The organism is Chryseobacterium sp. WX (assembly GCF_029542485.1).
Lineage (GTDB): Bacteria > Bacteroidota > Bacteroidia > Flavobacteriales > Weeksellaceae > Chryseobacterium > Chryseobacterium cucumeris.
In genome coordinates, this window is the sequence record NZ_CP120710.1 from 5,131,009 (window position 1) to 5,246,351 (window position 115,343).

Consider the following 115,343-nt stretch of genomic DNA (forward strand, 5'->3'; position numbering starts at 1 on the left):
TTAAAGTAAAAGAATCAGAGAATAACTTTCTCCACGCTATAGAAAGATTCAGAAGTGGTTTCCTGGAAACAGAGAAGCACAGAAGCCATAAACACATCAGTTCACCTTATAAGAATTCCTCTGCCAAAAGGATTATTATGTTTTTGAGATGGATGGTGCGTAAAGATAAAAGGGGAGTAGATTTTGGCATCTGGAAGAATATAGACCAAAAAAATCTTTCCATTCCACTGGATGTGCATACAGGAAACATCTCCAGAAAATTAGGCTTGGTTTTCCGAACACAGAATGATTGGAAAACAGTAGAAGAGCTTGATATTGCCATCAGAAAATTTGATGAAAAAGATCCGGCAAAATATGACTTTGCATTGTTTGGATTAGGAGTAACAAAGGAACTGTTGTAAAAATATAAAGGATGAAAAAATATAACGAAAAAACAGAAGTTCTTGAAAAAATAGCAGACAGCATTACATCTTGGATAGGATCTATTCAGTCCCTGATTGTTCATACTCTGCTGTTCCTTACCTCGTTTTTACTTCCGATGCTGAATATCGTTGATTTTGATAAAATGCTTCTGATTCTTACGACCGTACTTTCCCTGGAAGCTATTTATCTGGCAATCTTCATTCAGATGTCTGTGAATAAAAGCCACGAGAAAATTGAAGATATACAGGAAGATATTGAAGACATTCAGGAAGATATTGAGGAAATCAGCGAAGATATAGAAGAAATCAGCGAAGACATTGAAGAGATCAATGAAGATATTGAAGATATCCAGGAAGACATTGAGGAAATCAGCGAAGATATTGAAGAAATTAACGAAGACGAAGATGAAGAAGACCACAATGAAAGAGCGAAAAATGTAATGCTCAAGAGTAATGTGAGCTCGAACAAAAACGAAATAAAAGCCTTAAAAGATATTATCTCTCAGTTGCAGAATGAAATAGACCAGTTGAAAAAAGATGATAAAGAACCGGAATAATGGCCGTTAAAGTTTAAACAGATCAATACGTTGATCTGTTTTTTTATGGATTAATTTCTGTTCAAAATGATTTACGGAAAATGTAATAATAAGAAAAAAATGTTATGAATCTACCTGCTGGATTATAAAATAGTAATGTTAAAGGCTGATTTTGTATGATTATTTTTGCTACATTTGAACAAATGAAAACAAAATGTTAATCTATAGACTAAAAAACTATTTTTTCCTTTTTTCTTTTTTATTGATTTCTGTTTCTGCATTTTCTCAAACGAGACCTGTCAGAAAATCAGAAAGAATAAAACCTTCTGCCGCCGCTCTCAGGGCCGGAGCATTTATAGATGTGAATGTACCGCCTTACACCCCTTCAAATTATACTCCCGAGCAGTTGGTAAAGAATATTTTGATCAATGGCGGTACCAATTGTACAACAGCCAATGTTACCAATGTTACTGTATCTCCTAATCATGATGTGACAAACAGCAACAGATTCTGGGGGTATTTTCATAAAGGAACTACTAATTTTCCTTTTACGGATGGGATTGTCCTTACTACAGGATATGCATCTGAAGCTGGAAACAACTATGTAGCCGCTGTAGGACAATCAGTAGGAACAGGAAGTGATGCGGATCTTGTAGCCGCTACCGGAGCCAATGTAAGTTTAACCGATGCGGTAGCCCTTGAGTTTGATTTCGTTCCGAATTCAAACCAGGTAAAATTTAATTACATATTCGTTTCTGATGAATATACTTCCAATTATCCATGTCTGGGCTATTCTGATGCCTTTGCTCTTTTATTAAAGAAAGTTGGAGATCCTACCTATACTAACCTGGCCGTATTGCCGGGAGGTGCCGGACCTGTAAGTGCAACCAATATTGTTCCTGCAGGAAATGGATTCAGCTGTGGGCCAATTAATGCAGCTTTTTTTGGAGCACTGGCAAATCCACATTTAGTAATCAATTATTTTGGAAGAACAACTCCTTTAACAGCTGTGGCAGACGTAATCCCAGGACAAACGTATCATTTCAAAATGGTATTGGCAGATGCCAAAGACCCGTCTCATGACTCAGCAGTTTTCTTAGAAGGAGGATCTTTCGACGTGGGAATTAAAATTGTAGATGAAACAGGAGTTGTGTTACCAGGTACTATCAACATGTGTGATAATACTCCGAAGCAGTTAAAGGCACAGGTAGCAGCAATTCCGGGAATGACTTATCAGTGGTATAAAGATGGAGTGGCTATTCCAGGGGCAACAAGTGCTGTGTATGTAGCTACCCAACCGGGAGTTTATACTGTAAAAGTAATGGTCCCGGGAAATCAATGTCCAAGTGAAGCTACTATTACCATTATCGGAGGAACGAGCCCTACCGTACAGAATGCTGAACTTAAACTCTGTACTACACCTGCAATTACCAGTTTTAATCTGGAAACAGCAAAACCTTTAATCAGTACAACGCAGGGAGCAGTATTCCGTTTTTATGCAAATCAGGCCGATGCACAGGCTCAAAATAACAGCTACATCACTAATCTCACAAACTACTCAGGAACAGATGGACAGATATTATACGTATTGGTTTCCAATGGAGCTTTCTGTAGTAAGATTGCAACATTAACTTTAAGAAAAGAAGAGACACCAACGGCTTTACTTACCGCACCAAGATTGAAAATCTGTGCCGGAGAATCTGTTTTGCTTACAGCTACAGGCGGTGTAACCTATGAATGGAGTGATTCAGCAGCCACTACCGGAGGAATCAGAACGGTAAGCCCAACTCAAACTACTACCTATACTGTATATGCTATCGGGGCACAGGGATGTAAATCTCTTCAACCGGCACGTATTACCATTGAAGTAGTTCCGGCTATCGTTTCCAACTTAAAAGGAGGACATATCTGTCAGGGTGATAAAATCATTCTGGATGCAGGTTCTGGTCCAGGATATACATATCAATGGAGTTCTGGTGAAACAAGTCAAAGTATTACAGTCGCTACACCTGGAGAATATTCGGTAACGATCAGTAACGGAGTTTGTTCAAAAGAGTTCAAAACTCAGGTTATTAAGGCCGTGATCCCTGAAGTGATAAAAGTGGATTATAGTGAGAATGGAGTTATGATCGTTACAGCAAGTAATCCAAGTAATGGTATCCTGGAATATTCAGTAGATAACGGGGTTACATGGCAGTCTTCAAATGTGTTTAACAATGTGCCTAAAAATAAAGTCATTTCGATCAGAGTTAGGGTTAAATTTACCAGCTGTGTAGGTTTCCTTGAATTCTTTACATTCGTGATGAAAAATGTAATTACTCCAAACGGTGATAATATTAATGATGTCATTGATTTCAGCGGTGTGGTTAATTATAAAGATTTCAGCGGACAGGTTTTCGACCGATATGGAAGAGAAGTGTTCAAAGCAGCGAAGATCAATCCATATTGGGACGGATATTTCCAGGGTAAAAAGCTTCCTACTTCTACCTATTGGTATCAGGTAACCTTCGAAGATCCTGCAAGTAAAGAACTTACTGTAAAAACAGGATGGATATTACTTAAAAATATAGAATAATTTAAACTATAACTGAAAGACTGACTATTTCGTCAGTCTTTTTTTATTATTTTAAAATAAACGGAGTTGATATTCTAATATAAATAAATTTGCGTTAGTAATAATGTAAATTGTGTTAACTTGAATTTCAATCAAAAAAAATAGTATTTTTGTTCAAAATAATATAAAATGTTAAATAGGAGGAGAGGAAATTTATTTTTAGCGTTATTTTTAGCTTTCATGGGGAACTTTGTTTTGGCTCAAAATAAAGGAAGGGTAGAAATTGCTGCAAAACCTAAAGCTGCTTCTTTGAGGGCAGGTGTTTTTATAGATGTAAATGCACCTAGTTACCCGGAGTCCGGCTATCCTATAACCCAGCTTATAAATGATGTGCTTATATCAGGAGGCTCTACTTGTACCAGTTCAACGGTAAGCAATGTAACCGTTTCTCCTAACTTGTCTGCCACCAATCAGAACCGTAGCTGGGGATATTTTAATAAATCAAATACCAACTTTCCTTTTAGTAAAGGGATTATACTTTCAACCGGATATGCCAATAAAGCAGGGAATACTTTTCAAGGAACATTAAGTGATGATCTGGGAACCGGAGGAGATGTAGATCTTGCGAACGCTTTAGGGATTGCTAACAATAACCTAACCAATGCAACCTCTATAGAGTTTGACTTTGTAGCCGCCTCTACTGAAATTACTTTCAGATATTTGTTTGCTTCTAAAGAATATCAGCAAAACTTTCCATGTACTATTACAGATGGTTTCGCTTTGCTGTTAAAAAAGGCATCTGATCCTACTTATACCAATCTTGCAGTGCTTCCCGGAGGAGCAGGACCTGTAAGTGTAACGAATATTCACCCGCAATATCAAAACTGCGGACCTAAGAATGAAGCCTATTACGGAGGAACCAATACCGCTCAGATTGAAACCAATTTTAACGGACGTACTATTCCTCTGACAGCAAAAGCAACTGTCATTCCCGGGCAAACCTACCATTTTAAAATTGTGTTGGCGGATTATCAGGATCCTAACTTTGATTCAGCAGTATTTCTTGAAGCAGGATCATTTGATATCGGGGTGAAAATCCTGGATCCGGCTGGCGTGCAGCTTCCTGATTCTGTTAATATGTGTGATAATACACCACAGACTTTTACAGCCTCTGTACAGGGACCTAATATAACGTATCAGTGGTATCAGGGTACCACTCCGATTGCAGGAGCTACCAATGCAAGTTACACGGCAACAGCACCAGGGGTATACACCGTTAAGGTTTTCATCCAGGGGAATACCTGTCCGGGGGAAGCTACTATTACAGTAGTTGGCGGAACATCTCCTACAGTACAGAATGCTACATTAACAGCCTGTTATGCTGCCGGAAATGCAACTTTTAATTTAACATCAGCACAAGCTTCAATAAGCACCACACCGGGAGCTGTGTTTACCTACTATACCACATTGGCGGATGCTAATGCAGGAAATGCAAATACAATTTCTAATCCAACAGCTCATCAGAGTGCAGGTGGAACGGTGTATGTGAGAGTAGCAAACGGTTTCTGTGCAAAAGTAGCACAGCTGCAATTGGTAAAGGCGCCACAAATGACGCCTACTATTGCTCCTCCGGCTGTACTTACCTGTGCTAACTCTCAGACTACACTGGATGCTTCAGCCTCTGTTTATCTGGCAGGAGCTACTTTCAACTGGACAACTACAGGAGGAAATATTGTTTCAGGAGGAACTACTTTAAACCCTGTCATTAATGCGGCAGGAACATATACTTTAACTATTACAAAAGTTTATCAGCCTGGAAATATCAGCTGTACCGCTGTAGGAACTGTAACTGTAACAGGAAACAGTGCCCCGCCAGTTACCGGGCTTACAGCAAGCAAAATAAAAATCTGTAAAGGAGATTCTGTAACACTTACCGCTTCAGGCGGGGCTACCTATAACTGGGGTAATGGCCTTACAGGAAACGGAAGTACACAGGTTGTTTCACCTACTGTTACCACTACTTATACCGTAACAGCAGTAGGTGCAAATGGTTGTGTCTCTCAAAACCCTGCAACGATAACAATAGAAGTTTCAGAGCCTTTTACAGCACAAAATGCAACACTGCATAAGTGTTATCAGCCAGGATTAACTTATAATCTTACTGAAGCTCAGCCTCAGATTACAACTACTGCAGGCGTTACTTTTACTTACTATATCAATCAGGCTGATGCCAATGCAGCTAACGGAAACTTTATTGCAGTACCTACAACATATACACCTCCCGGAGGAAGCCAGACTATTTATGTATTAGTAAGCAATGGAGGCTGCAGCTATGTAGTATCTCTGCAATTATTAAGCACAGCCCAAACTACTCTTACTATTGCTGCACCACAAACAATTACCTGTACAACTCCTCAGGTTACTATCAATGCTTCGGCATCAGTAGTTCCTGCAGGATCTACAATTGCCTGGACAACAACCGGAGGAACTATTGTATCAGGAGGTAATACTCTTACCCCTGTTGTAAGCTCTGGAGGAACTTATACTCTAACGGTTACTAACATTTCACAACCAGGAAACCTGAGCTGTACATTTACTGCTACAGTAACAGTTCAGGAAGATAAAGTACAACCGGTTGCTGCATTGGTTTCATCACAACCTCGTATTTGTGTGGGAGAATCAGTGACGTTGACTGCTTCCGGAGGGGTAACCTATAACTGGGGCAATGGTCTTACAGGAAATGGAAATACTCAGGTTGTTTCACCTACTACGACTACTGTTTATACGGTATTTGCAGTTGGAGCTAACGGATGTATTTCTGCAACGCCCGCTACTGTTACAGTTCAGGTAGGACCACCTATAGCAGGTCTTACAGCATCTAAATTAAAAATCTGTGAAGGAGAATCTGTAACATTAACTGCCACAGGAGGGATCACTTATAACTGGGTAGGACTTACAGGAAACGGAAACACACAGGTAGTGACGCCTACCGTAACAACAGAGTATTCAGTATATGCATTAGGAGGAAACGGATGTAGCTCTGTGAATCCGGCTAAAGTTACTATTGAAGTAGTTCCAGCGATTGTTTCTACCTTAAAAGATGTATTTGTCTGCGCCGGAGATAAAGGAACTCTGGATGCCGGGGCAGGACCCAACTATACTTATGTATGGAGTACAGGAGCAACGACTCAGACGATAACCACTAATATTCCCGGAACGTATTCTGTGATAATCAGCAATGGGGTTTGTTCCAAAACATTCTCTGCACAGCTTATTAATCCTGATCTGCCACAGTTTACCAATATTGTTTATGATAACCATATTCTTACACTTACGGCAAGTAATCCTACAGGTGGAACTTTAGAATATTCTATAGATGGAGGATTGACATGGCAGCCATCCAATATATTTACAGGTATTTTGAATAATACGATGTATTCTGTAATGGTAAGAGTGAAAGGTGCCAAATGTGGTACTTCACTGGATTACTTTACATTTGTTATCAGCAATGCTATTACTCCAAATATGGATGGTGTAAATGATACCATTGACTTTACTGGAATCAGCGGATACAAAGACTTCGCAGCTTCAATTTTCGACCGATACGGGGCGGAAGTATTTAAAGCAAGTAAAGGTAATGTTATATGGACAGGATCTTTAAAAGGAATCAATCTTCCTACCGCTACTTATTGGTATAGAGTACAATGGGAAAATCCGGCCAGCAAGAAAATGGAACAACGTTCAGGTTGGATTCTCTTAAAGAACAGAAACTAGAATTTACTAAAATAAAAAATCAACAACAAAATCTTTCAGCAATGAAAGATTTTGTTGTTTTTAGGAATAAAGATTGTTGCGTTTTGTGAATTATTTGGAATAGGGGAGGAATATGTTAAAATATTTTGTAATACAATGCTACCACACTATTTATGATTTGTCCGAATAGGGATTGATTAATGAAAATTTACTGTAAGAGGTTCTTATTTTGTTTTTTTATGGTAAAAAATATAAATATGTATATGATATATTTAAAAAAAAATTAAATTTGTTGAAACAAAAATATTATGAGAAGATATCTACCGCTTTGTTTATTTTTTTTAGTCATCTCGACTTTTTTATTTTCACAAGATCTGCCTCCGCGAAAACAGGCAAAAGAAATTCCTTCCAATCTATCCGGAAGGGCTGGTGCTTTTATTGATGTGAATGCTCCGCAGTATCCTGAAACAGCTTATACTATTGAAAAAATGGTTAAAGATGTATTGATCTCATCCGGGACCAATACTTGTCTTACTCCCAATGTAACCAATGTGAAGATTACACCTAACCATGCTGCAAGTGAGGCAAACAGAGCATGGGGATATTTTCATAAGGCTGCAACCAATTTTCCGTTTAAAGATGGACTTATTCTTTCCACAGGATTTGCAAGAAGAGCTGGTAACACCTTTGAGGGTGGCCTTAGTGATGTGAACGGTGGAGGATCTGATGCTGACCTTGCACAGGTGATTGGGGTAGTGGAAAGCAGATTGAATGATGCTGTGCTTTTGGAGTTTGACTTCGTTCCAACCACCTCTCAGATTAAATTTAATTATCTGATTGCCTCAGAAGAATATACAGGCTCATTCCCTTGTACCTTCGCAGATGCATTTGCCATCTTATTGAGACCTACTTCAGGTGGACCTTATGTAAATATGGCTGTACTTCCGGGAGGAGCAGGGCCGGTAAGTATTACCAATATACACCCTGCAATTGCAGGGAGTTGTGGTGCCGTAAACGAACAATATTTTGCAGGATATAACACCGGGAACGTTGAAACAAATTTTAACGGAAGAACGATTCCATTGACTGCTACGGCAACCGTAGTAGCAGGACAGCAATACCACTTCAAAATGGTAATTGCCGATTACAGTGACCACAGTTATGACTCTGCAGTATTCCTTGAAGGTGGATCTTTCAATATCGGAGTAGACCTTTTAGATCCTGCAGGAACCAAATTGCCTTCAGATATCAATGTATGTGATAATGTCCCTCAGGTAATTACAGCTTCTGTAAATGACCCTAACCTTGTATATCAGTGGTTCTATAACGGTGCACCAATACCTAATGCAACGACTAATACAATTACTGCAATACAGCCTGGTACTTATACTATCGAAGTAAGTGTTCCAGGTAATCCATGTCCGGGTAAAGCTTCCATACAGATTCACGGAGGAACAACACCTCAGGCTCAGGATGCAACATTGCTGCTTTGTACCACACCGGATATTACTACTTTTGATTTAAGTACAATTATGCCTACCATCAGCCCAACGCCTGGAGCTATCTTTAAATTCTACGAAAATCAGGCGGATGCTGTTGCACAGAATAACAACTATATTCAGACTCCTTTAAACTATAATGGTAACGATGGACAGATTTTGTATGTTTTGGTTTCCAATGGAGGATTCTGTAGCAAAATTGTAGAACTGACATTACAGAAAGAAGCAACCCCAACCGCTAAAGTGAAAGCTTCCAGAATAAAAATCTGTCCGGGAGAATCTGTAACTCTTACTGCTGAAGGAGGAGATACTTATCTTTGGAGCAATTTTATGGGAACAGGGAATATGCAGACCGTTACTCTGTATCAGACTACCACATTTACAGTATATGCAATTGGAGCAAAAGGATGTAAATCTCTGAATCCGGCAACAATTAGAATTGAAGTGACACCAGAAATTACCTCTACCTTGAAAGATGTTGAAATGTGTGTAGGTGATGTTGTAACCCTGGATGCAGGAGCTGGTGACGGTTATAAATATCTTTGGAGCACAGGTGCTACAACGCAGAAAATTAATGTAAACCAATGGGGTATTTACTCAGTGGAAATTGATAACGGTATCTGTAAGAAAGTTTTTGAAGCTAAAGTAATGGGAGCAGCAACTCCTTTCGTTACCGCTTTAAATTATGAAAGTATCAAAAAGTCAGTAACAATTACAGCGGAAAACCCGCCAATGAACAATACACCAAGTACTTTGGAATATTCTATTGACAATGGTATTACATGGCAGGCTTCTAATGTATTTACTAACCTTTTAGATAATACAAACTACACTGTTTTAGTAAGAAGAGTAGGAACACATTGTGTGGGATCTCTTGAATTCTTTACATTGCAGATTAACAATATCATTACGCCGAACGAAGACGGAATCAACGATGTACTGGATCTTAAGGCTCTTGGAGACTTTAAAAACTTTACAGGTTCTGTATATGACAGGTATGGAGTAGAAATGTTCAGATTCTCAAAAGAAAATCCTACCTGGGACGGAACAGTAGGTGGTAAGAGACTTCCTACAGCAACATACTGGTATAAATTCAACTTTGAGTATCCAAAATCAAAAGCTCAGATGAACTGGTCAGGATGGATCATGCTGAAGAACAGAAACTAAAATTGATAATGTACTATAAAAGAAAGCCTTTCGAATTTATTTGAAAGGCTTTCTACTTTTAACGAATAAGGGTATTGTACTTTATTCAACAAAAAAGCTCCTGATAGAGGAGCTTTTTATAATAATTGTCTATTGATTTTCTTTCCAGAGATTCGCAAAGTGTATAAAATCTGCAACACTAAGTTCTTCCGCTCTCTTATCTAAAAATTCATGTCCTTTTAAGGCTTCAGGAATGTTTAATGATTTCAGAGCATTAGAAAGCTTTTTTCTTCTTTGGTTGAAACCTGTCTTAACAATCTGCTTAAACAGAACCTCATTGCCTGCAAGTCCTTCCTTAGGGTTTCTTGTAAGTCTGATGACTCCAGATTTTACTTTTGGCGGAGGATTGAAGACGTTCTCATGTACCGTAAACATATAAGATACATCATAATACGCCTGTATCAGAACAGAAAGAATACCGTAATCTTTAGTTCTGGGAACAGCAGCCGTTCTTTCAGCAACCTCTTTCTGGAACATTCCCACCATTTCCGGGATCAATTGGTAATAATCTACAATCTGAAACAGAATCTGTGACGAAATGTTATAAGGGAAATTTCCAATGATAGCAATCTGATCGTCTTTGATAAAACTGAAATCCTGTTTCAGGAAATCTCCTACAAAAGTTTCTTCCGTTACTTTTTTATAATTGTTTTTCAGGTATTCAATAGATTCTGTGTCTATTTCTGCAAGGTAAATGTTCTGATCCTTTTCAAGAAGATATTTGGTAAGAACTCCCATTCCAGGGCCTACTTCCATGATGTTGGTATAGTTCTCAAAACTAAGACCTTCTACAATTTTTCTTGCGATATTTTCATCTGTCAGGAAGTGCTGTCCAAGATGTTTTTTTGCTTTTACACTCAAAGTTTTTTATGATTTTATTAACAGTGATTTTCTTTATTTCGTCCCAAATTTCGGAAGATTTTTTCTATTTTAGCCAAAAATTTTAATATTAATGGCTAAATCTGTAGATGAATTTAATAAGAAAAGGCTTCGGTCCAGCAATATTACAGTAGTGATAAGTATTGCCTTAGTGTTATTTTTGTTAGGATTAATGGGGCTTATTCTGATTAATGCCCAGAAGTATTCTGACTATATCAAAGAACAGTTGGTGGTGAATGCCTACTTTGATGAAAACTATGACGCTAAAGATTCTGTAAAAATTGCAAAACTTGAGGAAGAAACTTTTAAAAAGGTACAGTTATTAGCTCCTGTAAAAAAAGCGACTTATATTTCAAGGGATATGGCGGCTAAAGAAGCCAAAAAGAGTATGGGAATCGACAGTGATGCATTGTTCGAAGAAAATATTTTCCCTTCCTCTATTGAAGTAGCTTTAAAACCGGAATTCGTAGATCCAGCAAAAATTGATGAAGCCATCAAAGAGATCAAATCTGTTCCAGGGATTATCGATGTTAAAAATGACAGTACTTTGATGGTTGATGTTTACAATAACCTGAGCAGAATTCTGAAATGGATTTTAGGATTTTCGATTCTGTTTCTGATATTGGCAGTTGTATTGATCAACAACTCTATCCGTCTGAAGATATTCTCTAAGAGATTTATTATTAAAACAATGCAGTTGGTAGGAGCGAAAAGAAGATTTATCCTTAAACCTTTCATTGTAGAAGCTATTATTCTGGGAGCTATCGGTTCTGTAATAGGTCTTATTGCGTTAGGTGGAGTCTGGTATTATTTCACAAGTCAGATTGGTTCAGCTTTCGTGCAGGACAACAATCAGTACTTCTGGTTAGTTATCCTGGTACTTGGAGTAGGAATTTTTATTTCTGTGTTAAGTACAATTTTCGCTACATGGAGATTCTTAAAATCAAACGTTGACGATTTATATTACTCTTAATAATGAGCAAAAAAACAAATAAATTTTCCGCTTCAGACTTTGGACATGAAGCTGAAGTACCACAGGAAAACACTTTCTATTTCGGACAGCAGAATTTCAAATGGATGCTGATCGGATTAGCATTTATTGTAGTAGGATTTCTACTGATGATGGGACCTGATGCCAATACTGTAGATGGAAAATTTGATCCTAACTCATGGAATGACGGGATCTTTTCTATCAGAAGAATCAGAATAGCACCTCTGTTTGTTGTTATAGGATTTGCAATAGAAGTGTACGCGATCTTAAAAAGAAAATAAATAAAATAATTTTATTTAAGGATTAAAAAATTTAAGAATTGAAAGATGTAAGCTAATGAGCTGATTTTTCTAATTCTTAAATCTTTTAATCTTTTTAATTTTTAAAAGAATATGGATTTAATCAAAGCAATTATTATTGCCATTGTAGAAGGCTTGACGGAATATCTTCCGATTTCCTCTACAGCACATATGGGATTTACTGCGAATCTTATGGGGTTGGAAGAAACAGAATTTTTAAAAATGTTTCAGGTGTCTATTCAGTTTGGAGCTATTTTATCTGTGGTAGTAGCCTATTGGAAAAAGTTTTTTGACTTAAATAATATTCAGTTCTATTTCAAACTTGCATTTGCCGTAGTTCCGGCTTTGGTATTGGGATATTTATTCGATGATAAAATTGAAGCCGTTCTTGGGAACCAGATTGCGATTTCTTCCGTATTGGTTTTAGGGGGTGTTGTTTTGCTGTTTGCAGATAAATGGTTTAAGAATCCTAAGATTGATGATGAAAAAGGAATTACGATAAGAAATGCTGTTACCATTGGTTTCTGGCAGTGTCTTGCAATGATGCCGGGCACAAGCCGTAGTGCTGCTTCCATCATTGGAGGAATGGCCCAAGGTCTTACCAGAAAGGCTGCTGCAGAATTCTCTTTTTTCCTTGCAGTTCCTACCATGCTTGCGGTAACAGTGTACTCAGTTTTTGTTAAGACCTGGGGAAAAGAAACCGCAAATCCACAGAAAGGATATGAAATGATTATGTCTTCACAGGATCACATTATGATCTTCGTGGTAGGAAATATTGTAGCATTTATTGTAGCACTTATTGCCATTAAAGCATTTATTGGTGTGCTTAACAAATATGGATTCAAACCTTGGGGCTGGTACCGTATTTTTGTTGGAGTTGCCCTGTTGATTTATTTTTATTTTTTTAAATAAGAAATCTTTTATACCCATTCATGACTGCTGAAGAACTGAAATCAGGATACATTTTTTTATTAGATAAGCCTTTGGACTGGACTTCTTTCCAGGCTGTCAATAAAATGAAATATAAACTTAAAAGGGAGTTTGATCTTCCTAAAAAATTTAAAATCGGACACGCCGGAACTTTAGATCCCAGAGCAACTGGGCTTCTTATTGTCTGCTGTGGAAAATTTACAAAGAAAATTCCTGAAATTCAGGATGCTCCCAAAGAATATTGGACAGAGATCAAGATTGGTGTACAAACGGAATCCTATGATACTGAAAAGCCTGAAATTCTTCAACAGGATATCTCGCATATTACTGAACAACAGGTAAAAGAAGTGTTGGAAAAATTTGTTGGAGAAATTGAACAGAAACCACCTGTTTATTCGGCTATTAAAATTGATGGTGAAAGAGCATACAACCTTGCCAGAGCTGGTGAAGAAGTGGAAATGAAGGCAAGAAAAACAACGATCCATTACATCAAGGATATTAAAATTGATTTTCCTATGGTGAGTTTTATGGTAGGATGTTCAAAAGGAACCTACATCAGAAGTCTGGCCCATGATATCGGTCAGGAATTGGGAGTAGGAGCTTATCTGACACAGCTGAGACGTACCAAGATTGGCGACTATGCCATTGAAGATGCTACAGATCAGTTCCTGAATAACGAGTACAGATTTGAAGGTCTGTAAAAATTAAACCAGCACTTCTCAGGAGATTGAAAATCATACACCATTAGGAAATATTCATTATGGTATTACTTTCATAAGAATATCATTTTCTTCCTAACTTTGCATTAGGAAATACTGAAAATACAAGTTTCCTATTCAAAAATATTGAGCCAAAAGGAGGAATCGTTTTCAAATCACATAAACTGAAAGATGGGATGATGATTTTTCATAGATTTAAGCTATGGAAACCCCGATTTCAGTAATAAAAATTATACCGGCTACGGAAAAGACTAATGGAAAAAACGCGTATCAATAAATATTTATCGGAAGTGGGATACTGTTCAAGGAGAGCAGCAGATAAACTTTTGGAAGAAGGAAGGATCAAGATAAACGGGAAAATTCCTGAGTTAGGAACCAAAGTTTCTGATGAAGATCTTGTAGAAGTAGATGGAAAACCGATCAGAGAGCCTCAGGAAAAACCGGTGTATATTGTTTTTAATAAGCCGGTAGGAATCGTTTGTACCACGGATACAAAACGTGAAAAAAATAATATCGTAGATTATATCAATCACCCCAAAAGAATTTTTCCGATCGGAAGACTGGATAAACCAAGTGAAGGACTTATTTTCTTAACGAGCGATGGTGATATCGTTAATAAAATTCTTAGAGCACGAAATAACCACGAGAAAGAATATCTTGTTCGGGTAGACAAGCCTATCACACCAAGATTTTTGGAAAAAATGCGAAACGGTGTTCCAATTCTTGATACCGTGACTAAAAAATGTGAGGTAGAAAAGATTGATGAAATGAATTTCAGAATTGTTCTTACTCAGGGATTGAACAGACAGATCCGAAGAATGTGTGAATATCTTGGATACGAAGTAAAAAAACTTAAGAGAATCCGTATCATGAATATCAAACTTGATTTACCTATCGGGAAATGGAGAGATATGACGGATGAGGAACTGAATACACTCAACTCCTTGCTGGCAGATTCCAGTAAAACAATTGATTAAAAATATCTAAAATACTTAAAGGTTTTTAATTTCATGCTTCCTTGTATTACCTATGGGAAGCATTATTTTTTAATGTTATTTATTGTTTTTTCACGTATTGGTGTAATATATTTTATTTTTCAGTGAAAATGTTTTATATTTATAATATCAACAATAATAACCTGAAAATCATGAAATTAAGTCTTAATTCAGTTCTAGTATGTATTACTTTGGTAATATTAGTGAGTTGTCAAAATGATAATCATTATCCGGATCATCCACATGATTCTTCGTTTTACATTGATTACAGAAGTTTAAAAGGATTACCAGACGGAATTGCCGTTATTGAACTTGATCCTGAAGCACCCAATTTTGGAAATATAAGCAGCAAACTTGAATTGGGCATTGGTGTACTGCCGCATCATATTTACTACAATCAGAATGCCAATAAAATGTTCACAACTGCTTTGGGAGGCAGCTATCTCTACGAAGTAAAAACCGGACAAGACCAAAACGGACAACCCATATTATTGAACGCAACTCCTGTTGATACGGGCGAGAATACGGTAGGCGAAAATTTATTTTTTACCAATGACGGAAGGTATTTTATGACCTTTATGGGGGGAGCAGGTGGCCCAAAAGACGGAAGTATAGGTGTTTTTAACGCGGCTAATAATAAGCTTATCAAAACGATTAAAGCACCCATTCAAACTAACCCCAATAAGTTTATCATGTATCCACACGGTATTTCCATCAATGAGGAAAAAGGACTGATGATGGTATCATCCACTATTCACCCTGACCTTACTACCGGAATGGGTAATACTTGTACTTTATTAGATCTCAATACTTACGAAATAAAGGAAACCTATCAGGTTGCAGACTCTCCAACTGATTTATCTGCTCCTGTAGAAGTATTGCTATTGCGCGGAAAGTTTCCGCAATATGCACTTGCTACAACGATGCTTGGCGGAGATATCTGGATTGCTCCCTATAATACTACAACCAAAAAATATGATGCTTTTACTAAGATTTTTGACGGAAGCACAAAAGGTTTAGGCTGGGCACTTGAAATGTATATTGATGATACCAACAAATTGTACGTGAGTTTTGCAGAACCTGGAAAAGTACTTGTCTTTGATATTAATAATCTTCCTCAACTAAAGCTTTTGAAGACTCTGGATGCGGATAAAGGCGCACATCATATGGCTTTCTTTAAAACCAAATCAGGAAAAGAAGTTGTAGCAGTACAGAATAATTTATTGGATCTCCCCAACTTAAATTCCGGTACGATCAGTATAATTGATATTAATACGGAAAAAAAATTAGGCACAGTAGATTTACGTAATAAATATGGAATACTGCCGGAATCCATTGAAGGGACTAATGGTCCAAGCAACTACATGCATCACTAAAATCGAAGATATTATTTTGCAGGACGTAACTCTTCCGGAATATTTTGGAAGAGTTTACGCCTATTTTAGGGTTCATGTTATTTTATATATAATTTCATTCTTTCTTCATACTCAGGTTTCAGTTTCAAAAGTTTCCATATTTTCTTATCATCAGGGTTACTGATCCGGTAGAATATGATTTTGTCTGCTGAATATTTGAAATAAGGCTGATTTTTAAGCCATTCCTCAGGTGCGTCTACTAATGAATACCGGGGAACATTTGATATATTCAACGGGGCTATTGAAATCAGTTTTTGAACCAGATCCTGATCTATGTTGTAGGTGGTTAAAATTTGCTGCTTATTCATAAAACCTCCCAGCTTCTTTCTGAAGCCAATTATTGAGCCTGCACTTCTTTCATCCAGACCAAATTCTATAAGCTGTTTGAAAGTAATGGTATTAAGATCTGTTTTTGAAAAATCTGTTTTTTGCTGTTGTTTTTCCTGAATTTTGATATAGAGTGTCATCTCCTGAAATTTCTCTGCGGAGATCACAAAACATTTCTGCAGATCTTCTAGGCTTTTGAAACTTCCCCGTAAATTTCTGTCCCGGTAATTGATGATCGTGATTGCTTGTTTCTCTGAGAATCCAAGTGTTTTCCAACCCTCTAAATCAAGCTGATTAGGATCAAAAATATGATATTGAATTCTGGATTTTACAGTATTATCCTTCGCAAAATTCCTGAAGTTTTCCGGAGTGTTTTCCGGCAGCAAAAGATAAGGTGCGATTTTGCTGTAATTTTCCGGGGAAATGATAAAGCATTCTTTAAACTTTTCCTTACTGATAAAACTTCCCCCGAGATAATTTCTATACTTTATAATAGCTTCTGCCTGCTTTTCACTGAAACCCATTTTAAGCCAGTCGTGGACAGAAAACCGATCAGGATTGAATTTCGCTGAAATCATAATTCCTTTCTTCCCGTATGGAGTGAATCTTTTGGAATCTCCTTTTTCTGCTGCTTCAGGAAGCAAGATGAAAGAGGCTAGCTCACTGAATTTCTCTTCGGAAATAGCATAACATTTTTTCAACTGCTCTTTTGACGTAAATTTTCCTCCTACCATATCTTTATACTTAAGGATAGTAGCAGCTTGTTTATCTGAAAATCCAAGTTTCAGCCACTGTTCTTTGTCCAGTATATTAGGATCAAAATCTGATAGATCCCGTATTGAAGAATCTTTAATAAAGGTAACTTCAGGAAAAGGTTCTTTTTCACGACTGGTGTATTTCTGATAGGCTAATAAAACAGTCAGCAATGTGACCATCAATGCCAGTTTTTGGTAATAGCTTTTTCTCATCATGCAGTAAACTTATTGATAAAAATAAATCACGACAATAGTTGATAATGAATTAGTTAAATATGATATAGAGAAAGTGTTTTATTGTTGATAAGCTAATGGGAATATTGCCTTTTGGGCGATATAATTTCGTAATTGATACTAAATATTCTGATTAGATATTTATTTTTTAACACGACAGGTTCTGTCGCAGCGAGCATATATTTTTGCATCATAATGATACAAATTGCAATACAATATTAATAAGATCTAACTATTAATAGTATGATTTATAGCAGGTTAAAGTATTGTGATTTTCGTATCTTAAAAAGTGTTAAATTCGTTGCGTTTTAATAAACTAATTACTAACTCAAAAAACAACATAAAGATGAGAAAACTTTATCTCAGTGCATTTACTTTATGGACGAGCCTGGGCATATCTGCCCAGGAAGTGGTGTGGGAAAAAGACATCCAATCCTCTACCCAGGATTTTCTAAGCCAGGTCACTACAACCATTGATCAACAGTATTTGATCACAGGAAGTTCTATTCAAAGCAATAAGCAACAGGCTTCAGGCAGTAAGCACAATAACGGTTATGATTTTCATTTGGTAAAACTCAATCAGCAGGGTCAAGAAGTCTGGGAGAAATATTTCTCAGGACAGAACCATGATTATCTTTCTGCTACCGTTACTACTCAGGATGGAGCATTTCTTTTGGCCGGAACATCTTATTCCGGAAAAGGGTTAGACAAAAAAGACGATTCCAAAGGAGGTTCAGATATCTGGCTGATCAGAATCAATGAATTTGGGGATGAATTATGGCAGAAAACGTTGGGAAGTTCTTCAGATGAAGAAGCCAGAGCGGTTATCCAGACTACTGATTTAGGGTTTTTTGTGGCCGGAAACGTACAGAATTCAGCAAAAGGCTATGGCTCTAAAGATGTATGGATCACCAGACTCGATAAAAACGGGAAAGAACTCTCCCAATTAATTTTAGGCGGAAAAGGTTTAGACGAAGTAGAGAATATGATTCCAACGAGAGATGGTGGAGCATTACTGGGGATTTATTCAAGAAGTTCCGAGGTTCATATTTCTAGTTCTGAAAAAGATTCCGGGATGCGAGGCGCAGATTCTGCATCCAACGTTCAAAACCCGAACCCCGTATCTCGAATCGCAAAATCCACGGAAAATTTCGATGAAGGCGACTACTGGATCGTAAAATTGGACAAAAACGGAAAAGTAGAATGGGAAAAGAACTTCGGAGGCAAAGGAGATGATCATTTGAGAACCCTTGCACTAACCTCTACAGGTTTTATTATTGGTGGAGAATCAAGATCAGAAAGATCAGGAAACAAAACCGTAGACATTGAAGAAGGGACAGATCTTTGGCTGATTGCTCTCAATGAAAGAGGAGAAGAGCAGTGGCAGAAATCCTACAATTTCAAAAACAGAGATATTCTAATGGGAATGAGTGTTCTTCATTCTGTTGACGATAAATCTTCTAAAGGAATTTTATTAGGAGGTTACACCCAGGCTGAAGGAAGAATTCAAACTGATGATGAAACCTTTTGGATGCTGTATTTAGATCAAAATGGTAATGAGCAGTGGAGAAAACACGTAAAAGGAGAATCCAGACAAAAAGAAGAAAGACTTTCTGATTTAAAACTCAACAGAGACGGTTCCATTATTCTCGCTGGAACCAGTGCAGAAGAATTGGGTAAAGAAAACTGGAAAATTGTAAAGCTGGGCGATAAACAGGTAGGCCAGTTGATTGAAAAATCAGATATCAAGATCTATCCAAATCCTGTATCTGACTACGCTTATGTAGAAATCGGTTTTGATTTTAAAGATGCTGAAATTTTATTGTATGATATGAGCGGAAGACAACTTCAGAATTTGAAAACAAAGAATAGAGTCACCAAGATAAATACTCAGTCACTTATTCAGGGAGCTTACTTAATTACCATAAAAACAGATACCAACAAAACGGCAAGTGCTAAATTAACTAAGAAATAAACACGATGAAAAAATATCAAATTATGTGCCTCTTGCTGCTTTGCAGTTGGCTGTATTCACAAAATCAAATGAAAGATACTTATTTAGGGTTTACTCCAAAAACTCCTGATATAAGTTCGTTAGGAAAATATATTGATAAACCAATATCTTTATCTAGCGGGTCAGTGAATGTTTCAGTTCCGATCTATACACTACCTATTAATAGTAATATATCCATTCCTATTAGCTTACAATATAATACTCAAGGAATAAAAGTAAGTGAAGTAGCAAGTTCTGTAGGACAGGGGTGGAATTTATCATCAATAGGAACTATTTCCAGAAGTATCAGAGGCAAAAGAGATAATTATAATGATTCTGCATTTTACCTACAGTCTATTGCCACTGCTAAAAATAGCCTGATGAACAATTCAACAGGTACATATACTGATGTATGGCTGGATCAAAATGCTGAAAATGTTGATCTGGAACCAGATGAATTTAATGTTTCATTATTCAATATGAATTTTAAATTCTTTTATGATTTCTCAACCAATAAGTTTGTCTCAACTCCTTTAAATAATATCAAGATCATTCCCACTTTAAATAATTATGGAAATATCGTTGACTTTAAAATTATTGATGGTTCAGGGAATACTTATTTTTTTGGAAAATCAGATGACAATGACAATAGATTTGAAGTTATAGAGGAGGTCTCAAGTGTAAGCATTAGCAATGATAGTGCATTTTCAAACGGTACAGATCCTCAATTCGGCACATGGTTACTTGTAAAAATTACTACCAATGATAATAAGACAGTAAGATTTTATTATGATGGTAATGCTGTTCCAGTTACCGATTTAACAAAACAGGATGTTTACCTTACCTCTCAATATAAATATTTTGCTAATAATTTTGATTTTTTTAATGGAAAATATGATGTAGTTTCTTGGTCAAGTGGTAATCCTGTAGTGATAGGTAATAAATACCCAATATCATCTGAAATTGCTAAAACTAAAGATGGAAAAGTTTATAATGTTTACAGTTCACCAGGAATTGCAGATAAGCTTATAAACCGAATTGTTTATGAAAATACAGAGATTGAATTTATTAAATCTACAACAGCACGAAAAGACTTCAATGCTTATTCCCTGGATAAAATAAAAATTAAAAATAATAACAATGTAATTAAAACCTATCAACTTAATCAGGGATATTTCAATTCAGAGTTTCCAACTCCAATGAATGATTTTTCAAGAAGTAATAATTATATTTTTACACCCAACTTTGACAGAGCTATTCCAAGGTTAAAATTAAATGGGGTATCTGAATACGATAAAAACAACCAGATAATCAGTAAACATAATTTTGAGTATTTCCCAGGTGAATTACCAAGTCGACTTAGTTTTGCACAGGATTTCTTTGGTTATTATAATGGACATACTGAAAATACTGAACTGATCCCTAACATTAATTTTAAGTATGCCAATGGTGTAAAATCAGCAGGTACAGCAAACAGAGCTGTAAGAGAGGATTATTCAAAAATAGGGATGCTTAAAAAAATCACCTATCCTACAGGCGGATCTACCGAATTTGATTACGAAAATCATACCTATCAGGCGATCAATGATATTAATGAAGTGGTTATCGGAGATCTATTTTCAATGGAGACAAAATATGTAGCCTTCGCCAGTGAACAGGCTGCTGATCCTAATACAGGAGAACAGCTTCCTCCAGAAATGAATTATGAGATGAACTGGGAGTTTGAAGAAGATACCTCTGTTGATTTAAATACTCAGATTGAACAGGTATTTGATGAAAATAACGGAGCCAATAATTCCTACAATATTATCATATACAGAAAAGTAAATGGAAACTGGCAAATATTTACTTTGATGAGCCATACCATTGATAAAACAGTAATGTTTCCTAAAGGAGAATATCTTTTAACAGCGCATCGGGAAGTATTAACCTATGATGAAGGAGGGCTATTTAATAGTGCAGGAGGTTTTACATTGATGATGTCTTTTCTGGGTCCTGTAAAAAATAATCAACAGTCAAATACTAATCCTGACAATATACAAAATGCGGGAGGATTAAGAATAAAATCTATCGTTCAGAAAGAGAATAATGCAGAGCTTTTACGAACTGAATATTCTTATAATGAAACAGTGGGTGGAAAAGTATATTCCACAGGAATCTTGCACGGTTATCCATTATTAGTAACCGAAAACTTCTATGAAGGAATTAACAAGTTTTATGGAGTCATTGATTATCCGTTTAGAAACTCATCGGGAAGTAATATTGTTTATGGACAAGTTACTGAAACATCTGTTGATAATGTGAATAATAAAAAAATAAAGAAAGAGTATTTTTTTGAGAATAACGCTCCTTTGGAAGCTACAGATATGGCTACTATAGATCATAGAACAAGGACACCCTATATGGGATGGAAACTAGGAAATCTTAAAAAGACTTTATATTATAAACAAAATGACAATGGCAATTATTCATTAGTTCAAAAAGATACTATTATTTATGACCGAAAGAATTTGGTTTTAAATGAAAATTTTGGAGTAAGAATTGAACCTAGAAACAGGGTTTTATTATCAACCTTTGGAGGACAAAGTCCAGATGATTACATCTACAAGACGGATTATAGGTATGAGTATTATCCATTATTCTCTGACTTTAGTTTTGAGAGAAAGAAGCAGATCACAGAGCTATTTAATGATAAAATACTTACTACATCAATAGATAATACGTATTCTAATCCTCATTATCAATTATCCAATAAAAAAACGACCCTTCCAGATAACTCTTCAAGCGATATAAGCTACGCCTATGCATCTGAAAAAGGAAATCAATTGATGATATCAAAAAATATGGTTGAAATTCCTTTAGAGACTATAAGTAGTAAAACAATGGGTACTACAAGCAAAATACTGGCAAAATCAGAAACAATTTATCCTATAAATCAATCTGAGGCTAATACAAAAACATCAGGATTGGTTTTGCCCATTTCAGTGTTAGCTTACGAACTTCAAAACCCATCGGCAGCAATTACTGAAGTAACCTTTGACAAATACGATCCCAAAGGAAATTTGCAGCAATATACCGCAAAAAATGGTCTTTCAACAGTAATCATCTGGGGTTACAACCAAATTCAGCCTATTGCCAAAATAGAAGGAGCTAAATTATCAGATATCCAGCAGTCTTTAATGGATTCCATTATTAATGCTTCCAATACAGATGCCTCTGCTGTTGCTAATAATGATGAAACTTCATTTTTGTCTGTACTGAACACCTTCAGAAACGCTCTGCCAAATTATCAGATCACTACCTACACTTATGATCCATTAATTGGAGTAAGAAGTATCACACCACCATCAGGAATCAGAGAAAGCTATGTTTATGATTCCGCAAACAGACTTCAGAAAGTGATCGATGTGAACGGCAAAGTGTTGAAGGAAATGAAATACAACTATAAAAACTAAAACTGATGAAAAAGATAATACTACCAATAGGAGCTCTGCTCTTATCCAATATAACCTATGCGCAGCTTTCCACGATTTCAAGCAATGAAAACTATATCCAGTCCAAAACGTATCTGGATTATAACGGAACTTCTCCAACCAAATCCTCAGAAACCGTTCAGTATTTTGATGGGTTGGGAAGGGCCAAGCAGATTGTTAACGTAACAGCATCACCACTGGGACGTGATGTTGTGACCCATATTGAATATGATCCTTTCGGAAGACAGGTTAAAGACTATCTGCCAGTTCCCCAACTTTCTACCAGCAATGGAAACTATTATTCGGGTCCATTAGGTGTTTATCCTAACACCTACGGGAATGAAAAGATCTATTCTGAAAAAAATTTGGAAAACTCTCCTTTGGACAGGATTCTGGAGCAGAAACAGGTAGGTAATGACTGGAATGGAAAATCGGTAAAGTTCAGTTATGATACCAACGGATTTAATGAAGTCTATCAGTTTACCACAACCACAAGCTGGGTAGATGGAGCTACTAAAAGTGTACTGAGCTTATCCTCTGCCACGGTTTATGCCCCCAACCAGCTTTATAAAAACTCTGTCAAAGATGAGGATGACAATGAAACCATAGAGTTTAAAAACGGTAAAGGACAGGTGCTGTTGGTAAGGAAAATAAAGAGTTCTGCAGAACATATCGATACCTATTATGTTTACAATGAATATGACCAGCTGGCTTTTGTTATTCCTCCTCTGGCTGTTCATAAGCCTATTACGGATGATCTTCTCAATACTTTATGCTATCAATACCGTTATGATGGCAGGGGAAGACTTGTGGAAAAAAAGCTTCCTGGCAAAGGCTGGGAATATATGGTATATGACAAACAGGACAGACTTGTAGGAACTCAGGATGCTCTATTAAGAACAAAAGGGCAATGGCTGTATACTCAGTACGATCAGTTTGGAAGAGTTGTGATTACTGGACTTGCGACAGGAGGAGACCGAAATGCAGAGCAACCATTGGCTGATGGTTCAAATAATATGACACGGACTAATTTTGTGGTCTTTACCAGGCAGGGAATGGATGTTTATTACGATCCTGGTGTCACCTATCCTCATGCCTCTAAGTGGCTCACTTTATTATCGGTAAATTATTATGACTCTTATCCTGCCTACGGTTTTAATCCTGCATTTCCTTCAACTATTCAGGGAGAGCCAGTATTGCCAGCAGCTCCTGCAGCTGATGGGAGAAGTACCAAAGGACTTCCTGTGATGAGCTTTGTAAAAAACATTGATGATGACAAGTGGACAAAGAACTATACCTATTATGATCAGAAAGGAAGAGCTATTGGCAGTCACTCTATTAATCATTTGGGAGGATATACCCACACAGAATCCAAACTGGATTTTACGGGGCTTGCTTTACAAACCATTACTACTCATTTACGAAAGGAAGGGGAAACAGGAATCACGGTAAAAGAACGTTTTGTATATGATAATGGAAACAGGCTGAAGGAACATTATCACCAGGTAGACAGCAATCCTGAAGAACTATTGGCTAAAAACAGTTATAATGAACTCTCTCAACTGGTCAACAAGCAGGTAGGAAACAACCTTCAGAGTATTGATTACGCTTACAATATCAGAGGGTGGATGACTGACATCAACAAAAGCCAGATGAGTCTTGCAGATTTAGGAGGCAAGCTTTTTTCTTATAAAATCAAGTATACTCAGAAAGAAGGTGTTACCAATGCTGACCCTGCACTATTTTTAGGTAAAGATGTACTTCCAAAATACAACGGCAATATCGCAGAAGTAGACTGGAGATCTGTTGAAACATTGGGCGTAAATCCTTCGTTAACCCCAAAGAGATACGGTTATGCTTACGATAAACTCAACAGGCTGACGGCAGGATACTATCAGAATCCCAACAACCCATACAGCAAAGAAAATACAGAATCTCTGCAGTATGATGTAAATGGTAATATTACCGCCCTTTACAGGACTTCTGTGATGGAGAATGGAAGCAATACCGCTACGGTAATTGACAATCTTGCATATGATTATATGGGAAACCAGGCTGTCAAAATTAAAGATAACAGCGGTAATAGTACAGGGTACGAAGGTACAGCTGGATTACCTATTGGATATGATGCCAATGGAAATATGATTTCAATGCCCGATAAGCAAATCTTAGACATCAAATACAATCATTTGAATCTTCCTCAGGAAATGAGTATAGATTTCGGTACTGCTGGCACTGTTATCAATAACATGTATAGAGCAGATGGTACAAAGCTAGAAAAAACCTCTGTAAATAGTGTTTCAGGATATTATAACGTTACCACTACTACAGAAAAGACAGAGTATCTGGATGGTTTTCAGTATTTTAAAAGAGATATCGTTACTTCAGGAGGAGGTGGGGAAATTGAATTGATGACAGCAAGAGCAATGGAACCTCAGGCTTTCTCATTGGAAAATACTACCGTTTCTCTCCAATCAGCCAAAACTCCGGATTTACAGTTTTTCCCTACTTCTGAAGGATTTTATGATTATCAGAAAAATCAGTACATTTACCAATACAAGGATCACTTAGGAAATGTAAGAGTGAGCTTTGGGAAAAACAGCACAGGTGTTCTTGAAATCGTGGACAGTAATGATTATTATCCATTTGGGATGAACCACCTGAAAACAGGTAATGCTTATTTTGGACAGGATAGTTTTAAAAAGTATAAGTACAATGGTAAGGAATTGCAAGAGACTGGAATGTATGATTACGGCGCGAGGATGTATATGCCAGATTTAGGAAGATGGGGTGTTGTAGATCCATTAGCGGAGAAGATGACAAGACATAGTCCTTATAACTATGCGTTTAATAATCCTATTAGATTTATTGACCCTGATGGAAGGGAAGGAAAAGGATGGATTAAATCAGTTGTTGATGGACAAACATCTTGGACTTATGACAAAGATGTTCATTCGCTACAAGATGCAAAAGATAAAAAATATACTGGTGTTACAGAATATCAAGATGCCTTAACAATAACTGGGACAAGTAATGGACAACAAAATTATCAATATACTTTAGATGCTTCAGGTGTGGCAACCGACTCTAGTGGAAAAGTAATGACAGAATCTTTTACAACTGGGGCAGGAACTCAAATTGGAGTTAATCCTGACAGTCAAATGTTGGCTTCTATTGGCAGTATACAAGGAGGAACAGGATTTTATGCTGGACTTACTGGTAGTATTTTAGTTGGAGGAGGAATTACAGCTTCATTAGGTCTTGTACAAGACGGGACTGGTCATGTAGAAACATATTTTACATTAGGTGGAGGCTTAGGTTTTGGTGTTTCAGGAGGTATTGAGGGAGGTGCAATCATCCCGACAGATCCCAATCACACATTTGTTACTTCTGAATTTAGAGGTACAAGTATTACATATTCTGGAGGCGAAGGACTTGTTAATGGCTCTTTTGGAGGAACATTTAGTGATAAATATAAGGGGTTTAAAAATGCTGATAATTTTGATATGTCTCATTTTGGAGTACACACTCCAGATGGATACAGAACCAAAGGCTTTGGAATTATTAAGGGAAGTGCAGGTCTGCCTGTTTCTTGGGCAAAAACAAATACTTGGGTAAGTGGAAAATAAAATTATTCAAATAGATGGTAGGATTAAAAATTATATAAAATATTGTTTTCTTGCTATATTTTTTGTTATTTTCTTTTTAGTTTTTTTCCGTAAGAAAACAACCGAAAACAGTCTGATTGACTATGAAATACATGCGAAAGTTGTTGATATTTATAGAGATAGGAATGAACATAATTTTTTATTTGTAAAATATTCCAATGGTTCGGTAGAATTATTAGATTATCCATATAAAATTGGAGATTCCATATCAAAAAAGAAAGGAGACTCAATAGAATATATACTTAGGAACGGTACTTGGTTGAAAAATAACTTAATTCAACAGGACAAAAAAAACAAATATTAAATAAATAATAAAAATCCGTCTCACAACCGAGACGGATTTCTTTATTCTGCTAAACTGACATCGTATCCTACAATTTTAATACTATCGTTATTTTTTTCTAAAGTAATTTTTTCTTGTGTATTTTTTATATTTCTATTTACTTTATATAATAATACATATTCTGATTTTGGATTTGTTCCGATAGAAACAAATGTTTCCCATGTTGTTAACTTCGTATCTGAGATTTTACTACCACAACTTGAGTTTATTTCATTCAACATCTTATTTAACTGATCCTTACGGGTTAGTTTAAAAAACTTCTCTCCAAATAATTTAAGCGCCTCTTTTCTATTATTATTTTTTATCAAAGAATAGAATTTTTCGGTTATTTTTTCAGCTTCTTGCTTGTCTTCTTCTCTGTTACGATAGGTTTTATTAAAATTACACCCTATAAAAAGCAAAGGAATTAATATTAAAGTATACTTTTTCATAGTACAGTAATATTTTTTAGTGTTAGTATATCTTATTGGAGTTTTTTTTATCTAAAAGCCTGTTTAGTTTTAAAGTTTTGGATATAGGTATCAATAACATTAAAGAGAATACTTCTGGTATCAGGATCCATTTTTTGAATATCGTTAATACGCTCTACGATCTCTTTATCGAATGCAGCGTTTTCTCCTTCCCCGATTAAAAAATCTACAGTTACTTCAAAAGCTTTAGCCATTTTAGCTACCATCTCAATAGAGGGTAAGTTTTCATTACGTTCATATTTTCCTATAATCTCCCGGGAAGCATCTATCTTCTGAGCAAGATCTCCTTGCGACCAATTTTTCTGCTTTCTGAGCGTGCTTATTTTGCTTCCTATGTTTAATGTATTACCCATATCTAACCTCTATTACAGTGTAAATACAAATATAAGAGAACTTTAGTGCATAAAAAAGTAAATGATTACTTGCTTAAATGAGAAATAGTTTATGGTTTTGTGGAACAAGTTACACATCAAAAAAAATAAAATATTTTCATTATGTCAGATATACCCCATAAACAAGTAAAGTTGCAGAGCCGTTACCGTTTCTGTGCGGGAGGTGAGAAAAGCGTTCCCTGGCTTACCATCAGTGGCATGTGGTTAGAACGCCTGGGCTTTAAGGCGGGAGATATGTTGCGCCTTACTGTGCGTGAGAAACTATTGATTATAGAACCTTTGGGGGATGATGGTCTTGCAGCTCATGACTATAAAGCTGCCTTACAGGAAGTAAAACAACACCTTAAAAAACTCTCCCAATGACTATTGAGCAGATCAAATCCCGGTTAAGGCTTACTGAAGTTCTACAGTATTACAACCTTCAGCCAAAAAATAATATGCTTTTATGTCCCTGGCACGATGATAAAAGAGCAAGCCTTCAGGTGAATCTGGATAAAGATTTTTACAAATGCCATGCATGCGGGAAGACAGGTGATGTTATCCAGTTTATGGAAGACTATGAGAAACTTACCAAGCACGAAGCAATCAAGAAAGCAGAATCATTGATTAATCCTGAAATATCCATATTGATAAAACCTAAAACGGTTGAAAATACAAATCAGCCTGACATAGACTTTTTAGAAAACACCTTCAGTTACTTTAGAAAAGCCTTGTATTGCAGCGTTCCTGCAAAAGGCTATATAGAAAAAAGAAACTTAGACAATAGTCTTTTAGAAATCGGTTATAACTCCGGGCAGTTCCACCATGGAGAAAGAAAAAATGATGAACTTATAAAAAAAGCTTTGGAAGCAGGTCTGTTACAGGATAAAGGACTCATTAACAACAGAACCAAAGAAAAGGGCTACAGTATCTTTGCTAATAAATGCATTGCGTTCCCTCTGAAAAATAGCCAGAATCAAATAGTTAGTTTATACTTCAGAAGTATTTTAGATAGAGACAATGGAAAGCACTTTTACCTGAAAAACCGCAGCGGAATCTATCCGGGTTATCCCCATAAAGAAACCAAAAAACTTATTCTGACAGAAGCGATTATTGATTGCGCAAGTTTACTCCAGATCAAAGAAATCCGAGACCATTACAGTCTGATAAGCTGTTTTGGAACCAATGGATTAAATGACGAGATACTGAACGCAATAAAAGAGCTTCAGCAACTGGAAGAAATTATCTTTTGTTTTGATAATGACAAAGTCGGAAAAGCAGCCATAGGAAAGTATGCGAAATTATTACAAGACAATCTGCTTTCTAAGCAGATGGCTGATGGCCGCTTCCTTACTAAGGAAGAATCCCAGGAGCACCTGATGATGAGTCAGGTGATCTATAGCTTTATAGAATTACCTTGTAAAGATGTCAACGAAACATTACAGCTGCATGATGAAACTATATTTAAAGAGCTTTTAGAAAACCGGAAATTTATTTTTTTACCTGAAAATGGCAGTGGTGCTGTAGAACCTCTACAGTCTATCGGGGGTTCAAGGCCCTTCCTCTCTGCCATATCAGACGAGGGTTCGAATCCCTCCAACGACACGAGAAGCGGAACTGGTAGATCTACTGGTCTCAAACACCAGTTCTATGAAAATAAAGGTTCAAGTCTTGGCAAGGCTACCACAAGTGTTGATTTTACACAGGAAAAATGCAGCGTACCCCCAGAAATACCCCTGAAAAGCAGCATAGACTTTTTACAACAAAAAGACTTACTTCAGAGCCTTAATCAACTGATAGAAAAATCTGGGATTATTGGAGAAGAACAGTCCAGGCTGCTATTATTCTTAATCACGATCAGTTATTTAAACAGAAGTCCTTTACATGGTATTGTCCAGGGAAGCTCCGGAAGTGGAAAAACGCACATGATAAGCAGAATTGCAGATTTAATGCCTCAGGAAGATGTGCTGAGATTTACAAGAATTACGGAGAGCAGTTTATACAACTGGGGTGAGTTTGACCTGTTCCAGAAGATCATTATCATTGAAGATCTGGACGGATTAAAAGAAGATGCCTTATATGCCCTAAGAGAATTTATCTCCAACCAGGTATTAAGAAGTTCCGTTACCATCAAAGATAAAAAAGGAAACAATAAATCGTCCCACAAAATCGTAAAAGGCCAGTTTAGTTCTTTATCCGCCACCACCAAAGGCGAAACCTATGAAGATAATATGAACCGTAGTTTTATTGTAGCCGTCAACGAAAGTGAAGAACAGACAGAAAAAATAATCCATTATCAAAACCGTAAAAATGCGGGAGAGATTGATAAAAGCCAGGAACAAAAAGCAGTAAACCAATTACAGAATATTGTAAGGAATCTAAAGCATTATGAGGTGATTAATCCTTATGCAACGCAGATACAGCTTCCCAATAATGTAAAGAATAAAAGGCGGTTAAACGAAATGTTCCAGTCCATCATTAAGCAAATCACCTTAGTTCACCAATACCAGAGGCGTATTACCCAGGAGAATTATTTAATCACAGAGATCGAAGATATAGAGCATGCTGTAGAAATCCTGTTTGAAAGTATCATCCTAAAGATTGATGAACTGGACGGAAGTCTGAGACAGTTTTTTGAGAAGCTGAAGAAGGCTTTTACAGATGATCATTTTACAAGATTTGAAGCGATGGAAATCACAGGCTTTAAAAAGACACAGTTACAGTTCTACCTGAATGAATTGGTAAGACTGGAATATTTAAAACAGATAGGTTTTGCCAACAAAGGCTTTAAGTATAAAATATCTTACAGTGATAATATACAGAGAGTTAGAAAAGATTTAAAAGAAGCTTTTACCAAACAGTTGGAAGAACTGAAGCAGCATAAAAAATAAATCGCCTGTGCAGTTGTACTGAACACTAGCGAACACTAAACGGAAGCCAAACGAACACTAGAATATAAGTATGATCCGATCAATAAAGGAAAATCAGCTAGCGTTCGGAAAAGCACCAAATATTACAAAAGGAAATTAATCATACTTAATAACACATGAATGAAGAATCTATTTATCAATTTAGAAAAGAATTACAAAATTTAGGATATTGCAAAGCTGTTGTAAACTCTTATCCAAAGCAGGTTGCAAAGTTTTTGAACCATGCCCGGAAATCTTATTTTGAAATCCAGTCTTCTGATATTGTAACCTATCACTCTTATCTGCAAACCATTCAAAGGCCAAGAACCGGGAAGCGGTTAAGTGAGAGCTATATCCATTCTATTTTACTGGCTATTAAACTCTACTTTGAGTATCTACAGCGAGTAGTCGGACAGCGAAAAGATAATCCTTACCAGGTTAAGCTAAAATCCCCAAAATCTGAAGAGAGGAAAGTATTTACAAAAGAAGAAATCCAAAAACTATACAGTAAAAGCAATTCGTTACAGACTATTATCCTACATCTATGTTATGCGTGCGGACTGCGTAGAAATGAAGCAGCAGAGCTTACTGTTAAGGATATAGATTTAATAAGTTGTTTATTATACATCCGAAAAGGAAAAGGTAAAAGACGCAGAGTCATCCCATTTACAAAACAGGTTCAGCAAGATTTTAAGAGCTATATAGATGCGAAACACAAGATACAGGATAACCGAAAATTACTCAATATTACCGCTGTAAGAATCTATGAAGAATTTAAAAAATTATTGAAGAAAACAGAGATGAATAACAAAGGATTTACATTACATTGTTTAAGGCATACCATTGCAACACAGCTATTGGAACAAGGAATGGAGCTTGAAAAAGTACGTGATTTTTTAGGACATGAATATTTATCAACCACCCAAATCTATACAAGAATCAATTATGGAACTGGAAAATTATCTGAAGAATGAATTATCAGAAGCTACTATAAAAAACTATCTGTATGAAATAGAAAAGTTCAGGAAGCACTATAAGAGTCCATGGAAGCTGAAGTACCAGAACATTATGGATTATGTGGAATTATTAAGAAAAACCTACAATCCGCAAAGCATTAAAAGAACCGTTTATGCTATTAAAAAATACTATGATTATTTAGTAGAAACAGGTAAAATAAAACAGAATCCTGCACGAAATATTAAAATCCGGGACGGAAAAGAAAATCCAGTACAACTGCAGGAACTCTTGACAGAACAAGAATTACAAAAGCTTTTAGAAACGAGAGAAGAACGTTACCCGATACTTACCAAACGAAATCAGATCATAATGAGTTTATTGGTGAACCAAGCCCTATTAACCAGTGATATTGAACGATTAAGAATCGGGGATTTAGATTTACAGAATGCCAGGATCAGCATCCGTAAAACAGGAATTACCAATGAAAGAATATTAGATTTAAAAGCTGACCAGATTTTATTATTTTATCAGTATTTACAAGAGGAAAGAGAAATGTTAACCACTTTCAGAACCAGAAAAGAGGATTACTTTTTATTAGGGAAATTAGGGACTAAAATTACTTCAGATGACATTAATTATTTAGTGTCTACTTACAAGAAAAACTTCACCAAAAAACTGACTTCCATTACCATCCGTCAGAGTGTTATCAAACTGAAATTAGACCAAGGCGAAAACCTAAGAAAGGTTCAATACTTTGCCGGACATAAACATGCAGATACCACAGAAAAGTATAAAGAAACAGGTGTTGATGAACTACAAAATGCAATCAATCAGTTCCATCCGATAAAATAAATATATTTATGCGAACAAAAAAGTGTTAAAAAAATTAACATTTTGAAAATATATGTACCTATGTTCGCAAAAAGGAACAAATTAGATTTTTTTTAAAAGAGAATTTTGTCCTAAGAAAAAGACAAATAATACTTTTTTAAGAAATGAAACTAAGGAAACGGTATCATTTTTTAGGAAAGAAAAAATCCCTAAAACTGAAGAAACGATACCAATTGTTGTCCAAAAATCCATAACTCAAATATAAGAAATAAAATGCCACCACTTGCATTTTGAATTAAATATCCCGCCCGACATCAAAAAAGACATTTTCTTCCAAGGCTTGTCTAAGCTTCCCAGAGCTTTAATGCCACAGCAAATTACATAATAAAATTATACGCGCAGCAGCACCTAAACGTTGCCTTCCACTACGCAAGCTTCGCTACTGGCAAATCCATCGGCACCTATAATTTGAGATTATGTAAAATGCTTTCCTTTGTTCCGGGCACAGCCCTGCACAGCCAACGCCCCCGAATCTTCCCATCCTAAAACCAGCACCGAAAAATACCTTTTGCCAAAGCTTCAACCACCCTGAATCAAGGAAAAATGCGCCCCCGCTCTGAATCGCCGTTGAACTGGAAGTATGTTAAAGGATGTGGATTTGTGGATAAAGCCAGAGCTTTTGCCATCGTTATTTTACCCACAAGTCCACATCTACAACAACAGCGACAACAATACCACTTTAAGTTATCCCTTATTTTTTCAAATGAAAAAGAAAAATTATATTTACATAAGCGAGCAAGAGTAGCCGATCACAGTGTAAAGGCTCGCACGAGAAAAGGTTGAGTAGGCAAATCCTGAAAAGTTGAGCGGAGATATACAACTATAAGTACAATGGCAAGGAATTGCAAGAGACTGGAATGTATGATTACGGCGCGAGGATGTATATGCCGGATATTGGAAGATGGGGTGTGATTGATCCTCTGGCGGAAACTTCTCGTCGTTGGAGTACCTATAACTATGCATACAATAATCCGATAAGGTTTATTGATCCGGATGGAATGCAGAACTATGATATAACATTTGGGAAAAGTGTTTCTGCTGATACACAAAATAAGATTGTAAGTGATTTAGAAAAAGAAACGGGATTGAAATTATCTGTTGGTGATAATGGGAAGCTGAGTTACAAAGAATCTTCTGATATGGGAGGAAGTAAAACAGCTCGTGATATGTTGAAAGGTGCTATTGATAATCATAGAACTGACTATCAGATTAATTCAGACAACACTAAAGGATCTTCAATCGAACCCACAGGAGCACGAGGTGAAACAATAGATGGCGTGTATGGTTCAACAGTAACATATGACTTAAATATTAATACTGATCAAGTAAATAAATTTATAGCAGGAACAAGTGAGGCATTAAATCCTCTAACGATGGGATATGGGATGACTACTCTTCACGAAGTAAGCCATGTATATAATAATCTTAACGATCAGGATGTGATTTATGGTGCGCCAGGTCCAAACGAAAAAGTTATAAATACAATTAGAAGAGAATTAGATGCTTCTGGACAATTTACTCAACCATTTGGTCAAAGAGAATCATATAGCCCGACAGATATTCTACGTAATGGTAAGCCATATAATTTTACGCCTTTTGAAAGAAGTATCATGGATGGTAATTTAAAAAAAATTGATGTGAAGAAAAACCTTTTTATGCTAACTCCAAAAACCAAATAATGAAATATTTAATTATTTTATCTGTATGTATTAGTTTTTCAGTGTATGGACAATGTGCATGTGAAAGATATGAAAAAGGGCTTGAATACATAAAACAGGATTTTATAAATAAGGGTACAGAAAAGTATTATAAAGATCTTTTAAATCCTAGAGCTTATGGAATCTCTATTTATGAAAGTTTTTTTCCGCTATATAAGTCTGATAGTTATTTTAACTGGTTAAATATTGAAAAAACTAATCCATATAAAAAAAGTAAGTGTCTATCTAAAGTAAATAAAAAAAATTGGGGAAAATTTTGGAAGTCACAAGACTACTATAAAAGCCAAAATGTATTTACAAAAGATAAATTTAAAGGGCCATCTCATATAGCAGTTTTTACTAAATTGAGAAATGATTCTTTAAGAGTTGATGTCATATCCAACTCTCATAATGGCTTAAAGTATTGTGGTAGTGTTAATAAATATTTATTGATTTTTGATAAACAAGATAGTATTAAAGAAGCTAAAACATGGACAGCTCATTATGAATGTTTGTAATGATTTTTAATAAATAACCACCGCAGCTGCGGTGGTTTTCTTGTTCTGTTTTGTAAATGAAAACAGAACAATAGAAATAAATCCCTGATGCTCCTTTTTCTGGATTTACACTTTTCAAGAAGATGCCTTTTTTATTGGTAAAGAAGCATTTAGTTCTCCATTAGAATTAAGAAAAACTTTATTACAGGAATTATATAGATTGAATAGTAGCGCTTTAAAAGGGAAAAATGTTACGCAAGAGGTTGTAACCAGCGAAACCAAAGCAGCTTTTGACTTCGCTGATAAAAATGCACAAAAATTAAAATAATATGGATGTTTTTAAAATAAAAAGAGTTGTTGTTTTAAACTATATAAAGAAAGTAGCTATATCTGGTATAATTGTAAATGACATTGAAAAAAGTATGTCAGAGTTTACTAAATTAATAATTAATAATTAATAATTAATAATGCAGAAGTTCCAATAAGAGAAGTTAATGAGGTTCTTATTGATAATAATTTTTATATAGCATTTACTTTTGATTTAGATACTTTAGATACCATTTTATTACAAGATATTATGAAATTTAAAGAAGGATACGAGTTTGAAATAATTTAAATCTATTTTGTAATTAAGTAATACAAAAGCCACTCGTTTGAGTGGCTTTGTTGTTTTATAAAATGCTTTGCAATTTAGTTTGTTTAAGAAAAGCATCTAGGAGAGCGAAGACATGTTGTCTGTTGTTCCCCGCTACGCAAAGTCTCCAGACTTTGAGTTTATATATAAATCTACACCTCGCTCGTGTCCACAAATAAAACAAAACCACTGCGAGCAGTGGTTTTTATTCTTTTGTCTGTTATTTTCCAAGCAGCTTTTCCAGTCTGCTCATCATTTCATCCTTTTCCTTCAGCATACGTTCATACAAAGCAATTTTTTCTTTGTGAAGGGAAACTAACTTTTCTATTGAATGAAAGTTAATTGTACCATAGTTAAAAGAGTTACTAAAAGCATGTTCTCCAAAGGTATTAGCAATAACATTGACAGCCTGCTCTTCATCAAAATTCTGAAAAGCTTCTACGGGAATTTTCAGTACTTCGGATATTTTTTCCAGCAGCTGGTTTTCAATGGTTTCTTTTTGTTCAAGTAAAGATATCTTCTTTTGATTCCAGTCGTCGCCTATCCAGCCCCTGCTACCGCACGAATCTTTCGTGTGGCAGGTAAGAATAAAAGCCACTGCTATTACAGTGGCTTTTATTTTATATGTATAACTGGTTAATAATTACATTTCTCCTTCCAATATAATTATTTAAATTTACCAGATAAGATTACCCAAAATTCAAAATTGACAAGCTATCTTTACAGAGCAGACGGGGTAAAGGTAAAGAAGCTTTTTGGAGATATAGAAGCAGATTACCTGGACGGGTTTCAGTATAAAAGTACTAAGCCATCAGAATCATCAGTTGGAGGAATAGGTAGTATTGATGATCCTAATGATGTAGCACAAATAAAATTAAGGATAATCCCTACTTCGGAAGGATATTATGATGCCTTATTGAATCAGTACGTCTATAATTTTACGGATCATTTAGGAAATGTGAGATTAAGCTATACTGATACCAATAAAGATGGAATCATACAGCCAAGGCAGTATTTTTCACAAACTTGCGATGGCCCTTTTATACCTCCGTTCCAAATACCTAATTGCATTAGCACAAGCATGCCCGGAGAAATTGTAGAAATCAATACTTATTATCCTTTTGGATTACTGCATAATTATACTGCAACTACTCAGAATGCTTATCAGTACAAATATCAGGAACAAGAGTTACAAGAAACGGGTTTTTATTCATTTAAGTGGAGGAACTATATGCCGGATGTAGGAAGATTCTTTAATATCGATCCTTTGAGTGAAAAGTATTCTTACCAATCCCATTATAACTTTTCTGAAAATCGTGTAATTGACGCAAGAGAATTGGAGGGACTTGAAGCAATTTTATTAAAAGATAATGAACATAATATAGCAATCATTAAAACGGCAAATAATGGTCAATATGCTGACAATCCTAAGACAAAAACAATACACATCTTTGCACATGGAAATCCTTCAGCTTTTTATAATGAAAATGTTTCTAAAGATAGTGGCAAAGGAACAGTAAATACAGGCAAAGGATTAAATGGAGTTTTAGAACATTATGGAAAAATTCTGAAAACAAAGAAGGTTTTACTATTGTATTACATTCTTGTCGAACAGGAAGAACGACCATTGATAAAAATGGAGATGTTATAGAATCTGTAGCAGAAAAAATTTCAGAATCTAAAGAAATGAAGGGCGTTACTATTATTGCCCCGGATGAGAGATATGGTTTTTCTAATAAAGGAATTGAAATTAGCCCTCAGTCAACTTATAGTACAGATAGAAATGGTAAGTATCTTCCAAACACACCCAAAAATGAAAAAGGGTAGGCAAACTGGACAATTTGGAAAATGGAATTCTTTTCAAAACGGTAAGCAAATTAATCAACAACCCGGAAATACTAAGCCCCAAGGAAAAGATCAGAGAAGTCTATGGGATAAAATATTTAATTAATAATATTATGAAATACTCAATTTTAATATTAATTTTCATTATTTCTTGTCAAAAAAAACAAAAAATTGATATAGTAAAAAATAGTGATACAGTTGTTACAATGAGTCAAAGCACTACAGATTACGATACTCTTATTAAAAGAGTGAAGTATAAAGGAGATATAGATGCTTATGATGAGCTTTTTAATAGTTTTATGGACTCAAACGAATCAGAAAGAACAGATAGCCTTATGATATATTCAAAAATAATGGCTGAAAAGTATAACTATGGAGGTGCTTATTTTGATTATTTTGATGCTTTATTAAGGAAAAATAAGGTTGTAATTAACTATGATAATTTTTATAGTATTGATATATCAAAAATTCCATCTGCATCAAAAAGACAAGCAGAAGATTGGCTAAGAAAAATGTTGGAAAAAAAAATAATAACTCAACAACAATATGATTCTGTAAAAAGATAAAAGACAGATCTTAATAAATTCCCACTACGCAAATTTTCTCAGCTTTTAGCTTTGCGCAACAACTTCTACTTGAATATTTGGTTTGTATTCATAAATAAAAACAGGAAACCACCGCTAACGCAGTGGTTTTTGCTCTTTCATCATCAAAAACTATTATATTTATCAGTATAAGGAATCATCTTGGAAATGCAAGGATAAGTTTTGCAAGAAACAGCGCAGGCGCTCTTGAAATCACAGATGCTAATGTTTATTACCCTTTTGGGATGAACCACCTGAAAATAGGTAATGCTTTATTTGGACAAGGGACTTATAAAAATTATAAGTACAATGGGAAGGAGCTACAGGAAACAGGAATGTATGATTATGGAGCCAGATTCTATATGCCCGATATTGGAAGATGGGGAGTGGTGGATCCGCTAGCAGAGAAAATGATAAGGTATAGTCCGTATAATTATGCTTATAACAATCCGACTAGGTTTATTGATCCGGATGGAATGCAGGCAGAAGATAAGATTAAGATCTTTAACAATGGTAACATAGAAAGAACAAAAGATAATAATGCGTATGATACTATTACAAATGAAGATGAGTCTAAGTCTATCCAGATTGCCCGTACAAATGTGACAGAAAAGAATCCAACAGGAGATTGACAGAAAGGGAATATGAAATCATTAGCTTTTGATTTGCCTGAAAGTGATGGAATGGAAGGAAGTGCAAGTTCAACATACAGTTACTTGCAGGTACAGAATTATGATGTAACCACCCAATTTTTTGAATTTGCTGCGGAAAATACAAAAGTAGAGTTTTCTCAAGATACATTTAATTTTAGTGATGGGTATAGTACCAGTATTATAAGTACCAATCATTCTGTTAATCAAAGTGTGAATGCTGGGGGTATGTTGGGAGCATATAGTTTTGGAGGACATATTATACAAGATGGAACCCATTTTGAAAATGTACACTCCCACCCTCTTAGTGCAAATGTAGGCCCATCAGGTTGGAATGATAGATTTATAAATAATGTTCTAGTAATGACTTACGGTTTAAAACAAGGAGATGCAAAATTTAGAAGTAATAACCCTCAAATTACAAATACGTATCAATATAGTACTTGGAAATGGCCAACTCCTGGCAAAGGATATTTTAAATACGACTCAAAAAACGCAACATTTATTGGAGGTAAAAAGAATTAAAAATGAAAAAGAATATATATTGTCTACTGATTTTCTTTGTTTTAATACTTAGTTGTAGTACAACGGGTTTTAATAAGGATAATAACACAGCAAGAAACATTGTTGCCAGTTACATAGAATTTAGAAGTCAACAAAAAGCAATAAATCCAAAAACGAATATCATCATTATTGGTGCCCAAGGTGATAATGCTAAAAATGGAAATTACTGGATTGATTTGTGTTTTGTAAATCCAGCATTATTAATGGATTTTAAATATTCCAAAGTGTATGAAGTAAATGGATATAAATTAATTATTAGTGAAGATTTAGATAAGTCTTATTTGTTAGAAAAAACATTTAAGGAGATTCCTTATGAAAATCTTAATTTAGCTAAAATGGCTATTACATATAACACAACAAACTGGCATATTACGTTAAATAGTAAAAACGAAATTATTGAAATTTTACCCCAAGAAAAATCAAAAGAAATTAAAAATATTTTGGAAAAGAAAGGTGTGAAATTTTCAAAGAATTATACAGGTTAGTCTTCATTTAAAATATAGAACCGCTGCAATGAATTGCAGCGGAGGTTTTATATTTTCAAAGCATTTAATCCTCTTCCCGTTCTCCTAAAGACTCTTTCAGCTTGATCAGTTCAGCTTTTACAAACTCCAGGCGGTCGATCAGGGTGATGGTTTCGGAAATTTTACTGTTGGTGGTCAGAGCGATACGGGCTCCGTCAAGGGTATATCCCTTTTCTTTTACGAGATGGTAGATCATCTGAAGATTTTTGATGTCTTCAGGAGTGAAATACCGGTTTCCTTTTCTGTTTTTTTTAGGCTTGATAATAGGGAATTCCTGTTCCCAGTAACGTATTAATGAAGTGTTTACATCGAATGCTTTCGCAACTTCTCCTATAGAATAATACAGCTTATCAGGTAAATTTATTTTCATTTTACAACTCCTAAACTTCAAAGATAAAAATTTTTTAAAGTTTCATCCAAAATATATTGTAAAAAGTGCGGTCAGACTTTGTTTTAAAGGAAAAATAAAGATGTAAAATCATCACAAAACAGCCATTTGGTCATCACAGAGAAGAAGAGCAGCTATTACCGGTTCTTTTTATCTAAATTTGTGAATCCTTAAGATATTTATCAATGAATCCGATCTCCGTTCTTCATATAGATCTTTTCCAGGCGGGTAAAAATACTTCAGATTTTTATTTTAACACCATGAAGAGTCATTTGGTGCTGGGACATCGTCATATAGAGAAGCCTCACAGACATGATTTCTATGCAGCAGTTCTCTTTACCAAAGGAACAGGAGTGCATGAGATCGATTTTCAAAGATATGAAGTCTCTGAAGGAAGTCTTTTCTTCTTGTCACCGGGGCAGATTCACAGCTGGGAGCTTTCGGAAGATATTGATGGGTATATTTTCTTTTGTTCTCAGGAATTTTATGAAATGCATTATGTGAATCAGAAACTGAGAAATTTTCCTTTTTTTGGGTCTGTATCTTTTCCAAGAAAACTGCAGTTGGATGCTGGTGAGCTTAAAAAAAATATTAGCTTATTTCAGGAATTGGGAGAAGAACATCAGACCAAAAGTATCATGAAAGAAGGCCTGATTTTATCATTAATGTCTCAGATTTTTATTAATGCTGCGAGATTGTTTTCAAAAGATTTTGATACAATGGATTCTGCTGCCGGACTTTCTTATTTTAAACATTATCAGGATTTTGAAAATCTGATTGAACAAAACTTCACAAAACACAAGTCCATTACGCATTATGCCTCTTTGTTAGGCATTTCATCCAAACATCTGAACAGGATTGCACAGACTGTTGTTCAAAAAACAGCCACTGATGTGATTACAGAAAGGGTAGTGCTGGAAGCCAAAAGAATGCTCATGTATCTGGATGAAAGCCTGGTTGAAATTGCTTTTCGTTTAGGATATGAAGAATATTCCTACTTTGTAAGAGTATTCCGGAAAAGCTCCGGAATGACTCCTACACAGTTCATGAGGAAATATAAGGCTTAATGAGTCCAAAGTTTAAGGTTTAAGGTTGGGGAGAAATGTGTTGGAAAACCACCCCGCCAAAAATTCTTTGAATTTTTGACACCCCTCCAGAGGAGGGGAATAAGGGAAATGTCAACTACTTTTTCTAATCACCACGACCTGCAACCTATCATCTGTAATCTAAAGAGCTAACTTAAATGGTCCTTCAAAAGTCGTTTCAAACGAATCTACAAGTTTTCCTTTTTCATCGAACACGCCAATGACCATATTCTGTTTTGAGAACTTAATTTCTTCTTCAGGGAAGGAAATGTTAATGTTTCCTTTCAGGATCTGATCTCCTTTCAATATAATTTTTTCAGAACCGAAGTAAGTAATTTCTGCATTTGTTGGAGTAATCACTTTGATGAAAAGGGTTTTCTTTTCATTAGATTTATTCAGAAGAGTATAAATAAAGGTATTGGTGATTTTACCGTTTTTAACAAAGAATGTAGAACCTGCCGGTTTGATGAATTTTGCTTCCATAGAACCACGGTCGTACATTAAAAATCCAAGGAATCCGATTAATAATGCAAGGATAACAGTTGTGGCTTTCATTCTTGGCGTAAAGCGGAATTTATCCTGGTTTTCAATCTCGGCTTCTGTTGCGTAACGTACCAGACCTTTAGGCAAACCAACCTTTTCCATGACTTCATCACAGGCATCGATACAGGCTGTACAGTTTACACATTCCAATTGCTGTCCGTTTCTGATATCGATTCCTGTAGGACATACCACAACACATTGGTTACAGTCGATACAATCTCCTTTTCCTGCTGCTTTTCTGTCTTCGTTATTTCTCCATTTTGCACGGCCTTCCCCTCTTTTAAAATCATAGTATACATTAATGGTTTGCTTGTCAATCAATACACCTTGCAGTCTTCCGTAAGGACAAACCAGTGTGCAGACCTGCTCACGAAGCCATGCGAATACGAAGTAGAACGTCAGGGTAAAGAAGATCATCACAAGAAACTTCAGTGAGTTTCCTTCCGGTCCTTCACTCATAATGCGGAAAACTTCTTCATAGCCCACAATATACATGAACATAAAGTGAGAAATAATCAGTGAAATAAGAAGAAAAACAGACCATTTAGTCAGCCTCTTTCTTATTTTCTCCGCATCCCATTCCTGTCTGTCAAGCTTCATCTGTTTATTTCGGTCACCTTCAATCCAGTATTCGATTTTGCGGAAAACCATTTCCATGAAAAGGGTCTGCGGACAAAGCCAGCCACAGAATATTCTTCCGAAGACTACTGTAAATAACATTACAAAAATCACGGAGGTTACTGCTCCTAAAGCCAGGATAAAAAAGTCCTGCAGGTAGAAAGGTTGTCCAATGATAAAAAACTTTCTGTCGATCACATTAATGAGAAGAAAAGGATTGTTATTGATCTTTACAAAAGGCAACCCAAAGAAAATTGCAAGAAGAATATAGCTGGTGTAATTTCTGTAGTTGGTATACTTTCCTTTTGGTTTTCTGGGGAAAATCCATTTTCTTTTCCCGGTTTCATCCATAGTTCCTACGGAATTTCTGAAATCTTCATTTTCAATTTCCAAAGACTTGATATTGTTGGACTCTGCGCTCATTGTTGTATGCTATAAAGTATTTTGGTACAATTTTCATCCGGACTCATCATTTTTTTTAAGATATTTTTTCTTGAAGAAAGTGACCGGTTCTGTTACTGCAAAGCTCCGGATTATATCTTTTTATTACTAATATGATCTACGTCCAAAATAGGACAATTGAGACATTTTACTTCTGTGATTTTTATTGTATCAAAGTGAGAAAATATTTTGATGCTTTTGGGTCATATCGTAAATTGCAGCTTTAAAAATGAAGTATGAAGAATATCTTTAAAATAAGTATGATTGGTTTGGTTTTCGCATTGGTAAACTGTCAATCAGTAAATTATAGTAAAATGTTTTATGAAGGAGTACAACCGGAAATGGTTTCCGATAAGTTCAGTTTCACAGAAGGACCATCAGCAGATGAAGAAGGGAATGTTTACTTTACCGATCAGCCTAATGATAAAATTTATTATTGGGATTGGAAAAGCAATAAAGTGATAGAGTTTTTAGATAAAACTGGAAGAGCCAACGGAACCCATTTTGACAAAGACGGCTATTTGATTACCTGTTCAGACGATCAGGGTGAGATCTGGAAGATTTCCAAAGATAAAAAAGTAGAAGTCCTGTTAAAAGGTTTTGAAGGAAAAAGATTGAATGGGCCTAATGATGTATGGAATGATGAATTTGGAGGGATGTATTTTACAGATCCTTTGTATGAAAGAGATTACTGGATTGGGTTTAAACAGGAGATCCAGCATAAAAGCCTTTATTACAGGGATAGAACCGGGAAAGTAACGAAACTGGATACCTTCACACAACCTAATGGAATTGTTGGAAGCGAAAAATTAAAGAAACTTTATATTTCTGATATTGATGCCGGAAAAACCTACGTATATGATATACTGGGAGAAGGAAAATTGTCTGAGAAAAAACTCTTCTGCGAAATGGGCTCAGATGGAATGGAACTGGATAAACACGGAAATCTTTACTTAACGGGAGATGGTGTACATGTTTTTAGCCGTTTGGGAAAGAAAATCTATCATATTTCTATTCCTGAGAAATGGACATCCAATGTGACTTTTGGTGGCAAAAACAATGATATTCTCTTCATTACTGCCTCGAAATCTGTATATACTTTCCCTACAAGGGTGAGAGGAATTAAATAATATTATGTCATTGCGGGGAGGGCGGATTGCTTCGTTGCTGTGCTCCTCGCAATGACAATAAAGTGTAGAGTGGAAGGTTTAATATGCAACCTCCATTTTCACTTTCTTACCTTTCAGTTTTTCGTTCTGAAGTTTTCTTAAAAGAGCATTTACTTTATTTCTGGCAACGGCAACATAGGATGTGGTGTCCTTTACTTCAATAATTCCAACATCTTCTTTTTGCAACTCTCCCTTCTTTAGCAGATATCCCACAATGTCCACTTTATTAACTTTATCTTTTTTTCCTGCACTGATATAAACAGTCTGGAAAGGTGTTTTTTGTGGAACTTTAGTAAATCCGGCAACATTTTCTTCAGGAGTATTGTTTTTAATGAACGGAAAGTTTTCATCTTCCGTCATGATCAGGTATACAAAACCTTTGGCATTCATTCTTGCTGTACGGCCGTTTCTGTGAATGAAAGCATCTTCTTTTGGAGGAAGCTGATAATGAACAATTGATTCTACTTCAGGAATATCAAGCCCGCGGGCAGCCAGATCTGTGGTAATAAGAATTCTTGCAGAATCATTTCTGAATTTCAGTAAGGCACGTTCTCTTTCATCCTGTTCCATACCACCGTGGAAGGTTTCTCTGTCGATTCCCATTTGGTTGAGAAGTTCAGAGATACGGTCTACAGCCTCACGGTGATTGCAGAAAATCAAAGTTCTTTTGTTCCCGATTTTACAAACCAGATTGAAAAGCGTATCCAGTTTTTCTTCAGGAATCGTCATTACTTTTCTCAGTTGGAGATCCGGTTTTACATCATTTTCTTTAAGGAAACTGATTATTTTTTCATCTTTTAAGCCTGTAAAAGCCGGAATTTCATCCATAGCTGTGGCAGATGTTAAAATTCTTTGAGAAAGACCTTTTAAAGAATTGGAAATAAATTCCATATCATCATGGAACCCCAATTCCAGAGCTTTATCGAATTCATCAAGAACTAATGTTTTAATCGTTTTCGGATCAAAATTATTATTTCTTAAATGGTAAACAACTCTTCCAGGAGTTCCGATTAATACAGCCGGAGCTTCAATCAAATTATTAACCTCAATTTTTTTGTCATGTCCACCATAGCAGACAGAAACTTTAAAATCTGTCCCCATGGATTTAAAAACCTGCTCAATCTGTAAAGCAAGTTCCCTTGCCGGAACTAATATCAATGCCTGAACTCCCTGAACGTTTTTTTTCAGATTTCTGAGAACAGGAAATAAAAAGGCAAGCGTTTTCCCGGATCCTGTAGGAGAAAGTAAAACAATGTCTGTATTGTTTTCAGAAGCTTTATAAGTAGATTTCTGCATCTGATTCATATCCTGAATCTGCAGTTTTTGATAGATTGATTCTAATTCCATGCTGCAAAGGTAATGAATTTTGGAGTTTGAGGGTTTGAGAGTGGTAGGGCCTTAGAGTTTTAGAGTAGGAAAGTATTGCTCTTCTTTATTTCTGTGTTCCTGTCACTCTGAATTACGTTCGTAAACTTTCAGCTCATGCCCGGCATAACAGCTGATACTGCTTCATTCTGAATGTAAGGCAGTTAATATTAGGATGCCGTGTTGGGCTCAGTTGAAGCATTCTTTTAATCAAAGTGTTGATTTTTAAATATATATATTAAATATTAGTCTACTGAAATCTATTGCTTATTTTAAATAAAATTCATATCTTTGCACCCACTTTTGGGGCAAAAAGGTTTGAAGAGTAAATTACTTACAATTAATTACTTCCGTATTTTTTAATCCGCATTTATTCAAACCGTTAAAAAAGAAGGAATACAAATTTTATTAGAAAATGTCAAAAGAGACAAATTCAGCAGAGGTTTTATTAAACCAAAACGTAGCACCAGAACAATTTGATTGGGATTCATTCGAATCAGGTCTTGATGCAGATGCGAGAAAAGAAAAAAGCGATTTAGAAGAAATCTACAACGGATCATTAAACAACCTTGACGATAACGACGTTTTAGTTGGTAAAGTTGTAAGATTAACTGATAAAGAAGCTATCGTAGACATCAACTTCAAATCTGAAGGTGTTATCTCTCTAAACGAATTCCGTTACAACCAAGGCCTGAAAGTAGGTGACGAGGTAGAAGTAATGGTTGACAAGAGAGAAGACAAAACTGGACAGTTACAATTATCTCACAGAAAAGCTAGAACGCTTAAAGCTTGGGATAAAGTAAACGAACTTCACGAAACTGGAGAAATCGTTAACGGTTTTGTTAAATCTAGAACTAAAGGTGGTATGATCGTTGACGTTCACGGAATCGAAGCATTCTTACCTGGTTCTCAAATTGACGTTAAGCCAATTAAAGATTACGATCAGTTCGTAGGAAAAACTATGGAGTTCAAAGTTGTGAAAATCAACCCTGAGTTCAAAAACGTAGTAGTATCTCACAAAGCATTGATCGAAGCAGATATCGAAGGTCAGAAAAAAGAAATCATCGCTCAGCTTGAAAAAGGTCAGGTTCTTGAAGGAACTGTTAAGAACATTACTTCTTACGGTGTATTCATTGACTTAGGAGGTGTTGATGGATTGATCCACATTACAGACCTTTCTTGGTCTAGAGTGAACCACCCATCTGAAATCCTAGAGGACGGACAGACTGTAAAAGTTGTAATCCTTGATTTCGATGATGAGAAAACAAGAATCCAATTAGGTATGAAGCAATTAGAAGCTCATCCTTGGGATGCTCTTTCTGCTGACTTGAAAGTAGGTGACAAAGTAAAAGGAAAAGTAGTAGTTCTTGCTGACTATGGTGCATTCGTAGAAATTGCTCCAGGTGTTGAAGGATTAATCCACGTTTCTGAAATGTCTTGGTCTACTCACTTAAGATCTGCTGGAGATTTCGTAAAAGTAGGTGATGAAGTAGAAGCTGAAGTATTAACTTTAGATAGAGAAGAAAGAAAAATTTCTCTTGGTATCAAGCAGTTGTCTAAAGATCCATGGGAAAACATCGAAGCTAAGTATCCGGTAGGATCTCAGCATGTAGGAACTGTAAGAAACTTCACTAACTTTGGTGTATTCGTAGAGTTAGAAGAAGGTATCGACGGATTAATCTACATCTCTGATCTTTCTTGGACTAAGAAAATCAAGCACCCATCTGAGTTCTGCGCAGTAGGTGATAAATTAGACGTTGTAGTTCTTGAATTAGATATCCAAGCTAGAAGATTATCTCTAGGTCACAAGCAATTGACTGAAAACCCATGGGATAAATTCGAAACTAAATATGCTGAAGGAACTATCCACGCTGGTAAAGCTGTAGAAGTTCACGATAAAGGAGCTTCTGTTCAATTCGAAGATGCTGAAGTAGAAGCATTCTGCCCTTCAAGATTATTAGAGAAAGAAGATGGATCTAAAATCAAAAAAGGTGAAGATGCTCAGTTCAAAGTAATCGAATTCAACAAAGAATTCAAGAGAGTAGTAGTATCTCACACAGGTATCTTCAGAGACGAAGAGAAGAAAAACGTAAAAGAAGCTTCTTCTAGAAACGTAACTTCTTCTTCTAACAACGAAGAAAGATCTACTCTTGGAGACATCGATGCATTAGCAGAGTTGAAAAGAAAAATGGAAGAAGGTAAATAATCTTTGAACCATATATAAATATGAAGCCGCTCATCCGAGCGGCTTTTTTTATGAATATACATAGGATAGCAGAATTGTATGTAAGATATTGGAAAGGAGAGTTTCTTAAAAATTAGACATAACATTATAAAAAATAGTTGAGTCTTGTTTGTATGAGAATTTTATATTAAAGATTTATTTGTATTGTGAAATATTTAAACTAAAAAAATCAAAGAAACAGAATAAAAACAATCTTGAATATCTAAGTATATTATTTTATTCTATTAATTGAGGAATATGTAAAATAGTTTGATTTTTTTTGTTTTATATAGGTATTTATTTACATATTTATTTTTGTTAAAAAAAATCGTAAAGTTTTGTGAATTATTTGTAGATTAGCGCCTTTAATAATGGATATGAAAAACAAAGCTCTACCTCTTTTATTTGCAGTATTTTCTGCATTTCCTGCAATATTATTCGGACAGGATAATGAAAAACTGATTAAAGATTATATTTCTCAAAATAAAATAAGGGAATATAAAAAGTCTGATCTTAATAATATCATTGTTGATAATATAGATCCGTCAAAATCATTGAATGGTAATGTGGTTAAATTTTTACAGACTTATAATGGTTTGCCGGTATACAGTTCTGTAGGAACAGCATTGATCAGGGACAATAAAATTATTTACTACACAGATAATTTTGTTACAGATTATACTACATCTACTTCAGGTACAGCTGCTATTAATAAAAATACAGCTCTTCAAAAAATTGCCGAGGATCTGAAGAATCCTGATATTGCGAATTTCACGATTCTCGGATATCTTGAAAAGACTCAGAAAAGTGCTACATCTGCTAATCAAAGATTAGTTTATACAAATGACGAGAATGGAAACTTGCGTTTGGCTTACGAATATATTTTAATGGAGCCAAAATCTCCCAATTACTGGAATATTTTAGTAGATGCCAACAATGGAAATATCCTGTTGAAAAACAATCTGACACTATCATGTAATTTCCATCATGATGCTTACGGTTCAGAAGTAGGGGAAAGCCATGCTGATCATTTTCAAAATACATTAGTTGGGCCTCAGAATAGTGTAGCACAGAATAATAATATTCCATTGCTTTTACCTGATAATGCATCATATAACGTATTTCCATTACCAATTGAAGCACCCACTTTTGGTTCAAGATCCATCATTAACAATCCATGGATTCTGAGTGCTTCTCCTGAAGGATGGCATTCTGACGGAACTAATCATTATACCATTACGAGAGGAAATAATGTTTTTGCCTATGAAGATGCAGCAGGAACAGCTTTAACAGCACCGGATTATCTTACAGGAACTCCGGCAGAAGGTGGGGCGACAAGAAATTTTGATTTTCCTTTTAATATTAATGAAACTCCATTAAACAATAGAAATGCCGCTATTACGAATTTATTTTATCTGAATAACAGGATTCATGATATTTTCTACAAGTTCGGATTTACAGAATATGCCAAAAACTTCCAGCAGAACAATTTTGGTAATGGACCTGTAGGAGGAGATGATGACGCTGTATATGCAGAGGCGCAGGATGGAAGCGGATTAAACAATGCAAATTTTTCTCCAGCACCAGACGGTTATAATGGTAAAATGCAGATGTACCTATGGTCTTCTGTTGGAAGAATTTTCTATTATAATGCGCCTACCGCTGCTGTTTCCCGTACACCGGGAGCCGGAACTGCACAGTTTGGTAACCCACTACCTATAAATGGAATAACAGGAGATGTAGCACTTTCATCAGTGTTAGATGGATGTACAGCTCTGCCTGCAAGTTCATTGGTTGATAAAATAGGATTGGTTGAAAGAGGAACATGTGCTTTTGCTGTTAAAGTGAAAAACCTTCAGGATGCAGGAGCTAAAGCGGCTATTGTTTATAATAACAGTGTAAACGGTTCTTCTTTAGGAAATATGGCGGGTGATGATCCGGCAATTACAATCCCTTCAGTATTAATTACCAATGCAGAAGGTGAATATATCAAAACTCAGCTTGCAGCAAGTACTGTAGTAAATGTTACCTTAAAAAGAAATATGACCCCTGACGGAAGCTTTGATAACGGAATCGTAACTCACGAATATGGTCACGGAATTTCCAACAGAATGACCGGTACCGGATACAACTGTCTGAACTCAGGAATTAGTAAAGAACAAATGGGAGAAGGATGGTCTGATTTCTTTGCTTTAATGTTGACTAATAAAGCTGGAGATGATGCTACAGTGGCTAGAGGTATAGGGACTTATGCAGTAGGACAACCAATAACAGGCGGTGGTATCAGACCTGCGAAATATTCTACAAATCTTGCTGTTAACGGATTTACCTACGGAAATACCAACGGAATGGAATACAATAACGGATCAGCTGTTGTTCCGGATGTACACTCTATTGGTTTTGTTTGGGCAACCATGCTATGGGATCTTCACTGGAAATATGTTGAAAAATATGGTTATTCTTCAGACGTATTGTCCACAACGCCTAATGGAAGCACAAAAGTATTACAGTTAGTAACGGATGCTCTTAAACTTCAGGGTTGTAACCCTAGCTTTATTGATGGAAGAAATGCAATTTTAGCAGCTGAGCTGGCAACTACTCAGGGACAGGATAAATGTATGATCTGGGGTGTGTTTGCAAGAAGAGGTTTAGGGGTAAATGCATCAGCGGGAGTTAAAAATAATATTAATGACCAGGTTCAGGATTTTAATGTTCCGGAGGCATGTTTGTTGGCTACTAATGATGTAAATGCAGATAAGAACAATAATGTTTCTATCTATCCCAATCCTGCCAAGGACGAGTTCTATATTAAGTTCCCAAGCAATACTCTTGGAAAAGTAAGTGTAGAACTTTACGATATGTCTGGTAAGCTGGTTTCTTCAGAAGATAAAATCTCACCGGATGCTAAGAAAGCAATTTCTACAAGCAATCTTGTTAACGGAACTTATATGGTTAAAATCAAAGGACTAGGTTTCGAAGCTGCTTCGAAAGTAATGGTTAAAAAATAATTTACTTTTATAAACAATCTCAAAATCGCCACAAGCTTGCTTGCGGCGATTTTATTTATCTATTACCATGACACTTCAGAATGATTAAATTAATATGTCGTACCTTTGCAGGCTGTTAAAAAAATTATGAAGAAGAAAAATATACTAAAAGGTGTTTTATTTGTAGGGATTGGAGCTAGTATATACGGTATGTTAGCCACTTTTGTGAAAATGGCTTATCATGATGGTTTTACAACCTCAGAAGTTACTACTTCCCAATTCGTTTTAGGTTTGACAGGACTTTTGATCCTCAACTTTATTCAGACCATAACCTCAAAGCAGAAATTATCAATGCCAAGTTCTAAAGAAGTAAGAATGCTCTTGCTTGCAGGAACTTCTTTGGGAGGTACCAGTTTATTTTATTATATTGCCGTACAATATATCAATGTTTCCATTGCTATTGTATTATTGATGCAGTCGGTATGGTTTAGTGTGGTAGTAGAGAGTATTATTACAAAAAAGCTGCCTAATACAAGAAAAGTGGTCTCTGTGGTTATCGTATTATTGGGAACGGTTCTGGCAACAAATCTTATTAATATGGAAATAGAACTGGACTGGCATGGGGTTTTCTGGGGACTGATGGCAGCAGCTTCCTATACTTTGACGATGTTTACTTCAAACACACTGGCTACTCATCTTCCGGTTTTCAGAAAGAGTATTATTATGCTGGCAGGTGGTTCTGTTGTAGTTTTTGCATTCTTATTCTTTGCCCAGATAGGGCCTATGTATTTTGATGGTTTAAAATCATTATACCTGAATTTTACCGATAATACAGAGCATATCCATTCATTTAATTATTCAATATTTCTCACGTATGGATTTGTACTGGCTCTTTTTGGAACAATTATCCCGCCAATCTTATTCAATGTTGGGTTTCCCAATGCAGGATTGGGACTTGGAAGTATCGTTTCATCACTGGAACTTCCGGTTTCTGTTACCATGGCTTTTGTTTTGTTGGGAGAGAAAGTATTTCTGATCCAGTGGGTAGGAATTGTTCTGATTCTTTTTGCCATTGTTTTGATGAATTTACCTTCAAAAAAAGAAAAAGAAGTTTCAATGGCATAATTGTCTAAAAAATATTTAACTAAAAATAACAGTTGAAACCGTTCCTTTTGGAGCGGTTTTTTTTAATTTTATCTTTAAAATAAACGTTTCATGAAACATTTCAGAAATATAATGACTGTTTTTTCTTTGACAGTCTCCGGTTTTATGTTTTCACAGGTAAAACCTCTGGATGCAATGCTGTCTGATTATCAATATCCTTACGAAGTACATTATCTCAATTTCAAGTCTCAGGGCGAAGATTTGAAAATGGCTTATATGGATGTAAGACCGCAAAAACCGAACGGAAAAACGGTCATGCTTCTCCACGGCAAAAACTTTAATGGAGCGTACTGGGAAAGAACAGCAAAAGACCTTTCTGCCAAAGGATTCCGGGTAGTGATTCCTGATCAGATAGGATTTGGAAAATCTTCAAAGCCTCATACTTACCAATTTTCTTTTTCACAGCTTGCAGAAAATACAAAAGCGGCTCTGGATGAACTGAAAATTGACAAAGCCATAGTATTGGGACATTCAATGGGAGGAATGGTGGCCACCAGATTTACATTACTATATCCTGAGAAAGTACAGAAACTGATTCTCGAAAACCCGATCGGACTGGAAGATTATAAAACTTTTGCAGCCTACCAGACCATTGACCAGGCTTATCAGTCTGAACTTAAAAATACAGCTGAAACGTATAAGAATTATCAGCTTAAATTCTATTACGACAACAAATGGAAAGAAGAATATCAACCCTGGCTTGACTTAATCGCAGGATGGACTCTTCATAAAGATTATCCTCAGGTAGCTTGGGATGCTGCACTTACCACAGATATGATTTACAATCAGCCGGTATGTTATGAGTTTAAAAATATCAAAGTTCCTACCTTGCTTATTATTGGAACAAGAGACAGAACCGCAATAGGAAAGGACAGAGCTCCTAAAGAACTTCAACCTAAAATGGGGCAATATCAGGAATTGGGAAAGAAAACTCAACGTGAAATTGCGGGTTCAAAGCTTGTCGAAATTGAAAATGTAGGGCATCTTCCTCATATCGAAGTCTATCCTAAATTTATTGAAGCACTGTATAATTTTATACAATAATTTCATTGTAAACTATAAAATATTTGAAACATTAAGTTTTTGCAAGTGAGTAAAAATAATAAGCTTTATAAACATTTTACTTAATTTTTCATCTTTGATGAAACTTAACTATTCTTATTAACTTCATTAACTTAATGTTTCAAAATCAATTCTTTTTGTTCCCAAACAGCAATAAAGTACAAACTCCAATTCCAGAAAACAAGACACACGCAATTCCCAGGTTCTGTATAAAACCAATCGCTATTAGTCCTGAACCTATCAGGATATAATAAATCAATCCCAATAAAGCTCCGGCACTTCCTGTCTCACTTTTATAATGAATGAGGGCGGTACTCAAGATATTAGGAATAGCCATGCTGAATGCCATCACAATGAAGAAATAAGGAATTAAAAAGTATATTCCTGTACCTATCAGAATCCATACGAAAATAGAGGAGATAAATGCTATACATATACTTGCTTTTACTAAATAGTTAGGTTGTATATTCTTGAATAACAGGTATCTGTTAATTTTTGCTCCTGCAAATGTACCTGTTGCCAGTATCATACTGCTGTACCCAAAGACATAAGATGAATAATGATTTTCTTTAAAAATAAAAGGAGCCAGCGAATAGTATGAAAATAATAAAACATTGAAACTCATGATTAATAAACAGCATCTGATGATGTCCTGATCACAGAGCATCCGCTTGAGCAAACGTATCAAAATATTCATGCTGATTTCCTTTTCCGAATGATGGGTTTCCGAAATTTTCTGTCGGGAGAGCATGAAGAATAGGATTGCCAGCATACATAATGTGATGAATACACTCGGATATCCGAAGGAAGAAGCCAATACCGAACCGGTAATCATTCCTACTACAGGACTTACAGATAAGCCGATTCCGATCCAGGAAAATACTTTACTCAGATTATCTTTGTCATAGCTGTCTCTTAAAATGGTTTGAGTCACAATGGAACCCACTGAAATTCCAAATGCTGAAATAATCCTGGCTGTAAGAAGAATCATAAAATCAGAAGTAAAAACAGCTGCCAGGGTTCCGATTCCATAGGTAATGAGACCATATTCCATTGATTTTTTTCTTCCGATCCTGTCGCATTGAATACCCCAGAATGCTACCCCCAGCGCAAATGCTATAAAATATAAACTGATCGTTAAGGTAACTGATTCTTCATTCACTTCAAATTTCTCCTGTACCATTGGTAAAACTGGACTGTAGATGGTTTCTACAAACTGAGGAAGCATCACAAGTAGAGTCAGCAGCCAGATAGGATTTGTCTTTTTCATTTTTTTCTGCAAAGTTTCCAAAAAATCCATGTATATTTATAATGATGTAAAAACAAAAAGTATCAAAAATAGGACATGGCTATACTGAAGCAAAATGAAAGTTTTAATGCAGATACCCTTCACGAAAATGTAATTGGAATAGCTTCTGATATGGTATTGCATGATTCCGGTTTTCACTTTCATAAAACAAAGTCTCAGTTGTTGTATGCGCCATCAGGCTGTATGACAGTGACTACTTCTGACAGACAGTTGGTTCTTCCTCCGTTCAGAATGCTTTGGATTCCTGCCCATGAAGTTCATCGTGTGAATTTCAGAAACATTGTAGCCTACAGATCCATCTATTTTGATGAAGATTATTCCCAAAAGTATATAAAATCAGATCTGAAAGTTCTTCATGTCAACACCTTGTTAAAGGAAATCATAGAAAGGATTTGTTTTTGGGAATGGTCAGCTCTTAAAAGTGACCAAACCAATCTTTTAAACGTATTCTGGGATGAAATGCAAAGGGCTCAGGAAGAAAAACTGGAACTTAAAATGCCGCAGGACAGACGTTTTAAGAGAATCGTTGAAGAGTGGACGCTACGTCAGTCTATACCTCCAATGTTGAAAAGTCTTGCAGAAAAAACCGGAGCAGTGGAGAAAACGATCAGCCGTATTTTTAAAAAAGAAACCGGACTGTCTTATCAGGATTGGAGACAGCAATGGAGGTTACAGCGGTCTATTGAACTTTTGGTAGAAGGTAATTCAATAGGAGAGGTGTCGCATATCCTTGACTTTTCATCAGACAGTGCTTTTATTGAGTTTTTCAAAAAACACACAGGTTCAACACCTTTGCAATATCTTATGAAGAAAGAATAGTCTTTTTGCAACTGATTGAAGTACTGATTGTGAATCCTGTCAATGTTTTAAACCTTGACAGGATTGTAATAATATAAAATTTCAAAAAGACTTCTATTCAAGAATTGCAATGTATTTTTCTTGTCTTATGAAAAGCCTGATTCATAGTAAATTTCATAAAATTGTATTACCTAATATATGTTTTATGAAAACAATGAGTACCAGTAACGTTGAGAATTACATGCATATAGTTGAGATCAACACTACTGTAGATAAAATGTACCATGCTTTGACTCATGAAATTCCTCTTTGGTGGACTGAATTGTTTGAAGGTTCATCTTCGGAGGAGGGAAATCTTTTCACCATAAGATTTGGAGATCAGATTCACAAAACAATGCGTGTGAAAGAATTAACCGCCAATGTAAAAGTTGTATGGTCTGTTGAAGACTCATTAATTGCTCTTCCCGATTTAAAGAACCAAACAGAATGGATCGGAACAACAATTGTATGGGAAATAGAGGAAAGGAAAGGGGGTTGCCAGATAAAACTTACTCATATCGGTCTGAACCCGGCTGTTGAATGCTATGAGATCTGCTCCAATGGTTGGCTGCAATTTATAGGCAGTCTGAAAAAATTTCTGGAAACCGGAGAAGGAGTTCCCTATAAAAAGTAAAAAATATTGAAACAAAAAAAGAGACTGTTTACACGTAAACAGCCTCTTTTTGTATGTATTGTTGTCTGAATTATTTCTTCTTGTAAGCAGCGTCTTTGATTCTTGCTTTTTTACCTCTAAGGTCTCTGAAGTAGTAAATTCTAGCTCTTCTAACTCTACCTCTTCTATCAACTTCGATTTTTTGAAGTGCAGGCATGTTAATAGGGAATACTCTTTCTACACCTACATCACCACTCATTTTTCTGATAGTGAAAGTTTTTGTAGAACCAGTACCTCTTAATTGGATAACTGTTCCTTTGAAGAACTGAGTTCTGGTCTTTTGTCCTTCTTTAATTTCGTAATACACAGTAATTGTATCACCTGCTTTGAATTCAGGGAATTCTTTTTTCGCAATGTACTTGTCTTGTACGTACTTTAATAAATCCATTATTAATAAAATAAAATGTTAAAGCTAAGCAACTTACACGTTCTTCGTCAGAGGTTGAATAACAGGTTGCAAATGTACAAAATAGTTTTTGAATACACCAAATATTTAATGTGCTAAAAACTATAATTTTTTCATTCCGGTTTCGCTGAAAAATTAACGGTTTCTTTAAAATACCATCAGACAGAGTTTATATGGGAACTCTACTTTTGCCCGAAGTAAAAAATCTTAGCAAGGATTTTTAAATAGTTGATTTACAATTCGAAATTCTATATGTTATTTTAAAACGAAAACGATTATGAAACATTATTTCTTCTTTTTTTGTTTCGCGGTCCAGATGGCTTTCGGGCAGGCTTTGTTCCCTTATTTACAAAACCCGACTCCGAATTCTATGATCGTCAATTGGAAAACAGCTTCCAATAATGAAACAACAGTAATCTACGGAAATTCTCCAGCGAATCTGAATGTTACCGTAACGGGAACTACCAACATCTTCTCAGATACGGGATACAACAACAATTACTATTATCACACGGCAAAGATTACGAACCTTCAGCCGAATACCAAATATTATTATAAGATCAAAACAGGAACCAGTGAGTCTGCTGTTTACAATTTTAGAACACTTCCTTTACCGGGACAGGCTGTAACTGCCAATGGAAAGATCCGCTTCCTTATTATGGGGGACAACCAGATCAAAGCAGAACCGAGATATGATACGCTTACTTTGAATGCCTATAAAAAATTAAAGGAAAAATTCGGAGCTGCTTCAGATCCGTCAGATAATATTGCGCTTACTTTTATGGTAGGTGACCAGGTAGACGTAGGTACATTGGACCATTATGAAAATGTTCACTTTAAAAAGAATATCAAATTATCACCTTATCTGCCTATTCAGACAACGGTAGGAAATCATGAAACTTACGGAACGATGGGAATGAATTCCTACTATGCCCATTTTTATATTGATGAAATCAGTTATAAAGGTATAAGCTCAGGAAATGAAAATTATTATGCCCAGCAGGCAGGAAATGTATTATTTGTAAGTTTAAGTTCTGAACATACAGGATCAGCACAGCAAACGTGGCTTCAGCAGATTTTAACGGCAGCCAACAATGATTCTACGGTAGACTGGATTATTTCTTTAAGTCACAGACCTTATCAGGCTGAGCAGTATGTGGGAGATATTTCTACATGGGTAAGAGAAAATGCCGTACCGCTTCTGGTAACTTCTGATAAATATTTAATGCACGTAGGAGCCCACCATCATTTATACCACAGAGGTCAGCTTAAAAACACACCGAATTATCAGATTATTTCCGGAGGAACTGCATGGGATCAGTATTGGGGAATGTCTAATGAACAGGATTTTGACGATGTTCAGAAAACTTTGACAGACTGGACCTATCAGATCGTGGAAGTAGATGTCCCAACCGGAAAAGTAGATGTCGAATGTTATTCAATCGGTGGAATTTACAATAAGAAAAACAATGTGTTGGTAGATTCTTTCCACAGATATAAAAATCAACCTAAACCTGCAAAACCATCCATTACCAATACGTTCTCAGGACCCATTACTTTACCTTTGACATTAAATGGAAGTGCATTTTCATCTTCTAACGGAGAGCTTTTAAATACAACACAGTTCCAGATCAGTAAAGCCTCGAACTTCTCTGTGATTGAAAAGGAATTCTACCGCGATTTTGAAAACTGGTTCGGAAAAGACGGAAACGGAACTCCTGATAAAACGAAAAACCTGAATGATGGAGTAGACATCACCAAAGCGACATTGGCAGCGAATTCTATTCCCAACGGAATCTATTATGTAAAAACACGTTACAGAGACAGAAACCTTGAGTGGAGCGACTGGAGTGATGTGAAGCAGTTCGAAATTACAGGAAGTGTAGTGTCAAATCCTACATTTACTTTAAACAAAACAGAATATGCACAAAATGAAGCAATTACGGCTACGTTTACAGGTGGTCCGGGAAATCAGCAGGATTGGGTAGGAATCTATAAAAAAGGACAAACTCCTGCTTCTACCACTTCACAAGGCTATATTTATACGAACGGGCAGAATGCTGGAACAGTGACTTTCAATAATGGTCTGGCTACTAAAGGTCAGTATTTTGCAGGATTCTTTGCAAATGGAGGATATACAGAAATCACTCCAAGAAAAAATTTCTATGTAGGACCGAAAGTACAGCTGCAGACTACTGCTGATACGTATCCTGTGGGAGGAACCGTTACTATTAATTTTACAAACGGACCCAACTTACAGAAAGACTGGATCGGAATTTACAAAATGGGACAAACTCCGGGAACTACAGCTTCTATCAAATGGAGCTATGTAACAACTGCATCAGGAACTCTTAATTTCACAGGACTTCCAAAAGGGTATTATTATGCTCAGTATTTATTGGAAGACGGATATAACGGAATCGGGGAGAAGGTGTTCTTCAAAGTAGGAGATATCGTTACTGATCTTTGGATCAACAAACCTGTTTATACCTTGGGTGAAAATATTACGGCTTCATGGACGGATTCTCCGGGAATTATCAAAGACTGGTTGGGAATCTATCCTCAAAGTGTTCAGACACCGGATGATAATTTTGTTTCTTATACCTATTTTGACGGAATAACTCAGGGAACAAAAACTATTCAGGGAACAGCAGTACCTGCAACACCGGGAAATTACTACATGGTGATGTTTACCAATGATTCCTACACAGAAGTTTCGAATAGAGTACAATTCCAGGTGGCTTCACCTATTTTAGGAACGGAAGAAACAAGAAGTACAGAGAAAAATGTAGTGTTGTATCCTAATCCAACCAAACCGGGACAGCCTACTTTTATTAAAAGTGATTATCCGATTGAAAAAATAGAACTGGTTTCAGCTTCGGGAGAATTACTGTATGTATCGAAAAATATCAATAACCAACGTTTCTCTTTGGTGAATGAAAATCTTCCGGCAGGCGTTTACTATGTAAAAGTACACGGAAGAAAACTATTTACTTTAAAACTGATTATTCAGTAAGATAAACACAACACAATTATTATGAAGAGGCTGTCAACAATGATAGCCTCTTTTTTATGGATGTAAAAAAGTATAATTTTCCATAATTATCTGTGAAAATCTGTGCCCGTTTGCGGTTAAACAAAAAACGGTTCCAAAAAAATGAAACCGCCTTTGATATATAGTTGTGGTAATTAGTCAAATAAATGGTGCAGATCATCCTCGTTAATCAGCGTCTGGTTTTCGGCAGAAGCATCTTCCTCCTGAGTATCGGCCAGCGTTTTAGTTTCCTGAATGAGCTTTCCATCCATATTATAAAGTTTTAACAAGATCCATTTCCCGCTGCGTTCAAGTTCTTTAGCTCCATCCCATGTTTTTATTCTGATTTTTCCACTTTGAATAACACCTGCTTTTACAGAAGACTTATTGGCAGGCTTTCCTTTTACATACTGTGTGATTTGTGCTGTGAAGGAATAATCTTCCCCGTCTTCAGTGATAGGTTGTGTAAATGTATATAGAATAGTGCCTTTGGGATCGTAAACGGTTGCATCATAGCCTGTTTGTTTAGCGTTCAGCTTTTTTTCAAAACTCAGTTTTGTATTGTCACCTTCAAAAAAGTTTTTGATATTTATGATAATACCTTCCTTATAAACAGTTTCACTAAAACCTTCATAAGTAGTACCATTATAAGGGATACCATCTTTGTATGTTAATGTAGATTTCAGCTTTCCATCCGGTGAATAATATTTGATTTCCTGGATAAGATCATCTTTTAAAAATTGCTCGGAGAATAACTTTCCGTCTTCATCAAAATATTTACTGGTTACCTTTGAGCCTTTGTCATAAGTATCAATAGAGGAAATCTGTGAATATTCATAAGCCAGATGATAATCATCCCCGTCTATTGGATTATAAATATCATTTTCCTTATCATATTGGTATACAAGATGACCTATTTTTTTTCCCGACTCATCGTAAGTGGTTTTATAGCCATCTTTTTTATTCATTTTCTGTTCCTGTAAGATCTTTCCGCTTTTGCTATAAATGACGCCTTCTTTTACACTGCCGTCCTTTCTGTATTTTTCTATCTTAGAAATCCTCATTGGGCTGGAATAGTAATCCACCATCATATTTTCACCCGCACCGGAAGTAGTACTGCTGCCAAGATATTTCCCTTTTTCACCGTAATATTTTGTTTCGGTATTACCGTCCTTATCAATGATAGTTTCATTTCTGATCCCTTTAATGTCATCATCATAAACGGTTGTTTTTACAGGCGTTGAGTTTTCGTAATCGACCAGAATATTAAAGACCATTCCATCTTCAGCATCCTTATAACTGAACATCTTTCCTGAAAAACTTCCGTCAGCTTTATATACTACATCTTCTGTCAGCCTGCCATTCATATCATAAGTCTGTGCCGGTCCAACCTGCTGTCCTTTGGAATAGGTGGCAAAATTCTGAACCTTTCCTTCTTCAGTATACCAGGTTACTTTTCCCTCAAAAATCTCACTGTTAGGAGTGGTGTCTGAAGCCAGTCCTTCCATTTGAAGTTTTCCGTCCTTATAGAAATCTTTGATAAGAGTAAGCTTTCCTTTAGGAGTCGTTTCACGGTAATATTCCATATTGTCCTGAGTAGTTTTTTCCCAGTTTTCATCGAAATACGTTTTTTCCTGTGCGCATACATTGATGCTGAGTACCAGTGCAAGTAATGCTGAGGTAAATAATTTTTTCATGTTTTTATGTAAGCTTTGATATTTTTATATGATTAGTGAGATGGCAGATATTGAAAGAGAGCTTCATAGAGATCAAAAGAAGTGATGAGGACAGTAGTAATCTGCCATAAAATAATTTCTACATTAAAGTTGTGTTTAAATTTCCGTCGGAACTGAAAAACAGTATTTCCGGCTTTGAGAGGGCAAATATAGATGAAATTGATGAAAAATAAGATAAAAAATGAACAGACTTGTTCAGTTTTAGATGTAATGTTTTGATTATGATGTTTTTAAAAGTTTCAGATCGATTTTTAAAAAATGTATCAAATTCAGTAATGTTTCCCCTCATAGGATATACAAGAAAATTTATTAAATTTAGCCAACAGAAAAATCTAATATTTCATGATAGATAAAAGAGTAAAAAATGCAAAGGAGGCCATCGAAGGAATTAATGATGGAATGACACTGATGCTAGGTGGATTCGGACTTTGCGGAATTCCTGAAAACTCAATCAATGCTTTGGTAGAAAGCGATGTGAAAGATCTGACCTGTATTTCAAACAATGCAGGAGTAGATGATTTCGGATTAGGACTATTGCTTCACAAAAGGCAGATTAAGAAAATGATTTCTTCTTATGTAGGAGAAAATGCTGAATTTGAAAGACAAATGCTTTCAGGTGAATTAGATGTAGAACTAACTCCTCAGGGAACTTTAGCTGAAAAATGCAGAGCTGCCCAGGCCGGAATTCCGGCATTTTATACACCTGCAGGGTATGGAACTGAAGTAGCAGAAGGGAAAGAGGTAAAAGAATTCAAAGGAAAACCTCATATTCTGGAGCATGCATATGATGCAGACTTTTCTATCGTAAAAGCATGGAAAGGTGATCATGCAGGAAATCTTATTTTCAAGGGATCTGCAAGAAACTTCAACCACCCAATGGCAGGTGCGGCAAAAATTACCATTGCTGAAGTGGAAGAACTTGTAGAACCGGGGCAATTAGATCCGAACGAAATTCATATTCCGGGAATCATGGTTCAGAGAATTTTCCAGGGAGAAAAATTTGAAAAAAGAATTGAGCAGAGAACTGTAAGAACTAAAGAATAAGTTCAAAACAATAAAAACAAAAAGCGCTGAATCGATGTTCAGCGCTTTTTTTATGCTTGGGGAGTAAGTGTTTTTCTTTCTCCGATCTGTTGTCTCCACATTGCGTAGTACAACCCTTTTTCGTCAATGAGATTGGCGTGAGAACCCGTTTCTACAATCTGTCCGCGTTCAAGAACATAAATTTTATCAGCATGCATAATGGTACTTAAACGGTGGGCAATCAGGACGGTGATCTGTTCTCTTTCTTTCGAAATTTCTTTGATCGTCGTAGTGATTTCTTCTTCGGTGATACTGTCAAGAGCAGAAGTGGCTTCATCAAAAATCAAAAGATGAGGTTTTCTTAAAAGAGCTCTTGCAATGGCAATTCTTTGTTTTTCACCACCACTCAGTTTCAGACCTCCTTCACCGATAACGGTTTCAATTCCTTTCTCAGCCCTTTCCAATAATGCGGTACAGCTTGATTTCTGTAAAGCAATTGCCAGTTCCTCTTCCGTAGCGGAAGGATTAACGAAAAGAAGGTTTTCTTTAATAGTTCCCGCAAATAACTGGGTATCCTGTGTTACAAAACCAATCTGGTTTCTCAGTTCATCAAAATCAAATTCCTTTCCATTGATTCCATTGTAAAAAATATTTCCTTCCTGAGGTCTGTACAATCCAACCAATAGTTTCACCAGGGTACTTTTTCCGGAACCGCTCGGTCCTACAAAAGCAATGGTCTCACCGTTTTTAAGATCAAAAGAAATATTATTTAAAGCTTTATACTGTGCAGACTGATGCTTGAATGAAACATGTTTGAATTCCAGTTCCTCAATAGCCCCGATTTGTTTTGGGTGAAGAGGTTTTTCTTCTACCTCTTTTTTCATCAAACGGTCGAAATTCTGAAGAGAAGCTTCTGCCTCACGATAAGAAATAATAATGTTTCCAATTTCCTGCATTGGTCCGAAAATAAAGAAACCATAAAACATCAGAGATAAATACTGACCTGGTGTAACAATATTCTTAAAAATTAAATACAATAAAGTCAGAGTAATCATCTGCTGAAGAAAATTGACCATTGTTCCCTGAATAAAGCTCAAAGAACGGATGCTTTTTACCTTTCTCAGTTCAAGGCCAAGAATCTTATACGTATTGTTATTTAAACGGATTACTTCCTGATTGGTTAATCCTAAACTTTTAACAATTTCAATGTTTCTAAGACTTTCAGTAGTACTTCCGGCTAAAGCGGTGGTTTCCGTTACGATATTTTTCTGGATCACTTTGATTCTTTTACTCAATAAATTGGTGACAATGGCAATAAAGAAAATTCCACAGATATAAACAGGCATAATAGACCAGTGTAAACGGATCGCATACACCGAGACAAAAATAATACTGACGAGAATTCCGAAGAAAATATTAATGAAATTAGTGATGAATTTTACCGTATCCTCTCTTACTTTTGTTAAAATAGACAGCGTTTCACCGCTTCTCTGGTCTTCAAATTCCTGATAAGGCAGTGCCATCGAATGCTTTAAGCCGTCTGTAAATATTTTCGCTCCAAACTTTTGAGTAATCACACTGACTACATAATCCTGAAAAGCTTTGGCAATTCTGCTTACCATTGCAGTTCCGATAAGCAGTCCCAAGAAGTAAAAAGCACCGTGATATAAAGAGCTTCCGTATAAATATTCATTCAGGCTTCTGGGCAATAGCTTTTCTTTATCAAAAAAGTTGGGATGGGTAACCAGCTGATCAAGGATATTTCCTGTGATCGCCGGAGCAAATAAAGAAAAAACCTGATTGACAGTAGCCAAAAATAAAGAGATGATTATCAGCCACTGATAAGGTTTTAGATATCTAAAAAGTATTTTCATTCTATTAAAAAATAATGGAACAAAATTACAGATATTATTTTAACTAACAGTGTTAATTATTGAATACAACAAAGCTCTTTTGTATTCAAGTGAAAATAATTAAATTGCAGTCTAAGTTTTTATTATGCTTACAAAAGAACAAATTGCCAAAAGAATTTCAAAAGAACTGAAAGATCGTTATTATGTAAACCTGGGAATTGGAATTCCTACTTTGGTTGCCAACTATGTTCCGGAAGGTATTTCCGTAGAATTCCAGAGTGAAAACGGAGTATTGGGTATGGGGCCTTTTCCTTTCGAAGGAGAAGAAGATGCTGATATCATCAATGCCGGAAAACAGACTATTACTATTCTGGAAGGAGGTTCATTCTTTGATTCAGCCTTCAGTTTCGGGATGATCCGTGGTCAGAAAGTGGACCTTACCATTCTTGGAGCAATGGAAGTTTCGGAAAACGGAGATATTGCCAACTGGAAGATTCCCGGAAAAATGGTAAAAGGAATGGGAGGTGCGATGGACCTTGTAGCTTCTGCTGAAAATATTATTGTAGCCATGATGCACGTAAACAAAGCAGGAGAAAGTAAAATTCTTAAAAAATGTACACTTCCTTTAACGGGTGTAAACTGTGTGAAAAAAGTAGTGACGGAATTAGCTGTTCTGGATGTAACTCCGGAAGGATTCAAGCTGGTGGAAAGAGCACCGGGAGTTTCAGTAGAAGATATTATCAAAGCAACAGAAGCAGATCTGATTATTGAAGGAGAGATTCCTGAAATGCAGTTCTAATCTGATAATAAATAAAAAAGTTTCGGCCTCACAAAGTGAGGCCGAAACTTTTTAAAGACGACATCGGAACTCGCAGCGTCAAAAAAATAAGTCCTGTGAACGTTAAGAAAATTCTCCTGTCCGAAGCGCGAGGCAAAATCAGAACCGATAAAGAATAATGATTCGCGCAAGTTTAGAATTTTTAGAGAACAGGACTTATTTTTAGCGGAGAGGTCCAGGTCTTGAACTTTTGTTTCTTTTGTTTGACTACGTCGAATCTTCGATTTCAAGACAAAAGAAATTAAACATAAAAAAACTGCTTCATCATGAAACAGCTTTTATATATTTAGTCTAATCTTATTTATTTCCCATCCTGCGCTCCAAAAACCTTCTGCAAAATACTTGTAGTTCTCATGGCAGGTGTATTTCTGATTCCGCTTTCCTTATCTGCTACCATTTTAAAAACTCCATTAATGGTTTCTGTAGTAACATATTCGTTAAGATCTGTAGTAACAGCCTGTCCGGTAAACGTATTGTATTTTGAAATCAGGTTTTTCCAAAGCGTATCAGCACCTACTTTCCCTAAAGAAGCTTTTACTTTGGGTTGAAAGGCATTGAACAGCTGAGTCTGGGTTTTTCCCTGCAGATAACTTGTTGCGGCGTTATTACTCCCTAATAAAATGTTTTTGGCATCTGTAATCGTCATAGAAGTAATAGCATTTGTAAAAATAGGTGCAGCTTCTGTTACGGCATCTTCAGCAGCTCTGTTTAACAATTTTACGCCTTCGTCCGCAAGGCTTCCCATTCCGATGGAACGTAGTGTTGTATCAATTTTTCTTAATTTTTCAGGCATTAAAATCTTTACGGCTTCATTCTTGAAAAAACCATCCGTTACCGCTAGTTTTTTTACTCCATCCGTTACGCCCATACTTAAGGCCTCTTTTAATCCTGAAGAAATCTGACTTGAAGTAAGGTTTCCAATATTGGCAGATGAATTACCTGAAGTGGTAGTCGTCGTCTTAGTAGAAGTTACCGTACCATTATTTTTAACAGGAACATTAAGATCTACACCTGTTTTGTCTTTAACAGCAGATTTTATAATATCAAAAATTTGTGCCTGAGCTGATAAAGAAAATAATAAAGCGGCTGCCAGAAAAATATTTTTTTTCATCTTATTTTTTTACAAATTTAAACCTTTAATTTTTTTAAGTCGACTAAATTGATCAAAAAGCAAACCACAATATCCCATATTTAATAGAATAATATCTATATAGAATGATTGCAAACTTTAAATTATTCATTTTACAGGAGTCTGAAATAGGGTATTTAATTTGTTTTTAAAAAGGCTCAAAGAGTTTTGAAAAATAATTATCTTAGCTCAAACCTTAACTCCATCTCATGATACGGACTTTTCTAGTACTCTTTGTATTGATTTCAAACATGATTTTTGCCCAAAATAAATTAAATCTAATCCCTTATCCTCAAAAAGTTCAACTTTTACAGGGTGAATTTGCAATACCAAAAGCTTTCGTATTAAGTGGTGATCTGCCAAAAGAGGAAACAGAATATTTCAAAAAGAGAATAGGTTCTCAGGTGGAATTTCAATATGCTAAGAAGGGTGGTGAAATTCATTTAACGAATTCTATAATTCCTCAGGCATCAGGAGCAGATTCTGAACAGAAAAAAGAGTATTACTCCATAGAAATTTCTCCAAAACAGATACATATAAAGTCTTACACTAAACAAGGATACTTTCTGGCTCTTCAAACTTTGATCCAGCTTATTGAACAGTATAAAGAAGGAAAGAATATTCCGGCTATGAAAATCGAAGATCAGCCGAAATTTGCATGGAGAGGAATGCACCTGGATGTCTGCCGCCACTTTTTCACAGTAGATGAAGTGAAGCAGTATATAGATTATCTGGCGATGTATAAACTGAACACTTTCCATTGGCATTTAACGGATGATCAGGGATGGAGAATTGAAATCAAAAAATATCCTAAACTGACGCAAATTGGCTCAAAGCGTAAAGAATCAATGATCGGAGCCTATGTGGATAACACGTTTGATGGAAAACCTTACGGTCCTTATTTTTATACACAGGAACAAATAAAAGACGTGGTGAAATATGCTCAGGACAGACACATTACTGTGGTCCCTGAAATTGAAATGCCTGGGCATGCTTTGGCCGCACTGTCTGCATATCCTGAACTGGCATGTACCAAAGGTCCTTTTGAACCTGCTACAAAATGGGGCGTTTTTGATGATGTTTTCTGCCCGAAAGATGAAACTTTTACGTTTCTTGAAAATGTTCTGGATGAGGTAATCCAATTATTCCCTTCCCGATACATTCATATTGGAGGTGATGAGTGCCCGAAAACAAGATGGAAGGAATGTGCACACTGCCAGGAGCTGATTAAGAAAAATAATTTAAAAGATGAACACGGCTTACAGAGCTACTTTATTCATCGGATTGAAAAATATGTTAACAGTAAAGGGCGAAAAATCATAGGCTGGGACGAGATTTTAGAAGGCGGATTAGCTCCCAACGCCGCTGTGATGAGCTGGACAGGCGTGAATGGAGGTATTGAAGCTGCAAAATCAAAACACTTTGCCGTAATGACTCCTGGTGCCTACTGTTATTTTGACCATTATCAGGGAGATCCACAGTCTGAACCTAATGCTTTTGGAGGATTTACTCCGCTGGAAAAAGTCTATTCCTATAATCCTATCCCTTCCGAACTGAATGCAGAACAGTCCCAATATATTATGGGTGTTCAGGCGAATCTGTGGACAGAATATATTTTAGATTTTAAGCAGGTACAGTACATGATTTTCCCAAGATTAATGGCACTTTCTGAAGTGGGATGGGGAACCTCAGATCCTAAAAACTATAAAGAATTTGAAAACAGAGTGATTAACCAGTTTAAAGTTCTGGATGGTATGAAGGTCAACTATGCCAGAAGCATTTATAACATCACCGGAAAAGTAATTCCTTCCAATAACGGAATTGCTTATGAACTGTCTACTTCGCAGAATTCAAACGGTATCCGATATACGCTGGATGGAACGAACCCTTCCATCAATTCTAAAACGTATCAGACGGCAGTTGAGATTCCTAATTCTTTAACCATTAAATCAGCTTATTTTGAAGAGGGGCAGTTGAAAAGTGCCGTGTCTACACAGCAATTTACCATTTCAAAGACTACCGGAAAAAAGATAACTTTAGAACAACAACCTAGCGAAAACTATTCTTTTGGAGGTGCTTTCACCTTAGTAGATGGTATTATCGGAAATGTAAAACAACTGGGTAAAACATGGCTGGGCTTTCAGGGAAAAGATGTAGTGGCAACAATAGATTTGGGGCAGAAAACAACTTTTTCAGAAGTGTATTTCAATACCCTTGAAAATAAAGGAAGCTGGATTCATCTGGCTAAATCTGCAAAGATTTTTGTTTCTGATGATAATAAGAATTTCAAACTGATTAAAGAGATCGGCACGCCTGAAATTCAGAAGGCCGGCGGAAAAATCAAAGTGAATGTAGGAACGCAGAACGCGAAATACCTGAAAGTAACTATTGAAAATGCAGGCATTATTCCGGCAGGAAATCCTGGTGCAGATTCCAAAGCATGGTTGTTTGTTGATGAAATTGGCGTAAATTAGAATAAAAAAAATGCAGAACGACACGATACTTTCTTCAGAATTCTCATCATCACCAGAATTGGTAGAAAAACTGTATCAATATGGTATAACGAAGAATTACCATCAAGGAGATATTATTCTAGATGAAAATGCTTCCATCCGTTCCATTCCTATTGTGATGAAAGGAATGCTGAAAGTGATCAGAACGGAAGAAGATGGGCGTGAAATTTTACTGTACTACATCAAAGCAGGAGAAAGTTGTATCATGTCTTTTCTGGGCGGTATGCATAATGAAAAAAGCATTGTAAAAGCTGAGATTGAAGAAGATGCGGAAATTCTTTTTCTGCCGGTAGACAAAGTCTCTTTATTCATCAAAGAACATCCGGAATGGCTGGATTATATCTTCAGACTGTATCATAAAAGATTTGAAGAGCTATTAGATATCATCAATGCCATCGCTTTCAAAAAAGTAGACGAAAGACTTCTCAACCTATTGCAGAAAAAATCTGAACTCACCGGCTCTGAAACCATTCATACCACTCATGAGCAGCTTGCCAATGAGCTGGGAACCGCAAGAGTAGTGGTGTCAAGACTTTTGAAGCAACTGGAAGAAGACGGAAAACTCATGTTAGGCAGAAATAAAATTACCCTCCTGAAAGCCCTGAACTCATAAATTCTCTCTCAATTTAATCAAAAATACTCATATTTCCCTTTCTTGGAAGGGTGGCAAAAGTTCAAAGAATTTTTGACGGGGTATTTAAAGCCATTGCGAAGCAAAGGTGAAGCAATCTCAAAGAAGCGGAATTACTCTAAATTCTTTGTGTCCTTTGTGAAACCATTAGTCTTCATTTGTGTTAAAAAATCTCCTTATGTAACAAAAGTAGCTGTAGCTTTCTTTCCGCATTCCCATTTTTGCATCAGAATTAGTTGAATAAAAATGGAAATTATAGGATATGCAGCCGCAGTTTTAATAGGAGTTTCTCTCGGTTTAATAGGAGGTGGAGGAAGTATTCTCACGGTTCCCGTACTTGTTTATCTCTTCGGGATTGATGCTTTTCTGGCAACAGAATATTCTCTCTTTGTAGTGGGAATCAGCAGTCTTGTAGGCTCTGTATCCTATTTTAAAAAGGGATTGGTTAATTTTAAGATGGCTTTGGTATTCGGACTTCCTTCGGTAATTTCTATCTTTCTGACCAGAATATATCTTCTTCCTTTAATTCCTGAAAACGTATTCCAGATACAGAACTTTACGGTTACCAAAAATATTTTTTTACTACTGATTTTTGCAGGCTTAATGATTCTGGCTTCCTATAAAATGATAAAAAGAAATTCTTCAGAAGAATCTTTAGAATGCATTACGAATAAGAATAGTGCTTTTCTGGCAGCAGGACAGGGTTCAATAGTAGGTGTTTTAACTGGATTGGTAGGAGCAGGAGGCGGTTTTATGATTATCCCGGCATTAGTGAATCTATTAAAAGTGCCCATGAAAACTGCAATAGGAACTTCCTTAATGATTATTTCTTTCAATTCTTTAATCGGTTTCCTCTCTTCAGTAAACCAGGTGAAAATAGAATGGAAACTGCTGGTTTCTATTACGGTGATTGCTGTTGCAGGAATTATAATGGGCTCAAAACTATCAAAAAAGATAGACGGCAAAAAACTGAAACCTGCATTTGGGTGGTTTATCCTGATCATGGGTATTTATATCATTACAAAAGAAATCTTCCTTTAATGTTCTTATGTAACAAAAGTAGCTGTACGGGAAAGCAGAAAGCTGGAAATTTGTATCAGATAACAAATCAAAATAAAATAAAATGAAAATAGAACAGATTTATACAGGATGCCTTGCACAGGGTGCTTACTATATTACTTCAGCCGGCGAAGCCGCAATTATTGATCCTTTAAGAGAAACACAGCCTTATATCAACAGACTGAAGGACGATGGAGTAGAATTGAAGTACATCTTTGAAACTCATTTTCATGCAGATTTTGTCAGCGGACATCTGGATTTAAGCCTTAAAACCGGAGCTCCAATTGTTTATGGACCGACAGCCAATCCCGAGTTTGATGCTGTTATTGCAGAAGATGAACAGATATTTGAACTAGGAGATATTAAAATTAAAGTTCTTCATACACCAGGACACACGCTTGAAAGTTCGTGTTATGTCTTGATTGATGAAAATGGTAATGAAAAGGCTCTTTTTAGCGGTGATACCTTGTTCCTTGGAGATGTAGGCCGTCCTGATCTGGCACAGAAAGGAGCAAATATGACTCAGGAAGAGCTGGCAGGTCTTTTATATGATAGTTTGTATCATAAAATTCTGCCTTTACAAGATGATATTACGGTTTATCCCGCTCATGGAGCCGGTTCAGCCTGCGGCAAAAATATGCAGAAAGAAACCGTAGATACATTGGGAAATCAAAAAAGAACCAATTATGCCTTGAATCAAAAGGATAAACAGAGTTTTATACAAGAAGTAACAGATGGGCTTTTGCCTCCGCCAGCTTATTTCGGAATGAATGTGATGATGAATAAAAAAGGGTACAGTAGTTTTGATGAAGTACTTTCAAAAGGGTTGCACGCTCTTTCTCCTGAACAGTTTGAGGAAATTGCTGAAGCCTCAGGTGCTTTGATTTTAGATGTAAGATCCAATCGTGAATTTGCCAAAGGTTTTATCCCACAGTCTATCAATATAGGATTGGATGGTGATTTTGCCCCGTGGGTAGGAGCTTTAATTGCTGATGTCAGCCAGCCTATTCTGCTGGTTACTGAAAAAGGATATGAAGAAGAAGCGGTAACCCGTTTGAGCAGAGTAGGATTCGATCATATTTTAGGTTTTCTGGACGGAGGTTTTGAAAGCTGGAAAAAAAGCGGAAAGGAAACAGACTTTGTCAACCGAATCTCTGCAGAACAGTTTGAAACCGAAATCAAAGAAAAAGAAGCCAAAATCATTGATATAAGAAAAGAAAGTGAATACAACGCAGAACATATTCATGAAGCTTACAGCAAACCTCTGGCCTATATCAACGAATGGATTCATAAGATAAAACCAACAGAACATTTCTACATGCATTGTGGTAGCGGTTACAGAAGTACAATGGCAGCAAGCATCCTTCAGGCAAGAGGATACAGAAACTTTTCAGAAATTGAAGGAGGTTTTAAAGCAATTAGCTCTACAGAGATTCCTAAAAGTGATTTTGTGTGTCAGACTAAAATTTTAAATAAGTAAAAAAAATGTTAGAAATTATAAAAGAACCCTGGCCATGGTATGTTGCCGGACCATTGATTGGACTTACCGTTCCTGCTTTATTGATTATGGGAAATAAATCCTTTGGAATCAGTTCCTCGCTGAGACATATCTGTGCAGCCTGTATTCCTGCCAATGTAAATTTTTTCAAATACAACTGGAAAAAAGAGGCCTGGAATTTATTTTTTGTACTGGGGATTTTCTTCGGAGGATTGATTACATCCCAATTTTTAGTGAATCCTAATGAAATAACAGTCAATCCCAATCTGAAAGCAGAATTGGCAGGATATGGAATCACAAATTACAGTAATCTGGTTCCGGAACAACTGATGAATTTCGAAAGCCTGTTGACTCTGAGAGGATTTATTATGATGGTAGTGGGTGGGTTTTTGGTTGGTTTCGGAACAAGATATGCAGGCGGATGTACGAGCGGTCATGCAATCATGGGACTTTCCAACTTACAGTGGCCTTCTTTGGGGGCAACAGTCTGTTTTATGATTGGTGGCTTTTTAATGGCTAACCTTATTTTGCCTATCATCCTTTCCCTATAAGTATAATTTAAAAAGAGAATTGCATTATGATCAAAGAAAAAGAACAATATATATATACCACTTGTGTAAACGAAAGTACGGCTAACCATCCATGGTATCACAATCTGAAATACCTCGCCGCTGGAATTATTTTCGGGATTATTTTTGTGAAAGCAGAAGTGATCAGCTGGTTCAGGATACAGGAAATGTTCCGTCTGCAGTCTTTCCATATGTACGGAATCATTGGAAGTGCCGTATTGGTGGGAATGATTTCAGTGTGGCTGATTAAAAAATTTAAGGTAAAATCAATTGACGGGGAACCTATTACTCTGGCACCTAAAAAGTTTAATAAAGGTCAGATCTATGGAGGATTGATATTTGGTTTTGGCTGGGCCATTACCGGAGCCTGTCCCGGACCTCTTTTTGCTCAGATTGGAACAGGAGCTTTAGCAGTATCTGTTACTTTGTTAAGTGCAATTGCCGGAACATGGGTATATGGATATTTCAGAGATAAACTGCCTCATTAATATCATATAAATTATAAAAAAGACTGCAGAAAAAATCTGCAGTCTCTCAAGTATAAAAATTATGAATAAATGAAGTTCTCCGCACCTAAAGCCATATAAAGATTTATACGCTCTATTCTGTACTGAAGTTCCAGATTGATGAGGTTCATTTCATTTTTCAATAGGTCCCTTTGTTTACGAATCAGTACAAAACTGTTGCTGGTACCGACCTTTATTTGTTTTTCAGTAAGAGAAATATTGTTTTTCAGTTCATTGACAGCATTAGTTGTATAAGTCGTCTGTTTTTCAATAGAACGGAGATTTGCTAAAGAAGATTCCACTTCGTTCAATGCATTCAGAACAGCTTTAGAATATTCTTCAACGACTTGTTTCTGCTGAGAATTTTTTACTTCTACATTCTTTTTAAGCTTTCCACCATTGAATAGAGGAGAAACTAATCCTCCGCCCACTTTTATTAAAGGGTTGGAAAATAAAGAATTAATAGATTCCACATTACTTCCTGCACTCCCAAGCGATGAGCTTATATTTAATGATGGAAGTCTTGCCGCTTTAGCTTCCTGTACTTCATAAAAAGCTTTTTCGATCTGGAAATGACTCGCCTGTATGTCTGATCTGTTTTCAAGAAGCTCCAGAGGAAAAGATTCAGGAATACTGCTTTTTACAGTATTAAAGAAATTCTGGGTTGCCAGTTTTCCCTCCGGATACTTTCCGGTAAGAAGCTCCAGAGACCTTCTCGACTGCATATTGGCATTTTTAATCTTTTCAAGATAACCCTGCAGGGAAATAATTTCGGCAGAAATATTGGACACATCAATAGCATTTGCCGTTCCAACTTTCTTCTGAATAATGTAGAGCTTTTCCAGGTCTTTGGTCTTCTGAATATAGCTTTCAATCTTATTTTCCTGAATGTTTCCTGCAATATTCAGATAATAAGCTTTGGCAATCATTCCTGCAATAGACTGATGCAGCAGTGTATTCTGATGTTTTGCAGAAAAATAACTGCTGGTGCTGGCCATCTGTGAAGATTTATTTTTGCCCCAAAGGTCAATTTCCCAATTGGCTTTTAACGCAAGACGCTGAACCTGGCTGCCACTAACCAGATTATTCGAAGTGTTGGCTACAGCACTTACGCTTGGATAAAGGTCGCTTCCGGCAATTTCCATTGCCAGCTCAATCTGGTTAAGCTTTTCTCTGGCAATAATCAGATCTGCATTATACAACATTCCTTCATTAATCAAAGCTTCAAGCTGTGAGGTCTTAAGATCATTGATCCAGTCATAGGAAATTGATTTTGAATTTGCTTTTCTGTCAAAAATCCAGTCATCCGGAATTTGTATATGAGAAGCAATTTCACTTTTTTCTTTCAACTCATTTATATTTTCCTTCGTAGCTTCTTTATAACCGATGCATGAGCTTAAGCTTACAGTGAGCACGCTCAATAAAACTAACTTTTTATACATGTTAATGAAGTTTAGGAATCAGGAAGTTGATTTTACTGTTGATTCGCACCATTACTTTTCTGATAAGATGAAGAGGTTTAATATGATCAGAATAGATCACAGCCATTCCTCTTGCTCCCACTGTAAGTTGCTTCTGGTTGTCTTCCAATACAAACTTGGCAATCAATTTTCCATCGGTCTCAGGTAATTGTCTTGCCGTATCAGGAAGTCCTGCCGTAGAACCATTTCCACCCAGCATTCCTCCTGCATTATTCATGATTCCCTGGCTTGTAGCATCAATTACATATTCAAGTTTAGCTTTTACCACTTTTCCAGGTTCTGTTTTAAGAGCAAGCTCTACTTCATTTCCATTTTTTACAGATTCAAGCTCGTTCTGAGCAAAAAATCCAATAACTGACTGCTGCTTCTGAATCAGAACAAATGCTGATTTGAATGGGGCCATAATAGCTCCTTCATTCAGCTGCACATTCGGAATTATCCCATCTGTTGGTGCTAAAACAACGGTCTGGGAAAGATTCCATTTTGCCTGATCCAGCTTAGCCTGAATCTCAGATACTGATGAATTTTCTCCGCCATAAGAAGCATTGGACTTTGTTTCCAAAGACTGCTGTTGTGATTGTGCAGCACTGATTCTTGACTGAAGATCGCGGACATTCGTGATCGCCTGTTCAAGATCGAACTTGTTGGCTGCTCCTGCCTGTACAAGCTCCTGATATTGCGCTACTCTTTTGTTGGCTAGATCAAGCTGAGACTGTAATGCAGAAATATTTTTTCTGGAAGCCGAAATATCTGCATCATAAGAATGTACAGTAGCTTTCATACTGCTCAGCTTAGCTTCAAGTGATTTAATTTCCTGTATATAAGGTTCCCTGTCAAGTACAAATAAAGTATCTCCCTTTTTTACTTCCTGGTTGGTACTCACATATACTTTTTTCACCTTTCCCAAAACCTGCGTAGTAATATCCACACTTCTGTTTCCCACCTTTACATCAGAGGTAATAGGGCAATAATAATTTAAACTTAATATCAAAGCGATAGATCCGAAGATAGGCAATGAATATACGATTACCTGTGTGGTAAATGTCCACGGGATCAGTTTTAATTTTTTAATAAGAAGCCAGCATATTCCGGCATATATTGCAACTAGTAATTCCAGCATGTTTTTTAATTTTCGATAGGTTTTAATTCTTCTTCAGGCAAATCTGTGTTGTCTTTCTCTCTTTCAGGAGCCGTCTGGTTTCCATAGTCATAGTTGGCCCAAATTAAGGCAACCGGCCATAAAAGACCGCCAAAGATCAGAGAAAGAAGACACATACTTTTGATAGCATTCAGCTGGGGATGGTTTTTCTTTTCTGCTACTTTTTCCGGGTAAATATGAACTTTCCAGAAGAGATAAATCCCTGCAATAGGCAATACAAATAAGATAAGCCAGGATGCTCCGTCGGCTATTTTGTCTTCAACATTGCCTGTAGAGGCCTGCACAAAATTGCATGCTAATAACAGGCAGAGAATGGTGGTTATTCTTTGCATAAATTGGTATAAAATGGTAATAAAATGTTGACTTAAGAAAATACAGATTAATACCCGGATGAAAACCCGGACATTCACATACTACTCTTTTAAGATGTAAAGACTATTCTATAAGATGTACTGCTTGGAAGATGATTATATTTTTTTTCATTTGGTTTTTTTATTGGTGAAGAACAAGTTTTTGACCGGACAAAATTATACTGAACAGAATAATTAAAAATATTCTTAAGTTATTTTTTTCCTTGATTCTTTTTTTTATTGTCACGGGCAGTTATACGGGAAAGAGAATTAGGAGTAATACCCAAAAAATTGGCAATATACTTTCTGTTTGCATTTTGACACACAAACGGATGGCTGCTCAGGAAATCTTCATAGCGGGAAAGCGGAGAACTTTTGCAAAACTGTTCTGTACGTGCGGATAAGATGCTGATAATCTGCTTTAAAGATTTTAAGTACAAATTGTAAATTCCTTTATGCTGAAATGCAGTCTGCTCAAATTCGCCTTTATTAAAAAGAAAAATTTGAGAATCAATGACAGCCTGTATGGTATATTTTTTTGTGCCTTCCGGGGAATAAGATTCCGGGCTTTCCATAAAAGCAACCTCTTTTTCTGAGGGCAGAAAAGTATTGATTTCAACTCCGTTTTCATCATCAAAGAAAAATCTCAGAAGACCACCTGTCAATATAAATAAATGGTTAAATGGCTGGCCTGGCTCTAAAAGTTTTTCTTTTTTCCGAAGAAGTTTGGGAGTACTGATGCTTGCAAGGACCTGAATTTCTTCATCAGATAATTCCTTAAAGCAATCCATTCTTCTAAACGTTTTAAACATAAATATTCATTATAATAACCAATATAAAAATAAGAAAAAATAGGAAAGAAAAAATAGTGAAAAAGCCATAAGACTTTCAACGAATTTTTTTAAGATATTTGCTTTGTATTAAATAATTTTGACATACAATGAACAATAACCGAAGAAGTTTTATTAAAAAACTGGGAATTGCCACAGCAGCCCTTACCATTAATCCTTTAGATGTGATGGCCGGAAATCTGCCTGAAAGTAAAAAAATCGTCAACAAACCTATTGTACTCTCCACCTGGAATTTCGGATTAAAAGCCAACGAAGAAGCTTGGACAATCCTTGGAAAAGGAGGAAGAGCTTTGGATGCTGTAGAAAAAGGAGTCCGTCTTGTAGAATTAGATCCAAAAGAAAGAAGTGTAGGATATGGAGGACGTCCGGACAGAGACGGAAGGGTAACGCTGGATGCTTGTATCATGGATGAAAATTATAATATCGGTTCTGTAGCCTGCCTGGAATATGTTAAAAATCCTATTTCTGTAGCCAGAGCTGTCATGGAAAAGACACCACACGTTATGCTGGTTGGTGACGGAGCATTACAGTTTGCCCTTTCACAAGGTTTTAAAAAAGAAAATCTTCTCACTCCCGAATCAGAAAAAGAATGGAAAGAATGGTTAAAGACCAGCCAATATAAACCCATTGCCAATATTGAAAATCACGATACCATAGGAATGATTGCTTTGGATGCCCAAGGAAATCTTTCCGGTGCCTGTACGACGAGTGGAATGGCTTTCAAAATGCATGGCAGGGTAGGAGATTCCCCAATTATCGGAGCAGGTTTGTTTGTAGATAATGAAGTGGGAGCGGCTACAGCAACAGGTCATGGTGAAGAAGTGATAAGAACCGTGGGAACCCATCTTGTGGTTGAGTTGATGAGACAGGGCAGAAATCCACAGGAAGCCTGTAAAGAAGCTGTAGAAAGAATTGTAAAAATCAATCAGCGAAGAAATAAAAATCTGAAAGATATTCAGGTAGGTTTTATAGCCATCAATAAACAGGGGGAATATGGATCTTATTGTATTCAGGATGGATTCAACTTTGCCGTTTATGATCAGAAAGGAAACCGCCTTGAAACTCCTGAATTTGCTTTGAAATAATTAAAAATTCAATAGAAATGGGCTTCAGCCCATTTAAACAAATAAAAGATACCCATTGGCTTTAGCCAAAACATAAAACAAATATGAAAAGAACGATTATCGCTTCCTTGTTTATGATTATTGCTTGCAAGGAAGAAAAGAAGGAGATAAAAAAAGATGGTGAAATCCAGCCAATAAAAGAAAAAGTAGTTTTGCATAATAAGTCCAATGAAGCTGAAGAAGCCCAAAAATGGTTGGAAAAAAGTATTGTCGATTATTTTAAAGCTGATATTGGCAGTGAAGAAAAGAATATGCAGAAGATCACTACAAAAGATTATTTTGATTATAAAACTGATGCAACAAATGTTAATCTGGATGTAGACGGAAGTCTTACCGACAAAGAATTTCAGGATAAATGGAAGTCTAAGTTTGATACCAGTAAAGCTGGAGTCGGCATAGGATTTTTGATCTCTGCTCAGGATTGGAACAGTATTGAAGTAGAAAGTTGCGATTTGAAGTCGTCTTCAAGGGATGAATATATATTCAATGTAGTATTGAGAGATGATGGCTTCAAAGCTCAATATCCCTCTGTGATAAAAGTAGTAAAAGAAAACGGTTCTTTTCTGATTGCGGATGTATGGCAAGACGAACCGAAATAAAATTTAATAGATACAATACAATGTCAAAAATAGAAATAGCTTGTTTTAATCCTAAATCAGCAGTAATTGCTTTTGAAAATGGGGCAGACAGAATCGAATTATGTGATGGACTCAGTGAAGGTGGAACTACTCCGGATTTCGAAACCATGAAGAAGCTTCGTGAAAAAATTACGGTCCCGATTTTTGTGATGATTCGTCCAAGAGGTGGAGATTTTACCTATTCGGATTCGGAATTTGAGCAGATGAAAAATGATTTGGTTCATTTAAAATCTTTACATGCAGATGGTTTTGTATTCGGTATCCTGGATGAAAATGATGAGATTAATATAGAGCAGAATAAAGTTTTAGTCGAATTGGCAAAACCGCTTCCATGTACTTTTCACCGTGCCTTTGACCGTGCTGCAAGTCTGGAAGATTCTCTGGAAAAAGTAATCGAATGTGGTTTTACAACCATTCTTACCTCCGGTCAGAAACCGAATGTATCTGAAGGAAAAGAAAATCTTAAGAAACTTGTTGAACTTTCCAGTGGAAGAATAGAAATCCTTGTTGGAGGTGGTCTGCGTTCATCCAATATTGAAGAGATTAGAGCATTTACTCATGCGGGTTACTTCCATTCTTCAGCCATTACGGATGGTGGGGCTTTTGCCAACCCGGATGAAGTGGTTGCATTGAAGAATAAATAATATGCATTCTGGTTGTCATTCCAAGCGTAGCGGGAATCTAGACTGATAAAATAGAGATTCCTTCATTCCTCGGAATGACAAAATCGCTGGTATGATAACAATTCAAAACAAATTTATTGATGAATAAAACGATCCTTTTTGTTTTCCTTTTTATGCAGAATACCCTTTCCGCGCAGTTTTCACAAAGAAGCTTGTCTTTGGAGAACTGGCAGTTTAAAAATTCAAAAGATCAAAACTGGCTTCCTGCAAAAGTTCCGGGAACCGTTCATTTGGATTTAATGGATAATAAGATCATTCCTGATCCTTTTAAGGATGAAAATGAAAAGAAAGTACAATGGATAGAAAACGAAGACTGGGATTATCAGGCAACATTTACAGTCTCTTCTCAGGAATTGAAAAATGACAATATTGATCTTGTTTTTAACGGTCTGGATACATTTTCAGAAATTTATCTTAACGGAAAACTGTTAAAGAAAACGGATAATATGTTCAGGAAATGGGAAATTCCGGTGAAACCATATCTGAAAACAGGAAAAAATACAGTTCAGATTAAGTTTAAATCTGCAGTGAATACCGGAAAGGAATTAGCGAAAAAAATTCCGTTCACCCTACCGGAATCACCAAGAAGTTTTGTGAGAAAAGCACAATATCAGTTTGGCTGGGATTGGGGACCAAGATTGGTTACGGCAGGAATTTGGAAAAATGTACAATTAGAATTCTGGAATAACGCCAAAATTATAACTGTTAAAGATATTCAGAAAAGCACCTCTGGAGCTTCTACAGACTTACATTTTGACATAGAAATTTATGCTGAAAATGCAGGAGACTATACCTTAGATCTTAATAAAACCCACAGAAAAGTATCTCTGAAAAAAGGAATCAATACAGTCTCTGTTCCTTACGAAACTGGCGGAATGAAGCTTTGGCAGCCTAACGGGCGTGGTGAGGCTCATCTCTATGATTTTGAAGTAAAATTAGCTAAAGATCAGAAAAACATTGATGCTAAAAATCTCAGAATAGGATTAAGAACGGTAGAATTGGTTCAGGAAAAAGACGAAAAGGGAAAATCATTCTATTTTAAAGTGAATGGACAGCCATTATATATCAAAGGAACAAACTGGATTCCGGGAGACAGTTTTTCACCTAGGATGACCAAAGAAAAATACCAGAAACTGATCAAAGATACCAAAGATGCCCATATGAATATGATCCGTATCTGGGGCGGAGGTATATATGAAGACGATGAATTTTACAAAGCCTGTGATGAAAACGGTATCCTGGTCTGGCAGGATTTTATGTTTGCAGGTAGCTTTTATCCGTCAGATGAAGCATTTTTAAACAATGTAAAAGAAGAAGTAAAAGATCAGGTGAACAGACTTCAGAATCATCCGTCCATTGCTTTGTGGTGCGGAAATAATGAAATTGATGAAGCGATTGTCAACTGGGGCTATCAGAAACAGTTTAAATATTCAAAAAATGACTCTCTTCAGGTTTGGAAAGATTATAAGAAGCTGTTTCATGAGGTAATTCCTAATGCATTGGCAGAAAATCTGAAATCGGATAAAAATATATATTGGCCAAGTTCTCCCTCCATTGGTTGGGGACATAAAGAAAGTCTTACCGAAGGAGATTCTCATTACTGGGGCGTTTGGTGGGGTGAGCAGCCTTTTGAAATTTACAACGAAAAAGTAGGGCGTTTCATGTCTGAATATGGCTTTCAGGGTACACCTAGCCTTGAAACTACAAAATCAATGTTCTCCGGAACTCTGGATTTAAGCCTTCAGAATCCAACCATTAAAGCTCACGAAAAACATGCCCGCGGCTGGGATATTATTAATGAATATCTGAAGCGTGATTATAAAATTCCAACAGATTTTACACAATACAATTACGTTTCACAACTGTTACAGGCAAGAGGAATGCAGATTGCTATTGAAGCTCACCGCCGTGCAAAGCCTTACAATATGGGAACTTTGTATTGGCAGCTGAATGATTGCTGGCCGGTAGTTTCCTGGTCTTCCATTGATTATCTTGGAAACTGGAAAGCCTTCCATTATCAGGCGAAAAGAAGCTTTGAACCTGTTTTGGTATCAATAGCGGAAACCGAAAAAAGCTATGATGTCTATCTGATAAGCGATCTCCTGAAAGAACTGAAAACAGAGACAAAATTTGAATTGATTGATTTCAAAGGAAAAATACTTTGGAAAAGCAGTCAGTCAGATAATGTAAAAGTTGATGTAAGTAAGAAAATACGAAGTATCATTAAATCAGAACTGGGTCAGTTTGATTTGTCCGCAACTGTTTTAAAGGTCAGTTCCGAAAAAGATGCAAAATTCGAAAAGCTGTTCTTCTTTAATAAACCAAAAGATCTGAAACTCTTACAACCTGATATTAAAATCAGGAAAATATCACCCACTGAAATTGAAATTTCAACAGATAAGCTGGCTAAGGACATTTATTTAATCGGCGATACTCACTTCAGCGATAATTTCTTTGACCTGCTTCCGGGAACTTCAAAAAGAATTACCCTTTCAAAACCTTTGGAAAATATAGAGGTGACGAGTCTTTGGGAGGTGATAAAGAAGTAAAATATATTCTGAAAAAATTATTTCAAGCAGTTATGAATTTCCGGAAGGTAGATCTCCCAACCTTACAGGTTTTCAAAACCTGTAAGGTATAATACTGGAAAGTTTCATTAGAAATTCTACCGAAAAAAATATAAATTTTACCCTTCCAACTCAAAAATCAGCCGTAAATTTGCCTCATATTTTATTACAGTTATGGTAAATTTTGTTCTGATTGCAGTGTGTATCATTGCAGGAATGATATTCAAAGCAACAAAATCTATCCACCCCGATGCTCACAAAGGCATCAATACCTGGATTCTTTATCTTGCTCTTCCGGCAGTTTCGTTTAAATATCTGCCCAAAGTAAAATGGACAACAGAAATGCTGTTCCCGATTGCAGCCACATTTTTAATTTCTGTGTTCTGTTTCTTTTTTATGATGTTTTACAGTAAGAGCAGGGGATATTCAAGGCGGTCCAGAAGTACTTTAGAATTGGCAAGCGGATATAGTAATACCTCTTTTATCGGATTTCCATTGATCAGTGCTTTTTATGGCGAAGGACTTTTGAGTATTGCCATTATCTGTGACCAGACCATGTTTTTTGCCCTTTCAACCCTGGGAATTATTGCTGCAGTAAAAGGGGGAAGTAAATCAGGAAAGGTGAGTGCAGCATTTATTTTAAAGAGATTAATAACATTTCCACCATTAATTGGCTGTATTTCTGCTTTGGTATTGTCTCAGTTCATTGATTTTACTGTTGCGGAACCATTTTTTGATAAGCTGGCAGCAACGGTAAGTCCGCTAGCCTTGTTTTCTGTTGGATTACAGCTGAAATTCAACGGATGGAAAAAACTGATTCCTCAAATGTCGATGTCCATGCTTTATAAATTGATTCTGGCACCCGCAATTGTTCTGGGAATGGCTCTGTTATTCGGAATAAAAGGAGATGTGGCTAAAATTACAGTATTTGAAGCAGCGATGCCAACCTTGGTTACTTCAAGTATTATTGCAGAACAGTTCAGGCTGAACTCAAAACTGACCAACCTGATCATTGGAGTCAGTATCATTGTAGGATTTATTACGTCTGCATTCTGGTATCAGATTACAGAACTTCTTTTTTAGTCATTCATGAATCCTTTCTTCGATCCTTTCTGAATTTGTGGTTGTTCTTTTATCTACACACTTTGTCATTCCGCAGGAATCCAGCCTGTCATATCATTATTTTTGATCAATGTAATTCTAGACATTAAAAAATATCTGAATGGGTTACATTACTACGAAATAGACAAAAATAAGGAGAAAGTAAAGAATTGAATGCAGTTTCAGGTTCTTGGTTAAAGATTACTAAAGAATCCCCACAAAGTTGCAGTTCTCTCAGGAAAATTCTAATTTTACACTTTAAATATTTCCCTTGCAATACGCTCAAATTGTTTTACCCCTCAACCTGAAAGGATCTTTTACTTATAAAGTTCCTGAGGAAATGATGTCTGAAATCCAACCAGGAATGCGTGTTCTGGTACCGTTTGGTGGAAAAAAGATCTATACGGGAATCGTGTTTGAGCTTCATAATAATGCACCGGAAAACTTTGTAGCCAAGGAAGTCATCAGCATGCTGGATGATCAACCGATTCTTCCTCAGGAGCAGATTGATTTCTGGAACTGGCTTTCGGAATACTATTTGTGCAGCCTCGGAGAAATTTACAGGTTTTCGTTTCCTTCTTCTTTAAAACTGGAAAGTGAAACCTATTTAAAATTAAAACCTGGAGCCATCATAGATTTTGAAAATCTGGATGTTAACGAAATGTATCTGATTCAGGCATTGGAAGTACGACAGCTGATCAATCTGACGGATATTGAAGCTTTTATTCCTAAAAAAGATATCATCAGAACCATCAATTCTCTGATTGATCTTCAGTACATTGAAATTGATGAGAAAATTGCTGAAAAGTATAAAGCCAAAGAAGTGGCTTACGTAAGAATTAATGATGAGGTTCTGGCCAATCAAAATCTTACGGATATTCTTTTAAAACTGAACAGAGCGCAGAAACAGAAAGATCTTTTCCTTCTTATATTGGAAAAACAGACGCAACATCCGGATGTTCCCATCAAAAAATCTGAACTGTTTGAAGACGGTTATTTCGGAAGTTCTCACTTCAAACCTTTGGCAGACAAAGGTCTTGTGGAGGAGTACTTTATGCAGAAAGACAGGATTGAAAGCTATGAAGGAGAAATCGAGGAACTTGAAGAGCTTTCCGAACAGCAGAAAATAGCAAAAGCTGAAATTGATGAAGCTTTTGAAGAAGGGAAGAATGTTCTGCTTCATGGCGTTACTTCATCAGGGAAAACCCATATCTATTTAGAGAAAATTGATGAGTGCGTCCGTGATGGAAAGAATGTTTTGTTTTTGCTTCCGGAAATTTCGCTTACCAAACAGATCACCCAGAGATTAGAAAAGAAGTATGGAAGACAGCTCGGTTTTTATCATCAAAAACTGACCGATTTTGAAAGGGTAGAAGTCTGGAGAAGAATTAAGCAGAACGACATCCGTATTCTGATCGGAACCCGTAATGCTTTGTTTTTACCTTACCGGAATCTTGGGCTTATTGTGGTTGATGAAGAACATGATTCTGCGTACAGACCAAGGGAAGTTTCCCCTTATTTTAATGCTAAAGACGCTTCTCTGGTTTTAGGCAGGCTGTATAACGCAGGAGTGATTTTGGGATCAGCTACCCCTTCTGTTGAAAGCTACTACAGTGCCAGGAAAGATAAGATGAAATATGTTTTCCTGAATGAAAGATTCGGGAATGTCAATCTGCCGGAATATGAACTGATCAATTTCAAGGAAGCTCAGGAATCTAAAAAGGTTTCAGGGAATTTTTCTCTGAAGCTTATCGAAGAGATTAAGAAAACGGTGGATGAAAAGAATCAGGCAATCGTTTTACACAATCGTCGTGGCTATTCCAATGTCATAGAATGTGAAAGCTGTGGCTATGTGAACTACTGCTCTAATTGTGATGTGGTCATGACGTATCACAAAGCGGCAAATGAAATGAAATGCCACTATTGCGGGCAAAGAGCTTCAAAACCGAAGACCTGCCCGAAATGTAATTCTGAAAAGCTGAATGAAAGAGGAGTAGGGGTAGAACAGATTCATGAAGAGGTTACCAAATTGTTTCCGGAAAATGAAGTAGACAGGATGGATGTAGACTCCATGCGCAAAAAATTCGCCTACGAAAAATTGTACGAGAAGATTGAAGACGGAGAAACAGATATTATTGTAGGAACCCAAATGATTTCCAAGGGACTGGATTTTGATCATATTGAACTGGTGACAATTCCTAAAGCGGATTCCTTATTATATGTACAGGATTTCAGAGCGGAAGAAAGAGCGTATCAACTGATCACACAGGTTTCGGGAAGGGCTGGAAGAGTCTCCGGAAAAGGGAGAATCCTTATTCAGACCTTTAATCCTGATCATTCCGTATTTCAGCTGATCAAGATGAATAATCCTGCGAAGATCTATAAATATATCCTTACCGAACGCCAGAAGTTCCATTATCCGCCTTTCACTAAGCTGATCATGATTGAATTGAAACACAGAAGAGAGGATAAAGCTGATCGGGCATCACAATTTCTGGGTTCTATCCTCAGAAAATATCTTCCTGAAGAATGTGTTTTAGGTCCGGAAAGAGCACCGATTGCAAAACTGAATAACTTCTATCAGTTCCAGATTATGCTGAAGCTTCCCCGTGGGAAAAACTATGAGAAATTCAAAAACATGGTTTTGATAAGTTTGAAAGAATTTGATGAAATCACTGCGTATCAAAGCATTAAAAAAGATGTTTTTGTTGATTTTTAACAATTTTTAACAAACTTTACACTCTTTTATAACGGGGCGGTGGTCCGTTATATAACAATAATTTCTACTTTTGGACGTTGATTAAGTGTTTGGCTCTTTTACTGAATGATTTAACCTTTCATTTTTATAGAGTCAAAACTACAGAACAAAAAGAAGATAGATGGTAAATTTCAGAAAATATATTTCAAGTGCGGCGGTGTTGGCTTCTGGTCTTTTCCTGGCTCAATCTACCGTATCTACCGTTCTTTATTCCCAGAATTATGACAATCAGAAAAGCAGTTTAAACCTGCCTTCACCCGTTACCACGATGGTGGAGAAAACTGTTTTGTCAGCAAAAGAACTGGTAGACATTAATGTAAACACAATGATGGCGGATCCTGTGCTGAAAAATGCAACCTGGGGATTCGTAGTGTATGATCCTAAAACGAAGAAGGTAATCTCTTCGTACAACGAAAATACTCCTTTAGTACCTGCTTCTACTACCAAACTGCTTACAACGGAAACAGCATTAAATATGCTGGGTGAAAACTACCGTTGGATGACTCAGCTGGAGTACTCAGGAACAATAGATGAAAATGGAGTGTTGAATGGAAATCTTTATGTAATAGGAAGCGGAGACCCTTCTTTGGGAACCAACAAAGCTGGTGCAGCATCTTATAGAGATATTATTTCAGATTTCGTAGGCGGTGTTTCAAGAGAGGGAATCAAAAAGGTAAATGGTGATATTATCATTCAGACAGCGCTTTTCAAAGGCAATATTTCAGTGCTTCCGGAAAATGTTGTATGGTTGGAAAACAATAATTATTATCTGCCTGCAGGAAGTACCCGCGATATCAACCCGGCCAACGAAAAACTGATCGTTAAAAAAGGAGGTTTCTCCACAGAAAAAAAATTCTTCTACGTTTCTCCTTACAATCATCAGATGGTGTATGCTGATAAATACGAAGGAAACGGAGTTTTAACAACCAAACTTCCTGATGCACCGGCTTATCTTGCCAACTCTTTCAGAACAACACTGGTGAAAAGCGGAATTCCTGTTACCGGAAAAGTAACTCCGAAAATGACAGATGCTGCGCCGGAAAACAGAAAAATGCTTTCAGCGTATAAATCACCTACTTTAAATGATATTATTTATTATACCAACCAGCACAGTGACAATTCATTGGCAGAAGCTTTGCTGAGAACGGTAGGATATCAGAAAATGGGTGACCAGACTTCAGAATCCGGAAGAATAGTGGTGACTAATCACCTGAAAGAGGCAGGTTTTGATATGGTTGGTCTTAACTATATAGATGGAAGCGGACTATCAAGAAGTAATAACGTAACCCCGATTTCCCAGGTGAAATTTCTTACTTCTCTGATGGATCAGAAATACTACAGATCTTATCTGACTTCCTTGCCTATTGGAGGACAATCCGGAACATTGAAAAGAATGTTCAATGCAGGAGGTAACGGACAGGTTTTTGCGAAAACAGGAACTTTGAACAAAGTAAAAACATTAGCTGGTTATCTGAAAACCAATTCAGGAAAAACGTTAGTTTTTTCTTTAATGGTGAATAACTATTCCGGATCAGTAGATATGGTGAAGAAAAGAATGGAAAAAATTCTTGAACCCGCATTAGATCTTTAAAAATTTTTTATTTTATATATTATAACAGCCTTTTAATCATTGATTAAAAGGTTTTTTTTATATTTGATTAAATTTTTCTAAACATGACAAAATTGTACCTTTTGGTGTTGGGATTTCTATTTTCCCAACAGTTCTATAGCCAGAAGCAAGAACAAAACATTGATATGAAGGGACTCGTTGAAAAAGAGAAAAAATCCTTCACTCAAAAAATGAACATCGGGAATACCAATCCCAATACGCTGAATTACGACTTGCAGTATCAGAGAATGGATGTGAGCCTGGATCCTGCGGTGTATAATATTTCCGGTTCGGTAACTTCGCATTTTAAACCTAATCAAAATATGGGAAGCATTTATTTTGATCTTTCCAATTCATTAACCGTTTCTCAAGTGAAGTATCATGGAACCAATATTACAAGCTTTCAGCAGCTTCCTTCAAAAGAACTGAAGATTGATTTTCCAGCTTCTATTCCTGCCAATACATTGGACTCTCTTACCATTTACTATGCTGGAGCACCGTCCACAAGTAATGATGCATTCAAAACTGCTCTTCAGAGCGGAACTCCGGTACTTTCTACTTTGAATGAACCTTATGGAGCCCAGGACTGGTTTCCGACAAAGCAAAGTTTAAATGATAAAATTGAAAGATTTGATTTTAAAATTACAACTCCATCAAACTACAGCGTGGCAGCCAATGGAAAACTGATGTCTGAGACTTTTCCTACCGGGGGTACTAAACTGACGTTCTGGAGAACAATGTATCCTACGCCGGCTTATCTGATAGCACTGTCGATTACCAATTTTGTTAAACTTACTGATACCATTGGAAACCCTCCGTTTCCTTTTGTCAACTATATCTATCCGTCCACAAATTCAAATGCAACGAGCATTGTGAATATCAACTGGACAAAGCAGGTGATGGATACTTTTGAAACCTATTTTGGGACTTATCCTTTCCGTAATGAAAAATACGGACACATGGAATTTATGTATGGTGGAGGAATGGAGCATCAGACCATGTCTTCCATGGGTGGATGGAGCAAGCAGCTGATTGCCCATGAGCTTACTCACCAGTGGTTTGGAGATAAAGTAACCTGTGGTGCATGGAATGATATCTGGCTGAATGAAGGTTTTGCAACTTTTGGAGAACACCTTGCCAATGAAAAACTATTGATGACCAATACAGAATTTTTGAATTACTTACAAGGTCAATCTAACTACATTACTGCAAGTACAACAGGAACTGTGTATGTCCCGGATTCCGGACTTTCCAGCATCAACAGGATATTTGACAGCAGATTGTCTTATGCTAAAGGAGGATATGTTTTGAGAATGCTGAAGTGGATTTTAGGTGATGCTGCATTTTATCAGGCACTTAAAGATTATCATGCGAGGCCGAACCTGGCATACAACTATGTGCGTACAGCTGATTTTAATGCTTCTTTGCTTCAGTCTACCGGAAAAGACTTTACAGAATTTTTCAATGACTGGGTTTATGGCGAAGGATATCCTACTTACACCATCAAGTGGATGCAGGGCGGAAATCAGGCTTTATTTAAAGTTTCTCAGACGCAAAGCAGTGCTAACGTTAGCTTTTTTGAAATGCCTTTACCTATTAAAGTAACCGGAACTGCAGGTCAGACTGCTTATTTTGTTCTTAATAATACATCCAATAACCAAAGCTTTTTACAATCGGTAACATTCCCGATCGCAAGTGTTCAGTTTAATTATGAATACCAGATTCTTGAGAAGAACTCTACTGTTGTTCAGGATAATACATTAAGTGTTTCTTCTGTTGAGAAAGAAGAATTTGGTTTGTATCCGAACCCTGCAAAAAATGAAATTAATCTGAAAGGAATTAATAAGGCTATGGACTTTACGATTCATGCCATAGACGGAAAACTGGTAGGAAAAGGAACATATCATCCAGGTAAAGCGATTGGAATAGCAGAATTGGTTCCGGGAGCTTATTTCATTACGATTGATGAAAAGAATATTAAATTTATCAAACATTAAAATGAAAAACGGTAAAGTATGAATGATTACTTTTACCAAAATCAATCAAAATATCACAAAAGAAGCTTTCAGATTTGAAAGCTTCTTTGTTTTCTTGCTGCTCTGGCTCCCCTTTTTCTGGCGGTTTTCACTTTATACTCAAACCATTTTTCTTTGAACACTTTTCTCATGAGATTATCAAAATGTCTGGTAATGACCAGATTTTTAAATCCACGCCATTTTTCAAGGGCACTTGACGGCAGCGCTCTTACTGATATCGAATAACCTTCCGTGTCATATTGAATATAATGCCACCAGCCGGAAGGAATATAAAGGGTTTCTCCGGGATGAATGACAGCTTCATAACCATTTAAATAAAGTAGCGCCGGATATTTTCTGTAATCTGGATTTTTAATTTGAGCCAGACTGTGGAAGTTGTAGGGGAGTTTATACATGAAGTCAGACTGTTCCCACGGGAAGAGCCAGATTCTTTTGATTCCCTGAAATTGTGTGATAAAAACATGGGACATGTCAATATCAATATGATTTCTGGTGACAGAACCTTCTCCTCCAAAAAACATAAAGGGCAGCCATTTCAGTATTTTACCATTCGTTACATCATTGTAGATGAGATCATTCTTCAATTCAGGTTTTATTTTTAATAAATTAAATAAGAAAAGCCTGTGTTCAGTGGGAGCAGATTGGATGAGATCCAGATATTCTGAAAATGTAGTCTGTGCAATAGGATCACTGGCCACTCTGTCCAGGGAATCAAGCTCACTGCCGTAGATATTCACCATATGATCTCCTGCAACTTCTTTGAAATACTCATAATTCCACTTTTTGAAAGCTGGACTTTCCGGATGCACAAAGTCTTCAATAATAACCGGAACTCCTGGCTTCATATAGTTTTTAATAAAGGTTTCTGAACTGATCATCTTTATTTTTTGTACCGGCTTTAATCTCATGCATTAAAATTTTAAACAAATATAAATATTATCCTACTAAATTTATAGACTAATAATGTTAAAACTGAAATCTATATTCATTTTTTAGAATTAAGCATATAAAAGGTTTTATTTTACTGCCTTTTTAGTAAATTAGCACATCTAAAAAATTACTAAAAATGATCTCTGAAAAATACCTTCAACATTTACAGAACGAACTTCAGAATATTGAGAATGACGGACTTTACAAAAGAGAAAGAATTATCACTTCTCAGCAGAGCGCAGAAATAGAAGCGAACGGAAAAAAGCTTTTGAACTTCTGTGCGAACAATTATCTGGGATTATCCAACCATCCGGAAGTGATGAAAGCTTCTCAGGAAATGATCCAATCTCACGGATACGGAATGTCTTCTGTACGTTTTATCTGCGGAACACAGGATATTCACAAGGATTTGGAGAAAAAAATTGCTGATTTCTTAGGTCTTGAGGATACTATTCTTTACGCAGCAGCATTTGATGCCAACGGAGGTGTTTTTGAGCCATTGTTTACAGAAGAAGATGCTATTATTTCAGATGAGCTGAATCACGCATCAATCATTGATGGTGTTCGTTTGTGTAAAGCAGCGAGATACAGATATAAAAACAATAATATGGCTGATCTGGAAGCTCAGTTGATTGCAGCTTCTGAAAAAAATCACCGTTTTAAAATCATCGTTACGGACGGAGTATTTTCAATGGACGGTATCGTAGCAGACTTAAAAGGAGTTTGTGACCTTGCCGATAAATATGATGCCTTGGTAATGGTAGATGATTCTCACGCAACAGGTTTCATCGGAAAAACAGGTCGTGGAACTCACGAAGCTAATGAAGTAATGGGTAGAGTAGACATCATTACTTCTACTTTAGGAAAAGCTTTAGGAGGAGCTTTAGGAGGATTTACTTCCGGTAAAAAAGAGATCATTGATATGCTGAGACAGCGTTCAAGGCCTTATTTATTCTCCAACTCTCTGGCACCGGGTATCGTAGGAGCTGCTTTGAAAGTATTGGATATGATTTCTGATGATACTTCTCTCCGTGATAAAGTAATGGAAAATGCAGAATATTTCAGAACGGAAATGAAAGCAAAAGGTTTTGATATTCCTGATGGAGATGCTGCCATTGTTCCGGTAATGCTTTACGATGCACCACTTTCTCAGAAAATGGCTGAAAAGCTTATGGATGAAGGCATCTACGTTATCGGATTCTTCTATCCTGTGGTACCGAAAGGAAAAGCAAGAATCAGAGTGCAGTTATCAGCTGCTCACACCAGAGAACATTTGGATAAAGCGATTGCTGCTTTTGAAAAGGTTGGAAAAGAATTAGGAGTGATCTCTTAATTATTGAAGTGGCTACCACAATAAAAATATAATGTTCGGCTCGGGCAGCTTTGCTGCCCCGAGCCGAACTATTTTTTATATAAAACTGTTTTTACTTATCTTTTCCTGATCAAAAGAAATTTATTTTTAACAATTATATAATAAGCTTATCTTTGCTTTTAATTTTTTCTGAATGCTTTACACAATAATCAAAGCGCTGCACATTATTTTTATGGTAAGCTACTTTGCGGGAATTTTTTATCTCGTGAGGATTTTCGTTTACTATAAAGATACCGATGAATTTCCGGAAGAAAAAAAGAAAATTCTGAGAGAGCAGTACACTTTTATGGCCAGAAGGCTGTGGAACATTATCACAGTTCCTGCGGGGATAATCATGGCAGTTTGCGGATTGGTCATGATCTTTTTAAATACCGGGCTGATGAAAATGCCGTGGTTTCATTTGAAACTGACCTTCCTGATCGGGCTTGCCATCTACCATTACTGGTGCTGGAAAAAAGTCCTTCATTTAAAAGAATTACATGGAGATACACTGCCGATTGCCAATATCAAACTGAGACAGGCGAATGAAATTGCAACGTTCATTCTGTTTCTGGTGGTATTTACCGTTATTTTAAAATCGATGGTGATTGAATATTGGTGGCAATTAATTGCAGGATTTTTCGTTCTTGTATTTCTGATCATGATGACAGTGAAACTGGTTAATAAAAATAAAAAAAACAAATAATTGTAGAGTAGGGCGCATGTCCGAATATATTCATCCTTTCTACATCTTATAAAAAAACTATGATTGCAATTTTAAAGAAAGAACTTTGGAGTTACTTTGGAAACTGGAGTGCATGGGTGATCATTGCCGCTTTCAGTTTGATAGCGACTCTTTTTCTGTTCTTTTTCGACAACGATTCTAATATTTTTGAGATTGGAATGGCCTCATTGCAGAGCTATTTCGTATTGGTTCCATGGCTGTTAATGTTTATCATCCCCGCCCTTTCCATGAAAACTTTTGCGGAAGAACAGCAAACCGGAACATTGAACTGGCTTTTCTCACAACCGTTAAAAGTTTCAGAACTGGTAACAGGTAAATTCCTTTCCGTATGGATTGTAGGAATTTTATGTCTTATTCCATCATTAATTTATCTTTATACGGTATATGTTTTGGGAGTTCCTGCAGGAAATATTGATCTGGGAATGACTTTCGGAAGCTATATCGGACTGATTATCTTAATTGCAGCATTTTCAGCAGTGGGAATTCTTGCTTCCTCTCTCTCTCAGAATCAGATTATGGCTTATCTGCTGGGTGTTTTTATGTGTTTCATTATGTATTTTGGTATCGAACAGCTGGCAAGTTATAAACTATTGGGAAGTGCAGATTTTATCCTTCAGAATATTGGCTTCTATCAGCATTTCTTAGGCTTCACAAGAGGACTTATTGATGCTAAAGATGTGGCGTATTTTGTACTTGTCATCGGCGCTTCATTAGTATTGGCTAATCATTTTATTAACAAAAAGAAGTAGAAGTATGAAGAAGTTCAATGCTAAATCTCCACTGGGAATTTTCTTAATTGCAATTGTTCCTTTGGTTATTATCCTGACCTATTCGGGAATCAGATTAGACTTAACAAAAGAAAAAAGATATACCCTTTCTGATAACACCATCAAAGTACTGGAGTCTGTTAAAAAGCCTCTGACGGTTGAAGTGTATCTGGAAGGAGACTTTCCGGCAAGTTTCAAACAGCTGCAAAGCGAAACGAAATTCATGCTGGAAGAATTCAGAAAAATTAATCCGAAGATTGATTTTAAATTCATCGATCCGATTAAAACAAAAATGTCTCAGGACACTTTGATGGCCATGGGAATGCAGCCGTCTATTCTTCCGGATGTAAAAGACGGGAAAATCTCACAGATCACGCTTTTCCCTTACGCTGTGATTAAATATGGAAATGACGGGGTTTCTATTCCTTTAGTGGTTCAGCAGGCCGGAATTGATGCCGATCAGCAGCTGACAAGATCGATTGAAGGACTGGAGTACAATCTTGTTTCCAATATTAAAAATATTGCAGCTGCCAAGAGAAAGAAAATCGGGATTCTTGTCAACCACGATGAATTGAATCCGGATGAATTCCAGGGATTTGTACAATTGGCAATGGAAAACTATGATGCAGGACCTATAATTCCTAAAAATCAGACTGAACTTTCACTGGAAGATGTTCCGCTATTAAAGCAGATGAGTGCTTTGGTGATTGCAAAACCAAGAAAAGCTTTTACAGATAATGAAAAAGTAATTCTGGACCAGTACATCATGAACGGAGGGAAAACCCTTTGGATGATTGATGCCGTAAATGCTGAAATGGATACGCTGACAAGATCCAAAAAAGTAATGCCTTTCCCTGTCGATATCAATATGACAGACTTCTTTTTTAATTACGGACTGAGAATCAATCCAGCGTTGGTAAAAGACGTGAAAAAGTTTGCCCTGTTAAGACTGGTTACAGGAGAAGTGAGTGGAAATCCTCAGTACACAAGCTTACCTTGGCCTTATTATCCGCTTGGAATTGCCGAAAATAATAATCCGGTTACAAAGAATATCAACCCTGTAAAATTTGAATTCCCGACTTCTATTGATACTTTAGGAGGAAGAAAGAATATCAAAACAAAAGTCCTTTTCGAATCGAGTGAAAGAACTTTATTGAAACAGGTTCCTAATTATGTTGATCTGAAGGAAATTGCAAGCGTAGACAGTCTTGGACAAATGGAGAAACCAAGTACACCGAAGATCTTCGCTGTTGCATTGGAAGGAAAATTCAATTCTGCCTATGCATCGAGAATTGAAAGAAAATCGTACCCTGGATTCAAAACCTCCAGCCCGGAAAACAAAATGATCGTGATTGCAGACGGAGATGTAGGAAGGAACAAAGTAATCAAAGGAAAACCACTTCCATTAGGGGTAGATCTGTTAACGAACGAACAGTTTGGAAACGAACAGTTTCTGAGAAATGCTTTAGATTATCTTCTTGATGACAGCAATCTGATGGAACTGAGAAACAGAAACATTGAAGAAAGACTTCTCGACAGGCAAAGAATCACTGAAGAGAAATCGACCTGGCAGTGGATCAATTTACTGCTTCCACTGGCTATTATCGGTCTTATCGGAGGACTGTTCTTCTGGCTAAGGAAAAAGAAATTTGGATAAAACATAAAAAATTCCGGAAGATTTTCTTCCGGAATTTTTATTTTGACAACTTTATTATTGAGTTGTAACCATCTTAATTAATAATTTACCCTTCCAATACAGGAATAAGGTGTTCCCAGTTCAGCTGTTTTGCATAATCCAAAGCTGTTTTTCCTTTTTTAGACTGGATATTTTTATCCGCTCCGGCTTCTAAAGCAACTTTTACAGTGGTTAGATTCCCGGCAATGGTTTCTTTGTGAAGAAGCGTCAGTCCGTCTTCATCGGTTTGGGTAAGTTCATCCGGATATTGTTGTAAAAACTTTGCAAATTCTTCCTTCATATTTTTACTCATCGGATGTTCAATAAGATTTTCCGGATTTTCTTTCTGGTTATTCACAACGAGGATATCATTAAAGTCTCCGAAATCCAGCTGCCAGGCATTATCGTGTTCTTTTCTTTCTGCATCAGACATGTCAGCACGCATTTTCTGGATGGTAAACCCTCCGTAAGCTTTCGGAAGTGGAGAAGATGATGATGAAAATAGCTTGGAAAGTCCCTTGGGTTTTTGTACACTCGGAGTGATGGCAAAAAGCCAGTCGCTGATATTGCTTAAAGGGATTTCCACATAATCACCCACCTGGATGTTCTTAAGGCTGTTAGGTTCATTAATCAAATATCCTATCACGTGATCTCCGTCAAAGAATATTTCATTAATCCACATATGTTCTACCAGGCTTTCTCCGGTTTCTTCATCCTGTTCTTCAAAAGCCGTTTTAACGCACGATACATTAAGTCCGGGAATGATTCTTCTGTATTCCCAGGACTGTTCGCGCCAGAAATACTTAAAGGTTTCCTGAGCTTTTCTGTAAGCTTTAATCATTTCCGGATCATTTCCGTCTGCAAAAAAATTGGGTTCTCTTCCATTTAATAATCGGGTTGTGGTGTGTTAAAGAATATAGATTACTGCTGATAGGCTTCTTTTGGGAGTAAGGCAGCTGTTTTGTAATAGCTGATGTCGCTAGGGATCTGTGCCTGAAGGTTGTGGAAAGTGTCATAATCATAATGAATCCAGTTTTCTTCATTGTCCGGGTCGGGTGTTTTATCTACAGCCAGTTCCAGTTTTCCGTCTTCCTGATAGCTGCATTCTATGGCAGCATATTTTTCACCGCTTTCGTCGTTGGTATACCAGCATTTTATGGTTCTTTCAAGCTGTGGTTGATGGGTTTCGTTATCGATAACCTGTGAACAGATAAAATTTTCAGGATCTTCTGTTTTAAAAACAGTTTTAGAAATTAAAGGCAGTTCATCTACGGATAAGGAATACAATTTATTGGTAGAAATAATAAAGCCCTCGGTGGTTTCTTTTTTTTCAATATCAAAAAAGTCAGACTTTTCTTTAAGATAATTGACTACCTGAGTTTCGTCTTCTTCGTCACTTAAAAAATAATTGATGTTATAAACACTGTCTTCGTTAATAAATTCAATTTCTTTCAGGAAATCGGAACCTTCCTCATAATAATACAGATGATATTCGCTCAGCTTCACAGCATTACTTTTGGAGATGATCTCTCCAAAAATGTTTTTGTACACTTTTCTCATTTTTAATCATGTTAGTTTGTTTCATCTATTAGTTTAAGTGGTAGGGCAAAGATAAGTTTTCTTTTTTATCTTAACCTGAAGTGTAAAGTAGTATTTATTTCGTAAGTATTCTATATATCCTTTATAAAATCCTCATATTCGTAGTAAAACCTTTCAAAACCGTCCATTTTGTCCACAAAGAATTCAAAAATTTCTTGCCAGGTGTTTTTGTTAAAAATAGAAACATTATGTTTTTCAACCCATATCCTGCTGATGACCTTACCGTTTTCAAGGGTGAAATATTCTTCTTTCTGAAAATCTCCAATAAAATCTTTTAAAATATCTTCTAAAGACCAGATCTTCTCGTAATAAGCGTTTCGGAAGATTTCATCTTTCATTTCGATATCCAGAGAAACTTCTGCTTTTTTGTTGTCGACAGAAAATTTAAATGCCATGTCCTTGATTTTGGTATCATAAAGAATCCATTTTCTGGGAAATGATCTTCCAAAAGCTGTCCAAAATTCCTTTTTTAATTGCTGTGCCTCTTGTTTACTGAACATAGCGCAAACATAATGATTTAATAGGAGAAAGGCAAAAGTGTGGTACCTAAAACCGTAAAATTACGGATAGACAAACTTACCTTTTTATTCGTTTATTATTCCTGTTTTCAGGTTTTTTCAAATATTAAACAATTTTCGTATTTTTGCTCTAATGCTTTCAAAAAAATCTCAATATGCGTTTAAGGCGCTTTCATATCTTGTAGAAAAAAGAAATGAAGGCCCGATTCTTATTTCTGAAATTGCGGAACATAAAAAGATTCCTTTAAAGTTTTTGGAAAACATCCTTCTTGAACTGAAAAAAGCGGAAATTCTCGACAGTAAAAAAGGAAAGGGTGGAGGATACTTTTTCAAAGAAAGTCCGGAAAATGTGAAACTGGCAAAGATCATCCGTCTTGTAAACGGCCCTATTGCAATGCTTCCCTGTGTAAGTCTCAATTTTTATGAAAAATGCGATGACTGCAATGAAGATCACTGCGGGCTTCATGATGTCCTGATAGAAGTTCGCGATGCCTCTCTGAATATTCTGGAAAGTAAAACTTTAATGGATCTGGTAGATTAACCTGATCCTTTTTTTTGAATTAATAGTCTACTTGTTTTGTAGGATAAATATTTTATCAGATATTTGCACTACTTCAAATGAATAAACTATGATTTCAAAAGAAGAGGTAACCGAATTACAAAAGCTTACGCCCTCTATTACCGCAGTGCATTCCGTGGCTGCATGTATTATATCCGGAAATATTTCCTCGCACAGAACTACAGAGAACATTTCAACTTTAAATGCCTCAGTTGTCAATGACGCCCCGATGCTGAAGGAGTATGGATTAAAAACACTTGTAATATGGTGATTTCAAGAAAAATTCAGGTAAGGTTGAATGTCCTTTTGGTGACAGCTGCTATTATATCCATTGCTGTTTTTTCCATGTACGAACTCGGATATCTGGAAGAACTGCAGACCATTCTGGCAAAAGATAATTATATTTTTTACTGGATGCTTCTGGTAGGTGTTTTTGCTGAAATTGTTGCAGGTTCCATGGGAATGGGATATGGTGTTATTTGTACTACAACCCTTATGCTGCTCAATATTCCACCGCATATTGTAAGCGCAAGTATTCATTCTGCGGAAAGTTTTACCACCGCCGCAGGAAGTCTCAGCCACATTAAATTGAAAAATGTAAGCAAAAGTCTTGTGAAAAAGCTAGCTATTCCGGCTGTGATAGGAGCAATTATCGGAGCTGTCAGTCTTACTTATCTTGGAGAGTATTATGCGAAAATCACTAAAACACTCATTGCTTTTTACACTTTATACCTTGGATTTCAAATCCTGTCAAATGCATTTAAGAAAAAGCAGAGTAAAGCCCTGAAAAGAAAAACCAATCTGACCAGGCTGGGTGTGATAGGAGGCTTTATAGATTCCTTTGCAGGAGGAGGCTGGGGACCTTTGGTAACCGGAACATTGATTAAAAATGCTTTCACCCCAAGATTTGCCGTAGGAAGCTCTACCGTGGCCAAATTTATTCTTACCATCACGGCTGCCGTTACCTTTTTCTTTACCCTGGGAATCCAGCACTGGAATATCATTCTCGGGCTTTTGATCGGAGGAATTGTGACCGCTCCTTTTTCAGCAATGCTTACTGCCAGGCTTCCTGTGAAGAAAATGTTTGTGATTATCGGAACTCTGGTGATTGTGATGAGTTCTATAACTATTTATAAATCAGTTTTTAATTAAAAATTACACTTGGTGTGGAAAAATAAAAGGGCTAAAAAGATATTTGGCTTTGAAAATATTTTACTTTTACATCACTAAATATTAGAACATGAATTTACATATCATTGCACTTTTTAAGTTTAATGAAAATTATCTGATGGACGCTGTAGAGCTGTTTCAGAAACTTGTGAAAGAAACAAGAAAAGAAGAAGGCTGTCTGCAGTACGATCTTATTGAAGATAAAGATAATAAAGGGAATTTCTTCCTGATCGAGCTTTGGGAAAGTGTTGAGCATCACAACAGGCATAATGGGCAGGATCACCTTTTAGATTTCCGTAAAGATGCTTCCAAAATTATGGAGAGCTCAGCAGAGGTTTATAAAGGATTTAAAATATATTAATGGTATTGAAGGGTTTAAAGATTTAAAAATTTAATGATTTAAAGAAGAATCTTATATAACTATTTGTTTTATATATTTTTAAGTTCTTTAATGAAGAAAAAATAAAAGGCGGTTTCAACAATCTGAAACCGCCTTTTTATTAGAAAAAATAGAAAGTATTAAAATTGAAAGTTTATTTTACGATAAGCTTTTTCGTCTCCGAATGACCACCGTAAGTAATTTTTACAAGGTAATTTCCTGATGGAAGTGTAGAAAGGTTCAGGTCCTGCTTGTAGAATCCTGCCTGGTTTGTAAGTTCATCCGAATATACCTTTTTCCCGGTAAGGTCATACACTTCTACATTCCCTTTGTTGCTTGTTTTTTCTTTAACATCAAAAAGAACCGTTACTTTTTTATCCGCAGTAGCTGGATTAGGATAAATACCGAATGATGCTTTTTTTCCAACTTCAGTTATCCCTAACGTTTCCGTGATCTTTTTGTATTTGAAATACATATTTCCTGTACTGGCACCACCATTGGTTGTGAAGTACATTCTGTAGTAATCATTTCCTTTTTTGACGTAGTAGACCACATCATTTTTCACTGTCCCGATCCCTTTCCATGAATGTCCTACTGTGGTAATAGCAGATGAGAAACTTGCATTAGCAGGAATTGCATACGATGCGGTTTGCTGGGTTTCAGGCTGAACCATTGCCACTTTTACGTTCGGACTTTGAATTGCTCCGGAAAGCGGGTACATCTGTACACCCATATAGAATGTGTAATATTTGGTGAATACGAAATCCCATGCCGTTCTGGAAGGCTCAAGATTGGGAACTTTTTCTCCGGTATCAAATGAGAAATAGTTGAAATATGAATCATCTGTTCCATTGGCGATGGTTCTGGTTTCTGTAGCTCCCCATGAAGTCCCGTTCCATTTTGAATATCTGAAGGTATATCCTGCAAAAGCATCTTCAATAGCAAACTTGATATAGGTTCCTGAAGCATATTTTAAAACAAAAATAGCTTTCCCCTGAATGTGGTGGTTCACCGGGTTATAAACGCCCCATCCGGTTGAAGGAATATTGGGGTTTGGAGAGGTTACTGGTCCCTGTTCAAAAGCGCCCTGGCTCCAGTCAGTGGTCTGGTCCGGATTATAAAGAGGATCGCCCCATGAAGCTTCATTGCTGATGCTGATGTTATCCCAGTCTGCTAAGTTGGTTGATGCAGTGAATACTTCAATATCTTTAGCATCATTGACTCTTGATCCGAACGCATAGTTTGAGTTCCTATAAAAAGCAATATCCCACGTATTGGCTGGCTGAGAAACCATATTACCATCTGCAAGGTTCACAAACACGCGGTTTTGATATCCGCTTCCCATGGTCATATTGACCTGTGAATATCCCAACGCGTCAGTCTGCGCCAAAACAGTCTGCTTAACAGACAGTGCCAGTACTGATGCCAATAATAGTTTTGTTTTCATAATTTATTTTTTAAATCCTTATTTAGAATGATTCCACAAAATTATATAATTATTTTTAATAAGTCTAAATAAAAACATGATTTTTATCGTGTTTTTATTTTAATCACTACCAGAAAATAATAAAAATCAAAGCATAGAAAAGCCGGTAAGAACAGTCCTACCGGCTTTAATAAAGGCCAATAATAGTCTGATGAACCTTATTTTTTAATGAATTTTGATTGAATGAATTTTCCTTCTGCTGTTTCAATATTCATATAATATACTCCTGTCTGAAGTGTGCTGATATCAAATCTTTGTCCGTTCAGTTTACCTTCCGCTGCTTTTTGTCCTGCTGCAGAATAGATCTGAATGTTTTTAGGATCTTTTTTGGCAATGAATTCTATTGCAGACTGATCAGAATTTAAGGCAAATCTGAAATTTTCTGTCGATTTATTGTTGTCTGATACGCCTAAAGAAGCAGTTGTATTATACACTACATTATCTATCTGGATTGCTACGTGAGTAGCAGTAGGAGTGAACTTAAATACAATGTATGAGCCTGTGGATGCCGGAATATTAACACTGATATTCTGTACTGTACCAATAACCGATACATTGATAGGGCTTCCTACAGGAACGAATGTTGACATGTCTGCAGGGTTGGAGGCTACTCCTATCTGAATGCTTCCCGGACCAGGAGATGGAGATACCAGGGTAGTATCAAAAGTCAAAGTTTTATTTCCTGTTGGAGTCTCAATCTGCGGCGTAATCAGATAAGAAGAACCTGTTGCATTGTTTCCTGCATACGACTGAACGAATCTGTTGGAATCTCCTGCTACAATCATTCTTGGAGGTACAGGAGGGAACTCACCGGTTATTGGTGCAACGATGGCAGACCATCCAAACTGAGGGAAAGTAGTATTCCCAGCGGTAAAATTGTTGAAATTTTCATTGATGTTAGATACCTGAGCATTCGCCGTTAAGGCTGTAAACATCAGAGCTCCTAAAAGTAATTGTAATTTCATGAGATTATTTTTATTTAGAATTATTCCACAAAAATATATAATTATTTTTAATGAGTCTAAATAAAGTTTTATATTTGCTGAAAATTTGTACCCTTATGAAGAAGAAAGTGCTTTCCGTTCTATCGTTATCCGTGGCCTTATGGGTAAATGCACAAGAAAAGGATTCTCTTAATCAAAAGAAAATTGAAGAAGTTGTTATTACAGGACAGTATATGCAACAGTCCATTAACAAATCGATATATAAGGTTGATGTTATTGATGCAGAACAGATCAAAAATATGGCAGCAACGAATGTTGCCGAGGTTTTGAATCAAAGTCTTAACATACAGATCACTCCGGATACCCGCTCAGGAAACTCCACCGCCAATATCATGGGACTTAATGGTGATTATGTAAAGATCCTTATAGACAATATTCCGGTAGTAGGGGATACAGGACTGGGAAGTAATATTGACCTTACCAAAATTACCTTAAGCAATATCGAAAGAATAGAAATTGTAAAAGGAAGTATGGGGGTTGAATATGGAAATGGTGCCGTTGCCGGGGTTATCAACATTATTACCAAAAAAAACAGTACAAAAAAGATCAGTGTTAGAGGTTCGATACAGGAAGAAACAGTAAGGGACAACTATGATCTTAAGAAAAGAGGAAACGGAAGGCATATTCAGAACCTTAATGTAGATTATAACATCAGCAATGAATGGTTTGCCAGTATCAATTTCAACCATAATCAGTTTATGGGATATGAAGGAGAAAGCAAAGGCTACAAATATTTCGGGCAGGATAACCAGAGAGGGTATGAATGGAACCCGAAAGATCAGTATGATGCGTCTGCTTTATTAAGATATACCAAAAATAAAACGACATTCTTTTACAAGTTATCTTATCTTGACGAAAAATTCAATTTCTATAATCCGGAGGTGAACAGAAATCCTCTTAATGATGGTTTGGGCGGTGTTTCGTATGAAAGCAGAGACAGAAGATATAACACCGATCGATGGATTCACCAGTTCAATATTCAGACTAATCTGGGACATATCCGATACATGGGAGACTTCTCGTATCAGAACCAGGATAGGAAATACTACGACTATAATTACGATATCCCGAACAGACAAATCAAAAGCCGTCAGGAAGAAAAGTCTTATTATAAGACCGATGTCATCTATTCAAGAGGGATGTTCAGCAACTTCCTCGACAGCAAGGTTTTTGATTTTCAGTTAGGATATGAATTAGACTATACCAATGGCTATGCTGCTTTAATTGCCGGAGATTTCTTTGGTGAAGCGGTAAAAAGAAAGATCTTCACCTATTCCAATTTCCTTTCTGCAGAATGGAATGTGTCAGACAAATTCTCTTTAAGACCGGGAGTAAGACTTTCTCTTAGCGAAAACTTTAATAATCAATACAACTACTCTTTATCAGCAAGATATAAAACCTCTGAGAATTCAAATCTTAGAGCAGTGGTGGGATCGGCTAACCGCTTCCCAAAATATGACGAGTTGTACACCTATTTTGTGAATCTTAACCATGATGTACAGGGAAATCCGGACTTGAATCCTGAAAAGGGATTCTCTGCAGGACTTTTCTGGAATCAGAACTTTTCAGCAGATGATGGCTGGAAGATCGCTTATGGAGTAGACGCATTATACCTCGATGTACGTGACAGGATTGAAATGGTAATGGTAAAGGAGCCTTCCACCTATAAATATATGAACCTTAATACCTATAAAAATCTACTATTCTCTGCTAATGTAGATTTCAGAAAAGATCAGTTTGCCCTGTCTTTAAGAGGATCAGTAAACGGAACATCAGTATCGATGATTGATTTGAAATCTTCTTCCCCAACAGACTTTCAGTATCTGGTACAGGCAGGCGCTTCAGCAACTTATAAACTGAAAAGTACCGACACTAATTTTGCCCTTTACTACAAATTCACGGGCCCGGACAGAATTTATGTGTCTGACGGAGCAAGCGGTTTCCGCCTGGGAAAAGTAGACAGCTTCCATATGATGGATTTTATTGTAAGCCAACCTTTCTGGAATAAGCATTTTGAAATTTCTGCAGGAGTGAAAAATATATTTGATGTAACAAGATTAAACTCTACGGCAGTGGCCGGTTCAGCTCATACAGCTGCCAATGGCTTTGTTAATTTATATTATGGCAGAAGCTATTTTGCCCGATTAATGTTTCAATTTTAAATAATAAGTTACGATTATGAAGTATTTAAAAATAGTATCTGTTCTTTCCATCATGGCAGCCACACAGTCTTGTCTTTCTGCAGACGAAGATCCGGTTCCGGTTCCGCCTATGACGGGATCTGAAGTAAGTGTGCCAATTGGCGGCCCTACAGAACCTAACCAGGTTTGGATCGACTTAAGTGACTACACCAATCCGGCGGTCAACAGCAGGACAGACTGGGATCTTGGTTTTTACAGCGGCGATGCCTACAGAGTGATCATGAACGGATCTCTTGCCATGACGGTGATCAAAATACCCAACGCATCAGACATCAGTAAAGTAAAGGAAGCTGATATTTCAAGTTTAAAAGATATTGCTCAGGTAGGAACATTTGATGCTGCCAATATGAAATATGTTGACAATCCTAATGGTGACTTCCTGAATCAGACTTCAGGAATTGATGCCATCAAAGAAAATGATGCTGATAACCCAGTGTATCTGATCAATCTTGGGAGAGAAATACCTTCTGCCGCCAATATCGGGGCAGGTTCAGTTTCATTGTCCGGTGATCCGAGAGGATGGAAAAAAATTCAGATCCTGAGAGCTCAGAATGGATACAAAATCCGTTATGGTGATGTGAACGCAGCAGAAGCAGACATCAAAGAATATATGATTACCAAAGATACAGAATACAGCTTCTCATTCTTCAATCTGAAAACAGGAACCCCGGTAAAAATTCAGCCAAAGAAAAAGAAATGGGATCTGGCATTCACAACATTTACCAATGAAGTTTTCATGGGACCTACAACCAGTGCAGGTAGCTATTTTTATGCAGATTTTGTAACAACCAATACTTTGAATGGAGTAGGTGCTTACCAGGTACCGGTTACAGGAAATCTTGATACTGCTTACAATGCATTTAAACTAAAAGATGTAGAGTCTTCAAAATTTGTTTTCAATGACCAGAGGGCTATCGGGGATAAATGGAGAACCACTACCGGTACGGCATCCAATCCTGTTCCTTTTGTGTATGCAGACCGTTTTTTTGTATTGAAAGATGCTGAAGGCTTTTATTTCAAGCTGAGATTCAATACCATGAAAAATACAAAAGGAGAAAGAGGATACACCAATTTTGAATTCGAACCTTTATAAATAATCAAATAATAGTATATCATGAAAAAATTCATCCTTGCAGCTTCTGTTCTTGTAGCAGTATATTCTTGCAAAAAAGCAGAGACAGGAGCAAAAGAAAATACAACAGAAGCCAGTTCAGAAGCACCCAAAACCAACAATAAAATAGTAACATTAAACGGAGGAATTACTGAAATCGTAGCTGCTTTAGGCCACGAAAAAGAAATCGTGGGAACTGATGTTACCAGCACCTATCCTGCCTCATTAAAAGCTACAGCGAAAGATTTAGGCCACATGAGATCAATGACAATTGAACCGATCATGGCTGTAAACCCAACATTGATTCTGGCTTCTGATAAAGATATCAATCCGGAATTAATGGGGAAAATCAAATCCTCAGGGATTCAAACCGAAGTTTTTAAACAGGAATATACGGTTGAAGGAACTAAAAAACTGATCGAGCAGGTAGCAAAAGCTATAGGAAATACAGATTATCAGAAACTAAACGATAAAATTGATGCTGACCTTAAGCAGGTACAGCCTATCGCTAAAAAACCAAAAGTATTGTTCATCTACGCCCGAGGAAATATGTTGATGGTAAGTGGTAAAAATACCCCAATGGCTTCATTGATCACCCTTGCAGGGGGAGAAAATGCAGTAACCGATTTTGAAGATTTCAAACCATTGACACCGGAAGCGGTTGTAAAAGCTAATCCTGATGTATTATTCTTCTTTGAAACCGGTTTACAGGGAGCAGGAGGAAACGAAGGTGCGCTAAAAATGCCGGGAGTATCTCAGACCAATGCAGGTAAGAACAAGAAAATCATTGCAATGGACGGAGGTTTGGTATCAGGTTTTGGACCAAGAGTAGGAGAAGCAGCAGTAGGATTAAACAAACTTTTAATTGAAAGCACAAAGTAAACTATACTTTTATCTTATTATAAGTGCGGTACTGCTTATCATTATAGCAGTACTGTCACTTAATACAGGAGTTTATGATTTCGGAGAAAACTCTCCGTTCAGGGCTCTGTGGCAATTGATAAAAGAAGATCCCGGTTTATCGCTGAGTGATAAATATGTGATCTGGGACGTAAGAGCAGCCAGGATTATCATGGCCATTTTAGTGGGAAGTATGTTGTCGGTTTCCGGGACGAGTCTTCAGGGACTTTTCAAGAATCCTCTGGCAACGGGAGATTTAATAGGACTTACATCAGGAGCAACGTTGCTGGCAGCCATTGCGATTGTTTTAGGAGGACATTTCAAAGAATATCTTCCTGAAGCTGTACAATTTTCACTGGTAGGAATAGCCGCTTTTATCGGTTCTTTTTTATCCATGATGCTGGTCTACAGAATTTCAACAAGCGGAGGGAAAACCAATGTAGTGATGATGCTGCTTACCGGAGTTGCCATTACAGCTATCGGATTTTCGATAACCGGATTTTTGATCTATATTTCAAAAGATGAACAGCTCAGAGATCTTACTTTCTGGAACCTGGGAAGCCTGGCCGCAGCAACATGGCCGAAGAATATCATTCTCGCCATTGTGATCACCATCGCCTACATCATTTTATTACCCAAAGGAAAAGCCTTAAATGCAATGATGCTGGGAGAAAAAGATGCACAGCATCTGGGGATCAATGTGGAAAGACTGAAAAAACAGATCATCATCACCGTGGCATTAATGGTGGGAACCTGCGTGGCATTTTCAGGAACAATTGGTTTTGTAGGGCTTATTGTACCTTATATTTTAAGGCTTTTATTCAAATCCAATTATGTTTTTATTTTGCCATTATCGGCAATGTGCGGAAGCATTTTGTTATTAACGGCAGATACCTTCAGCAGAAGTATTGTGGCACCGTCAGAACTGCCGATAGGGATTTTAACAGCCTTAATGGGAGGCCCTATTTTTATCGCTATTTTGGTTAAATTTAAAAAATCACTGTAATGATCAAGGCACATCAGATTAATTATCAACATAAAGAATTCCGAATTCTGGACGGGGTAAATGTCTCACTGGAATATGGTGAATTCCTGGCCATTGTGGGACCCAATGGAGCAGGAAAATCAAGTCTTCTGAGCGTATTGGCAGATGAAGTGAAATCCGGAAATAACAAAGTTCTGTTTAAAGATAAACCCATCAGAGAATGGAGTATCCGGGAACTTTCTAAACACAAAGCCAAGTTCTCGCAGCATAACAGCAATGATATTCCGCTTGAAGTGAAGGACGTGATCATGATGGGAAGATATCCTTATTTTGATGCCCAACCAGGAAAAGAAGATCTTGAAGCCATGAACAATATGATGTACGAAACCGATATTTTTCATCTCAAAGAAAGAGAATACAATACCCTTTCGGGAGGAGAAAAGCAGCGTGTACATCTGTCAAGAGTGATGGCACAGCTTGAAAATGGAATTGCCCATAAACTGGTTTTTCTGGACGAACCGTTGAATAATTTAGATATAAAACATCAGTACAAAGCATTGGAAATTATCAAAAATTTCACCAAAAAAGCCAACAGTGCTATTGTTGTTTTGCATGATCTGAACCTTGCTGCACAGTTTGCAGATAAGATTTTATTAATGAAATCAGGACAAGTCTCTGCCTATGGAACTCCACAGGAAGTTTTTACTGAAGAAAATATCAGCAATGCCTATAACTTCCCCTGTACCATCTGCGGACACCCTATTACGAATAACCCAATGATCATTTTTGGATAACCATGGAAAAAGAAGAACTCAAAATCCTCGCACAGAATCTTGCCAATCCTCAGGGTGAAAAAGGCATCGAGATTGGTGAAATGATGAATGCCACTAACATCAGCATGACGTTAGAGAGCATCAAAACACTTGTGATTGATGACGGCCAGCAAATCCTTGAAATAGGACACGGAAATGCCGCACACCTGAAAAGTATCATGAGCCTTGCCAAAAACCTGAAATACACAGGGATTGACATTTCTGAAACCATGCACAATGAAGCCAAAAGGCTCAATAAAGAATTTGAAAGCCAGGCAGAATTTGTTTTATACGAAGGGAATAAGCTTCCTTTTAAAGATGAAACTTTTGATAAAATATTTACCGTAAACACAGTTTATTTCTGGGAAAATCCGGTTGAATTTCTAAACGAGATTTATAGAGTTTTAAAAGATGACGGAACATTTGTTCTTACATTCGGACAAAAAGAATTCATGGAAAAACTGCCGTTTACGGAATATGATTTCACTTTGTACAGCAACAGTGAAATGGAAGAGCTGGTCTCCAAAAGCCAATTTAAAAGGATGAAAACTTCTGAAAGAGAAGAAGAAATAAAAAGTAAAACAGGAAACGAAACCATACGAAGAATTTATACAATTTTAACCATAAAAAAGTAAAGTAATGAGCACATTAGTTAATGATTTAAAGGAAAAATGGGAAGCTCTGAAAGCAGAAAATCCACATATCAGAATAAGAAATGCAGCAGCACAGTTAGAAGTAAGTGAGGCAGAATTATTGGCAACAAGCATAGGAGAAGGAGTAACTGTCCTGAACCCGGATTTCCAGGGAATCCTTACAGAAGCTGAGCAGTTAGGAAAAGTAATGGCTCTTACCCGTAATGATGAATGTGTTCATGAAAGAAAAGGGACTTATCTGAACGGAGATTTCAGCAGTCCTCATGCACAGCTTTTTGTGGGTGAAGATATTGATCTCAGAATTTTCCTTAACCACTGGAAATTTGCTTTTGCAGTACTGGAAGGAGAGAAGAAAAGCCTTCAGTTTTTCGGAAAAGATGGTCTGGCACTTCACAAGATTTATTTAACAAAAGACAGTAATGAAGCTGCTTTCGATGTGATCGTAGAAAAATTCAGAGCAGAAGATCAGAATCAGGCATTGGCTTTTGAAGCAATCGCTCCAAAACAGGCTGAAAAAGCAGATTCAGACATTGATGTGGAGGGATTCAAAAAAGCCTGGACAGAATTGAAAGATACTCATGATTTCTTTATGATGACCAGAAAATATGGAGTAAGTAGAACGCAGGCATTAAGATTGGCTCCGGAAGGATTTGCTAAGAAAATTGATAATGCGAAAGTGGTGAATATCCTTGAAGATGCTTCTGAAAAGAACGTTCCGATCATGGTTTTCGTTGGAAACAGAGGGATTATCCAGATTCACACAGGAAATGTGAAGAAAACACTTTGGCACCAGCAATGGTTCAATGTGATGGATCCTGATTTCAACTTACATCTTGACGTAACGAAAATTGCAGAAGCGTGGATTGTGAAAAAACCGACTGAAGACGGAGAAGTAACCGCTATCGAAGTATTCAACAAAGAAGGAGACTTTATCGTTCAGTTCTTCGGAAAAAGAAAACCTGGAATTCCTGAGCTTCAGGAGTGGAAGGACCTTGTAGCAGCTTTAGAGAAATAATAATTAGATGATTTGAATGAGACCGTTTTGTTTGTAAAATTCAAAGCGGTCTTTTTTATTGAAACAATCTGCAAATGCATGAATATTTGTGTAATTTGTGACTAAATATAAAAAAATGAAAAATATTTTCATAGCGATACTGCTGGCTGGTTTCTGTGCATTGAAGGCACAGGATTTAAAAGCATATCAGTTTTACGATAAAAAAGGAAAAGAAGTAAAGACAGAAAAGCTGGTAAAAGAACTGGCGGATTATGATGTGGTCTTTTTTGGCGAAAATCATAACAGTTCTATCAATCACTGGCTTCAGCTGAAGATTACGGAAGCTTTGTTTGTGAAAAAGAACAGACAGCTGATCTTAGGAGCGGAAATGTTTGAAAGAGATAACCAGACGCAGCTGGATCAATATTTAAACGGAAGATTTGATGCAAAAACATTAAAAGATTCTGCCCGTTTGTGGAACAATTATGCAACTGATTACAAGCCTTTGGTAGATTTTGCCAAAGATAAAAAACTGAATTTTATTGCCACGAATATCCCGAGAAGATATGCCTCTCAAACCGCCAAAGAAGGTCTTGAATCCTTGAATAAATTAAGCGAAAAAGAGAAAACCTACATTGCCCGGTTGCCGATTAAAGTAACGTTAGACACTCCAGGATATCCGGAAATGAAAAAGATGATGGGAGATCATGCAGAAGGAACCAAAGTGATGAATTTCATTTCAGCTCAGGCTGTAAAAGACGCTACGATGGCTGAATCTATCCTGAAAAGCTACCAGGCCGGAAAAACCTTCATCCACTACAACGGTAACTATCACAGTAAAGAATTTGGAGGAATCTATTGGTATATCAAACAGAAAAATCCTAATTTGAAAATGGCCGTAATTTCTGTTTTTGAATCAGACGATCCCGAACTGAAAGTACCTGCCAAAGATTATATCCCGACAGATTTCAATCTGATTATTCCTGCGGATATGACGAAGACTTTTTAATAAGAAGATGATGCGGATTGAGCAGATCTTATTATGAATTAAATAATTTCAATTGCATTCATTCAATAGGAACGGGCTTTAGCCCGTTCATTTTTTTATATCAAAATTCCATTGGCTTTAGCCAAAACTTAAAATTCATTGCTAAATAAATTATTTTTACACCACAATATTTACCTTTGTATCAGATTCAAAAACATATGAAAAAAATCCCTATCCTGCTGATCTTTTTTACCGGATTTTTTAATGCTCAGAAACTCACCTCCAGTGAAGTTTCAATCATCAATCAGGGAGATGTAAACACGGCGTTACCCATCTATCAGACGACAGATAATAATCAGCACCAAACCCTGCTGAACATTTCTTCAGAAGCTGATCCTCTTGATCCTAACACCGCTGTTCTGGTAAAAAGGATGAAAGAATCTCTTCTTTCAACAGATGGTGGAGTAGGCATTGCTGCTCCTCAGGTGGGAATCAACAGAAAGATCATTTGGGTACAGCGTTTTGATAAGGAAGGAACACCGCTGGAATATTTTATTAACCCGGTCATTGTATGGCGTTCCGATCTGCAGAATCTTGGCCCCGAAGGTGATTTATCTATTCCTGATTTCAGAGACCAGTTTTACAGAAGTAAAGTCATCCAATTGGAATATGTGGATTTGAAAGGACAGAAATATTCAGAAATCGTAGAAGGTTTTACTGCGGTGATTTTCCAGCATGAAATCGACCACCTTTTCGGCATCCTGATTTCCGATAAAAAGGAAAAAGAGAAAAATAATTCCTATAAAAAAGTAGATGCCTATCAAAAAAGTGATGTAAATAAAGACAGGAGGTAATGATGAATTATAAATGATGAATTATAAATGATGAATTATAAATGATGAATGATGAGAAGTTGTTATAAGGCTAAGTAAATGTATGTTTCTAACCATATTTTACAATGAAATCTTCTCCATCTTCATAACCTGCGGGATATACATAGGTAATTACTCCGATATCTGATTGTAAAACTTCTTTTAGCTTATTGAAGTACATATCTCTTTTCTCTTCCGTAGTGTCCATTGTTAGGCTCATAATAAGCCTGTCATCATCTGTAATATTGGCACCCACCATTATTTTGTCAGGATTATCATGATATTTATTCCAGTAAAAAGTTTGGTCAAGGGCAGGGTTTTCGATGAAATAACCAATCATTTCGTCTTCTGTTTTAAAAATATAATCTTTGTCGTGCCTTGGGAAAGTATAATCGAGATTTAATTTTTCATATCCGGGAAGGAATGTGTTCAAAACAAGATCAATCGTCTTTCTTGATTTTTGCCCTGCATACACCTGGCATACAATATCTATAATGATTTCCATGACACAAAATTACTCTATTTTAATATCATATTGAGTTATAAATGACGAATGACATTCATAAACACTATATACATAAAAAATAGCCTTAATGATCTGCGCCATCATTGAAATCAGCGGGAAAATAAAAAAATAAAAAGGAGCTGTTTCCATGGAAACAGCTCCTTTCGTTATAACTATGCTTAAAAAAATTGGATTAATCGTTGTTGGTGACTGATAGTTTCACCTCCATATTATTTCTGGTCGCATTAGAATAAGGGCAGATCTGGTGTGCTTTTTCTGTCAAAGCCTGTGCTTCCTCAATAGAAACTCCAGGGATGTTCACATCCAGTTCTGCTGCCAATCCGAAGCCGCCATTCTCAAGCTGACCTATGCTCACCTGAGCAGTCACTGTTGTTTCACCTGTTTTTACTTTAGAAAGACTGATCACTCTGTTCAGAGCGCTGTCGAAACACGCAGAATATCCCGCTGCAAAAAGCATTTCAGGATTGGCAAAATCATCATTGGCTCCTCCTAAAGCTTTCGGCATTCTTACATCAAGATCCAGCACTCCGTTTTCACTCTTCACATGTCCGTTTCTTCCTCCTTGAGCAGTGACCTGAGTTGTATATAACGTTTTCATTTATTTTCTATTTTGTTTAAGATTTTTAAGACGGTGTCTTTAAGGTGCAACAGCTCTTCCGGTTGTATTCCCAGTTTTTCCTGAATTTTTCCCGGAATTTCACATGCCTTCTGCTGAAGCTGTTTTCCTGCTTCGTCTAAAAATACTTCAACCACTCTTTCGTCCTCTTTTTTTCTTTTTCGGATAATAAATCCTTTAGACTCCAGCCTTTTAAGAAGAGGGGTCAAAGTACCACTATCCAGAAACAGTTTTTCTCCGATATGAGTTACCGTAAGTCCGTCACCGTCCCATAATATCATCATCACAAGATATTGCGGATAGGTAATGCCCAGTTCATCAAGAAAAGGACGGTAAAGCCCTGTAATCTCTTTGGCAATAACATATAACGGGAAGCAAATCTGGTTTTCCAGTTTGGGTGTTTTCGGATTTTCCATAATTTTTGAGTACGAAAGATTCGATGAAGGTATTACTTTTTTATGATAAATTCATCCATTGGAATTCTGACTTTTTTCATAGTAGAAAGCCAGTCATTAGCTTCATCACGGTATCCAAGATACAAAAGACTTACACTTTTCAGTCCTAATTCTTTTAATCCCAGTACTTCATCTACCACCTCATTGCTGAATCCTTCTGCCGGCGTACTGTCAATTTTAAGCTCTGCGGCTTGTGCAAGGGCAATTCCTAAGGCAATATAAGTCTGACGGGCAGTGTGTGCAAAATGCTCTTCAGGAGTCTGTGCGCCATATATTTCTTTGATTTTATCGGTATAGCTTCCAAAGCGGCCTCTCGGAAGATCTCTTACATCTGTATGATAATCGTAAACTTTGTCAATTTTTTCATTAGAATAACTGTCCCATGCTGCAAAGACCAAAACGTGAGAAGAATCTCTCATTACTTCAGGGTTTAATGCACCTGCTACCATTTTTTCTTTCAGTTCCTGATTTTCCACTACAATAATTCTGAACGGTTGTAAGCCCGACGAAGTAGGAGCCAGTCTTGCTGATTCTAAAATAGTATTAAGGTCTTCCTGTGAAACTTTTTTGGTAGGATCATAAGCTTTTACAGCGTGTCTCCAGTTTAGATTTTCTATTAATGACATTTTTATTTTGTTTTTAAATTAAACTACTTTGTTTTTTATCACCTCTATTTATTGTTGAAGTAAATTAACAGTACAAATATACAGTCAATTTAATTGTGTGCAATTTAATTTTAAAAGATTTTATTGATAGCAATTATTGATAAACTTTAAAAAGGTGAAATAATGAAGATGGCAGTTAGAAATTTTAGTTTCAATTTTATTCATTTCCGCATGATTCGGATTTTTTCAAAGCCTAGGAATTCCAATATTTGTCATAGAATTTTAAACTAAAAACAATGCAGAGATTTAAAAACAAAACCGCCTTAATTACGGGAGGAACCAATGGAATGGGTCTGGCTACCGCTCAGAAATTTATAGAAGAAGGAGGGAAAGTCATTATTACAGGCAGAAGTGAAGAAACCGTGAATAATGCTTTGGAAAAGCTTGGAGAAAATGCCTTTGGAATCGTATCTAACGCTGGGAATATAAAAGATTTGATGAATCTTCAGCAGGAAGTCAGAAAATATACAGAACATATTGATCTGGTTTTTGCCAATGCAGGATACGGAAGATTTGCACCTGTGGAATATGTGGATGAAAATCAGTTTGACGAATTATTTAATATGCTGGTGAAAGGACCGTTTTTTACGGTACAGCAGATGTTGCCATTAATGAAAAGCGGAAGCTCTGTTATTTTCAATACTTCAGTGGCAACGGATATTGCGATGCCTAATTTTTCGGTGTATTCTGCAGCTAAATCTGCAGTGCAGTCAATGATCAAAACTTTTGCTGTAGAACTTACAGAACGTGGAATCCGTGTGAATGGAGTAAGTCCCGGACATATCAAAACCAATATTTTTAATAATACAGGTTTAACCGGAGAGCAGATAGAAAGCGCTATTGATGATATTATTCCGACAATTCCTTTTAAAAGACAGGGAGAGCCTTCAGAAATAGCCAGTGTAGTTCTGTTTCTGGCTTCAGAAGAAGCTTCCTATATTCATGGGGCAGAAGTGAAAGTGGATGCCGGAATTTCTGTGATCAGATAATCCGGATTATTTGACCTCTTTAATTTCTTTGATGATATTGGTTTTATTTTCAATACCAATATTATAGGCCTTACCTTTTTTAAAGCTTTGAGTCGCTTTTTCCATGAGGCTTTTATATTCCGGCGATTTTTTTGAAAGATAAAATACCTGCGCACTGATTCCTATAGCAACACGTACCAGTTCATTGGGTTTGTCCGGATCTTCAGTAATATCGGAAATAGTGGCATTATTATACCAGGTTAAATTCTGCGGAGTGGAATTTCCGGAACAGGATGTAATCATAATAAAAAGTAATAGTAAATAGGACCAGGCTTTCATAATAAAAAGGATTAAGTAAAAAGCTCCTGCAATATATCAAAATATCGGCAGGAGCTCTATATAAATTAGTTAGAATCCACAGCTCGCTACACTAGGTGCAGGGGAAGGAGAACATCCGGAAAGGGATGAGAAAATGTTTAATACACAGTTGGTATTCACATAATTGTTATCATATAACAGAGATCCTGATGGACTTCTGTAGTATACGTTTCCTGCAGTATTGGCATAAGAAGATACTGAAGCAGATCCACAGCTTGTATTGGTGCAAGCAGCTCTCCATGCAGAATCGGTTACCGGTCCGCTGGAGAATAATGACGGATCAATGATTCTTTTCTCAACAATTCCTGAAGCATTTTTGAAGCTTACCAGAATGGCTACGTGATATACCCATGAAACGCAGCAGGTTCCTGTAGACGCTCTCAGATTACCGTAAACGAACTGTTTTTCGCAGTCATAACCTGCGTTCAAAAGGATCTGTCTCATTTTGTGCGCTCTTGCATAGCATCCATCTACAGGATATCTGAATGTGATACATGGTGAAGATGCGGTAGAAGTTCCACAAGCCTGATTTTTGATCTGAGTGAATAAACTGTTCAGCGTTGCAAGATTAGGAATAACGCTTACTGCTTTTTTGCTGTCACCTCTTTCTTCTTTGTTGAAAACAGTTTTAAAATAACGGATGTCATCAGCAGTTGCTTTTTCAACCTTAGCAATTTCATTAGAATTGACCTTTAGGAAAACCTGAACAGGCGTTTCATTTTCTACTGCTTCTTTGATCATGGAGATAAATCCTGCATTTTCTTTGGTATCCTTAATTTGATAGGGCTGTGCGGAAACCATAAATGAAACTTTAAATTTTCCATCTTCTTTTTCAATCCCTACCGGAACAGTTTTGCCAAAATCTTTCATTGCGATTTCATTAGACTCCTTGGCAACAAGATTAGGATCCTGGTTGGCAGCTGAATCTGAGCAGGAATTCACTGACAGTACCGTCACGAATACCATCATGGATAACAGAAATTTTTTCATAGTTTTTATATTTTGTGGTTAATTTTCAGTGAACATTTTAATTATGATAGTTCACTTATTTGTGACATTAAAAGTAATAAAAATTAAAATATATGCAAGATTTTTTTTGAAAAAAATACATTATTCTGTTGTTTTATTGATTTTATAATATTTAAAAAGATGAAAAAAAGATCATTTTTATAGAAATATTCAAGAAAAATAAAAAAAATTAAAATAATGTTTTTTTAACCTTGCAGTCTGGATTCCTACTGAATAACAAACGTTGTGGATAGTCAAGGTGAATAAAAATAACATTATCATAAAACTAAAAGCCCGGTTTCAACGATTGAAACCGGGCTCATTTTATTGTAAGTAAACTTGACTATTTATAAATCAATTCTGCCTGAAAAACATCCGCGAAATGCTTTCTGATCTTTGCTTTCAGTTCTTCCATTTCTTCTGGTGT

98 protein-coding genes (2 of these 98 only partly in view) are annotated in these 115,343 nt (G+C 36.5%); 68 read left to right on the forward strand and 30 right to left on the reverse strand.

What is annotated here, in order from left to right:
- The 5 genes from PZ898_RS23545 to PZ898_RS23565 form a co-directional block, all read left to right on the forward strand.
- Positions 1-401, forward strand: the 3' portion of a protein-coding gene (locus PZ898_RS23545; protein ID WP_117753093.1) for a TIGR02757 family protein. The gene continues 367 nt to the left of window position 1, outside the view; 401 of the gene's 768 nt are visible here — the last part of the coding sequence; its start codon lies beyond the left edge, outside the window; it ends in the stop codon at positions 399-401.
- 11 nt (positions 402-412) lie between these two features.
- Positions 413-979 carry a DUF1003 domain-containing protein gene (locus PZ898_RS23550; RefSeq protein WP_062671130.1) on the forward strand — a complete coding sequence of 189 codons (567 nt, stop codon included), beginning with the start codon at positions 413-415 and terminating at the stop codon, positions 977-979.
- A 193-nt stretch (positions 980-1,172) separates the two neighbouring features.
- Positions 1,173-3,533, forward strand: a complete 2,361-nt coding sequence (locus PZ898_RS23555) for a choice-of-anchor L domain-containing protein (protein WP_120233165.1) — start codon at positions 1,173-1,175, stop codon at positions 3,531-3,533.
- 168 nt (positions 3,534-3,701) lie between these two features.
- Positions 3,702-7,286, forward strand: coding sequence for a choice-of-anchor L domain-containing protein (locus PZ898_RS23560; RefSeq protein WP_277694387.1), 3,585 nt, complete (start codon positions 3,702-3,704; stop codon positions 7,284-7,286).
- Positions 7,287-7,573: 287 nt separating this feature from the next.
- Positions 7,574-9,931, forward strand: coding sequence for a choice-of-anchor L domain-containing protein (locus PZ898_RS23565; protein WP_062671124.1), 2,358 nt, complete (start codon positions 7,574-7,576; stop codon positions 9,929-9,931).
- 129 nt (positions 9,932-10,060) lie between these two features.
- Here PZ898_RS23565 and rsmA read toward each other — a convergent pair whose 3' ends face one another.
- Positions 10,061-10,831 carry a 16S rRNA (adenine(1518)-N(6)/adenine(1519)-N(6))-dimethyltransferase RsmA gene (gene rsmA, locus PZ898_RS23570; RefSeq protein ID WP_277694388.1) on the reverse strand — a complete coding sequence of 257 codons (771 nt, stop codon included), beginning with the start codon at positions 10,829-10,831 and terminating at the stop codon, positions 10,061-10,063.
- 91 nt (positions 10,832-10,922) lie between these two features.
- On the opposite strand from rsmA, the gene PZ898_RS23575 reads away from it, so the two are divergent.
- From PZ898_RS23575 to PZ898_RS23600, 6 genes are all read left to right on the forward strand, one after another.
- Positions 10,923-11,822 (forward strand): permease-like cell division protein FtsX, encoded by a 900-nt coding sequence (locus PZ898_RS23575; RefSeq protein ID WP_062671119.1) that lies wholly within the window; start codon positions 10,923-10,925, stop codon positions 11,820-11,822.
- A gap of 2 nt (positions 11,823-11,824) precedes the next feature.
- Positions 11,825-12,121: a DUF3098 domain-containing protein gene (locus PZ898_RS23580; RefSeq protein WP_062671117.1), complete on the forward strand. Its 297-nt coding sequence runs from the start codon at positions 11,825-11,827 to the stop codon at positions 12,119-12,121.
- 111 nt (positions 12,122-12,232) lie between these two features.
- Positions 12,233-13,051: an undecaprenyl-diphosphate phosphatase gene (locus PZ898_RS23585; protein ID WP_062671115.1), complete on the forward strand. Its 819-nt coding sequence runs from the start codon at positions 12,233-12,235 to the stop codon at positions 13,049-13,051.
- A 20-nt stretch (positions 13,052-13,071) separates the two neighbouring features.
- A complete protein-coding gene (truB, locus tag PZ898_RS23590; protein ID WP_277694389.1) occupies positions 13,072-13,770 on the forward strand; it encodes a tRNA pseudouridine(55) synthase TruB in 699 nt (232 codons plus the stop codon).
- Positions 13,771-14,042: 272 nt separating this feature from the next.
- On the forward strand, positions 14,043-14,765 hold the full coding sequence (rluF, locus tag PZ898_RS23595; RefSeq protein ID WP_062671111.1) for a 23S rRNA pseudouridine(2604) synthase RluF: 723 nt from the start codon (positions 14,043-14,045) through the stop codon (positions 14,763-14,765).
- A 170-nt stretch (positions 14,766-14,935) separates the two neighbouring features.
- On the forward strand, positions 14,936-16,159 hold the full coding sequence (locus tag PZ898_RS23600; protein ID WP_277694390.1) for a hypothetical protein: 1,224 nt from the start codon (positions 14,936-14,938) through the stop codon (positions 16,157-16,159).
- A gap of 77 nt (positions 16,160-16,236) precedes the next feature.
- On the opposite strand, the gene PZ898_RS23605 is transcribed toward PZ898_RS23600, so the two are convergent.
- Entirely contained in the window at positions 16,237-17,496 is a 1,260-nt protein-coding gene (locus PZ898_RS23605) for a helix-hairpin-helix domain-containing protein (RefSeq protein WP_277694391.1), read from the reverse strand.
- Between the two features lie 364 nt (positions 17,497-17,860).
- Here PZ898_RS23605 and PZ898_RS23610 point away from each other — a divergent pair, with 364 nt between their 5' ends.
- From PZ898_RS23610 to PZ898_RS23625, 4 genes are all read left to right on the forward strand, one after another.
- Positions 17,861-19,489, forward strand: a complete 1,629-nt coding sequence (locus PZ898_RS23610; RefSeq protein WP_277694392.1) for a T9SS type A sorting domain-containing protein — start codon at positions 17,861-17,863, stop codon at positions 19,487-19,489.
- Between the two features lie 68 nt (positions 19,490-19,557).
- Positions 19,558-22,962: a hypothetical protein gene (locus PZ898_RS23615; protein WP_277694393.1), complete on the forward strand. Its 3,405-nt coding sequence runs from the start codon at positions 19,558-19,560 to the stop codon at positions 22,960-22,962.
- Between the two features lie 5 nt (positions 22,963-22,967).
- Complete coding sequence (locus tag PZ898_RS23620) at positions 22,968-26,609, forward strand: DUF6443 domain-containing protein (RefSeq protein ID WP_277694394.1); 3,642 nt, start codon at positions 22,968-22,970, stop codon at positions 26,607-26,609.
- Positions 26,599-26,952, forward strand: a complete 354-nt coding sequence (locus PZ898_RS23625) for a hypothetical protein (protein ID WP_277694395.1) — start codon at positions 26,599-26,601, stop codon at positions 26,950-26,952. Before PZ898_RS23620 ends, PZ898_RS23625 begins: the two co-directional genes overlap by 11 nt.
- Positions 26,953-26,993: 41 nt before the next feature.
- Here the strand turns inward: PZ898_RS23625 and PZ898_RS23630 are convergent, their stop codons facing one another.
- Complete coding sequence (locus PZ898_RS23630) at positions 26,994-27,422, reverse strand: hypothetical protein (protein WP_277694396.1); 429 nt, start codon at positions 27,420-27,422, stop codon at positions 26,994-26,996.
- A gap of 47 nt (positions 27,423-27,469) precedes the next feature.
- Complete coding sequence (locus PZ898_RS23635) at positions 27,470-27,814, reverse strand: helix-turn-helix transcriptional regulator (RefSeq protein WP_123872002.1); 345 nt, start codon at positions 27,812-27,814, stop codon at positions 27,470-27,472.
- A gap of 141 nt (positions 27,815-27,955) precedes the next feature.
- Here PZ898_RS23635 and PZ898_RS23640 point away from each other — a divergent pair, with 141 nt between their 5' ends.
- From PZ898_RS23640 to PZ898_RS23665, 6 genes are all read left to right on the forward strand, one after another.
- Positions 27,956-28,216, forward strand: a complete 261-nt coding sequence (locus tag PZ898_RS23640) for a SymE family type I addiction module toxin (protein WP_277694397.1) — start codon at positions 27,956-27,958, stop codon at positions 28,214-28,216.
- On the forward strand, positions 28,213-30,723 hold the full coding sequence (locus tag PZ898_RS23645; RefSeq protein WP_277694398.1) for a CHC2 zinc finger domain-containing protein: 2,511 nt from the start codon (positions 28,213-28,215) through the stop codon (positions 30,721-30,723). Before PZ898_RS23640 ends, PZ898_RS23645 begins: the two co-directional genes overlap by 4 nt.
- Positions 30,724-30,878: 155 nt before the next feature.
- Positions 30,879-31,715: a tyrosine-type recombinase/integrase gene (locus PZ898_RS23650; RefSeq protein ID WP_277694399.1), complete on the forward strand. Its 837-nt coding sequence runs from the start codon at positions 30,879-30,881 to the stop codon at positions 31,713-31,715.
- Positions 31,687-32,550 (forward strand): tyrosine-type recombinase/integrase, encoded by an 864-nt coding sequence (locus tag PZ898_RS23655; protein WP_277694400.1) that lies wholly within the window; start codon positions 31,687-31,689, stop codon positions 32,548-32,550. The genes PZ898_RS23650 and PZ898_RS23655 overlap by 29 nt, the downstream gene beginning before the upstream one ends.
- An 881-nt stretch (positions 32,551-33,431) precedes the next feature.
- The gene (locus PZ898_RS23660; RefSeq protein WP_277694401.1) at positions 33,432-34,268 is read left to right on the forward strand and encodes an RHS repeat-associated core domain-containing protein; all 837 of its coding nucleotides are present in this window, start codon (positions 33,432-33,434) and stop codon (positions 34,266-34,268) included.
- Positions 34,268-34,804 (forward strand): hypothetical protein, encoded by a 537-nt coding sequence (locus PZ898_RS23665; protein ID WP_277694402.1) that lies wholly within the window; start codon positions 34,268-34,270, stop codon positions 34,802-34,804. The genes PZ898_RS23660 and PZ898_RS23665 overlap by 1 nt, the downstream gene beginning before the upstream one ends.
- A gap of 833 nt (positions 34,805-35,637) precedes the next feature.
- Here PZ898_RS23665 and PZ898_RS23670 read toward each other — a convergent pair.
- Positions 35,638-36,015, reverse strand: a complete 378-nt coding sequence (locus PZ898_RS23670; RefSeq protein WP_277694403.1) for an XRE family transcriptional regulator — start codon at positions 36,013-36,015, stop codon at positions 35,638-35,640.
- 108 nt (positions 36,016-36,123) lie between these two features.
- On the opposite strand from PZ898_RS23670, the gene PZ898_RS23675 reads away from it, so the two are divergent.
- The 5 genes from PZ898_RS23675 to PZ898_RS23695 all read left to right on the forward strand — a co-directional run bounded on the left by PZ898_RS23675 (position 36,124) and on the right by PZ898_RS23695 (position 39,545).
- Entirely contained in the window at positions 36,124-37,068 is a 945-nt protein-coding gene (locus tag PZ898_RS23675) for an RHS repeat-associated core domain-containing protein (RefSeq protein ID WP_277694404.1), read from the forward strand.
- A gap of 190 nt (positions 37,069-37,258) precedes the next feature.
- A complete protein-coding gene (locus tag PZ898_RS23680) occupies positions 37,259-37,828 on the forward strand; it encodes a hypothetical protein (protein ID WP_277694405.1) in 570 nt (189 codons plus the stop codon).
- Positions 37,829-37,950: 122 nt separating this feature from the next.
- Positions 37,951-38,478 (forward strand): RHS repeat-associated core domain-containing protein, encoded by a 528-nt coding sequence (locus PZ898_RS23685; protein WP_277694406.1) that lies wholly within the window; start codon positions 37,951-37,953, stop codon positions 38,476-38,478.
- Positions 38,479-38,490: 12 nt separating this feature from the next.
- Complete coding sequence (locus PZ898_RS23690) at positions 38,491-39,021, forward strand: JAB-like toxin 1 domain-containing protein (RefSeq protein WP_277694407.1); 531 nt, start codon at positions 38,491-38,493, stop codon at positions 39,019-39,021.
- A 2-nt stretch (positions 39,022-39,023) separates the two neighbouring features.
- Positions 39,024-39,545 (forward strand): hypothetical protein, encoded by a 522-nt coding sequence (locus PZ898_RS23695; protein ID WP_277694408.1) that lies wholly within the window; start codon positions 39,024-39,026, stop codon positions 39,543-39,545.
- 64 nt (positions 39,546-39,609) lie between these two features.
- On the opposite strand, the gene PZ898_RS23700 is transcribed toward PZ898_RS23695, so the two are convergent.
- A complete protein-coding gene (locus PZ898_RS23700) occupies positions 39,610-39,954 on the reverse strand; it encodes a MerR family transcriptional regulator (protein ID WP_062671077.1) in 345 nt (114 codons plus the stop codon).
- Between the two features lie 203 nt (positions 39,955-40,157).
- Between PZ898_RS23700 and PZ898_RS23705 the strand changes: the two genes are divergently transcribed.
- Positions 40,158-41,039 carry a helix-turn-helix transcriptional regulator gene (locus tag PZ898_RS23705; protein WP_277694409.1) on the forward strand — a complete coding sequence of 294 codons (882 nt, stop codon included), beginning with the start codon at positions 40,158-40,160 and terminating at the stop codon, positions 41,037-41,039.
- 159 nt (positions 41,040-41,198) lie between these two features.
- On the opposite strand, the gene ccoG is transcribed toward PZ898_RS23705, so the two are convergent.
- A complete protein-coding gene (gene ccoG / locus PZ898_RS23710; RefSeq protein ID WP_062671073.1) occupies positions 41,199-42,641 on the reverse strand; it encodes a cytochrome c oxidase accessory protein CcoG in 1,443 nt (480 codons plus the stop codon).
- A 254-nt stretch (positions 42,642-42,895) separates the two neighbouring features.
- On the opposite strand from ccoG, the gene PZ898_RS23715 reads away from it, so the two are divergent.
- The gene (locus tag PZ898_RS23715) at positions 42,896-43,789 is read left to right on the forward strand and encodes an SMP-30/gluconolactonase/LRE family protein (RefSeq protein WP_062671071.1); all 894 of its coding nucleotides are present in this window, start codon (positions 42,896-42,898) and stop codon (positions 43,787-43,789) included.
- Positions 43,790-43,867: 78 nt separating this feature from the next.
- On the opposite strand, the gene PZ898_RS23720 is transcribed toward PZ898_RS23715, so the two are convergent.
- Positions 43,868-45,175 carry a DEAD/DEAH box helicase gene (locus PZ898_RS23720; protein WP_120230475.1) on the reverse strand — a complete coding sequence of 436 codons (1,308 nt, stop codon included), beginning with the start codon at positions 45,173-45,175 and terminating at the stop codon, positions 43,868-43,870.
- A 433-nt stretch (positions 45,176-45,608) separates the two neighbouring features.
- On the opposite strand from PZ898_RS23720, the gene rpsA reads away from it, so the two are divergent.
- From rpsA to PZ898_RS23740, 4 genes are all read left to right on the forward strand, one after another.
- Complete coding sequence (gene rpsA / locus PZ898_RS23725; protein ID WP_034695342.1) at positions 45,609-47,399, forward strand: 30S ribosomal protein S1; 1,791 nt, start codon at positions 45,609-45,611, stop codon at positions 47,397-47,399.
- A gap of 395 nt (positions 47,400-47,794) precedes the next feature.
- Entirely contained in the window at positions 47,795-50,425 is a 2,631-nt protein-coding gene (locus PZ898_RS23730; RefSeq protein ID WP_277694410.1) for a T9SS-dependent M36 family metallopeptidase, read from the forward strand.
- Between the two features lie 126 nt (positions 50,426-50,551).
- Complete coding sequence (locus PZ898_RS23735) at positions 50,552-51,529, forward strand: EamA family transporter (RefSeq protein WP_062671065.1); 978 nt, start codon at positions 50,552-50,554, stop codon at positions 51,527-51,529.
- A gap of 90 nt (positions 51,530-51,619) precedes the next feature.
- Positions 51,620-52,612: an alpha/beta hydrolase gene (locus PZ898_RS23740; protein WP_277694411.1), complete on the forward strand. Its 993-nt coding sequence runs from the start codon at positions 51,620-51,622 to the stop codon at positions 52,610-52,612.
- A gap of 145 nt (positions 52,613-52,757) precedes the next feature.
- Here the strand turns inward: PZ898_RS23740 and PZ898_RS23745 are convergent, their stop codons facing one another.
- Positions 52,758-53,900, reverse strand: a complete 1,143-nt coding sequence (locus tag PZ898_RS23745) for a multidrug effflux MFS transporter (protein ID WP_062671597.1) — start codon at positions 53,898-53,900, stop codon at positions 52,758-52,760.
- Positions 53,901-53,975: 75 nt separating this feature from the next.
- Between PZ898_RS23745 and PZ898_RS23750 the strand changes: the two genes are divergently transcribed.
- Both PZ898_RS23750 and PZ898_RS23755 read left to right on the forward strand, forming a co-directional pair.
- Positions 53,976-54,758: a helix-turn-helix transcriptional regulator gene (locus PZ898_RS23750; protein WP_277694412.1), complete on the forward strand. Its 783-nt coding sequence runs from the start codon at positions 53,976-53,978 to the stop codon at positions 54,756-54,758.
- Between the two features lie 184 nt (positions 54,759-54,942).
- Positions 54,943-55,410 (forward strand): SRPBCC domain-containing protein, encoded by a 468-nt coding sequence (locus PZ898_RS23755; RefSeq protein WP_157885748.1) that lies wholly within the window; start codon positions 54,943-54,945, stop codon positions 55,408-55,410.
- 70 nt (positions 55,411-55,480) lie between these two features.
- On the opposite strand, the gene rplS is transcribed toward PZ898_RS23755, so the two are convergent.
- Positions 55,481-55,837, reverse strand: a complete 357-nt coding sequence (rplS, locus tag PZ898_RS23760; protein WP_002980648.1) for a 50S ribosomal protein L19 — start codon at positions 55,835-55,837, stop codon at positions 55,481-55,483.
- 295 nt (positions 55,838-56,132) lie between these two features.
- On the opposite strand from rplS, the gene PZ898_RS23765 reads away from it, so the two are divergent.
- Positions 56,133-58,871, forward strand: a complete 2,739-nt coding sequence (locus tag PZ898_RS23765; protein WP_277694413.1) for a fibronectin type III domain-containing protein — start codon at positions 56,133-56,135, stop codon at positions 58,869-58,871.
- Between the two features lie 173 nt (positions 58,872-59,044).
- Here PZ898_RS23765 and PZ898_RS23770 read toward each other — a convergent pair whose 3' ends face one another.
- Complete coding sequence (locus PZ898_RS23770) at positions 59,045-60,586, reverse strand: membrane-binding protein (RefSeq protein WP_277694414.1); 1,542 nt, start codon at positions 60,584-60,586, stop codon at positions 59,045-59,047.
- 381 nt (positions 60,587-60,967) lie between these two features.
- Here PZ898_RS23770 and PZ898_RS23775 point away from each other — a divergent pair, with 381 nt between their 5' ends.
- On the forward strand, positions 60,968-61,669 hold the full coding sequence (locus PZ898_RS23775) for a CoA transferase subunit A (RefSeq protein ID WP_062671053.1): 702 nt from the start codon (positions 60,968-60,970) through the stop codon (positions 61,667-61,669).
- A 50-nt stretch (positions 61,670-61,719) separates the two neighbouring features.
- On the opposite strand, the gene PZ898_RS23780 is transcribed toward PZ898_RS23775, so the two are convergent.
- Positions 61,720-63,522, reverse strand: coding sequence for an ABC transporter ATP-binding protein (locus tag PZ898_RS23780; RefSeq protein ID WP_277694415.1), 1,803 nt, complete (start codon positions 63,520-63,522; stop codon positions 61,720-61,722).
- A 124-nt stretch (positions 63,523-63,646) separates the two neighbouring features.
- Between PZ898_RS23780 and PZ898_RS23785 the strand changes: the two genes are divergently transcribed.
- Complete coding sequence (locus PZ898_RS23785) at positions 63,647-64,300, forward strand: CoA transferase subunit B (RefSeq protein WP_105703093.1); 654 nt, start codon at positions 63,647-63,649, stop codon at positions 64,298-64,300.
- Positions 64,301-64,640: 340 nt separating this feature from the next.
- Here the strand turns inward: PZ898_RS23785 and PZ898_RS23790 are convergent, their stop codons facing one another.
- Positions 64,641-65,450, reverse strand: a complete 810-nt coding sequence (locus PZ898_RS23790; protein WP_120230484.1) for a DUF4197 domain-containing protein — start codon at positions 65,448-65,450, stop codon at positions 64,641-64,643.
- A 269-nt stretch (positions 65,451-65,719) separates the two neighbouring features.
- Here PZ898_RS23790 and PZ898_RS23795 point away from each other — a divergent pair, with 269 nt between their 5' ends.
- The 6 genes from PZ898_RS23795 to PZ898_RS23820 all read left to right on the forward strand — a co-directional run bounded on the left by PZ898_RS23795 (position 65,720) and on the right by PZ898_RS23820 (position 72,226).
- Entirely contained in the window at positions 65,720-67,942 is a 2,223-nt protein-coding gene (locus tag PZ898_RS23795; protein WP_277694416.1) for a family 20 glycosylhydrolase, read from the forward strand.
- 10 nt (positions 67,943-67,952) lie between these two features.
- Positions 67,953-68,594, forward strand: a complete 642-nt coding sequence (locus PZ898_RS23800; RefSeq protein ID WP_062671045.1) for a Crp/Fnr family transcriptional regulator — start codon at positions 67,953-67,955, stop codon at positions 68,592-68,594.
- Positions 68,595-68,858: 264 nt separating this feature from the next.
- Positions 68,859-69,653: a sulfite exporter TauE/SafE family protein gene (locus tag PZ898_RS23805; protein WP_120230486.1), complete on the forward strand. Its 795-nt coding sequence runs from the start codon at positions 68,859-68,861 to the stop codon at positions 69,651-69,653.
- 82 nt (positions 69,654-69,735) lie between these two features.
- Positions 69,736-71,151, forward strand: coding sequence for an MBL fold metallo-hydrolase (locus PZ898_RS23810; protein ID WP_277694417.1), 1,416 nt, complete (start codon positions 69,736-69,738; stop codon positions 71,149-71,151).
- Between the two features lie 5 nt (positions 71,152-71,156).
- Positions 71,157-71,720: a YeeE/YedE thiosulfate transporter family protein gene (locus PZ898_RS23815; protein ID WP_277694418.1), complete on the forward strand. Its 564-nt coding sequence runs from the start codon at positions 71,157-71,159 to the stop codon at positions 71,718-71,720.
- A 26-nt stretch (positions 71,721-71,746) separates the two neighbouring features.
- The gene (locus PZ898_RS23820) at positions 71,747-72,226 is read left to right on the forward strand and encodes a DUF6691 family protein (RefSeq protein WP_277694419.1); all 480 of its coding nucleotides are present in this window, start codon (positions 71,747-71,749) and stop codon (positions 72,224-72,226) included.
- A 59-nt stretch (positions 72,227-72,285) separates the two neighbouring features.
- On the opposite strand, the gene PZ898_RS23825 is transcribed toward PZ898_RS23820, so the two are convergent.
- The 4 genes from PZ898_RS23825 to PZ898_RS23840 form a co-directional block, all read right to left on the reverse strand.
- The gene (locus tag PZ898_RS23825) at positions 72,286-73,686 is read right to left on the reverse strand and encodes a TolC family protein (protein ID WP_277694420.1); all 1,401 of its coding nucleotides are present in this window, start codon (positions 73,684-73,686) and stop codon (positions 72,286-72,288) included.
- A gap of 1 nt (position 73,687) precedes the next feature.
- The gene (locus PZ898_RS23830; protein ID WP_062671032.1) at positions 73,688-74,845 is read right to left on the reverse strand and encodes a biotin/lipoyl-binding protein; all 1,158 of its coding nucleotides are present in this window, start codon (positions 74,843-74,845) and stop codon (positions 73,688-73,690) included.
- A 5-nt stretch (positions 74,846-74,850) separates the two neighbouring features.
- Entirely contained in the window at positions 74,851-75,216 is a 366-nt protein-coding gene (locus PZ898_RS23835) for a DUF3302 domain-containing protein (protein WP_062671030.1), read from the reverse strand.
- 230 nt (positions 75,217-75,446) lie between these two features.
- Positions 75,447-76,025, reverse strand: coding sequence for a Crp/Fnr family transcriptional regulator (locus PZ898_RS23840; RefSeq protein WP_276834085.1), 579 nt, complete (start codon positions 76,023-76,025; stop codon positions 75,447-75,449).
- A gap of 149 nt (positions 76,026-76,174) precedes the next feature.
- Between PZ898_RS23840 and PZ898_RS23845 the strand changes: the two genes are divergently transcribed.
- From PZ898_RS23845 to PZ898_RS23880, 8 genes are all read left to right on the forward strand, one after another.
- Positions 76,175-77,170, forward strand: a complete 996-nt coding sequence (locus tag PZ898_RS23845) for a N(4)-(beta-N-acetylglucosaminyl)-L-asparaginase (protein WP_062671028.1) — start codon at positions 76,175-76,177, stop codon at positions 77,168-77,170.
- Between the two features lie 83 nt (positions 77,171-77,253).
- Positions 77,254-77,808 (forward strand): hypothetical protein, encoded by a 555-nt coding sequence (locus tag PZ898_RS23850; RefSeq protein WP_277694421.1) that lies wholly within the window; start codon positions 77,254-77,256, stop codon positions 77,806-77,808.
- A gap of 20 nt (positions 77,809-77,828) precedes the next feature.
- Positions 77,829-78,491 carry a copper homeostasis protein CutC gene (locus tag PZ898_RS23855; RefSeq protein WP_277694422.1) on the forward strand — a complete coding sequence of 221 codons (663 nt, stop codon included), beginning with the start codon at positions 77,829-77,831 and terminating at the stop codon, positions 78,489-78,491.
- A 119-nt stretch (positions 78,492-78,610) separates the two neighbouring features.
- Entirely contained in the window at positions 78,611-81,079 is a 2,469-nt protein-coding gene (locus PZ898_RS23860) for a glycoside hydrolase family 2 protein (RefSeq protein ID WP_277694423.1), read from the forward strand.
- 192 nt (positions 81,080-81,271) lie between these two features.
- The gene (locus PZ898_RS23865) at positions 81,272-82,180 is read left to right on the forward strand and encodes an AEC family transporter (protein ID WP_062671019.1); all 909 of its coding nucleotides are present in this window, start codon (positions 81,272-81,274) and stop codon (positions 82,178-82,180) included.
- 289 nt (positions 82,181-82,469) lie between these two features.
- Positions 82,470-84,917, forward strand: coding sequence for a primosomal protein N' (priA, locus tag PZ898_RS23870; RefSeq protein ID WP_277694424.1), 2,448 nt, complete (start codon positions 82,470-82,472; stop codon positions 84,915-84,917).
- A 160-nt stretch (positions 84,918-85,077) separates the two neighbouring features.
- Positions 85,078-86,547: a D-alanyl-D-alanine carboxypeptidase/D-alanyl-D-alanine-endopeptidase gene (gene dacB / locus PZ898_RS23875; protein ID WP_216445016.1), complete on the forward strand. Its 1,470-nt coding sequence runs from the start codon at positions 85,078-85,080 to the stop codon at positions 86,545-86,547.
- Between the two features lie 83 nt (positions 86,548-86,630).
- Entirely contained in the window at positions 86,631-88,562 is a 1,932-nt protein-coding gene (locus PZ898_RS23880; RefSeq protein WP_277694425.1) for a M1 family aminopeptidase, read from the forward strand.
- Between the two features lie 68 nt (positions 88,563-88,630).
- Here PZ898_RS23880 and PZ898_RS23885 read toward each other — a convergent pair whose 3' ends face one another.
- Positions 88,631-89,509: a cupin-like domain-containing protein gene (locus tag PZ898_RS23885; protein ID WP_062671011.1), complete on the reverse strand. Its 879-nt coding sequence runs from the start codon at positions 89,507-89,509 to the stop codon at positions 88,631-88,633.
- A 158-nt stretch (positions 89,510-89,667) separates the two neighbouring features.
- On the opposite strand from PZ898_RS23885, the gene kbl reads away from it, so the two are divergent.
- The 4 genes from kbl (at position 89,668) to gldG (ending at position 94,051) form a co-directional block, all read left to right on the forward strand.
- A complete protein-coding gene (gene kbl, locus PZ898_RS23890; RefSeq protein ID WP_062671009.1) occupies positions 89,668-90,864 on the forward strand; it encodes a glycine C-acetyltransferase in 1,197 nt (398 codons plus the stop codon).
- 172 nt (positions 90,865-91,036) lie between these two features.
- On the forward strand, positions 91,037-91,588 hold the full coding sequence (locus tag PZ898_RS23895; RefSeq protein ID WP_062671007.1) for a CopD family protein: 552 nt from the start codon (positions 91,037-91,039) through the stop codon (positions 91,586-91,588).
- 59 nt (positions 91,589-91,647) lie between these two features.
- On the forward strand, positions 91,648-92,376 hold the full coding sequence (locus tag PZ898_RS23900; RefSeq protein WP_277694426.1) for an ABC transporter permease: 729 nt from the start codon (positions 91,648-91,650) through the stop codon (positions 92,374-92,376).
- A 4-nt stretch (positions 92,377-92,380) separates the two neighbouring features.
- Positions 92,381-94,051 carry a gliding motility-associated ABC transporter substrate-binding protein GldG gene (gldG, locus tag PZ898_RS23905; protein WP_216445013.1) on the forward strand — a complete coding sequence of 557 codons (1,671 nt, stop codon included), beginning with the start codon at positions 92,381-92,383 and terminating at the stop codon, positions 94,049-94,051.
- Positions 94,052-94,136: 85 nt separating this feature from the next.
- Here the strand turns inward: gldG and PZ898_RS23910 are convergent, their stop codons facing one another.
- From PZ898_RS23910 to PZ898_RS23920, 3 genes are all read right to left on the reverse strand, one after another.
- Entirely contained in the window at positions 94,137-94,910 is a 774-nt protein-coding gene (locus PZ898_RS23910) for a DUF2314 domain-containing protein (RefSeq protein WP_277694427.1), read from the reverse strand.
- A gap of 80 nt (positions 94,911-94,990) precedes the next feature.
- Positions 94,991-95,629, reverse strand: coding sequence for a hypothetical protein (locus PZ898_RS23915; RefSeq protein WP_216445012.1), 639 nt, complete (start codon positions 95,627-95,629; stop codon positions 94,991-94,993).
- A gap of 110 nt (positions 95,630-95,739) precedes the next feature.
- Positions 95,740-96,168 (reverse strand): DUF4268 domain-containing protein, encoded by a 429-nt coding sequence (locus PZ898_RS23920; RefSeq protein WP_277694428.1) that lies wholly within the window; start codon positions 96,166-96,168, stop codon positions 95,740-95,742.
- Positions 96,169-96,319: 151 nt separating this feature from the next.
- Here PZ898_RS23920 and PZ898_RS23925 point away from each other — a divergent pair, with 151 nt between their 5' ends.
- From PZ898_RS23925 to PZ898_RS23935, 3 genes are all read left to right on the forward strand, one after another.
- Positions 96,320-96,727: an Rrf2 family transcriptional regulator gene (locus PZ898_RS23925; RefSeq protein WP_062670996.1), complete on the forward strand. Its 408-nt coding sequence runs from the start codon at positions 96,320-96,322 to the stop codon at positions 96,725-96,727.
- A gap of 282 nt (positions 96,728-97,009) precedes the next feature.
- Positions 97,010-97,897: a sulfite exporter TauE/SafE family protein gene (locus tag PZ898_RS23930; protein ID WP_120230501.1), complete on the forward strand. Its 888-nt coding sequence runs from the start codon at positions 97,010-97,012 to the stop codon at positions 97,895-97,897.
- Between the two features lie 88 nt (positions 97,898-97,985).
- Positions 97,986-98,276 (forward strand): putative quinol monooxygenase, encoded by a 291-nt coding sequence (locus tag PZ898_RS23935; RefSeq protein ID WP_277694429.1) that lies wholly within the window; start codon positions 97,986-97,988, stop codon positions 98,274-98,276.
- Positions 98,277-98,448: 172 nt separating this feature from the next.
- Here the strand turns inward: PZ898_RS23935 and PZ898_RS23940 are convergent, their stop codons facing one another.
- Both PZ898_RS23940 and PZ898_RS23945 read right to left on the reverse strand, forming a co-directional pair.
- A complete protein-coding gene (locus PZ898_RS23940; RefSeq protein ID WP_277694430.1) occupies positions 98,449-99,741 on the reverse strand; it encodes a T9SS type A sorting domain-containing protein in 1,293 nt (430 codons plus the stop codon).
- Between the two features lie 197 nt (positions 99,742-99,938).
- Positions 99,939-100,745: a choice-of-anchor J domain-containing protein gene (locus PZ898_RS23945; protein WP_062670987.1), complete on the reverse strand. Its 807-nt coding sequence runs from the start codon at positions 100,743-100,745 to the stop codon at positions 99,939-99,941.
- A gap of 95 nt (positions 100,746-100,840) precedes the next feature.
- Here PZ898_RS23945 and PZ898_RS23950 point away from each other — a divergent pair, with 95 nt between their 5' ends.
- From PZ898_RS23950 to PZ898_RS23990, 9 genes are all read left to right on the forward strand, one after another.
- Positions 100,841-102,946 (forward strand): TonB-dependent receptor, encoded by a 2,106-nt coding sequence (locus PZ898_RS23950; protein WP_277694431.1) that lies wholly within the window; start codon positions 100,841-100,843, stop codon positions 102,944-102,946.
- Positions 102,947-102,962: 16 nt separating this feature from the next.
- Positions 102,963-104,078: an HmuY family protein gene (locus PZ898_RS23955; protein WP_228432249.1), complete on the forward strand. Its 1,116-nt coding sequence runs from the start codon at positions 102,963-102,965 to the stop codon at positions 104,076-104,078.
- A 21-nt stretch (positions 104,079-104,099) separates the two neighbouring features.
- Positions 104,100-104,978: an ABC transporter substrate-binding protein gene (locus tag PZ898_RS23960; RefSeq protein WP_227943956.1), complete on the forward strand. Its 879-nt coding sequence runs from the start codon at positions 104,100-104,102 to the stop codon at positions 104,976-104,978.
- Positions 104,962-106,002 carry an iron ABC transporter permease gene (locus PZ898_RS23965; RefSeq protein ID WP_277694432.1) on the forward strand — a complete coding sequence of 347 codons (1,041 nt, stop codon included), beginning with the start codon at positions 104,962-104,964 and terminating at the stop codon, positions 106,000-106,002. The genes PZ898_RS23960 and PZ898_RS23965 overlap by 17 nt, the downstream gene beginning before the upstream one ends.
- Entirely contained in the window at positions 106,002-106,775 is a 774-nt protein-coding gene (locus PZ898_RS23970; RefSeq protein ID WP_277694433.1) for a heme ABC transporter ATP-binding protein, read from the forward strand. Before PZ898_RS23965 ends, PZ898_RS23970 begins: the two co-directional genes overlap by 1 nt.
- 2 nt (positions 106,776-106,777) lie before the next feature.
- A complete protein-coding gene (locus PZ898_RS23975; protein WP_216445007.1) occupies positions 106,778-107,428 on the forward strand; it encodes a class I SAM-dependent methyltransferase in 651 nt (216 codons plus the stop codon).
- Between the two features lie 4 nt (positions 107,429-107,432).
- Positions 107,433-108,461 carry a ChuX/HutX family heme-like substrate-binding protein gene (locus PZ898_RS23980; RefSeq protein ID WP_123278019.1) on the forward strand — a complete coding sequence of 343 codons (1,029 nt, stop codon included), beginning with the start codon at positions 107,433-107,435 and terminating at the stop codon, positions 108,459-108,461.
- Positions 108,462-108,576: 115 nt separating this feature from the next.
- The gene (locus PZ898_RS23985; RefSeq protein WP_277694434.1) at positions 108,577-109,449 is read left to right on the forward strand and encodes a ChaN family lipoprotein; all 873 of its coding nucleotides are present in this window, start codon (positions 108,577-108,579) and stop codon (positions 109,447-109,449) included.
- Positions 109,450-109,646: 197 nt separating this feature from the next.
- On the forward strand, positions 109,647-110,282 hold the full coding sequence (locus PZ898_RS23990) for a peptide deformylase (RefSeq protein ID WP_277694435.1): 636 nt from the start codon (positions 109,647-109,649) through the stop codon (positions 110,280-110,282).
- Between the two features lie 88 nt (positions 110,283-110,370).
- Here PZ898_RS23990 and PZ898_RS23995 read toward each other — a convergent pair whose 3' ends face one another.
- From PZ898_RS23995 to PZ898_RS24010, 4 genes are all read right to left on the reverse strand, one after another.
- On the reverse strand, positions 110,371-110,805 hold the full coding sequence (locus tag PZ898_RS23995; RefSeq protein ID WP_277694436.1) for a hypothetical protein: 435 nt from the start codon (positions 110,803-110,805) through the stop codon (positions 110,371-110,373).
- 193 nt (positions 110,806-110,998) lie between these two features.
- Positions 110,999-111,424: an organic hydroperoxide resistance protein gene (locus tag PZ898_RS24000; RefSeq protein ID WP_062670963.1), complete on the reverse strand. Its 426-nt coding sequence runs from the start codon at positions 111,422-111,424 to the stop codon at positions 110,999-111,001.
- A complete protein-coding gene (locus tag PZ898_RS24005) occupies positions 111,421-111,858 on the reverse strand; it encodes a MarR family transcriptional regulator (RefSeq protein ID WP_062670961.1) in 438 nt (145 codons plus the stop codon). Before PZ898_RS24005 ends, PZ898_RS24000 begins: the two co-directional genes overlap by 4 nt.
- Before the next feature lie 32 nt (positions 111,859-111,890).
- The gene (locus PZ898_RS24010; protein ID WP_062670959.1) at positions 111,891-112,523 is read right to left on the reverse strand and encodes an NAD(P)H-dependent oxidoreductase; all 633 of its coding nucleotides are present in this window, start codon (positions 112,521-112,523) and stop codon (positions 111,891-111,893) included.
- A 275-nt stretch (positions 112,524-112,798) separates the two neighbouring features.
- Here PZ898_RS24010 and PZ898_RS24015 point away from each other — a divergent pair, with 275 nt between their 5' ends.
- On the forward strand, positions 112,799-113,551 hold the full coding sequence (locus PZ898_RS24015) for an SDR family oxidoreductase (RefSeq protein WP_062670957.1): 753 nt from the start codon (positions 112,799-112,801) through the stop codon (positions 113,549-113,551).
- Between the two features lie 6 nt (positions 113,552-113,557).
- Here the strand turns inward: PZ898_RS24015 and PZ898_RS24020 are convergent, their stop codons facing one another.
- From PZ898_RS24020 to lipB, 3 genes are all read right to left on the reverse strand, one after another.
- A complete protein-coding gene (locus PZ898_RS24020) occupies positions 113,558-113,833 on the reverse strand; it encodes a hypothetical protein (protein WP_131797470.1) in 276 nt (91 codons plus the stop codon).
- A gap of 105 nt (positions 113,834-113,938) precedes the next feature.
- Positions 113,939-114,898 (reverse strand): protein-glutamine glutaminase, encoded by a 960-nt coding sequence (locus PZ898_RS24025; RefSeq protein WP_120230514.1) that lies wholly within the window; start codon positions 114,896-114,898, stop codon positions 113,939-113,941.
- A 361-nt stretch (positions 114,899-115,259) separates the two neighbouring features.
- A protein-coding gene (gene lipB, locus PZ898_RS24030; RefSeq protein ID WP_277694437.1) for a lipoyl(octanoyl) transferase LipB crosses the window boundary here: on the reverse strand, positions 115,260-115,343 show its final stretch. 645 nt of this gene lie beyond the right edge of the window; only the last 84 of its 729 coding nucleotides appear in the window; the start codon falls outside the window, past its right edge; it ends in the stop codon at positions 115,260-115,262.

Excerpts from the sequence above, each read along its gene's own strand:
- PZ898_RS23610 (WP_277694392.1), top strand. The coding sequence starts at position 17,861 with ATGAGAAAACTTTATCTCAGTGCATTTACTTTATGGACGAGCCTGGGC.
- PZ898_RS23630 (WP_277694396.1), bottom strand. The coding sequence starts at position 27,422 with ATGAAAAAGTATACTTTAATATTAATTCCTTTGCTTTTTATAGGGTGT.
- PZ898_RS23700 (WP_062671077.1), bottom strand. The coding sequence starts at position 39,954 with ATGAAAATAAATTTACCTGATAAGCTGTATTATTCTATAGGAGAAGTT.
- PZ898_RS23940 (WP_277694430.1), bottom strand. The coding sequence starts at position 99,741 with ATGAAAACAAAACTATTATTGGCATCAGTACTGGCACTGTCTGTTAAG.
- PZ898_RS23865 (WP_062671019.1), top strand. The coding sequence starts at position 81,272 with ATGGTAAATTTTGTTCTGATTGCAGTGTGTATCATTGCAGGAATGATA.
- PZ898_RS23555 (WP_120233165.1), top strand. The coding sequence starts at position 1,173 with ATGTTAATCTATAGACTAAAAAACTATTTTTTCCTTTTTTCTTTTTTA.
- PZ898_RS23895 (WP_062671007.1), top strand. The coding sequence starts at position 91,037 with ATGCTTTACACAATAATCAAAGCGCTGCACATTATTTTTATGGTAAGC.
- PZ898_RS23645 (WP_277694398.1), top strand. The coding sequence starts at position 28,213 with ATGACTATTGAGCAGATCAAATCCCGGTTAAGGCTTACTGAAGTTCTA.
- PZ898_RS23975 (WP_216445007.1), top strand. The coding sequence starts at position 106,778 with ATGGAAAAAGAAGAACTCAAAATCCTCGCACAGAATCTTGCCAATCCT.
- PZ898_RS23925 (WP_062670996.1), top strand. The coding sequence starts at position 96,320 with ATGCTTTCAAAAAAATCTCAATATGCGTTTAAGGCGCTTTCATATCTT.
- PZ898_RS23695 (WP_277694408.1), top strand. The coding sequence starts at position 39,024 with ATGAAAAAGAATATATATTGTCTACTGATTTTCTTTGTTTTAATACTT.
- PZ898_RS23765 (WP_277694413.1), top strand. The coding sequence starts at position 56,133 with ATGAAACATTATTTCTTCTTTTTTTGTTTCGCGGTCCAGATGGCTTTC.
- PZ898_RS23935 (WP_277694429.1), top strand. The coding sequence starts at position 97,986 with ATGAATTTACATATCATTGCACTTTTTAAGTTTAATGAAAATTATCTG.
- PZ898_RS23810 (WP_277694417.1), top strand. The coding sequence starts at position 69,736 with ATGAAAATAGAACAGATTTATACAGGATGCCTTGCACAGGGTGCTTAC.
- dacB (WP_216445016.1), top strand. The coding sequence starts at position 85,078 with ATGGTAAATTTCAGAAAATATATTTCAAGTGCGGCGGTGTTGGCTTCT.
- PZ898_RS23755 (WP_157885748.1), top strand. The coding sequence starts at position 54,943 with ATGAAAACAATGAGTACCAGTAACGTTGAGAATTACATGCATATAGTT.
- rluF (WP_062671111.1), top strand. The coding sequence starts at position 14,043 with ATGGAAAAAACGCGTATCAATAAATATTTATCGGAAGTGGGATACTGT.
- PZ898_RS23945 (WP_062670987.1), bottom strand. The coding sequence starts at position 100,745 with ATGAAATTACAATTACTTTTAGGAGCTCTGATGTTTACAGCCTTAACG.
- PZ898_RS23635 (WP_123872002.1), bottom strand. The coding sequence starts at position 27,814 with ATGGGTAATACATTAAACATAGGAAGCAAAATAAGCACGCTCAGAAAG.
- PZ898_RS23825 (WP_277694420.1), bottom strand. The coding sequence starts at position 73,686 with ATGTATAAAAAGTTAGTTTTATTGAGCGTGCTCACTGTAAGCTTAAGC.
- PZ898_RS23705 (WP_277694409.1), top strand. The coding sequence starts at position 40,158 with ATGAATCCGATCTCCGTTCTTCATATAGATCTTTTCCAGGCGGGTAAA.
- PZ898_RS23955 (WP_228432249.1), top strand. The coding sequence starts at position 102,963 with ATGAAGTATTTAAAAATAGTATCTGTTCTTTCCATCATGGCAGCCACA.
- PZ898_RS23575 (WP_062671119.1), top strand. The coding sequence starts at position 10,923 with ATGGCTAAATCTGTAGATGAATTTAATAAGAAAAGGCTTCGGTCCAGC.
- PZ898_RS23995 (WP_277694436.1), bottom strand. The coding sequence starts at position 110,805 with ATGGAAATCATTATAGATATTGTATGCCAGGTGTATGCAGGGCAAAAA.
- PZ898_RS23605 (WP_277694391.1), bottom strand. The coding sequence starts at position 17,496 with ATGATGAGAAAAAGCTATTACCAAAAACTGGCATTGATGGTCACATTG.
- PZ898_RS23880 (WP_277694425.1), top strand. The coding sequence starts at position 86,631 with ATGACAAAATTGTACCTTTTGGTGTTGGGATTTCTATTTTCCCAACAG.
- PZ898_RS23830 (WP_062671032.1), bottom strand. The coding sequence starts at position 74,845 with ATGCTGGAATTACTAGTTGCAATATATGCCGGAATATGCTGGCTTCTT.
- PZ898_RS23920 (WP_277694428.1), bottom strand. The coding sequence starts at position 96,168 with ATGTTCAGTAAACAAGAGGCACAGCAATTAAAAAAGGAATTTTGGACA.
- ccoG (WP_062671073.1), bottom strand. The coding sequence starts at position 42,641 with ATGAGCGCAGAGTCCAACAATATCAAGTCTTTGGAAATTGAAAATGAA.
- kbl (WP_062671009.1), top strand. The coding sequence starts at position 89,668 with ATGATCTCTGAAAAATACCTTCAACATTTACAGAACGAACTTCAGAAT.
- PZ898_RS23690 (WP_277694407.1), top strand. The coding sequence starts at position 38,491 with ATGAAATCATTAGCTTTTGATTTGCCTGAAAGTGATGGAATGGAAGGA.
- PZ898_RS23735 (WP_062671065.1), top strand. The coding sequence starts at position 50,552 with ATGAAGAAGAAAAATATACTAAAAGGTGTTTTATTTGTAGGGATTGGA.
- PZ898_RS23720 (WP_120230475.1), bottom strand. The coding sequence starts at position 45,175 with ATGGAATTAGAATCAATCTATCAAAAACTGCAGATTCAGGATATGAAT.
- PZ898_RS23790 (WP_120230484.1), bottom strand. The coding sequence starts at position 65,450 with ATGAAAAAAAATATTTTTCTGGCAGCCGCTTTATTATTTTCTTTATCA.
- PZ898_RS23615 (WP_277694393.1), top strand. The coding sequence starts at position 19,558 with ATGAAAGATACTTATTTAGGGTTTACTCCAAAAACTCCTGATATAAGT.
- PZ898_RS23580 (WP_062671117.1), top strand. The coding sequence starts at position 11,825 with ATGAGCAAAAAAACAAATAAATTTTCCGCTTCAGACTTTGGACATGAA.
- PZ898_RS23900 (WP_277694426.1), top strand. The coding sequence starts at position 91,648 with ATGATTGCAATTTTAAAGAAAGAACTTTGGAGTTACTTTGGAAACTGG.
- PZ898_RS23990 (WP_277694435.1), top strand. The coding sequence starts at position 109,647 with ATGAAAAAAATCCCTATCCTGCTGATCTTTTTTACCGGATTTTTTAAT.
- PZ898_RS23740 (WP_277694411.1), top strand. The coding sequence starts at position 51,620 with ATGAAACATTTCAGAAATATAATGACTGTTTTTTCTTTGACAGTCTCC.
- PZ898_RS24020 (WP_131797470.1), bottom strand. The coding sequence starts at position 113,833 with ATGATTACATCCTGTTCCGGAAATTCCACTCCGCAGAATTTAACCTGG.
- truB (WP_277694389.1), top strand. The coding sequence starts at position 13,072 with ATGACTGCTGAAGAACTGAAATCAGGATACATTTTTTTATTAGATAAG.
- PZ898_RS23855 (WP_277694422.1), top strand. The coding sequence starts at position 77,829 with ATGTCAAAAATAGAAATAGCTTGTTTTAATCCTAAATCAGCAGTAATT.
- PZ898_RS23665 (WP_277694402.1), top strand. The coding sequence starts at position 34,268 with ATGAAATATTTAATTATTTTATCTGTATGTATTAGTTTTTCAGTGTAT.
- PZ898_RS23650 (WP_277694399.1), top strand. The coding sequence starts at position 30,879 with ATGAATGAAGAATCTATTTATCAATTTAGAAAAGAATTACAAAATTTA.
- PZ898_RS24025 (WP_120230514.1), bottom strand. The coding sequence starts at position 114,898 with ATGAAAAAATTTCTGTTATCCATGATGGTATTCGTGACGGTACTGTCA.
- rpsA (WP_034695342.1), top strand. The coding sequence starts at position 45,609 with ATGTCAAAAGAGACAAATTCAGCAGAGGTTTTATTAAACCAAAACGTA.
- PZ898_RS23805 (WP_120230486.1), top strand. The coding sequence starts at position 68,859 with ATGGAAATTATAGGATATGCAGCCGCAGTTTTAATAGGAGTTTCTCTC.
- PZ898_RS23800 (WP_062671045.1), top strand. The coding sequence starts at position 67,953 with ATGCAGAACGACACGATACTTTCTTCAGAATTCTCATCATCACCAGAA.
- PZ898_RS23820 (WP_277694419.1), top strand. The coding sequence starts at position 71,747 with ATGATCAAAGAAAAAGAACAATATATATATACCACTTGTGTAAACGAA.
- PZ898_RS23600 (WP_277694390.1), top strand. The coding sequence starts at position 14,936 with ATGAAATTAAGTCTTAATTCAGTTCTAGTATGTATTACTTTGGTAATA.
- PZ898_RS23780 (WP_277694415.1), bottom strand. The coding sequence starts at position 63,522 with ATGAAAATACTTTTTAGATATCTAAAACCTTATCAGTGGCTGATAATC.
- rplS (WP_002980648.1), bottom strand. The coding sequence starts at position 55,837 with ATGGATTTATTAAAGTACGTACAAGACAAGTACATTGCGAAAAAAGAA.
- PZ898_RS23620 (WP_277694394.1), top strand. The coding sequence starts at position 22,968 with ATGAAAAAGATAATACTACCAATAGGAGCTCTGCTCTTATCCAATATA.
- PZ898_RS23915 (WP_216445012.1), bottom strand. The coding sequence starts at position 95,629 with ATGAGAAAAGTGTACAAAAACATTTTTGGAGAGATCATCTCCAAAAGT.
- PZ898_RS24000 (WP_062670963.1), bottom strand. The coding sequence starts at position 111,424 with ATGAAAACGTTATATACAACTCAGGTCACTGCTCAAGGAGGAAGAAAC.
- PZ898_RS23885 (WP_062671011.1), bottom strand. The coding sequence starts at position 89,509 with ATGAGATTAAAGCCGGTACAAAAAATAAAGATGATCAGTTCAGAAACC.
- PZ898_RS23910 (WP_277694427.1), bottom strand. The coding sequence starts at position 94,910 with ATGATTAAAGCTTACAGAAAAGCTCAGGAAACCTTTAAGTATTTCTGG.
- PZ898_RS23730 (WP_277694410.1), top strand. The coding sequence starts at position 47,795 with ATGAAAAACAAAGCTCTACCTCTTTTATTTGCAGTATTTTCTGCATTT.
- PZ898_RS24015 (WP_062670957.1), top strand. The coding sequence starts at position 112,799 with ATGCAGAGATTTAAAAACAAAACCGCCTTAATTACGGGAGGAACCAAT.
- PZ898_RS23585 (WP_062671115.1), top strand. The coding sequence starts at position 12,233 with ATGGATTTAATCAAAGCAATTATTATTGCCATTGTAGAAGGCTTGACG.
- PZ898_RS24005 (WP_062670961.1), bottom strand. The coding sequence starts at position 111,858 with ATGGAAAATCCGAAAACACCCAAACTGGAAAACCAGATTTGCTTCCCG.
- PZ898_RS24010 (WP_062670959.1), bottom strand. The coding sequence starts at position 112,523 with ATGTCATTAATAGAAAATCTAAACTGGAGACACGCTGTAAAAGCTTAT.
- PZ898_RS23930 (WP_120230501.1), top strand. The coding sequence starts at position 97,010 with ATGGTGATTTCAAGAAAAATTCAGGTAAGGTTGAATGTCCTTTTGGTG.
- PZ898_RS23640 (WP_277694397.1), top strand. The coding sequence starts at position 27,956 with ATGTCAGATATACCCCATAAACAAGTAAAGTTGCAGAGCCGTTACCGT.
- PZ898_RS23785 (WP_105703093.1), top strand. The coding sequence starts at position 63,647 with ATGCTTACAAAAGAACAAATTGCCAAAAGAATTTCAAAAGAACTGAAA.
- PZ898_RS23835 (WP_062671030.1), bottom strand. The coding sequence starts at position 75,216 with ATGCAAAGAATAACCACCATTCTCTGCCTGTTATTAGCATGCAATTTT.
- PZ898_RS23560 (WP_277694387.1), top strand. The coding sequence starts at position 3,702 with ATGTTAAATAGGAGGAGAGGAAATTTATTTTTAGCGTTATTTTTAGCT.
- PZ898_RS23655 (WP_277694400.1), top strand. The coding sequence starts at position 31,687 with ATGGAACTGGAAAATTATCTGAAGAATGAATTATCAGAAGCTACTATA.
- PZ898_RS23745 (WP_062671597.1), bottom strand. The coding sequence starts at position 53,900 with ATGAAAAAGACAAATCCTATCTGGCTGCTGACTCTACTTGTGATGCTT.
- gldG (WP_216445013.1), top strand. The coding sequence starts at position 92,381 with ATGAAGAAGTTCAATGCTAAATCTCCACTGGGAATTTTCTTAATTGCA.
- PZ898_RS23850 (WP_277694421.1), top strand. The coding sequence starts at position 77,254 with ATGAAAAGAACGATTATCGCTTCCTTGTTTATGATTATTGCTTGCAAG.
- PZ898_RS23970 (WP_277694433.1), top strand. The coding sequence starts at position 106,002 with ATGATCAAGGCACATCAGATTAATTATCAACATAAAGAATTCCGAATT.
- PZ898_RS23565 (WP_062671124.1), top strand. The coding sequence starts at position 7,574 with ATGAGAAGATATCTACCGCTTTGTTTATTTTTTTTAGTCATCTCGACT.
- PZ898_RS23840 (WP_276834085.1), bottom strand. The coding sequence starts at position 76,025 with ATGGATTGCTTTAAGGAATTATCTGATGAAGAAATTCAGGTCCTTGCA.
- PZ898_RS23815 (WP_277694418.1), top strand. The coding sequence starts at position 71,157 with ATGTTAGAAATTATAAAAGAACCCTGGCCATGGTATGTTGCCGGACCA.
- PZ898_RS23960 (WP_227943956.1), top strand. The coding sequence starts at position 104,100 with ATGAAAAAATTCATCCTTGCAGCTTCTGTTCTTGTAGCAGTATATTCT.
- PZ898_RS23775 (WP_062671053.1), top strand. The coding sequence starts at position 60,968 with ATGATAGATAAAAGAGTAAAAAATGCAAAGGAGGCCATCGAAGGAATT.
- PZ898_RS23845 (WP_062671028.1), top strand. The coding sequence starts at position 76,175 with ATGAACAATAACCGAAGAAGTTTTATTAAAAAACTGGGAATTGCCACA.
- PZ898_RS23550 (WP_062671130.1), top strand. The coding sequence starts at position 413 with ATGAAAAAATATAACGAAAAAACAGAAGTTCTTGAAAAAATAGCAGAC.
- PZ898_RS23770 (WP_277694414.1), bottom strand. The coding sequence starts at position 60,586 with ATGAAAAAATTATTTACCTCAGCATTACTTGCACTGGTACTCAGCATC.
- PZ898_RS23950 (WP_277694431.1), top strand. The coding sequence starts at position 100,841 with ATGAAGAAGAAAGTGCTTTCCGTTCTATCGTTATCCGTGGCCTTATGG.
- PZ898_RS23980 (WP_123278019.1), top strand. The coding sequence starts at position 107,433 with ATGAGCACATTAGTTAATGATTTAAAGGAAAAATGGGAAGCTCTGAAA.
- PZ898_RS23795 (WP_277694416.1), top strand. The coding sequence starts at position 65,720 with ATGATTTTTGCCCAAAATAAATTAAATCTAATCCCTTATCCTCAAAAA.
- PZ898_RS23860 (WP_277694423.1), top strand. The coding sequence starts at position 78,611 with ATGAATAAAACGATCCTTTTTGTTTTCCTTTTTATGCAGAATACCCTT.
- PZ898_RS23715 (WP_062671071.1), top strand. The coding sequence starts at position 42,896 with ATGAAGAATATCTTTAAAATAAGTATGATTGGTTTGGTTTTCGCATTG.
- PZ898_RS23985 (WP_277694434.1), top strand. The coding sequence starts at position 108,577 with ATGAAAAATATTTTCATAGCGATACTGCTGGCTGGTTTCTGTGCATTG.
- PZ898_RS23750 (WP_277694412.1), top strand. The coding sequence starts at position 53,976 with ATGGCTATACTGAAGCAAAATGAAAGTTTTAATGCAGATACCCTTCAC.